This is a genomic window from Staphylococcus sp. HMSC055C03, assembly GCF_001809385.1.
GTDB lineage: Bacteria > Bacillota > Bacilli > Staphylococcales > Staphylococcaceae > Staphylococcus > Staphylococcus simulans.
Genome location: NZ_KV797474.1, coordinates 288,358 through 373,112 on the forward strand (window position 1 = coordinate 288,358; position 84,755 = coordinate 373,112).

General features: G+C 36.5%; 105 protein-coding genes (1 of these 105 running past the window's edge). 77 read left to right on the forward strand and 28 right to left on the reverse strand.

Going from position 1 to position 84,755, the window contains the following annotated elements:
* Positions 1–78, forward strand: partial view of a patatin-like phospholipase family protein gene (locus tag HMPREF2603_RS01460; protein ID WP_060803649.1) — the 3' end only. 783 nt of this gene lie to the left of the window's left edge; the window shows 78 of its 861 coding nt (coding positions 784–861); its start codon lies off the left edge, out of view; the stop codon is at positions 76–78.
* A gap of 89 nt (positions 79–167) precedes the next feature.
* On the opposite strand, the gene HMPREF2603_RS01465 is transcribed toward HMPREF2603_RS01460, so the two are convergent.
* From HMPREF2603_RS01465 to HMPREF2603_RS01495, 7 genes are read right to left on the reverse strand one after another with little or no spacing between them, the layout of a single operon-like run.
* Positions 168–1,007 (reverse strand): urease accessory protein UreD, encoded by an 840-nt coding sequence (locus HMPREF2603_RS01465; protein WP_060803650.1) that lies wholly within the window; start codon positions 1,005–1,007, stop codon positions 168–170.
* Positions 1,007–1,621 (reverse strand): urease accessory protein UreG, encoded by a 615-nt coding sequence (gene ureG / locus HMPREF2603_RS01470; RefSeq protein ID WP_002479624.1) that lies wholly within the window; start codon positions 1,619–1,621, stop codon positions 1,007–1,009. The genes HMPREF2603_RS01465 and ureG overlap by 1 nt, the downstream gene beginning before the upstream one ends.
* Before the next feature lie 12 nt (positions 1,622–1,633).
* On the reverse strand, positions 1,634–2,323 hold the full coding sequence (locus HMPREF2603_RS01475; RefSeq protein WP_002479623.1) for an urease accessory protein UreF: 690 nt from the start codon (positions 2,321–2,323) through the stop codon (positions 1,634–1,636).
* Positions 2,316–2,768, reverse strand: coding sequence for an urease accessory protein UreE (gene ureE / locus HMPREF2603_RS01480; RefSeq protein ID WP_060803651.1), 453 nt, complete (start codon positions 2,766–2,768; stop codon positions 2,316–2,318). Before ureE ends, HMPREF2603_RS01475 begins: the two co-directional genes overlap by 8 nt.
* A gap of 13 nt (positions 2,769–2,781) precedes the next feature.
* Positions 2,782–4,497: an urease subunit alpha gene (gene ureC, locus HMPREF2603_RS01485; RefSeq protein WP_002479621.1), complete on the reverse strand. Its 1,716-nt coding sequence runs from the start codon at positions 4,495–4,497 to the stop codon at positions 2,782–2,784.
* A complete protein-coding gene (locus HMPREF2603_RS01490) occupies positions 4,494–4,907 on the reverse strand; it encodes an urease subunit beta (RefSeq protein WP_023015003.1) in 414 nt (137 codons plus the stop codon). The genes ureC and HMPREF2603_RS01490 overlap by 4 nt, the downstream gene beginning before the upstream one ends.
* 16 nt (positions 4,908–4,923) lie before the next feature.
* Positions 4,924–5,226 (reverse strand): urease subunit gamma, encoded by a 303-nt coding sequence (locus HMPREF2603_RS01495; RefSeq protein WP_002479619.1) that lies wholly within the window; start codon positions 5,224–5,226, stop codon positions 4,924–4,926.
* A 296-nt stretch (positions 5,227–5,522) separates the two neighbouring features.
* On the opposite strand from HMPREF2603_RS01495, the gene yut reads away from it, so the two are divergent.
* Positions 5,523–6,452, forward strand: coding sequence for an urea transporter (gene yut / locus HMPREF2603_RS01500; RefSeq protein WP_002479618.1), 930 nt, complete (start codon positions 5,523–5,525; stop codon positions 6,450–6,452).
* 55 nt (positions 6,453–6,507) lie between these two features.
* Here yut and HMPREF2603_RS01505 read toward each other — a convergent pair whose 3' ends face one another.
* Both HMPREF2603_RS01505 and HMPREF2603_RS01510 read right to left on the reverse strand, forming a co-directional pair.
* Complete coding sequence (locus tag HMPREF2603_RS01505; RefSeq protein WP_060803652.1) at positions 6,508–7,434, reverse strand: iron-hydroxamate ABC transporter substrate-binding protein; 927 nt, start codon at positions 7,432–7,434, stop codon at positions 6,508–6,510.
* A 159-nt stretch (positions 7,435–7,593) separates the two neighbouring features.
* On the reverse strand, positions 7,594–8,739 hold the full coding sequence (locus HMPREF2603_RS01510) for an acyl-CoA dehydrogenase family protein (RefSeq protein ID WP_082709450.1): 1,146 nt from the start codon (positions 8,737–8,739) through the stop codon (positions 7,594–7,596).
* Between the two features lie 200 nt (positions 8,740–8,939).
* On the opposite strand from HMPREF2603_RS01510, the gene HMPREF2603_RS01515 reads away from it, so the two are divergent.
* From HMPREF2603_RS01515 to HMPREF2603_RS01525, 3 genes are all read left to right on the forward strand, one after another.
* A complete protein-coding gene (locus HMPREF2603_RS01515; RefSeq protein WP_060803654.1) occupies positions 8,940–9,884 on the forward strand; it encodes a nucleoside hydrolase in 945 nt (314 codons plus the stop codon).
* A 96-nt stretch (positions 9,885–9,980) separates the two neighbouring features.
* Positions 9,981–10,532: a biotin transporter BioY gene (locus HMPREF2603_RS01520; protein ID WP_002479614.1), complete on the forward strand. Its 552-nt coding sequence runs from the start codon at positions 9,981–9,983 to the stop codon at positions 10,530–10,532.
* Positions 10,533–10,554: 22 nt separating this feature from the next.
* Entirely contained in the window at positions 10,555–11,310 is a 756-nt protein-coding gene (locus tag HMPREF2603_RS01525) for a GNAT family N-acetyltransferase (protein WP_060803655.1), read from the forward strand.
* A gap of 27 nt (positions 11,311–11,337) precedes the next feature.
* Here the strand turns inward: HMPREF2603_RS01525 and fdhD are convergent, their stop codons facing one another.
* The gene (gene fdhD, locus HMPREF2603_RS01530; RefSeq protein ID WP_060803656.1) at positions 11,338–12,141 is read right to left on the reverse strand and encodes a formate dehydrogenase accessory sulfurtransferase FdhD; all 804 of its coding nucleotides are present in this window, start codon (positions 12,139–12,141) and stop codon (positions 11,338–11,340) included.
* A gap of 147 nt (positions 12,142–12,288) precedes the next feature.
* Here fdhD and HMPREF2603_RS01535 point away from each other — a divergent pair, with 147 nt between their 5' ends.
* From HMPREF2603_RS01535 to HMPREF2603_RS01575, 9 genes are all read left to right on the forward strand, one after another.
* On the forward strand, positions 12,289–13,290 hold the full coding sequence (locus HMPREF2603_RS01535) for a LacI family DNA-binding transcriptional regulator (RefSeq protein WP_060803657.1): 1,002 nt from the start codon (positions 12,289–12,291) through the stop codon (positions 13,288–13,290).
* Positions 13,291–13,371: 81 nt separating this feature from the next.
* Complete coding sequence (locus tag HMPREF2603_RS01540; protein ID WP_060803658.1) at positions 13,372–14,538, forward strand: galactokinase; 1,167 nt, start codon at positions 13,372–13,374, stop codon at positions 14,536–14,538.
* 11 nt (positions 14,539–14,549) lie between these two features.
* Positions 14,550–15,542 (forward strand): UDP-glucose 4-epimerase GalE, encoded by a 993-nt coding sequence (galE, locus tag HMPREF2603_RS01545; RefSeq protein ID WP_023014996.1) that lies wholly within the window; start codon positions 14,550–14,552, stop codon positions 15,540–15,542.
* Positions 15,543–15,558: 16 nt separating this feature from the next.
* Positions 15,559–17,052 (forward strand): UDP-glucose--hexose-1-phosphate uridylyltransferase, encoded by a 1,494-nt coding sequence (gene galT, locus HMPREF2603_RS01550; protein ID WP_060803659.1) that lies wholly within the window; start codon positions 15,559–15,561, stop codon positions 17,050–17,052.
* Positions 17,053–17,192: 140 nt separating this feature from the next.
* Positions 17,193–17,957, forward strand: coding sequence for a molybdate ABC transporter substrate-binding protein (gene modA / locus HMPREF2603_RS01555; RefSeq protein ID WP_060803660.1), 765 nt, complete (start codon positions 17,193–17,195; stop codon positions 17,955–17,957).
* A gap of 11 nt (positions 17,958–17,968) precedes the next feature.
* Entirely contained in the window at positions 17,969–18,640 is a 672-nt protein-coding gene (modB, locus tag HMPREF2603_RS01560; RefSeq protein WP_002479606.1) for a molybdate ABC transporter permease subunit, read from the forward strand.
* 1 nt (position 18,641) lies between these two features.
* Positions 18,642–19,262 (forward strand): ATP-binding cassette domain-containing protein, encoded by a 621-nt coding sequence (locus HMPREF2603_RS01565; RefSeq protein WP_060803661.1) that lies wholly within the window; start codon positions 18,642–18,644, stop codon positions 19,260–19,262.
* 134 nt (positions 19,263–19,396) lie between these two features.
* Positions 19,397–20,398, forward strand: coding sequence for a ThiF family adenylyltransferase (locus tag HMPREF2603_RS01570; protein WP_002479604.1), 1,002 nt, complete (start codon positions 19,397–19,399; stop codon positions 20,396–20,398).
* Between the two features lie 25 nt (positions 20,399–20,423).
* Positions 20,424–20,933: a MogA/MoaB family molybdenum cofactor biosynthesis protein gene (locus tag HMPREF2603_RS01575; protein ID WP_002479603.1), complete on the forward strand. Its 510-nt coding sequence runs from the start codon at positions 20,424–20,426 to the stop codon at positions 20,931–20,933.
* Between the two features lie 299 nt (positions 20,934–21,232).
* Here HMPREF2603_RS01575 and moaC read toward each other — a convergent pair whose 3' ends face one another.
* Positions 21,233–21,712: a cyclic pyranopterin monophosphate synthase MoaC gene (gene moaC, locus HMPREF2603_RS01580; protein WP_002479601.1), complete on the reverse strand. Its 480-nt coding sequence runs from the start codon at positions 21,710–21,712 to the stop codon at positions 21,233–21,235.
* Positions 21,713–21,775: 63 nt separating this feature from the next.
* Here moaC and glp point away from each other — a divergent pair, with 63 nt between their 5' ends.
* From glp to moaA, 6 genes are read left to right on the forward strand one after another with little or no spacing between them, the layout of a single operon-like run.
* Positions 21,776–23,035, forward strand: coding sequence for a molybdopterin molybdotransferase MoeA (gene glp, locus HMPREF2603_RS01585; RefSeq protein ID WP_060803662.1), 1,260 nt, complete (start codon positions 21,776–21,778; stop codon positions 23,033–23,035).
* Positions 23,032–23,514 (forward strand): molybdopterin-guanine dinucleotide biosynthesis protein B, encoded by a 483-nt coding sequence (gene mobB, locus HMPREF2603_RS01590; protein ID WP_060803663.1) that lies wholly within the window; start codon positions 23,032–23,034, stop codon positions 23,512–23,514. The genes glp and mobB overlap by 4 nt, the downstream gene beginning before the upstream one ends.
* Positions 23,511–23,966, forward strand: coding sequence for a molybdenum cofactor biosynthesis protein MoaE (locus HMPREF2603_RS01595; RefSeq protein WP_002479598.1), 456 nt, complete (start codon positions 23,511–23,513; stop codon positions 23,964–23,966). The genes mobB and HMPREF2603_RS01595 overlap by 4 nt, the downstream gene beginning before the upstream one ends.
* Positions 23,963–24,196 (forward strand): molybdopterin converting factor subunit 1, encoded by a 234-nt coding sequence (gene moaD, locus HMPREF2603_RS01600; protein WP_002479597.1) that lies wholly within the window; start codon positions 23,963–23,965, stop codon positions 24,194–24,196. Before HMPREF2603_RS01595 ends, moaD begins: the two co-directional genes overlap by 4 nt.
* Positions 24,197–24,200: 4 nt before the next feature.
* The gene (gene mobA / locus HMPREF2603_RS01605) at positions 24,201–24,803 is read left to right on the forward strand and encodes a molybdenum cofactor guanylyltransferase MobA (RefSeq protein WP_023014990.1); all 603 of its coding nucleotides are present in this window, start codon (positions 24,201–24,203) and stop codon (positions 24,801–24,803) included.
* Between the two features lie 45 nt (positions 24,804–24,848).
* Entirely contained in the window at positions 24,849–25,871 is a 1,023-nt protein-coding gene (gene moaA / locus HMPREF2603_RS01610) for a GTP 3',8-cyclase MoaA (protein ID WP_060803664.1), read from the forward strand.
* Between the two features lie 70 nt (positions 25,872–25,941).
* Here the strand turns inward: moaA and HMPREF2603_RS01615 are convergent, their stop codons facing one another.
* On the reverse strand, positions 25,942–26,286 hold the full coding sequence (locus tag HMPREF2603_RS01615; protein ID WP_002479594.1) for a transcriptional regulator, SarA/Rot family: 345 nt from the start codon (positions 26,284–26,286) through the stop codon (positions 25,942–25,944).
* Between the two features lie 305 nt (positions 26,287–26,591).
* Here HMPREF2603_RS01615 and HMPREF2603_RS01620 point away from each other — a divergent pair, with 305 nt between their 5' ends.
* From HMPREF2603_RS01620 to HMPREF2603_RS01635, 4 genes are read left to right on the forward strand one after another with little or no spacing between them, the layout of a single operon-like run.
* Complete coding sequence (locus tag HMPREF2603_RS01620; protein WP_002479593.1) at positions 26,592–27,449, forward strand: ABC transporter ATP-binding protein; 858 nt, start codon at positions 26,592–26,594, stop codon at positions 27,447–27,449.
* Positions 27,446–28,177, forward strand: coding sequence for an ABC transporter permease (locus HMPREF2603_RS01625; protein ID WP_002479592.1), 732 nt, complete (start codon positions 27,446–27,448; stop codon positions 28,175–28,177). Before HMPREF2603_RS01620 ends, HMPREF2603_RS01625 begins: the two co-directional genes overlap by 4 nt.
* 35 nt (positions 28,178–28,212) lie before the next feature.
* Positions 28,213–29,277, forward strand: coding sequence for a sensor histidine kinase (locus HMPREF2603_RS01630; protein WP_060803665.1), 1,065 nt, complete (start codon positions 28,213–28,215; stop codon positions 29,275–29,277).
* Positions 29,274–29,879 (forward strand): response regulator transcription factor, encoded by a 606-nt coding sequence (locus tag HMPREF2603_RS01635; RefSeq protein WP_002479590.1) that lies wholly within the window; start codon positions 29,274–29,276, stop codon positions 29,877–29,879. The genes HMPREF2603_RS01630 and HMPREF2603_RS01635 overlap by 4 nt, the downstream gene beginning before the upstream one ends.
* Before the next feature lie 35 nt (positions 29,880–29,914).
* Here the strand turns inward: HMPREF2603_RS01635 and HMPREF2603_RS01640 are convergent, their stop codons facing one another.
* Both HMPREF2603_RS01640 and HMPREF2603_RS01645 read right to left on the reverse strand, forming a co-directional pair.
* A complete protein-coding gene (locus HMPREF2603_RS01640) occupies positions 29,915–31,063 on the reverse strand; it encodes an MFS transporter (RefSeq protein WP_060803687.1) in 1,149 nt (382 codons plus the stop codon).
* A gap of 58 nt (positions 31,064–31,121) precedes the next feature.
* Positions 31,122–31,538, reverse strand: coding sequence for a MarR family winged helix-turn-helix transcriptional regulator (locus tag HMPREF2603_RS01645; RefSeq protein ID WP_057509885.1), 417 nt, complete (start codon positions 31,536–31,538; stop codon positions 31,122–31,124).
* A gap of 260 nt (positions 31,539–31,798) precedes the next feature.
* Between HMPREF2603_RS01645 and HMPREF2603_RS01650 the strand changes: the two genes are divergently transcribed.
* Positions 31,799–32,554: a VOC family protein gene (locus HMPREF2603_RS01650; RefSeq protein ID WP_057509884.1), complete on the forward strand. Its 756-nt coding sequence runs from the start codon at positions 31,799–31,801 to the stop codon at positions 32,552–32,554.
* Between the two features lie 3 nt (positions 32,555–32,557).
* On the opposite strand, the gene HMPREF2603_RS01655 is transcribed toward HMPREF2603_RS01650, so the two are convergent.
* Positions 32,558–32,809 (reverse strand): hypothetical protein, encoded by a 252-nt coding sequence (locus HMPREF2603_RS01655; RefSeq protein WP_023014982.1) that lies wholly within the window; start codon positions 32,807–32,809, stop codon positions 32,558–32,560.
* A 120-nt stretch (positions 32,810–32,929) separates the two neighbouring features.
* Between HMPREF2603_RS01655 and HMPREF2603_RS01660 the strand changes: the two genes are divergently transcribed.
* Together HMPREF2603_RS01660 and HMPREF2603_RS01665 are read left to right on the forward strand one after the other, a co-directional pair.
* Positions 32,930–34,183, forward strand: a complete 1,254-nt coding sequence (locus HMPREF2603_RS01660) for a lipid II:glycine glycyltransferase FemX (protein ID WP_002479585.1) — start codon at positions 32,930–32,932, stop codon at positions 34,181–34,183.
* Positions 34,184–34,348: 165 nt separating this feature from the next.
* On the forward strand, positions 34,349–37,486 hold the full coding sequence (locus HMPREF2603_RS01665; RefSeq protein WP_060803666.1) for an efflux RND transporter permease subunit: 3,138 nt from the start codon (positions 34,349–34,351) through the stop codon (positions 37,484–37,486).
* 72 nt (positions 37,487–37,558) lie between these two features.
* On the opposite strand, the gene mspA is transcribed toward HMPREF2603_RS01665, so the two are convergent.
* Both mspA and HMPREF2603_RS13310 read right to left on the reverse strand, forming a co-directional pair.
* On the reverse strand, positions 37,559–37,876 hold the full coding sequence (gene mspA / locus HMPREF2603_RS01670) for a membrane stabilizing protein MspA (protein WP_060803667.1): 318 nt from the start codon (positions 37,874–37,876) through the stop codon (positions 37,559–37,561).
* A gap of 71 nt (positions 37,877–37,947) precedes the next feature.
* A complete protein-coding gene (locus tag HMPREF2603_RS13310; RefSeq protein ID WP_002479580.1) occupies positions 37,948–38,115 on the reverse strand; it encodes an SE1832 family protein in 168 nt (55 codons plus the stop codon).
* 135 nt (positions 38,116–38,250) lie between these two features.
* On the opposite strand from HMPREF2603_RS13310, the gene HMPREF2603_RS01675 reads away from it, so the two are divergent.
* On the forward strand, positions 38,251–39,162 hold the full coding sequence (locus HMPREF2603_RS01675) for an AEC family transporter (RefSeq protein WP_002479579.1): 912 nt from the start codon (positions 38,251–38,253) through the stop codon (positions 39,160–39,162).
* Positions 39,163–39,247: 85 nt separating this feature from the next.
* On the opposite strand, the gene HMPREF2603_RS01680 is transcribed toward HMPREF2603_RS01675, so the two are convergent.
* Together HMPREF2603_RS01680 and HMPREF2603_RS01685 are read right to left on the reverse strand one after the other, a co-directional pair.
* The gene (locus tag HMPREF2603_RS01680) at positions 39,248–40,102 is read right to left on the reverse strand and encodes a GRP family sugar transporter (RefSeq protein WP_002479578.1); all 855 of its coding nucleotides are present in this window, start codon (positions 40,100–40,102) and stop codon (positions 39,248–39,250) included.
* A gap of 121 nt (positions 40,103–40,223) precedes the next feature.
* Positions 40,224–41,087: a GNAT family N-acetyltransferase gene (locus HMPREF2603_RS01685; RefSeq protein ID WP_023014978.1), complete on the reverse strand. Its 864-nt coding sequence runs from the start codon at positions 41,085–41,087 to the stop codon at positions 40,224–40,226.
* Between the two features lie 143 nt (positions 41,088–41,230).
* Here HMPREF2603_RS01685 and HMPREF2603_RS01690 point away from each other — a divergent pair, with 143 nt between their 5' ends.
* Entirely contained in the window at positions 41,231–43,363 is a 2,133-nt protein-coding gene (locus HMPREF2603_RS01690) for a DNA topoisomerase III (protein WP_060803668.1), read from the forward strand.
* A gap of 186 nt (positions 43,364–43,549) precedes the next feature.
* The gene (locus tag HMPREF2603_RS01695) at positions 43,550–44,884 is read left to right on the forward strand and encodes an NCS2 family permease (RefSeq protein ID WP_060803669.1); all 1,335 of its coding nucleotides are present in this window, start codon (positions 43,550–43,552) and stop codon (positions 44,882–44,884) included.
* Positions 44,885–44,984: 100 nt separating this feature from the next.
* Here the strand turns inward: HMPREF2603_RS01695 and HMPREF2603_RS01700 are convergent, their stop codons facing one another.
* On the reverse strand, positions 44,985–45,776 hold the full coding sequence (locus HMPREF2603_RS01700; protein WP_060803670.1) for a glucose 1-dehydrogenase: 792 nt from the start codon (positions 45,774–45,776) through the stop codon (positions 44,985–44,987).
* A 242-nt stretch (positions 45,777–46,018) separates the two neighbouring features.
* Complete coding sequence (locus HMPREF2603_RS01705) at positions 46,019–46,405, reverse strand: hypothetical protein (protein ID WP_002479573.1); 387 nt, start codon at positions 46,403–46,405, stop codon at positions 46,019–46,021.
* A 337-nt stretch (positions 46,406–46,742) separates the two neighbouring features.
* Here HMPREF2603_RS01705 and rpsJ point away from each other — a divergent pair, with 337 nt between their 5' ends.
* From rpsJ to HMPREF2603_RS01900, 39 genes are all read left to right on the forward strand, one after another.
* Positions 46,743–47,051, forward strand: coding sequence for a 30S ribosomal protein S10 (gene rpsJ, locus HMPREF2603_RS01710; protein WP_002479572.1), 309 nt, complete (start codon positions 46,743–46,745; stop codon positions 47,049–47,051).
* 27 nt (positions 47,052–47,078) lie between these two features.
* The gene (gene rplC / locus HMPREF2603_RS01715) at positions 47,079–47,741 is read left to right on the forward strand and encodes a 50S ribosomal protein L3 (protein ID WP_023014975.1); all 663 of its coding nucleotides are present in this window, start codon (positions 47,079–47,081) and stop codon (positions 47,739–47,741) included.
* 28 nt (positions 47,742–47,769) lie between these two features.
* A complete protein-coding gene (gene rplD, locus HMPREF2603_RS01720; RefSeq protein WP_002479570.1) occupies positions 47,770–48,393 on the forward strand; it encodes a 50S ribosomal protein L4 in 624 nt (207 codons plus the stop codon).
* On the forward strand, positions 48,393–48,668 hold the full coding sequence (gene rplW, locus HMPREF2603_RS01725) for a 50S ribosomal protein L23 (protein WP_002479569.1): 276 nt from the start codon (positions 48,393–48,395) through the stop codon (positions 48,666–48,668). Before rplD ends, rplW begins: the two co-directional genes overlap by 1 nt.
* 33 nt (positions 48,669–48,701) lie before the next feature.
* Positions 48,702–49,535 carry a 50S ribosomal protein L2 gene (gene rplB / locus HMPREF2603_RS01730; RefSeq protein ID WP_002479568.1) on the forward strand — a complete coding sequence of 278 codons (834 nt, stop codon included), beginning with the start codon at positions 48,702–48,704 and terminating at the stop codon, positions 49,533–49,535.
* A gap of 64 nt (positions 49,536–49,599) precedes the next feature.
* On the forward strand, positions 49,600–49,878 hold the full coding sequence (rpsS, locus tag HMPREF2603_RS01735) for a 30S ribosomal protein S19 (RefSeq protein WP_002479567.1): 279 nt from the start codon (positions 49,600–49,602) through the stop codon (positions 49,876–49,878).
* A gap of 32 nt (positions 49,879–49,910) precedes the next feature.
* Positions 49,911–50,264 carry a 50S ribosomal protein L22 gene (gene rplV / locus HMPREF2603_RS01740; protein ID WP_002479566.1) on the forward strand — a complete coding sequence of 118 codons (354 nt, stop codon included), beginning with the start codon at positions 49,911–49,913 and terminating at the stop codon, positions 50,262–50,264.
* Positions 50,265–50,288: 24 nt separating this feature from the next.
* Positions 50,289–50,942 carry a 30S ribosomal protein S3 gene (rpsC, locus tag HMPREF2603_RS01745; RefSeq protein WP_002479565.1) on the forward strand — a complete coding sequence of 218 codons (654 nt, stop codon included), beginning with the start codon at positions 50,289–50,291 and terminating at the stop codon, positions 50,940–50,942.
* Between the two features lie 2 nt (positions 50,943–50,944).
* On the forward strand, positions 50,945–51,379 hold the full coding sequence (gene rplP / locus HMPREF2603_RS01750) for a 50S ribosomal protein L16 (protein WP_002479564.1): 435 nt from the start codon (positions 50,945–50,947) through the stop codon (positions 51,377–51,379).
* Positions 51,369–51,578 (forward strand): 50S ribosomal protein L29, encoded by a 210-nt coding sequence (gene rpmC / locus HMPREF2603_RS01755; RefSeq protein WP_000644737.1) that lies wholly within the window; start codon positions 51,369–51,371, stop codon positions 51,576–51,578. Before rplP ends, rpmC begins: the two co-directional genes overlap by 11 nt.
* Before the next feature lie 24 nt (positions 51,579–51,602).
* Positions 51,603–51,866, forward strand: a complete 264-nt coding sequence (rpsQ, locus tag HMPREF2603_RS01760) for a 30S ribosomal protein S17 (RefSeq protein ID WP_001829723.1) — start codon at positions 51,603–51,605, stop codon at positions 51,864–51,866.
* A gap of 28 nt (positions 51,867–51,894) precedes the next feature.
* Entirely contained in the window at positions 51,895–52,263 is a 369-nt protein-coding gene (gene rplN, locus HMPREF2603_RS01765; protein ID WP_002479563.1) for a 50S ribosomal protein L14, read from the forward strand.
* A 32-nt stretch (positions 52,264–52,295) separates the two neighbouring features.
* Positions 52,296–52,613, forward strand: coding sequence for a 50S ribosomal protein L24 (gene rplX, locus HMPREF2603_RS01770; RefSeq protein ID WP_002479562.1), 318 nt, complete (start codon positions 52,296–52,298; stop codon positions 52,611–52,613).
* A 25-nt stretch (positions 52,614–52,638) separates the two neighbouring features.
* Positions 52,639–53,178 (forward strand): 50S ribosomal protein L5, encoded by a 540-nt coding sequence (rplE, locus tag HMPREF2603_RS01775; RefSeq protein WP_002479561.1) that lies wholly within the window; start codon positions 52,639–52,641, stop codon positions 53,176–53,178.
* A gap of 26 nt (positions 53,179–53,204) precedes the next feature.
* Complete coding sequence (locus HMPREF2603_RS01780) at positions 53,205–53,390, forward strand: type Z 30S ribosomal protein S14 (protein ID WP_002479560.1); 186 nt, start codon at positions 53,205–53,207, stop codon at positions 53,388–53,390.
* A gap of 32 nt (positions 53,391–53,422) precedes the next feature.
* Positions 53,423–53,821, forward strand: a complete 399-nt coding sequence (gene rpsH / locus HMPREF2603_RS01785; RefSeq protein WP_002479559.1) for a 30S ribosomal protein S8 — start codon at positions 53,423–53,425, stop codon at positions 53,819–53,821.
* Positions 53,822–53,846: 25 nt separating this feature from the next.
* Positions 53,847–54,383 carry a 50S ribosomal protein L6 gene (gene rplF, locus HMPREF2603_RS01790; protein WP_002479558.1) on the forward strand — a complete coding sequence of 179 codons (537 nt, stop codon included), beginning with the start codon at positions 53,847–53,849 and terminating at the stop codon, positions 54,381–54,383.
* 32 nt (positions 54,384–54,415) lie between these two features.
* On the forward strand, positions 54,416–54,778 hold the full coding sequence (gene rplR, locus HMPREF2603_RS01795) for a 50S ribosomal protein L18 (protein WP_002479557.1): 363 nt from the start codon (positions 54,416–54,418) through the stop codon (positions 54,776–54,778).
* Positions 54,779–54,799: 21 nt separating this feature from the next.
* On the forward strand, positions 54,800–55,300 hold the full coding sequence (gene rpsE / locus HMPREF2603_RS01800; protein WP_002479556.1) for a 30S ribosomal protein S5: 501 nt from the start codon (positions 54,800–54,802) through the stop codon (positions 55,298–55,300).
* A gap of 16 nt (positions 55,301–55,316) precedes the next feature.
* Positions 55,317–55,502: a 50S ribosomal protein L30 gene (rpmD, locus tag HMPREF2603_RS01805; RefSeq protein WP_002479555.1), complete on the forward strand. Its 186-nt coding sequence runs from the start codon at positions 55,317–55,319 to the stop codon at positions 55,500–55,502.
* A 27-nt stretch (positions 55,503–55,529) separates the two neighbouring features.
* Positions 55,530–55,970: a 50S ribosomal protein L15 gene (gene rplO / locus HMPREF2603_RS01810; RefSeq protein ID WP_002479554.1), complete on the forward strand. Its 441-nt coding sequence runs from the start codon at positions 55,530–55,532 to the stop codon at positions 55,968–55,970.
* Positions 55,970–57,262 carry a preprotein translocase subunit SecY gene (secY, locus tag HMPREF2603_RS01815; RefSeq protein WP_002479553.1) on the forward strand — a complete coding sequence of 431 codons (1,293 nt, stop codon included), beginning with the start codon at positions 55,970–55,972 and terminating at the stop codon, positions 57,260–57,262. The genes rplO and secY overlap by 1 nt, the downstream gene beginning before the upstream one ends.
* A gap of 16 nt (positions 57,263–57,278) precedes the next feature.
* The gene (locus HMPREF2603_RS01820) at positions 57,279–57,929 is read left to right on the forward strand and encodes an adenylate kinase (protein ID WP_002479552.1); all 651 of its coding nucleotides are present in this window, start codon (positions 57,279–57,281) and stop codon (positions 57,927–57,929) included.
* Between the two features lie 188 nt (positions 57,930–58,117).
* Positions 58,118–58,336 (forward strand): translation initiation factor IF-1, encoded by a 219-nt coding sequence (gene infA / locus HMPREF2603_RS01825; RefSeq protein ID WP_002479551.1) that lies wholly within the window; start codon positions 58,118–58,120, stop codon positions 58,334–58,336.
* A 33-nt stretch (positions 58,337–58,369) separates the two neighbouring features.
* Positions 58,370–58,483 (forward strand): 50S ribosomal protein L36, encoded by a 114-nt coding sequence (gene rpmJ / locus HMPREF2603_RS01830; protein ID WP_002479550.1) that lies wholly within the window; start codon positions 58,370–58,372, stop codon positions 58,481–58,483.
* Positions 58,484–58,505: 22 nt separating this feature from the next.
* Positions 58,506–58,871: a 30S ribosomal protein S13 gene (rpsM, locus tag HMPREF2603_RS01835; RefSeq protein WP_002479549.1), complete on the forward strand. Its 366-nt coding sequence runs from the start codon at positions 58,506–58,508 to the stop codon at positions 58,869–58,871.
* Positions 58,872–58,893: 22 nt separating this feature from the next.
* Entirely contained in the window at positions 58,894–59,283 is a 390-nt protein-coding gene (gene rpsK, locus HMPREF2603_RS01840; protein WP_002479548.1) for a 30S ribosomal protein S11, read from the forward strand.
* Between the two features lie 89 nt (positions 59,284–59,372).
* Positions 59,373–60,317 carry a DNA-directed RNA polymerase subunit alpha gene (locus HMPREF2603_RS01845; protein WP_002479547.1) on the forward strand — a complete coding sequence of 315 codons (945 nt, stop codon included), beginning with the start codon at positions 59,373–59,375 and terminating at the stop codon, positions 60,315–60,317.
* Between the two features lie 22 nt (positions 60,318–60,339).
* Positions 60,340–60,708, forward strand: a complete 369-nt coding sequence (gene rplQ / locus HMPREF2603_RS01850; protein ID WP_002479546.1) for a 50S ribosomal protein L17 — start codon at positions 60,340–60,342, stop codon at positions 60,706–60,708.
* Positions 60,709–61,065: 357 nt separating this feature from the next.
* On the forward strand, positions 61,066–61,875 hold the full coding sequence (locus HMPREF2603_RS01855; RefSeq protein WP_031262423.1) for an energy-coupling factor transporter ATPase: 810 nt from the start codon (positions 61,066–61,068) through the stop codon (positions 61,873–61,875).
* A complete protein-coding gene (locus HMPREF2603_RS01860) occupies positions 61,872–62,732 on the forward strand; it encodes an energy-coupling factor transporter ATPase (protein ID WP_002479544.1) in 861 nt (286 codons plus the stop codon). The genes HMPREF2603_RS01855 and HMPREF2603_RS01860 overlap by 4 nt, the downstream gene beginning before the upstream one ends.
* Complete coding sequence (locus HMPREF2603_RS01865) at positions 62,722–63,528, forward strand: energy-coupling factor transporter transmembrane component T family protein (protein ID WP_002479543.1); 807 nt, start codon at positions 62,722–62,724, stop codon at positions 63,526–63,528. The genes HMPREF2603_RS01860 and HMPREF2603_RS01865 overlap by 11 nt, the downstream gene beginning before the upstream one ends.
* A 4-nt stretch (positions 63,529–63,532) precedes the next feature.
* Positions 63,533–64,336 carry a tRNA pseudouridine(38-40) synthase TruA gene (truA, locus tag HMPREF2603_RS01870; protein WP_002479542.1) on the forward strand — a complete coding sequence of 268 codons (804 nt, stop codon included), beginning with the start codon at positions 63,533–63,535 and terminating at the stop codon, positions 64,334–64,336.
* Positions 64,337–64,549: 213 nt separating this feature from the next.
* Positions 64,550–64,987: a 50S ribosomal protein L13 gene (rplM, locus tag HMPREF2603_RS01875; protein ID WP_002479541.1), complete on the forward strand. Its 438-nt coding sequence runs from the start codon at positions 64,550–64,552 to the stop codon at positions 64,985–64,987.
* A 19-nt stretch (positions 64,988–65,006) separates the two neighbouring features.
* Positions 65,007–65,399: a 30S ribosomal protein S9 gene (gene rpsI / locus HMPREF2603_RS01880; RefSeq protein ID WP_002479540.1), complete on the forward strand. Its 393-nt coding sequence runs from the start codon at positions 65,007–65,009 to the stop codon at positions 65,397–65,399.
* Positions 65,400–65,604: 205 nt separating this feature from the next.
* Entirely contained in the window at positions 65,605–66,447 is an 843-nt protein-coding gene (locus tag HMPREF2603_RS01885; protein ID WP_060803672.1) for a glycosyltransferase family 8 protein, read from the forward strand.
* 32 nt (positions 66,448–66,479) lie between these two features.
* Complete coding sequence (locus HMPREF2603_RS01890) at positions 66,480–66,722, forward strand: DUF7695 domain-containing protein (RefSeq protein ID WP_023014969.1); 243 nt, start codon at positions 66,480–66,482, stop codon at positions 66,720–66,722.
* Positions 66,723–66,760: 38 nt separating this feature from the next.
* Positions 66,761–67,216, forward strand: a complete 456-nt coding sequence (locus HMPREF2603_RS01895; protein WP_231724084.1) for a histidine phosphatase family protein — start codon at positions 66,761–66,763, stop codon at positions 67,214–67,216.
* A gap of 155 nt (positions 67,217–67,371) precedes the next feature.
* Entirely contained in the window at positions 67,372–68,592 is a 1,221-nt protein-coding gene (locus tag HMPREF2603_RS01900) for a PAS domain-containing protein (protein WP_060803673.1), read from the forward strand.
* A gap of 75 nt (positions 68,593–68,667) precedes the next feature.
* Here HMPREF2603_RS01900 and HMPREF2603_RS01905 read toward each other — a convergent pair whose 3' ends face one another.
* The 7 genes from HMPREF2603_RS01905 to HMPREF2603_RS01935 all read right to left on the reverse strand — a co-directional run bounded on the left by HMPREF2603_RS01905 (position 68,668) and on the right by HMPREF2603_RS01935 (position 73,758).
* Positions 68,668–69,150 carry a CPBP family intramembrane glutamic endopeptidase gene (locus tag HMPREF2603_RS01905; RefSeq protein ID WP_070501878.1) on the reverse strand — a complete coding sequence of 161 codons (483 nt, stop codon included), beginning with the start codon at positions 69,148–69,150 and terminating at the stop codon, positions 68,668–68,670.
* Complete coding sequence (locus HMPREF2603_RS01910; RefSeq protein WP_060803674.1) at positions 69,147–69,512, reverse strand: hypothetical protein; 366 nt, start codon at positions 69,510–69,512, stop codon at positions 69,147–69,149. Before HMPREF2603_RS01910 ends, HMPREF2603_RS01905 begins: the two co-directional genes overlap by 4 nt.
* 145 nt (positions 69,513–69,657) lie before the next feature.
* Positions 69,658–70,137, reverse strand: coding sequence for a PTS sugar transporter subunit IIA (locus HMPREF2603_RS01915; RefSeq protein ID WP_002479534.1), 480 nt, complete (start codon positions 70,135–70,137; stop codon positions 69,658–69,660).
* Positions 70,138–70,314: 177 nt separating this feature from the next.
* Positions 70,315–70,839 (reverse strand): YfiT family bacillithiol transferase, encoded by a 525-nt coding sequence (locus HMPREF2603_RS01920; protein WP_060803675.1) that lies wholly within the window; start codon positions 70,837–70,839, stop codon positions 70,315–70,317.
* 102 nt (positions 70,840–70,941) lie between these two features.
* The gene (locus HMPREF2603_RS01925) at positions 70,942–71,157 is read right to left on the reverse strand and encodes a heavy-metal-associated domain-containing protein (RefSeq protein ID WP_057509872.1); all 216 of its coding nucleotides are present in this window, start codon (positions 71,155–71,157) and stop codon (positions 70,942–70,944) included.
* Positions 71,096–73,030 carry a heavy metal translocating P-type ATPase gene (locus tag HMPREF2603_RS01930; RefSeq protein ID WP_070501880.1) on the reverse strand — a complete coding sequence of 645 codons (1,935 nt, stop codon included), beginning with the start codon at positions 73,028–73,030 and terminating at the stop codon, positions 71,096–71,098. The genes HMPREF2603_RS01925 and HMPREF2603_RS01930 overlap by 62 nt, the downstream gene beginning before the upstream one ends.
* An 86-nt stretch (positions 73,031–73,116) precedes the next feature.
* Positions 73,117–73,758, reverse strand: a complete 642-nt coding sequence (locus HMPREF2603_RS01935; protein ID WP_023014963.1) for a Crp/Fnr family transcriptional regulator — start codon at positions 73,756–73,758, stop codon at positions 73,117–73,119.
* A gap of 216 nt (positions 73,759–73,974) precedes the next feature.
* Between HMPREF2603_RS01935 and ppdK the strand changes: the two genes are divergently transcribed.
* The 8 genes from ppdK (at position 73,975) to HMPREF2603_RS01975 (ending at position 84,594) form a co-directional block, all read left to right on the forward strand.
* Complete coding sequence (gene ppdK / locus HMPREF2603_RS01940) at positions 73,975–76,617, forward strand: pyruvate, phosphate dikinase (RefSeq protein WP_060803677.1); 2,643 nt, start codon at positions 73,975–73,977, stop codon at positions 76,615–76,617.
* The gene (locus HMPREF2603_RS01945) at positions 76,604–77,419 is read left to right on the forward strand and encodes a pyruvate, water dikinase regulatory protein (RefSeq protein ID WP_002479528.1); all 816 of its coding nucleotides are present in this window, start codon (positions 76,604–76,606) and stop codon (positions 77,417–77,419) included. Before ppdK ends, HMPREF2603_RS01945 begins: the two co-directional genes overlap by 14 nt.
* A gap of 173 nt (positions 77,420–77,592) precedes the next feature.
* Complete coding sequence (locus HMPREF2603_RS01950) at positions 77,593–78,606, forward strand: NADP-dependent oxidoreductase (RefSeq protein WP_060803678.1); 1,014 nt, start codon at positions 77,593–77,595, stop codon at positions 78,604–78,606.
* Positions 78,607–78,731: 125 nt separating this feature from the next.
* Complete coding sequence (locus HMPREF2603_RS01955) at positions 78,732–79,619, forward strand: alpha/beta hydrolase (protein ID WP_002479526.1); 888 nt, start codon at positions 78,732–78,734, stop codon at positions 79,617–79,619.
* Between the two features lie 58 nt (positions 79,620–79,677).
* Positions 79,678–80,697: an NADP-dependent oxidoreductase gene (locus tag HMPREF2603_RS01960; RefSeq protein WP_060803679.1), complete on the forward strand. Its 1,020-nt coding sequence runs from the start codon at positions 79,678–79,680 to the stop codon at positions 80,695–80,697.
* 12 nt (positions 80,698–80,709) lie between these two features.
* Positions 80,710–81,720: a zinc-binding alcohol dehydrogenase family protein gene (locus tag HMPREF2603_RS01965; protein WP_060803688.1), complete on the forward strand. Its 1,011-nt coding sequence runs from the start codon at positions 80,710–80,712 to the stop codon at positions 81,718–81,720.
* Positions 81,721–81,857: 137 nt separating this feature from the next.
* On the forward strand, positions 81,858–82,871 hold the full coding sequence (locus tag HMPREF2603_RS01970) for a zinc-binding alcohol dehydrogenase family protein (protein WP_060803680.1): 1,014 nt from the start codon (positions 81,858–81,860) through the stop codon (positions 82,869–82,871).
* Positions 82,872–83,037: 166 nt separating this feature from the next.
* Positions 83,038–84,594 carry a BCCT family transporter gene (locus HMPREF2603_RS01975; RefSeq protein ID WP_002479522.1) on the forward strand — a complete coding sequence of 519 codons (1,557 nt, stop codon included), beginning with the start codon at positions 83,038–83,040 and terminating at the stop codon, positions 84,592–84,594.
* Positions 84,595–84,755: the final 161 nt, after the last annotated feature.

Sequence of the window (84,755 nt, forward strand, 5' to 3'; positions counted from 1 at the left end):
AAGGAAGTAGCTGAAGCTGCACGCCAACAAGGGCATGAAGAAACACAAGCGCTTAAAGCATTTTGGAATAAACAGTAACTTATAAAATTATGTATGTAAAAAGGACGGTTATCAAAGAATGAATAACCGTCCTTTAGTTTGCAATCAGGTGTATAACTTGATTGCTATTAATATTTTCTTAAGAAATCTACATCTCTGTCATAATGTTTTCTGACAAGTTGTTGTTGCACGTCATTTAGAATATCTAAAATTAAATCAGTTTGATGTGCAAGAATACGGATACTGATACCATGTGTGGCAAGTTCAGTAATACCGATTCTGCAGTCTTCTTGTTTCGCATAAGGTGCCATAATCTCATAAAGTTCTTCAACTGTTTCTTTATTCGCATCTGGATGAATGAAATAGCAAGACCCTAGATGAGAATATCCTTCCATATAACCTAAAGCATCTACACGATTTTTATTTGGATCTAACAACAAGTTATCGTAGACGACTAATTCACCGTCAACGAAAATTTCATTAAGCAGGTGAAGATAGTCATACGTAAAGTGCGCTTCATCTGGAGAATAACCAGGCGTTAAGATATCGGTATAAAACATTGCGCCGGTTTTAGCCAGATGATACTGATTATGCTGATAAAACTTTGCATCTTTATAAGCTATAATCGGATCGCCTACATATTCCATATAAGCGTTATCTTCAATCGTGAACGTTTGGTACTGTTCAACATGATCTTTCAATGTTTTGTAGATTTTTGTTGCACCTTGCGATGTGAGTGTCGTTGCCGCATTTTCTTTCACTTTAACATTTAAGCGATAACGGTCTCCATCTAAATAGCCACCGCCGACATTAACAATAAAGAATGTCGGGATATTTGAGCCATTTAAATAAATAGGGCGAATCACTTTTAATGCTTGTTCAAAAAAGATATCGCGTGCTACAGAACGTTCACCGTCATTAAAGACGGTGATATCTAACTGTCCTGTCCATTGCTTTTCTTCAGACATTACTCTAGTCCTTTAAGCAGCACATCACGTTCAATCCAGTTAATCACATTGTCTAAACCTTCTTCTGTTTTAAGGTTTGTGAATGTGAATGGACGATCACCACGGAAAGTACGTGTATCTTCAGCCATTTGGTCTAAAGATGCGCCGACATAAGGTGCTAAATCTGTTTTGTTGATGATGAAGAAATCAGATTTAATCATACCTTGGCCGCCTTTACGTGGGATTTTTTCACCTTGTGCAACGTCGATAATATAAATTGAGAAATCTACAAGTTCTGGACTGAATGTCGCAGCTAAGTTGTCGCCGCCTGATTCTACGAAAATCAATTCAATATCTTCATGACGTTCAACTAATTCATCAATTGCCGCAAAGTTCATTGAAGCATCTTCACGAATTGCTGTATGAGGGCAACCGCCAGTTTCAACTCCGATGATACGATCTGCAGGAAGTACGCCAGAATTTACTAAGATTTTTTCGTCTTCTTTTGTATAAATATCATTTGTAATAACACCGATGCTTAATTCTTTAGAAAGATGTTTTACTACTTTTTCTACAAGTTCGGTTTTACCTGCGCCTACAGGGCCGCCGACTCCGATTTTAATAGGTTGAGTCATAAATCTTGCCTCCTAAGAAATAAAGATTCGTACATTCACTTTTTCATGTTCCATTTGATTGATTTCAAGTCCTGGTGCAGTGATGCCGAATTCAGATGCTTTAAGCTCAAAAATATGGTCGCGTGTTTGTTTCATAAAAGGAATCATCTGCGTCACAATACGTTGACCTGCAGTTTGTCCTAATGGAATGGCTCTGACCGCATTTTGAGTTAAAGATGAAACGTTTTGATATAAATAATAATCGATAATCATTTCAATATCGACACCGAGATAATGACCAAGCATTGTAAAGCAGATTGCTGGATGCAATTTCGCTTGTTTTGCTTGATATTGTTCGTGATACCAATGAATCCATTCACTATCGTAAAGTTCATCAGCTAGTTTCACCATACGTGTTCCCATTTGTTTGGTACCGACACGTGTTTCTCTCGGCATATTTTGAACAAATAATAAACGATCTAATTCTAATACTCTTTTTTCATCATTCTGATTCAGTGCTTCGTAAACGAAGCGCATCGCTAATCCATCCGCATATGTGAGTTGTTCACTTAAAAACAGTTTCAACCATTCTTGGAAGGACTGTTCATCATGAACAGTCCCTCTTTGGATATAAGTTTCTAATCCGAATGAATGGCTGAAAGCACCTGTAGGGAATTGCGAATCGCAAAATTGAAACAAGCGTAAAGACGCATGATCAATCATGTGAATGTCCTATATGACGGAAGGCTTTGTTTACTTTGCGATCCTCACGTGAGTGGGGGATGCCTAATGATTTTAATAAATCTTCAACTAAATAATCGTATTGTACCAACATTTCATTTTCTGTGAATTGTGCAGGTAAATGACGGTTACCAAGCTGATGGGCAATATCTCCCATTTCTTGCAGTGAACGTGGTTTGATAACCAAAATATCTTCAGAATTGACATCAACCACGATACGGTTGTTGTCATCTTCATATAAGATGTCGCCATACTGCAAGTCTACAGGGTTTTTTAAGCGGATTCCGATTTCATTACCGTGGTCAGTTTTGACACGTTGGATACGTTTAACTAAATCAGAGTTTTCTAGATACACTTTTTCAGTGTGCTTTTGTTTTTCTTCAGGTGATAAATTGGCGATATTGCCAAGAATTTCTTCTACTATCATGAAAGCTTGCCTCCTAGAATAAGAAGTAACGTTGTGTTAATGGCAACTCTTTAGCAGGTTCGCTTGTGATTTTTTCGCCATCTACAAACACTTCATACGTTTGTGGATCTACGTCTAATTTTGGTGTTGCTGTATTGTTTTTCATATCTGTTTTACGTAGGTTACGGATATTTTTAACTGGACGGATTAAACGATGCAAGTTCAATTGACGTTGAATATCGTTCATATAAGCAATGTTTGATACGAATGTCATGTTTGTACCTGTCATGTTACCGCCAAGTTGACCGTACATTTTACGGAATTTAAGAGGTTCTGAGATTGGGATAGAACCATTTGCATCACCGTTGATTGCTGTACTGATCATTCCGCCTTTTAAGACAACATCAGGTTTTACACCAAAGAATGCAGGCTCCCAAATTACAATATCCGCAAGTTTGCCAGGTTCAATTGAACCGACATATTCAGAGATACCGTGTGTAATCGCAGGGTTGATTGTGTATTTTGCGATATAACGTTTGATACGGTTGTTGTCATTGTATTCTGAGTCGCCATCTAAATAACCGCGTTGTTCTTTCATACGGTGTGCGACTTGCCATGTACGTGTGATAACTTCACCGACACGACCCATTGCTTGTGAGTCAGAGCTGACCATACTGAACACACCCATATCTTGTAATACGTCTTCCGCTGCAATTGTTTCTTTACGGATACGTGAATCAGCGAATGCTACGTCTTCAGGAATAGAAGCGTTCAAGTGGTGTGTAATCATAACCATATCTAAGTGCTCATCAATTGTATTTGTTGTGTAAGGTAGTGTTGGGTTAGTAGATGATGGAAGGACATTAGGATAGCTTGCTGATTTGATTAAGTCAGGCGCATGTCCGCCACCAGCACCTTCAGTGTGGTACATATGAATGACACGGTCTTTGATTGCTTTCATCGTATCTTCCATGAAGCCCGCTTCATTCAACGTATCTGCGTGTAATGCGATTTGAACATCATAATCATCAGCTACATCTAATGCATGACTTAGCGCAGATGGTGTTGCTCCCCAGTCCTCATGGACTTTCAAGCCGATTGCGCCAGCGTGGATTTGTTCAATTAATGCTGTGTGGTTGTGTGCTTGTCCTTTACCAGTGAAACCAACGTTGACTGGTAAAGCTTCCGCTGCTTCTAACATACGGTGCATATGCCATGGACCCGGAGCAACCGTAGTGGCTTTAGAACCTTCAGAAGCACCAGTACCGCCGCCGATATGTGTTGTAACACCACTTTCAAGCGCAACCCATGATTGTTCAGGGTTAATAAAGTGTACGTGTGTATCAATACCGCCAGCTGTTACAATCTTACCTTCAGCTGAAATGATATCAGTGTTTGCACCGATAATGATATTAACGTTGTCCATAATATCAGGGTTACCAGCTTTACCATATCTCATGATATAGCCGTTTTTAATTCCGATATCTGCTTTGTATACTTTATCGTAATCAATAATAACTGCGTTTGTAATAACAGTATCTGCAACATTACGGTCATCACGTGTTACGTTAGGGTTTTGAGCCATACCGTCACGCACAGATTTACCGCCGCCGAAAGTAGCTTCATCCCCATATGACGCATAGTCTTTTTCTACTCGTGCAAACAAGTTTGTATCAGCTAATCGAATAGAATCGCCGACAGTCGGACCATATAAACTTGTATATTGAGATTGTGTCATTTTAAAGCTCATCGATCATACCCACTTTCTTTATTCGCATTTTTCATTCCTTCGTCGTCTTTAATACCAGCGTTCGGATGATCATCGTCTACACGGAAGACACGATCTTCATCAATCGGTCCATTAACCATTCCTCGGAATCCGTAAATACGACGATTACCGTTATATTCCACAAGTTGTACTTTCTTTTCATCCCCAGGTTCAAAGCGTACAGCTGCGCCAGCTGGAATATCTAAATGTTTACCATATGCTTTCTCTCTATCAAATTTTAAGCCATCATTTACTTCAAAAAAATGATAATGAGAACCGACTTGAATAGGGCGGTCTCCTATATTTTTAACAACGATTACTGTTTCAGTAGAATCAGTACCTTTATTTATTTCTATTTCAGTACGTTTTACTATAATTTCACCAGGTCTCATAATATATAATCCCCCTTTAAACAATCGGATGATGTATCGTAATTAATTTTGTGCCGTCAGGGAATGTAGCTTCAACTTCGATGTCTGTGATCATATCTGCTACACCTTCCATTACATCATCCTTATTTAAAATTTGTCTGCCGTAACTCATAAGGTCGGCAACGCTCTTACCATCTCTTGCACCTTCTAACATTTCGTAACTGATGATAGCTACCGCTTCAGGATAGTTTAATTTTAAACCGCGTTTTTGACGTCTGCGTGCAACGTCATTCGCAATAACCAACATCAATTTATCTTGTTCACGTTGAGTAAAATGCAAAGTAATCCCTTCTTTCATATATGTTAAATAATACTAATCCATTGTAAGACTCGACTTATCGATATACAAGAAATATATATTTGTGGTGCCAAATATAATTGCAAATTAACAAGTTAAGGCTTGAATATACACTTTAATTAACCCAAGGGAGTTTTACCTTTTTTGGTACATTTTCAAACAAACGTTGTATTTTAATCTTAAAAAATTATAAATAGAGAGCAATAGGTTTTATTCACAATCCTATTTTGTTAAAATTATAACTGTTTATAAATTTTGAGAAATCAGGTGAAGGATCGATGCGTCAATTAGTCGACGTTGTATTAAAGAATATCTCACAAGTATTATTGTTAAATAATGCTTGGACAGGGCTATTCATTTTAGCAGGTTTATTTGTAGCAAATTGGAAAGTAGGGCTAGCAGCATTGCTTTCTAGTTTGATTGCTTATGTATTAGCACCTTATACAAATTATTCCAAAGAAGAAATCAAAGAGGGGCTGGCTGGTTTTAATCCAGTGCTGACAGGTGTGGCTTTAACCATATTCTTAGTGCCAGACATTAAAGGTATTGGTATGACAGCACTTGCGGTTGTATTGACATTACCGCTTGGTGCCGCATTTCGTCATTTATTATCGCGTTTTGACTTGCCGATGTTGACCATGCCGTATGTGTTTATCAGTTGGATGTTTTTATTTATGTCCTTCCAATTCGAACACGTCAATGCTGGAGTTAATATTTTACCTTCTACGGTACGTGAGATTACATTTTCACATCACGCGATTAACGGTGTGATGACTTTCTTAGATGGCTTTAGTGAAATTTTCTTGGTGAAAAGTACAGTAGGGGGCTTATTAATACTGATTGGTATCTTTATTGCTTCTAAACGTGCAGGCATCTTCTCAGTCGTCGCAAATATTATCGGTGTTTTTGTGGTAATGTTATTTGGGGCGAACCATGATGATATAAATACAGGATTATATGGCTATAATGTTATCTTAGTAATATTGGCTTTAGGTGTTACCTTTAAAGAAACTTCAGTATTTAACAAATATTTAAGTATGTTATTTGGTATTTTTATCACAGTGGTTGTACATGCTGGTTTAGTGACTTGGTTAAAACCATTCGGCTTGCCAGTATTCACATTACCGTTCATCGTTGCAACATGGTTGATGTTGATGGCAGGTAAACCAAATGTGATGCCTGTTGAAAGCGAAACTGAAAATAAATAATATATAAAGAAAACGGCTTACACAACCTGTTTACTGTGTAAGCCGTTTTTTCATATTATTTAGATGCTGCTTGTTCGAGTTTTTCTTTTAAATCTTTACGCATGAATTCTAATGTGTAAGGGTCGTTGAACCAGTATGTTTTCGCATCTACTTTGATGACATGTCCTTCTTTAACTGCTGGAAGGTTTTTCCAAAGGTTTGTTTGAGTATAAGATGGTTCAGCTTTGCCGGCACGTGTTGATACAATATAGTCGCCTGCATATTCAGGGATTTTCTCTTGTTTTATTTCTGCCCAACCATCTTTTTTAACTAGTTCTTTTTGTTTTTCTGGCATTTGTAAGCCGAATGCTTGATAAATCACTTCACCGCCACGACCCCAGTTTGGACCGTAAGTATAAAGTTTTTTATCGAATTCATCTAATAATGAGATTGTTGAATCTTTACCGATTTTATCTTGAATCTCTTTACCATCTTTTTTAGTTTCTTTTTTCCAATCCTCTGTCCATTTTTTAGCTTCGTCTTCTTTACCTAACAATTTACCTAGTTCAATTTGTTGATCTAGGTACTTATGTTTTGCGTAGTCGAAAACTATAGTAGGAGCTGCTTTTTGATATTTCTTGATGTTTTTATCTGTTGAATAAACAATGATTAAATCTGGTTTTTGTTTGATTACTTTTTCAACATCTTCGCTGCCAGTGGCGCCGATTTTTTCAACACCTTTGAATTTTTCTTTTAAGATAGGGCTGTCATCGACTTGGCTGTTGACTGCTACAACGTTACCGCCTAATTTTTTTACACCGCCAGCGTATGTAGGTGCAACAACCGCAATACGTTTAGGTTCTTTCGGAATATCTACTTTCTTACCGTTATCCATTGTATATGAACGTGTTTCTTTTTTTGAATCTTTTTGATCACTGGATTGTTTACCGCATGCTGCAAGCACAAGGACTAACACAATCAGTGGGATGAGTAATTTTTTCATCTTTATATCTTCCTCCTAATTGAAAACGATTATCGTTTAGCGTTATTCAAAATTATAAAGGGTATTCGCAGAAAGCACAATATAAATTTCTAAATAAATCAACATTTATTATTTGTTTAAAATGAAAAACACTATGTTCGACTACATAGTGTTAAGTCTCTAGAATAAGTTGAGTTCTGATTTGGCAATATTTGTGTAAGCCGCATCTTCCATTGGCGGATTATGCAAACCTGCACGCATGTCACGATAATAGCGTTGAAGCGGGCGATCCATTTCTAAACTTTTCGCACCGACAATGCGCATTGCTAAATCGATGACTTTCAAACCTTGATTCATTACTAAAATTTTACTTGCGGAAGTTTCATTCCAAACAGGTGCATCAGGGGCTTCATGATACATACGGGCTGTAGACCATAAAAAGGCACGTGCTGAAAGTAATAACGACTCCATTTCACCGATTGATTGTTGGACAGTCGGAAGATGTCCGATAGGGTAATCAATACTATTCGGCTGATGTGTTTTGGCGAAGTCTTTCGCATAATCTGCCGCAGCTTGTGCAATACCTAAATACACACTTGGGATATGCAGAATCCAACCGTTCGGTCCTTTTGAACCGCCCGCAACTTCTACAAAGTTTTCTTGTGGTATATGCACATCTTCTAATACCAGGTCATGACTTTCCGTCGCACGCATGCCGACCACATTCCAAGTTTCAGCAACAGACACTCCAGGCGTTTCTTTTTCAACTAAGAAGAAACCGAATTGGTCTGTGGCTTCATTGTAGCCGCTAACTAAGAAATGGGTTAAAGCTGGCAACATTGAAGTAAAAGTTTTAACGCCGTTTAAAACATATTCTGAACCTGAGCGTTTAGCGTGTGTTGAAGGTTTGCCGCCACGTGTCGGACTTCCAGTATCCGCTTCACTCACCGCTCTATTAATCAACGCACCTTCTTGAATAGCTTGTGCTAATTGATCGAGTAGGTGAGGCTCCCATTTTTGTTCTTCAAATATTTGTCCTGCAGTACTTAAATGCCAACCGATAGATAAAGCTGTGGCACCATCAATAGAACCTAAATAACTTTGGATGATGACCATATCTTCAATTGTCGCACCTTCACCGCCATAAGCTTTCGGCAAGGTTAATAAGGTATAACCTTCTTTAACGAGCCAATCAATATTCTCGTGAGGGAAGCGGCTATGCGCATCATTGTATGCTGCATGTGCTTGAAATTCGTCTTTGACTGATTGTAATTTTGTTAACCATTTACGTTGAATCTCTGTATGAATTAATCCTGATTCTAACAATGTCATTCCTCCTGACGTTTGTTGCCTTGTTAAGTTTAGTGTATCACTCGGAATAGAGAGTTGGTAGTTTTTAGCGGTCTGCATTTGTTTTACGAGAAAAGCTAGACATCATACAATTAAATTTCTGGTTAAATGCTTACTTTACATTTGTTGTGAATTTCAATTTAATAAGTAATATACATAAATTTTGGAGGTAGAACATGAAACAAATATATTTCAACCACGATGGCGGTGTAGATGATTTAGTGTCTCTCTTTTTATTACTACAGATGGAAGATGTTGAATTAATCGGTGTCAGCGCAATTGGTGCTGACAGTTATGTAGAACCCGCAGTGAGTGCGTCTATTAAAATCATTAACCGCTTTTCAGATAGAGATTTAAAAGTTGCCGCATCATCACAAAGAGGGAAGAATCCATTTCCTAAAGAATGGCGTATGCATGCTTTTTTTGTAGATGCATTACCAGTATTGAATGAATCACGTACTGAACAACGAGCATCGCAATCAGAACTTGAAGCATATGAAGATATAATAGAAAAATTAGAAGCGAGTAAGAAACCAGTAACCTTGTTATTTACTGGACCTTTAACAGACTTAGCTAAAGCATTAGAGGTTGCTCCGCATATCACAGAAAAAATTGAACGCTTAGTATGGATGGGAGGGACATTCTTAACGAAAGGTAATGTTGAAGAACCTGAACATGATGGAACTGCAGAATGGAATGCCTTTTGGGATCCAGAAGCAGTCGCAACGGTTTTTGATACAGATATTGCGATTGATATGGTTGCGTTAGAAAGTACAAATAAAGTGCCGTTAACAATTGATGTCAGACAAATGTGGGCAGATCAACGTGATATTTTAGGTGTAGATTTCTTAGGTGTTTGTTATGCTGCAGTTCCGCCATTAACGCATTTTGTGACGAACTCTACGTATTTCTTATGGGATGTCTTAACAACAGCTTCTGTCGGAAAACCTGAGTTAGTACATGTTGAAGAAGTACAAACAGAAGTGATTACAAAAGGACCGAGTCAAGGACGAACTAAACGTGTTCAAGAGGGCGGCCGTACAATCAGATTAGTCGATGATGTGCACAGAGATACATTCTTTGACTACATGACAAACCTTGCCGCAAAGGTTCGTGTCTAGACGTGTAAAATTATACAAATAAATGTTAACTTATCGTAAATTAAAGTTAACATATGTGATATAATCTTCCATGTAAGATTTTGAGGAGGTTATATTATGACAACAAAACATATCACATTTACTGCGATTATGACAGCTATTATCGCATTGCTTGGTCTGATTCCACCTATTCCGCTTCCATTCATGCCAGTACCGATTGTCTTGCAAAATGTCGGTATTTTTCTAGCAGGTATTCTTTTAGGCAAAAAGTATGGTACATTAAGCGTAATTGTATTTTTAATTTTAGCAGCGTGCGGTTTACCTGTACTATCAGGCGGTCGTGGTGGTATAGGAGTTTTTGCTGGTCCATCAGCAGGTTTCTTATTCTTATATCCAGTCGTCGCTTTCTTAATTGGGTATGCGCGCGATAAATCTATAGAACGAATCAATTTCGGTCGTTTATTTTTACCTACATTAATTGCGGGTGTCTTATTATTAGACATTGTCGGCACATTAATTATGGGCGTGATTACACATATGCCATTATCAAAAGCATTCTTTTTATCATTTGTCTTTATGCCGGGGGATATTATTAAAGCGATTATCGCATGCTTAATCGGTGCAGCATTATTGAATCACACACGCTTTAAACAATTGATTCGTTTCTGAGGTAGCAGAAAGAGGGATAAAGATGGGGCCGCTATCCATGCGATTAATTGATCAACCTGGAACGATTGCTTATGAAGATGAACAAAAGACGATTTATTTAACACCACAAGAACCTTTAACGTATTATACGAACAAATGGGTATATCATGACATGCCGACGTTTGAAACTTGGTTAGAAGATGTCAAAACACAAACACACGCACATCTCAAACAAGAGAGTCGCCATTTGGCATTTACTTTTTCAGAAAACACACCTTTAGATTCCACGTTTCGTACATATTTTGAACGAGAGAATTTTGATGTTGTGTTGTTAGAAATGTATGCGATCGAAGCACATGAGCTTGCAGGTGACATTCCAGATGGTTTAGATATCCGTTTTGTCGATATTTATCATTTGGATGATTATTTGAAAATCTGTCGTTATTTTTCACTGGATTACGGTAAAGACTACGCAGACGAAGTGGTTAAAACTTTAAGACAACAATTTGACGGCGCAACGAATGTGAAGCGGGTGATTGCTTATAAAGATAGTCAACCAGTCGGCACATTAGATATGATTGAATCAGAAGAAACGATTGAAATCGATAGTTTCGGTGTGATCAAAGAAATGCGTGGACAAGGAATCGGACGTGCTATGCAGGGATTTGTCGCAAATTATGCCAAGCATAAACCTTTGATTTTAATCGCAGACGGTGAAGATACTGCCAAGGAAATGTATATTAAGCAAGGCTATACCTTCATCAGTTATTGTTATAGTGTGATAAAAGAGAATATATAAGCAAACAAAAAAGCTGTGTTTCACAAGTTAATCTTGTGAGGACACAGCTTTTATTCGTTCTGGGTGACTATAAATATTGAAGTTGCCATCTCTGATAAATCCAATGGCTGTTATGTTTAAGTCATTCGCAAGCGTCACAGCTAACGTAGTCGGTGCGGATTTAGAAAGAATAACACCAACTCCGATTTTAGCCGCTTTAATCAGAATTTCTGATGAAATACGACCGCTGAAAATTAATACTTTGTCTCGAACAGGAATATGACGTTCAATACAGAAACCATATAACTTATCGAGTGCGTTATGTCGACCGATATCTTGACGGTGTTCAAAGAAAGCATCACCGTCGCTGATGGCCGCGTTATGCAAGCCGCCTGTACGTTTGAACAGTTTACTTGCAGTTTGTAGTCTCGTCATCATATTGATGACCTGTTGAGGTGTGAGTGTGATATTCGACAATGACGTCTTAGCCACCGCCGCATCATTTTGGAAATAAAACTCACGACTTTTACCGCAACATGAGGCAATCATGCGCTTGGTTGAATACTCGAAACGATCCCCTAAGTCTTTCGTTAATTCAACATGTGCAAACCCCTTGCTGTCATCTATTTGAATCGATTTCAATTCACTGCGTTTTAAAATTGCACCTTCAGACGCTAAAAAGCCCAGCACCAATTCTTCCATGTGGTCTGGACTGCAGATGACGGTCGCAAATTCTTCGCCATTAACCATGACAGTTAATGGAAATTCTGTAACATAACTATCAGTTGTTTCAAATAATTCTCCATCTTCAAAGCGGACAATTGTCTGATTCGTTAAAACATCTTTATTCATATGCATGACTCCTTAATTTAACAATATACTACATCACTTCAATTTACAAAAAAGATTTGCATGAAATGTTTCATTATTTAAAATGAAAATTTGTACAAGTAAACAGAGCGTAGTAAACTTAAAGTAAACAAAAGAGAGGTGTCAATTATGGCAAGTATTAGAGATATCGCAAAACAAGCGGGTGTCAGTCCAGGTACAGTGTCGCGTGTACTTAATGAAGATCCGACATTGTCTGTAGCCGACAGTACAAGAACTCGTATTTTAAATACCGCAAAAGAACTTGAATATCACAAAGCAGAACGTGTAAATCGCCAAGTTCAAATTATTACCTATGCATCTCGCAGAAGAGAAATGGCTGACCCGTTTCATCGTGAATTGCGTTTGGCAATAGAGTCTGAAATTAAGAAATTAAATTTAACATTAAAGAAGACACTTAGAATTGAAACAGGATTTAAAAAACAAGATTTACAAGATGTGAAAAAAGCAGGTGCAGTGTTAGTCATCGGTAATTTCTCATTGGATGCTTTAAAAGAAATTTATCGCCATAATCCTAATATGGTGGTGATTAATAATAAGCAAGTTCCTGATTATATCGATGCAGTGTACTCTGATCTAGAACAAGCCATGTATCAGCTGCTGAATCAAATCAGGGACACTTATCATGATGCACATATCGCTTATTATGGAGGCATACGTGAAGAACGTAATTTAGATGGGAAAGAAGCATATGAAAATGATGCAAGATATCACGCATATCTTTCTTGGTGTCAACAACATGATGAGATACCGAATGGCAATTTAATCGGTTGGGAACGAGAAGATGGTTTTGAAGCGATAACAGAAGCGGACACTATCCCAGATGTGCTGATAGCGGGTAATGATATGGTCGCAATCGGTTTAATTCAAGGCCTCCAACAAAGAGGTGTCACAATCCCTAAAGATGCTGGAGTTATCGGATTTAATGACTTAGATGTAAATCAATATGTAACACCATCATTGACGAGTGTGCGTATTGATATCGAGCAGTTTGGTAAAAGTGCTGTCTTAATGGCAAAAGAACGTATTCAAAAAACACGTCAGTCTGCCATGCATATTGTGATACAAACGAAACAAATAGAGCGACAATCTTTTTCTTTTAAGAACCAATGAAAGTGTTGACAAAACATTTAGTAAACAAATAAACTTTAATTGTGTTTACTAATAAATTTACCTTGCGAGAGGAGTTATATTATGTTGGCATCTATGCAAACGCAATTTGAAAAGCATTTTGAAACAAAGCCAGATGTTGCCGCATTCGCACCAGGACGTATTAATTTGATCGGAGAGCATACAGATTATAATGGCGGTTATGTATTCCCAGCTGCTATTGAATTAGGCACATACGGTTTAGCACGTAAACGTGAAGATCGTACGATTCGTTTTTACTCTTTGAACTTTGAGGAAAAAGGTATTATTTCATTTTCATTAGATGATTTAGATTACAATGCTGACCATAGTTGGGCGAACTATCCAAAAGGCATGGTTAAGTTTTTAATTGAAGCGGGTTACAAAATTGACTCAGGCTTTGATGTCATCGTTGAAGGTAACATTCCAAACGGCGCAAGTTTATCTTCTTCAGCTTCTATTGAAATGCTGACTGGTTGGTTAATGAAGCAACTCTTCAACTTAGATGTAGAGCGCTTAGAATTAATTCATCTTGGACGTAAAGTAGAAAATAAATTTATCGGTGTCAATTCAGGTATTATGGACCAGTTCATTGTGGGTATGGGTCAAAAGGATCAAGCGATTTTATTAGATACGCATACGTTAGAGTATCATTATGTCCCAACTGAATTCGGAGATTACACGATTTCTATTATGAATACGAATAAGCGTCGTGAATTAGCAGAATCTAAATATAATGAACGATTAGAAGAATGTCAGAAAGCATTAGCGTTACTTCAACAAGAATTGGATATTGAAGCGTTAGGACATTTAGATGTTGAAACGTTCGAAAAATATGCGCATTTAATTGAAGATGAAACGATACGTCGTCGTGCACGTCACGCAGTTACTGAAAACGCACGTGTTAAAGAAGCGTATGATGCTTTAGCGCAATCAGACTTTGAACGCTTTGGTGAATTATTAAACCAAAGCCATGCTTCATTGAAGGATGATTATGAAGTGACGGGCAAAGAGCTAGATACTTTAGCAGAATCTGCACAAAATGTTGATGGAGTCCTTGGTGCACGTATGACAGGTGCAGGATTCGCAGGATGTGCGATTGCTTTAGTTCATCAATCAAAAGTTAAAGATTTAGAAGATGAAGTCTCTCGTATTTATACAGACAAGATTGGCTATGCGCCATCGTTTTACCATGTCAATATCGGTGACGGCGTGAAAACAATCGAACTTTAAGGAGGAAAATCATGTCAGTTTTAGTATTAGGCGGTGCCGGTTATATCGGCAGCCATGCAGCGCATCAATTGATAGATGCTGGTTATGATGTCGCAGTGGTGGATAATTTAGGAACAGGTCATAGAGGTGCCGTACCTAAAGCAGCACGTTTTTATGAAGGAGATATTCGTGACAGCGAATTCTTAAATCAAGTGTTCGCAACGGAAAATGTTGAAGGTGTCTTCCATTTTTGTGCTTATTCATTAGTTGGAGAATCGGTAGAGAAACCTTTAGATTATTTCAATAATAACGTCTATGGTATGCAAGTGTTGCTTGAAGTGATGAAAGCACATGATGTGAATGATATTGTCTTTTCTTCAACAGCAGCAGTTTATGGTGAACCAGATGTTGTCCCGATTACAGAGGATGCGAAAAAAGCACCGACCAACCCTTATGGCGAAAGTAAATTGATGATGGAAAAAATGATGCATTGGTGCCATAACGCATATGGTATGAACTATGCAGCATTACGTTACTTCAATGTCGCGGGTGCACGTGAAGACGGTACGATTGGTGAAGATCATAATCCGGAAACACATTTAATTCCCATTGTATTAGAAGCAGCGTTAGGACAACGAGATGCGATTACGATATTCGGTGTAGATTATGATACAGAAGATGGTTCATGTGTCAGAGATTATTTACATGTCACAGATTTAATTGAAGCGCATATTTTAGCGTATCGTTACTTAAAAGATGGCGGTGAGAGCGGCGCATTCAACTTAGGCAGCAGTCAAGGTTACTCTGTTATTGAAATTGTGGAAGCAGCACGCCAAGCGACTGGTGAAAAGATTAAATCAGAAATCGGTAAACGTCGTGCAGGTGATCCAAGTAAATTAATCGCTTCAAGTGATAAAGCACGTAACGTGTTAGGCTGGGAGCCGAAACATGATGATATTCATGAAATTATTGAAACTGCTTGGCATTGGCACCGCGCACATCCGAATGGCTACGAAGATAAATAAAAAGGGAGGCCGTATCATGAAGCTGAATCAACAGCTGATACAACGCTTTATTTCATATGCAGTAGAATATGGGGACTTTGAAAAGGAAGATGCTTTCTACATTCAAAACCTAGTGCTAGAGATTACACAAGCAGAAGATATCGAACATGAGGATAGAGATATCTCAGAACTTGATACACCGAATGCGATTGCACAACACTGGATTAATCGAATGATTGAACATCACTTAATAGAAGATGCGGTATATCAAAAAGAAATGGTTGAAACGAAACTATTAGATTTAATCACACCGAAACCTTCAACTATTAATCGCAACTTTAGACAGTTGTATCAAGACAGCCCGGAGAAAGCGACGCAATATTTATATGATATTTGTATGCGCAACCACTATATTAAGGCAGATGCCATCGCACAAAATATTCATTTCTATACACCAACGAACTATGGTGACTTAGAAATTACAATTAATATGTCTAAACCTGAAAAAGATGCGAAAGAAATTGCGGCAGCAAGAGAAGCAAAACAAACAAGTTATCCTTTATGTGCGTTATGTATGGAAAATGAAGGTTACCAAGGTTCTGTAACCCAAGCAGCACGTCGTAATCACCGAATTGCGCGTATTAAGTTAGATGGAGAAGACTGGGGATTCCAATTTTCACCATACGCTTATTTCCCAGAACATAGTATCGTATTATCTGCACAACATGTGCCAATGAAGATCGGACGACAAACTTTTGTGAATCTATTAGACTTTGTGAAGCAATTTCCGCATTATTTTGCGGGATCTAATGCGGACTTGCCGATTGTAGGCGGTTCAATCTTGTCTCACAACCATTACCAAACAGGGCGCCATACTTTCCCGATGGATAATGCGACAGAAATAGAACGTTTTACTATTGATGATTATCCTGAAGTAGAAGCGGTGTTGTTAGATTGGCCGATGAGTGTAATCCGTTTAAAAGGTAATAATCAAGCACAACTCATTGATGCGGCAGAACATATTTTCAATCAATGGAATACGTACAGTGATGAAAGTGTTCAAGTCAAAGCACATTGTGAGGCGGGCGAACGTCACCATACCATCACACCGATTGCACGTTACCGTCAAGAAACAGGTCGTTTTGAATTAGATTTAGTACTAAGAGACAATCAAACATCAGAAGATTATCCAGATGGTATTTTCCATCCGCACCAAGATGTACAACACATTAAAAAAGAAAACATCGGTTTAATCGAAGTGATGGGAACTGCGATTTTACCAGCACGTTTAAAACATGAGCTTAAACAAGTCGAACAATATGTTTTAGGTGAAACTGATATAGATTTAGGTGTGCATCAAGATTTCGCAGATGAACTAAAAGAGAAACATCAATTTACACCTGAAAATGCTGAAGGTATTGTTTTAGATGCTGTAGGTCAGAAATTCAAACGTGTCTTAGAAGATGCAGGTGTGTTTAAACGTGATACTGAAGGCTTAGAAGCCTTTAAACGTTTTGTTCAAACTTTATAATTATAATCAAAAGGTCAATGCCATATTGGCCTTTTTTCTTATGCGAAGACAAAAGATAATGGTTAAATTCAAATTGGAATTTATGGACCGAAAGCGTATAATCGAGAGTGAATTAATCATTTTTAGGAGGCTTCTTCAAGATGAAGTTGAAATACTTTGCGGTTATACTGTTGAGCGTCTGCTTAGTTGTTGTTGGATGTTCAAATGATAAAAAAGAAACAAACAGTAATCAAAAAGAAAATACTTTACATGTCGCAGCTGCCGCAAGTTTAACGGATGTGACGAAAGATTTAGAAACAGCATTTAAGAAAAAACATTCAGATGTTGATATTACATTTAACTACGGCGGATCAGGATCGTTAAGACAACAAATTGAAAAAGGTGCACCTGTTGATGTGTTTATGTCAGCCAACACAAAAGATGTCCAAGCGTTAAAAGATAAGAAGAAAGCTGATAACACTTATGATTATGCGCGAAATCAACTTGTATTAATTGGTGAACAAGGCACTGATTTAAAATCAGTCAAAGATTTAAAAGATGGACAAAAACTTGCGATAGGCGAAGTGAACTCTGTACCTGCAGGTAAATACGCAGAAGGTTACTTAAAAGACAATGGATTATACAGCAGCGTTAAAGATCATCTTGTCTTTGCGAAAGATGTCCGTCAAGTCTTGAATTATGTGGAAAAAGGGAACGCGCAACTCGGTTTTGTTTATAAAACGGATTTATATAAAAACAAAACTAAAAATGATAAAGTAAAAGAAATCGAATCGGTGAAATTAAAACAACCGATTGTTTATGAAGCCGGAACAACATCTGATAATAAGACAGCGAAAGCTTGGATTGAGTTCTTAAAATCAGATGAAGCGAAACAAATCTTAAAAGATTATCAATTTGAAGCGTAGGAGGAGTGGAAATGCCTGATTTAACGCCATTTTGGATATCAATTGAAGTGGCTGTAATCAGCACGATTATTGTAACAGTACTTGGGATTTTAATTTCAAGACTGTTATATCGACGTCGTGGACGTATTGTGACACTTCTTGAGAGTATTATTATCCTGCCGATTGTGTTACCTCCGACAGTCATGGGGTTCTTATTATTAATTGTTTTCTCACCACGAAGCCCTGTAGGCGCATTTATGACAAATGTTTTACATATGCCTGTCATATTCACAATCACTGGTGCAATTATTGCCTCTGTGATTGTCAGTTTTCCGTTAATGTATCAACATACGATTCAAGGTTTTAGAGGTATTAATCATAAAATGTTGAATACAGCACGAACAATGGGTGCAAGTGAAAATAAAATTTTCTTCAGACTGATTTTACCGCTATCAAAGCGTGCTATTTTATCTGGTGTGATGATGGCATTTGCGCGTGCAATCGGTGAGTTCGGAGCAACCTTAATGGTAGCGGGTTATATTCCAAATAAAACCAATACGTTGCCTTTAGAGATTTATTTCTTAGTTGAACAAGGCAAAGAGAACCAAGCTTGGCTATGGGTATTAGTATTAGTCGCATTTGCGATTACTGTTATTGGTACGATTAACTTAATGAACAAAGATCGTTATTTGGAGGTGGATTAAGATGTTGACCATCCAAATTACACATCAGTTAAAAGGACAGTTACTGAAGTTAGATATTCAAGATACAGTACCTAAAATTTATGCGATACGAGGACCTTCAGGAGTGGGGAAAACGACTGTTTTGAATATGATCGCAGGCTTAAGGGCTGCAGATAACGCTTATATCAAAGTCAACGAACGTGTGTTAACGGATACGCAATCATCTGTGAATGTTAAAATTCAAGAGCGTCATTTAGGCTATTTATTTCAGGACTATCAATTGTTTCCGAATATGACAGTTTTTCAAAATATCACGTTTATGGCGCAACCTTCTGAACATATTACAGCGTTGATGCATCAATTAAACATCAGTTATTTACAAAAACAATATCCAGCTAGATTATCAGGCGGGGAAGCACAACGCGTCGCATTAGCACGTGCATTAAGCACACGTCCTGATTTACTTTTATTAGATGAACCATTTTCTAGTTTGGATGATGCGACGAAAGAAGAAAGTATGCGTTTAGTGAAACGACTCTTTGATGAATGGCAAATCCCGATTATTTTTGTGACACATTCTAATTACGAAGCAGAACAATTGGCGGATGAAATTATAACGTTAAGTTCTGTACCAGCTGAATAATAAAAAGTTTCAATCCGGTCTGTCTTCTATTGGCATGACCGGATTTTAGGTGACATACTACAATTCGAACGATTGTAACACGTCTCTATTCGTCTTATAATAAAGACAATGCACTTTAAGAAAGGAATCGAAAGATGTCAGAACGTTATTCCAGACAAATTTTGTTTAAACATATAGGCAGAGAAGGCCAAGAGAAAATTGCGCAAAAACATGCGCTGATAATCGGCATGGGTGCATTAGGAACACACATTGCGGACGGTTTAGTCAGAGCGGGCATCAAACAGTTAACGATTGTTGATCGTGACTACATCGAGTTCAGCAACTTACAACGTCAAATGTTGTTTACAGAACAAGATGCGACAGACGCGATGCCGAAAGTGATTGCGGCGAAAGAAAAGCTGCAGGAAATCCGAAGTGATGTCATTATTGAGGCACATATCGCTCAAGTCAATCCCCAGTTTCTAGAAACGCATGGAACTGAGGTAGATTTAATTTTAGATGCGACAGATAATTTCGATACACGTTTATTAGTGAATGATTTTGCGTATAAATATAATATACCTTGGATATATGGCGGGGTTGTACAAAGTACATATATCGAAGCAGCTTTCATTCCTGGACAAACTCCGTGTTTCAATTGTCTGATGCCGCAATTACCAGTCATTAACATGACGTGTGATACAGTAGGGGTAATTCAACCAGCGGTAACCATGACCACGAGTTTACAAACACGTGATGCATTGAAAATCCTGACTGAAACACCTTTTACGCCTAAATTAACTTATGGTGATATTTGGGAAGGGACACACTATACATTCGGATTCAGTCGTATGTTTAAAGCTGATTGTCATACGTGTAGTGAACATGCGACCTATCCGCATTTAAATCATACTGATTTACAGTTTGCGACATTATGCGGAAGAGATACAGTTCAATACAATAATGAGGATATTACCCAGGAAATGTTGAAGGAATATCTTGAAACGCATCATATTAAGTATCATGCGAACCCTTATATGATCCGCTTCGAATTCAACAATCATCGAATTGTCAGTTTCTCAGGCGGACGCATGTTGATACATGGCATGACGAAACCTGAAGAAGCGATTAAATTAATGAACCAATTACTCGGTTGAGTAAATCACATAGGAGGCCTAATGAATGAAAAATGAACACGTGAATGTCAAATTAGATAGAACCATCAACGCAGCAGTCTTAACTGTGTCTGATACAAGAACAAAAGAAACAGATAAAGGCGGTAATTTAGCTAAAGAATTATTGTCAGAGATTAATGTGGAAATTACAGATGATCATTACACAATCGTCAAAGATGATAAACAAGCGATTACTGAACAAGTACAACAATGGTTGAATGAAGATGTGGATGTCATTATTACGACGGGCGGTACAGGTATCGCACAACGTGATGTGACGATTGAAGCAGTAACTCCTTTATTAACAAAAGAAATTGAAGGTTTCGGGGAGTTATTCAGATATTTAAGTTATGCTGAAGATGTGGGAACACGTGCTTTATTATCACGTGCTGTCGGCGGTACAGTAGGTGAACAATTGATTTTCTCATTGCCAGGTTCATCTGGTGCGGTAAGATTAGCGATTGAAAAATTAATTAAACCTGAATTGAATCATCTCATTCATGAATTAACAAAATAAAAGGCAAGAAGAAGCGGTTAGATTTTACTCAGGTAGAAGACTAACCGCTTCTTCACTGTACTGTTTGATTGAATAAGGGAAAACACTGAAGCCAATCACTGATTTCATAAGATTTCATCAGTTTTTTCATCCATTCAGCCTATTTATCTTAAAGAATTCGCATTATATAATAGGAGTAACATGAAAAAAACGGAACGATTGTACGTTGTGACAGTAAAATCACAACGTCAATGGTTCCGTAGTGCTGTTGTGAAGTTCATGTTTACGTATAAAAAGGGTAAAGCATGAACAACAATAGTTTATGATCTGCGGTAATCCCCGGATTTTCCGCCAGATTTTGAGATAAGGTAAGTTTCGCCGATGACCATCCCTTTATCAAGTGCTTTGGTCATATCGTAAACGGTTAAAGCCGTTGCTGAAGCGGCTGTGAGAGCTTCCATTTCTACACCGGTTTTACCTGATGTAGAGACTGTAGCTTCAATATTAAGTGTATATGACGATGTTGTATCCCATTCAAAGGCAATATCGATACCAGTCAGTGAGAGCGGATGACACATAGGAATAATCGTAGAGGTATTCTTAGCTGCCATGATTCCCGCGATTTGGGCAGTATTCAGCACATTACCTTTCTTATTTGTATGTTCTACAATTTGCTTGTAAATCGCTTCGTTAACAGTAATGCTTGAATGTGCTGTCGCAACACGTTTTGTGATGTCTTTATCAGAAACGTCGACCATTTTCGCATTACCTTGAGCGTTGATATGAGTAAATTCAGACATGTTATTCCTCCTCGCTTAGACATTATAGCATGAAATAAAATAGATGTTAGGAGCAGATAGTTTATGCCAGTTGAAAAAAGAAATCCAATTGCGGTAAAAGAAGCAATCAAACGTGTGGTAGCACAAGAATTTCGTACAGAAACACAACAAGTGCCTTTAAATGACAGTTTAGGATATATACTGTCTGAAGATATCGTGGCAACGTATGAAATCCCACGTTTTAATAAATCACCTTATGACGGCTTTGCGTTAAGAAGTGAAGATACAAAAGGTGCAAGCGGTGACAACCGTATTGAATTTGAAGTCATTGATCACATCGGTGCAGGCAGTGTGTCAGATAAAACAGTCGGACCGAACCAAGCTGTCCGTATTATGACAGGTGCAGAAATTCCAGCAGGTGCAGATGCAGTTGTGATGTTAGAACAAACACGTGAAGGTGAACATTCATTTACGATTCGTAAAACCTTCGAACATAATGAAAATGTTTCATTAAAAGGTGAGGAAACAGAAGTCGGAGATGTCGTATTAAAAGAAGGCCAACGTATTAATGCTGGGGCTATCGCAGTACTTGCGACCTTCGGTTATACAGAAGTGCCTGTACGTCGCTTACCATCTGCAGCTATTATTGCGACAGGCAGTGAGTTATTAGATGTCGGTGATGAATTAGAACCAGGTAAAATCCGTAATTCTAATGGACCGATGATTCAAGGCTTACTAAATCAATTCGGCTTAGACTGTGAAGTTTATAAAATTCAAGAAGATGATTTCGACAGCAGTTTAGCAGTCGTTAAAGAAGCACTTGCATCTCATGATATGGTCATCACAACAGGCGGTGTATCTGTTGGTGACTTTGACTATTTACCAGCTATCTATAAAGAAATCGGTGCAGAAGTATTATTCAATAAAGTACAAATGCGTCCAGGCAGTGTCACAACAGTTGCTGTCGCAAATAACCAATATTTATTTGGTTTATCAGGGAATCCATCTGCGTGCTATACAGGATTTGAATTGTTCGTAAAACCAGCAGTCTTAAATATGATGGGCGCGATTGAACGTTTCCCTCAAGTTGTAAAAGCCACATTGATGGAAGACTTCAAAAAAGCCAATCCATTCACACGTTTCATTCGTGCAAAAGCTACATTAAATGGTTTACAAACAACAGTAGTACCTTCTGGTTTCAACAAATCAGGTGCGGTTGTCGCGATTGCACACAGTAATGCGATGATTATGTTGTCGAGCGGTACACGCGGCTTTGAAAAAGGCTACACAGTGGATGTCATTCTGACTGAAACAGATACCTTTGAAGAGGAATTAGCACTATGATTTTACAAGTTGTGGGATATAAAAATTCTGGCAAAACAACCTTGATGGCAGAAACAGTTAAGTTTCTGAAAGCACAAGGTTATCGTGTAGTGACGATTAAACATCATGGACATGGTAGTGAAGATATTACCTTACAAGCAGCAGAAGTCGATCATATGAAACATTTTGAAGCAGGGGCAGACCAAAGCATTGTGCAAGGTCATGCGTTAAGAGAAACAGTCACACGTACAACAGAACAAACTTTATCCCACATTATTGAATCAGCAGTCACGATTGATTATGATGTGTTACTAGTTGAAGGCTTTAAACAAGCGGATTATGATAAAGTGATTATTTATAGAGATGAAGCGGAATTAGTTTCTTTATCTGAGCTGAGTCATGTACAATATAAGTTACCGTTTCAAAAAAATACAAAGTTAAGTCATTTTAAAAAGTGGTTATTAACTTTTATCGATAGAAAAAAGGATGAGTCAAAATGAAACAATTTGAAGTTGTGACTGAGCCGATTCAAACAGAACCTTATCGAGACTTTACACTGACACCGCATCAAGGTGCAGTAGTGGTCTTTACAGGTCATGTTAGAGAATGGACAAAAGGCATTCGTACAGAACATCTTGAGTACGAAGCTTATGTGCCAATGGCTGAGAAAAAATTAGCTCAAATCGGCGATGAAATCAACGAACAATGGCCTGGCACGATTGTCAGCATTGTTCACCGTATCGGACCATTGCATATTTCCGATATTGCGGTATTAATCGCAGTTTCTTCACCACATAGAAAAGATGCCTATGCGGCAAATGAATATGCGATTGATCGTATTAAAGAAGTAGTGCCGATTTGGAAGAAAGAAATATGGGAAGATGGCGCACAATGGATCGGTCATCAACGTGGTTACCATGAAGATGCCATTGAAAGGGGGCAAACAGAATGAAAGTCCTTTATTTTGCGGAGATTAAAGAAATCTTACAAAAAGGTACAGAAGAATTTGAACTAGAGAATGAAATGACAGTAGAGGCGTTTAAAAAATATTTATTTGAAACGTATCCAGAAATCAGCGGCAAACAATTCCAAATCGCCTTGAATGAAGAATTTGTGCCAAATGATGAAATGATTCAACCTTCTGATGTCGTTGCGTTGATTCCACCGGTAAGCGGAGGTTAAGAAAGTGAAAGCAATTATTTTAGCAGGCGGACGATCAGAACGTTTCGGTTCGCCTAAGGCATTTGCGAGGCTCAATGGTAAAATGTTTTATCAACATATTATCGATGCCTTGAATGAAGCCAATATGTTTAATGAGATTATCATTAGTTCTAGTGCGGAATTGGCTGATCAATTTGAAGATGTCAAAGTGGTCGTAGATGATGAAGAACATCAAGCGAAAGGACCGCTTTCAGGCATCTACTCAGTAATGAAGCAAGATTTTGAAGCAGAACTATTCTTTGTGATTTCAGTAGATACACCGTTAATCACAGAAAAAGCTGTCAGCACGTTATATCAATTTATGGTTGAACATGTCATTGAAGACCAGTTAGATATTGCGGGGTATGAAGAAGAGGGGTATCCGATTCCTACTATCGCATTTTATAGTCCGACGTGTTTACCAGTCATTGCACGTGCACTAGAATCCGATGATTACAGTATGAAACATGTTTATAACCAAGTCGCTTCTGATTGGCTGGATGTTCATGAGGTTGATACAAGACCTGATTGGTACCAAAATATTAACTACCAAGATGATTTAGCCAGAGTCAGAGATCAATCGCTTTGATGAGATGTATCAAGCGATAAGAGAGAAAGAAAAGGGGGTCAAAAGATGGTAAAACAAATAACAGATAAATTAGGTCGCCCGATTCGTGACTTAAGATTATCCGTGACAGATCGCTGTAATTTCCGCTGTGATTATTGTATGCCTAAAGAAATTTTCGGCGATGACTTTGTCTTTTTACCCAAAGATGAATTATTGACTTTTAGTGAAATGGAAAGAATTGCTCGCGTATATACTCGCCTAGGTGTGAAGAAGATTCGTATCACTGGTGGGGAACCTTTAATGCGTAGAGATTTATATAAATTAATAGCCGCTCTTAATGAAATCGACGGTGTAGAAGATATTGGTCTGACTACCAATGGTCTATTGTTGAAAAAACATGGACAAAAACTCTATGATGCCGGATTAAGACGTATCAATGTCAGCTTAGATGCTATTGATAACGAATTATTCCAATCTATCAATAACCGTAATATCAAAGCAGATACCATCCTAGAACAAATTGATTATGCAGTATCTATCGGTTTTAAAGTGAAAGTGAACGTTGTTGTTCAAAAAGGTATCAATGATGACCAAATCATCCCAATGATTCAGTACTTCAAAGACAAAAATATTGTTGTAAGATTTATTGAGTTTATGGATGTCGGTAATGACAATGGCTGGGACTTCAGTAAAGTTGTCACAAAAGATGAGATGCTTGCGATGGTCGAAGATGAATTTGATATTGAAGCGGTTGAACCGAAATATTATGGTGAAGTCGCAAAATATTATCGTCATAAAGATAACGGAGCACAGTTCGGTTTAATTACGAGTGTTTCTCAGTCATTCTGTTCAACATGTACGAGAGCACGCTTATCTTCTGATGGTAAATTCTATGGCTGCTTATTCAGCACAGTCGATGGATTTAACGTCAAAGAATTTATGCGTTCTGGTAAAATGGACGATGAATTACAAGCGAAATTCGAAGAGTTATGGCATATTCGTGATGACAGATATTCAGATGAACGAACTGAACAAACGGTCGCAAATCGCAGACGTAAGAAAATTAATATGAACTATATCGGCGGTTAAGTCGAATGAAATATATAATAAAAAGCACGTCTTTCTGATTTTTTCGGAAAGGCGTGCTTTTTCATAATGATTACTTTGCGAAGGTTTCAAATTCTTTGATGACAGATGCGACGAATTCACGTTGTGTCTTATCTAATAAATAAAAGACTTGGCGTTCATCAGTTTCTGAACGCTCTTTTGCGATCAGTTCTCTTTTATAAAGTTTTCTTATTAATACATCAATTTTACTCGTATTCCATTTCATGTCGTAATGGAGGGTATCCCTCAATACTTTACCTGTAATTTTGTCAGTACCATTGAAGCGGTATAAAATAATGAACTCCTCCATGGTAAGATGATGTTCTGCTTTTAGCCAATATTTAATCTGGCTAAGTTTACATTCTGTCTCAATTAAATGATCAATTGTCTTTGACATTGATATTCCTCCTCTTGCCCTTTCATAGTTGTATTCCCCCAGGAATAATAATTGTTTTACTTATTATATTATATAACGAATTTCAATATAAATCTATTCTCTTTAATTTACTATAATAGTAAAAAAAGTGCGTTATCACGGAAATTATGAACCGAAATTGAATATGTTGAAAGAAAAGTTGATTCAAGTGCTAAAAGTATAAAACAAGAAAATGACAAATGTCATAGAGAATTTATGACAAACGTTACTATGTTTACAATTTTTAAAAATATATCATTAAATCAAGGAAATAAAGAGGTGATTAAATGATAAAAGTAAACGGTGTAACTAAATCATTCCACAATACTAAAGCAATAGATCATGTTTCATTTGAAATAAAAGAAGGAGAATGTATCGCTTTAATAGGCGTAAATGGAGCAGGTAAGTCCACATTGATTGATTTGATTTTAGGTAATTTAGTTCCAGATGAAGGGCGTATTGAAAGGGATTCTGCTATACAAAATAATATCGGCGTATTATTTCAAAAATCAATCTTTAATGAATGGGTCAAAGTAAAAGAACTCTATGCGTTTTATTCATCGGTTTATAAAAAAGCGTTAGATTACAACAAGTTTAAAACGTTGACCCAGTTTACTGATAAACAATTAAATCAATACGCGACTAAATTATCTGGAGGTCAACAACGTTTATTAGATTTTATATTGATGTTAACAGGACAACCTTTATTAATATTTTTAGATGAGCCGACGTCTGCGATGGATGCTAAAACAAGACGTTATTTCTGGAACATCATAAATGATTTGAAGGCTCGAGGTATTACCATATTATATACGACGCATTATATTGAAGAAGTAGAGAAGGTTGCGGATCGTGTTATCGTATTGAAACAAGGAAAGATAATGAATGATAGTTCACCTTCACAATTAAAACACCTTGATAAAACATCAACGATATATCTACCTGAACAATTTGAGTCAATCATTCAAAATCAAACTCAATTAAGTTATCAAAAGGATCAAAGTGAACTTCAAATCAAAACAGATGAGGTTCAAAAAGTTTTACAACAATTGATTGAAATAGATATAGATTTAAATGAGTTAGAAATTAAGAAAAGTTCATTAGAAGATTATGTATTTGAAAGTGAAGGGGAGATTCTATCATGATTTTTAAATATTTGAAATTAGATTGGACAATCACTTTGCGACAAAAAATATATCTTATTCTTTCAGTAGGGATGCCGTTAGTATTTTTCTTGATTTTCACTTCATTAACTAAAGTACCGCAATCAGAAGCCAATCAAATTTATAAAGAAAGTTTGATGAGTATGACGGTCTTTAGTTTAACTAGTTATTGTTTGTTGACCTTCCCTGTTGAATTAGTACAGGATAAACAAAACGGATGGCAGAAAAAACTTTTTGCGACACCGATGACACCCATTAAATATTATGTAGCTAAAGTATTCAAAATCATGAGTCTTTTTTTATTTTCAATTATTCTGATGTTTAGTGTTGGAGGAATGATTAGACACATTCATATGTCTCTTTATGAATGGTTAGTATCAGGATTATTATTATGGATTGGATCCAGTTTATTTTTGTCCATAGGGTTATTACTGGCACAACATAAAGATGTGAAGCAAGCAAGTAGTATAGGTAATTTATTGTATCTTGTTTTAGCGATTGTGGGTGGATTATGGTTTCCTATTAGCTTGTTTCCTCAATGGCTAGCTTCTATCTCTCGATATATGCCGACCTACCGATTAAAACAGCTAGGATTAGATTTTATTCAGCATCAAACGATTAATATAGCGGCACTTGGTTTTCTTTTGGGGTATTGTATACTATTTATAATCATTGCTTTAGTTATTCAAAAGAAATCGGACGTGATGTAATGTCTTTTTTGCTTAGAAAAATAAAAGGAAACCCAATGGGCGTTGCGAGTTTTATTTACTTGTTGTTTCCAATTATCGCTTTATTTTATCAAGACATCAAAGGACCTAAAGTAATTGCTGTTATAGTGATTGCTGTATTTATAATTAATTATGGTATTTTAATTTTATCTGATGTTTATCAGTTTAAAGTGAAGCGGTTGATTGTATGGATGATTTATTTGATCGGCACACTTTATTTTTGTTGGGCAATGGGCAGCACATTTATTATGTTTTTCTTTTTTGGTTCTTATGTGTTGCCATATGTTTATGAAGCGACTGTAAAGTCAGTGGAAAGTATACTATTTTATATTGCTTTACTCATCGCATCTGGTCTTTCATTATACTTACTTCCAAAAGCTTTACCAATAGTTGTCGTACTGATTCTTGTTGTAATCATTTCGTTGTTCATTAACTTTAGATTTATCGAAAATAAAAAAGTAAGGGCGCAAATGAAAGAGAAAAATCGTCACATCAATTTATTGATTGCTGAACAAGAACGTCAAAGAATCGGCCAAGATTTACATGATACGTTAGGTCATGTATTTGCCAGCTTGAGCATAAAATCTGAGCTTGCTTCTAAATTGATAGATCAAAATCCAGAAAAAGCCAAAGAAGAAATGTTAGCAGTTAATCAACTTTCTAAAGAGGCATTAAATAAAGTCAGAACTATTGTAGAACATCTGAAATTTCAAGATTTTGAAGAAGAAGTGAAGTCTGTAGATCAACTATTAAAACAAGCAGATATTACTTTTGATTTTGAGGGACAATCCACTGCTAGAACATTAAATAAAGGACAACAGTCTATATTAGCTATGCTATTGAGAGAAGCGGTCAATAATATTATTAAACATGCACATGCGACAAAAGTAACTGGTACATTAAAAGAAGCGCAACACATCATTACGTTGATAATTAGTGATAATGGCAAAGGTATCAGTAAACCTGAAGCTACACTGCATAGTATAAGAGAGCGTGCAGCATTATTAGATGGTGAAGTTACAATAAAATCTGAACAAGGTGTTACATTAATGATTCGAATTCCACGAGGTGATAATTTATGATAAATGTTGTTCTAGCTGAAGACCAAGAAATGCTGAGAAAAGCGATGGTTCAACTTATAGAGATGGATGAAAATATTAACATTATTGCTGATACTTCAAGTGGAGCAGAGGCATGGCAAATGATTGAATCCAATCAGCCTGACATTGCAATTCTAGATATTGAAATGCCGGAATTAACAGGTTTAGAAGTATTGAATAAAATAAGAGAAGCAAAGTTAAATACAAAAGTCATTATTGTAACGACGTTCAAAAGACCAGGTTATTTTGAAAGAGCAGTCGCAAATGATGTAGATGCTTATGTATTAAAAGAACGTTCCGTAGAAGAACTGATTCAGACCATGCATAATATTATGGCAGGACAAAAAGAATATAGTGAAACACTGATGACTACATATTTTAATGAGAAAAATCCATTAACGCCTTCAGAACAATTAATACTGAAAGAAATCGGCAATGGTTATTCAAGTAAAGAAATTGCACAAAAGCTTTTTCTTTCAAACGGGACAGTTCGTAATTATACTTCTGTCATTATTGATAAAATGGAGACAGAAAATCGTTTTGATGCGTGGAAAAAAGCTATTGAAAAAGGATGGATTATATAAAAAAGTGCAGACCGTTTTGATCTGCACTTTTATAATTAAGCACGTTCTAAATATTTTACTTTGCGGCCATATAGGACATAGTAAAGTCCTGCGGTAATAATAGTTAATATAGCCATGAAGCCATAAAGTTGTGCATAAGTAATAGATGAAGTGAAGACACCTAATACAGAAGGGCCGAAGCCGATACCGAAATCAATACCGATAAAGAAAGTAGAAGTGGCTAGGCCATATTTTTCTGGTGTCGTAACTTTGATCGCAATAGCTTGCATAAGTGATGATAAGTTACCGTAACCTACACCTAACGCTGCACCTGCAAGTAATAACATCCAGCCTGAATGTGCAAAGAATAAAAGCACAAAGCTGATAAGTAAGAAGAAATAAGATGGATAAACTACAACGTTTTCGTTTTTGTTATCCATTAAACGACCTGTAATTGGACGTGTGACTAATGATGTTAAGGCATAGAAAATAAAGAAGTAACTTGAAACTGCGACTAGATTGCGCTCTTCTGCGAAGAATTTTAAGAATGTCAGAATAGATGAGTAAGTCACACCAGTTACTAAAATTACAATCGCAATCGGTACTGCATCTTTAGCGATAAATTGACTTAAGCTGAAACCTTTTGATGGTTGAGTTTCAGAAACTTTAGTTGTTTCAAAATTGATATGAATGAAGAATGATAAAGCTAAACCAATGATGCCTAATACTAAACATAAAGCGAATAAGACATCAATGGAGTATTGATTTGATAATAATAAACCAAAGAAAGGTCCGACAGCTGTTCCGAGAACTAAACTGAGTGAGAACATGCTGATACCTTCACTTTTACGTTCAGGTGGTGTGATGTACGCAGCTATTGTTCCTGTCGCAGTAGTCGCAACTGCTGTCGCAACACCATTAATTAATCTGGTAAACATTAAGAAACCTAATGAACCTTCTATAAAGTAAAGGGCTTGCGTTACGATAAGAAAAATCAATCCTATAATTAATGTACGTTTAGGTCCCATCGCATTGACATATTTTCCTGTAATAAAACGGCCGATTAATGAGCCGACAATAAATAATCCGGTTACTAATCCGGATAAACTATCTGAAGCGCCAAATTCGTTTTTACTGTAGCCTGCAATGACAACGATTAACAGATACATACAAAGATAAACGAAGAAGTTGACGATAAAGTTCATATTGAAACTTTTAGTCCATATTGGTGCGTGTTGAGAATGATCCACGCGAAATCCCTCCTTAAAACTGATGTTTGATAGCTTTGAGCGTTCGAATGGTTTGCTCGATATCCTCTTGACTAAGACCTGCTTCTTCAACGATTTGTTGTTGAAGTGCTGTTACTTTTTCGATGACTTCGTGGTAAATCTGATTACCTTTGTCCGTCAGACTTAATAGTTTTTGTCTTTTATCTTCCCCTGGTGTAACAGTCAGCAAGTCGTGTTCATGTAACACTTTTAATAATTTACGTGTTGATGGTTTTTCAATACAACGACGTTTAGAAATTTCGACAAGTGTTGTCGGTTCATGTAAGTAAATATCCTTTAGAACTAAAAATTGAGCAGTATGTAGCTGATACTGATCAAGTAAAGGTTGAACGCTTTTTACATAAGGTCTATATAATTCAGTAAAGCTATTAAATAATTGATTGATTTCCATGTTGTAGCTCCTTAAATTAAGATAGAGGTTGAGACCTCAGTAAAACGTCACAACCTCATATATAAACGAAATCAGTTTGATTTTTTTGCAGGGTAATTGATTGATTTCGTTAAAAAAGGTTAGCTAAGCTAACTAATTTACTTTACTATTGTAAAAAATTCTCAAATAAAAATCAAGAGATTTTTTGAAATTAGTCTTTCAAAAGGCAATTCGATTCATAATTTGATAAGATGAAGAAAAATGAAGAGAGGATGGTCTAAATGGTTCAGTTGAAATTTGATCATATCATCCATTATATCAAGCATATTGATGAGTTTGAGTATCCAGGAGAAGTAATGAAGTTATCACCAGGCGGCTTACACAATCGCTATGGTACATATAATAAATTGGTTTATACAGATTTGGCTTATATTGAAATTATCGGTGTAAACGATGAAGAAAAGTTGAAGAAGGTTATTAAATCGAATGAAGGACGTGTATCTTTCGTTGCGAAAATCGTACAAGATAATTTCGAACAAGGCTTTAAAGCAATCGCCTTACGCACAAATGATTTAGACAAACTTAAAGATGAGTTTGAAGCGAAAGGATTAGATGTCGTAGGACCAATTGAAATGGGCCGAGAAAATAAAAAAGGTGAACAAACGTCTTGGCGTTTATTATATTTGAATCAGCCGGATGCGAAATTGAAACCGCCGTTCTTTATAGAGTGGAATAAGTCAGAAGAAGAACGTGTTGAGGCGTTAGAAAATAGATTTCAACCGCAATTCAAAATAAAAGCCATTGAAATTCAAACCACACAACAAGCGTTAGTGGTCAATCAATGGCGGGATTGGTTTGGTATGGAAGTGGTATCTGAAGATGAAGAAATCACAACTTTAAAATTGCCTGATGAAGCGATTGAATATCGTATTCAATCAGGACGTAAAGACAAGTATGCGATTGTTATTCAAGATACAACCGCCGAAACACCTTATCATATCGTGACACGCGGTGGAGCTTATCACTTCGAACCTTAAAATTTAGTACACATAATGATAAACTGCGTTCGCAATCATAATCGCATAAGTTAAAGCGATTAAGAATAAGATAATTGCTAGCCACATATCAACACGTGATTTACGCAATAAGACAAGATAAACAGCAGTTACTATAGAAAATGCGGTAAAGAATACACGCAAGCTGAGATTGTCTATTTGAACATGGTTGACTAATGTTATACTAATCACAATGATATTTAAAATAATCATGATAATTAAAAAGATATTTCTCACACTTTTCACCTCTGAATCTTTATAGTTTATAGGGTTACGTGAGGATACGACATGAAAGTCACTTAGTTTCATTGTATAATAAGTAGATAGTGTAAGGAAAATAAAGGAGATTTTTATTTTATGGAAAAGATGAATATCACGAACCAAGAACATGATGCATTTGTTAAATCTCATCCCAATGGTGATTTGCTTCAACTCACACAATGGGCAGAAACGAAAAAGCTGACTGGTTGGTACTCTAGACGTGTCGCAGTAGGTGAAGATGGAAAAGTTAAAGGTGTCGGTCAATTATTATTCAAGAAAATACCGAAACTACCTTATACACTTTGTTATGTCTCTAGAGGGTTCGTCGCAGATTATGATGATAAAGCAGTCATCGAAGCCCTCCTTCAATACACAAAAGAAATTGCTGAAGATGAAAAAGCCTATGCGATTAAAATCGATCCAGATGTAGAAGTGGATAAAGCAGGGGATGCTTTAGGTAATTTAAGACAATTAGGATTCAAACATAAAGGATTCAAAGAAGGCTTATCAAAAGATTACATTCAACCACGTATGACAATGATTACACCGATTGATAAAACAGATGATGAATTGATTCAAAGCTTTGAACGTCGTAACCGTTCAAAAGTACGTTTATCATTAAAACGTGGAACGAAAGTAGAACGTGCAGGTCGCGATCAACTTAAAATCTTCGCAGACTTGATGCGTATTACTGGGGAACGTGATGGTTTCTTAACACGTGATATCAGCTACTTTGAAAATATTTACGATGCATTACATCCTGACGGCGACGCAGAGTTATTCTTGGTTAAATTAGAACCGAAACCTGTATTGGCAGAGTTAAAAGGTGAAAATGCAGAAGTTGAACAAGATATTGAACGTCTGAAACAAAAGAAACAAGATAAAAAGACGTTGAATAAAATCAAAGATGCTGAAGCTAAAATTGCGCGTAACCAAAAATTAATCGATCAAATGGAAGAACTATACCAACGTGAGCCAGAAGGTGTTTATTTATCAGGCGCACTGCTTATGTTCTGTGGCCACAAATCATATTACTTATATGGTGCATCTTCAAATGATTATCGTGATTTCTTGCCGAACCATCATATGCAGTTTGAAATGATGCGTTATGCGCGTGAAAAAGGCGCTACAACATATGATTTCGGCGGTACAGATAACGACCCGGATAAAGACTCAGAACATTATGGTTTATGGGCATTTAAGAAAACATGGGGTACGTATTTAAGTGAAAAAATCGGTGAGTTTGATTATGTCTTAAATACACCATTGTATTATATGATTGAAAAAGCAAAACCAGCATTAACAAAAGCTAAAATCAAAGTTTCTCGCAAAATAAAAGGCAGAAAATAATACAGTTAGACAACATATTTTCATAAGTATAGATAAAGGGGTTGAGACTAATATTGGTCTCAATCTTTTTTCTTGGAAAAACCTAAAATGTTGAGTGAAATCAACGACCTTTTAAGGCGGGGTGTGTTAAATTTAAAGTAACGAGAAATGAGGAGGAAAGAGCGCATGATTAATCGTTTGCTGAAGTTCTCTTTAGGCAATAAATTCGCTGTATTTTTAATGGTTGTATTAGTCATCTTGGGCGGTGTCTATTCCAGTGTAAAAATGCGTTTAGAATTATTGCCTGATGTAGAAGAACCGATGATATCTGTCAATACTGTCTTACCGGGTGCCACACCTCAGACAGTACAAGAGGATATCAGTGATAAAATAGATAATCAGATCAGAGGCATGGCGCATGTCGAAAATGTCAAAAGCCAATCGTTAGAAAATGTTTCTATGGTCCAAGTCAGCTATGAAGATGGTACAGATATGGATAAGGCTGAAGAAGCATTAAAGAAAGAAATTGATAAACTTAAACTCACGGAGGATGCAAGGGAACCTGAATTAATGCGGAATAGTATGAATGCATTCCCTGTAGTTGTTTATTCATTTTCAGATAAAAATGGAAATTTAGAGAAAGCGACGAAAGCGATTGAGAAACAACTCATTCCGAAATTAGAAACTGTTGACGGTGTTCAAAATGTACAAATGAACGGTCAAACTGCACGTCAAGCAACGATTAAATTCAAACAAAGCGAATTACAAAAACGTGGTATGAGTGCTAAAGGTGTGGAGGACTATATTAAAAATGCTTCTGGCAAAACACCTTTAGGTTTATTCCAATTCGGTAAAAAAGAAAAATCCATTGTAGTGAATGGAGAATTCACTTCAGCAGATGCATTGAAAAACTTTGTAATTCCTGTCAGCGCAGCACAAGGAGAACAAGGCCAATCTGGGTCAGATGAAAGTTCAATGATGTCACAAGGTTCACAAGGACCACAAAGTAATGACATGGTGAAACTTTCAGATATCGCCGATGTAAAAATCGGACAAGAACGTGAGTCAATCTCCAGAACGAACGGTAAAGATGCGATTGATGTTCAAATCGTAAAAGCACAAGATGCCAATACTGTTCAAGTGAAAAAAGATACAGATGCGAAAATTAAAGCGTTTGTGAAAGATAATAAAGATTTAACACAAACTAAGATTATGGATACCGCAAAACCAATCCAAGATTCTATTTATACAATGCTTGAAAAAGCGATTCTTGGTACGATAGTTGCGATTATTGTTATCTTATTATTCTTACGTAATATCAGAACAACAGCAATTTCAGTCGTTTCAATTCCAATGTCGTTATTAATTGCGATGATTGCCTTGAAGTTATCAGATGTCTCATTGAACATCTTGACTTTAGGTGCATTAACCGTCGCAATCGGACGTGTAATTGATGACTCTATTGTTGTTATTGAGAATATATACAGACGGATGTCCGATCCGAAAGAGCGAGAGAGCGGAGACAACTTGGTTATCAGCGCGACAGCTGAAGTATTCAAACCGATTATGTCTTCTACGCTTGTAACGATTGTCGTCTTCTTACCATTAGTCTTTGTGGCTGGTTCAGTCGGTGAGATGTTTAGACCATTCGCACTCGCAATTACATTTAGTTTATTAGCGTCATTACTAGTGTCTATCACTATTGTGCCGGCATTAGCTTCAACATTCTTTAAAAATGGTATCAAACAAAAACGTCAACGTTCGTTAGGTGCAGTAGGCAGAGGATACAAAAAAGTATTGAATTGGTCGTTAAACCATAAATGGATTGTCTTAATTATAACGACTGTTATTTTAATCGGCAGTATCGGATTAGGTGCTGCGAAAATAGGAACGAGCTTTATTTCCACAGGTGAAGATAAATTCATGGCGTTGACTTATACACCAAAACCTGGTGAAACAAAAGAACAAGTACTAAAAAATGCTGAACAAGTTCAAAAATATCTTAACAGTAAAGATAAAGTGAAGAAAGTTCAGTATTCACTAGGTGGCGCATCACCAATTGATCCGACAGGCAGTACAAACAATATGGCTGTGATGATTGAATATGCGAGTGATACGAAAAACTTTGATACAGAACCAGACAGAGTATTAAAACATATCGCAGGCTTTAAACAAGAAGGCGAATGGAAATACTTAGACATGGGTACTGGCGGTGGCAATAATGAAATTGAAGTCAAAGTATCTGGTCCATCAGGTCATGAAATCAAAGACACAGTGAAAGCAATCGAAGATAAAATGAAACAAACATCAGGTGTAGTGAACGTTAAATCCGATTTAACTGAAGTCTATGACCAATACACAATTGATGTTGATAAAAACAAAGCAACCGAAAAAGGCTTGTCAGCGGGTCAATTAGCGATGGGCTTAAATCAAAACATTCCAGAAACAACACTGACAACGATTAATGAAAAAGGTCATAAAGTCGATGTAAAAGTTGAAAAAGAAAAACAAACGAACTGGACCAAAGAGAAATTAAACAATCTTGAAATTCCGACACCGACAGGAGAAATGGTTCAGCTGAAAGATATCGCAACATTAAAATCAACACAAACACCAAGTAAGTTGATTAAAGAAGATGGCGACTATACTACAACTGTAACAGGTAAAATCAGCGGTAAAGATGTCGGCGGTATTTCAACGAAAGTAATGGATAAAGTAAATAAAGTCGATAAACCAGCGAATGTTAAAATCAATTCAGGCGGTGCGACAGATGATATTAATAGAGCGATGACGCAATTAAGTCTAGCAATGATTGCGGCAGTTGTAATTGTCTATCTTGTACTCGTATTAACATTCAAAGGCGGCTTAGCACCATTTACCATCCTATTCTCACTTCCTTACATTGTGATTGGTGTGGTGTTAGCTTTAGTATTCACAGGAGAAACACTTTCTGTACCAAGTATGATCGGGGTCTTAATGTTAATAGGTATTGTCGTAACCAATGCGATTGTACTCATAGACCGAGTTATCAATAATGAGCATAAAGGTATGGAAATGAAAGAAGCGTTGTTAGAAGCGGGCGGAACGAGAATACGTCCAATCTTAATGACAGCACTTGCGACAATTGGCGCACTTGTGCCGATGTGTTTCGGACAAGACAGCTCTATCTTGATTTCCAAAGGTTTAGCCGCAACTGTAATAGGCGGATTGGTTTCTTCTACTATTCTTACACTGATAGTAGTACCAGTTATTTATGAAATTCTATTTACGCTGAAAGATAAAGTAACACATATGTTTAGCTCAAAACGTAAAAAAGAGAATTAAGTTTAAAATTTAAATAGCTAATCAAAAAAGTCCCTCAGCTCGTATAATACGCAGCTGAGGGGCTTTTCTTTCTTAATATAATACAAATGTTAAAATAGTACTGATCACGAAAATTAAAAGGGTCATCACATTTAATAAGAAGACACCTTTTTGATCGCCTTTTGAATACTTGAAGGCTGTAATCTCCACATTACCTACAAGCATCACAATGACCGCAAACTCCCACCATGCTACTGGAGGAACTGTTAAGTTAATCATTGCGACAATAAGGATGAGTAATCCACCCATGACTATACGTAAAACACTACTGTAGATTGTATTCATTTTATAAATACTGATATAACTTACAAATAAATACAAAACGGGTAGTAATAATAGATAGAGCTGCATCGCGTGTACTTCCTTTCTGATAATCACAAAACACGTTGAATCATGGCGTGTTTCTATTCAAGATGTCGATTTTATTGCTGTTTTATTTGTGAACGGACGTGTGCGATTTCATGTTCGATTTGTTCAAGCTGTTTAATCAATGGATCGACTTCTTGACCTGTTGATTCACGCTTTTCCAAATCATCTTGCAGACGTACGTAATCTTGTTTTAATTCTGCTAATTGACTTTCTAAATCCAAAAGATACACCACCTTATTGATTTTTATTATCAATAATAATAGTATATCATGGAAAGATTAGAGATGTAATTACCGAGAAATGACATTTCATGACGAATGAATGTCTCAATGATAATAGAGAAAGAAGGGTGACTTATGACAGGCAAATTCGCAGTCATTGTTATATTGATTGCGCTTGGGTATTTACTCAAACGTATCAATATTTTAAAAGAAGAAGATAACCAAGTACTGGCTAAATTAGTGCTGAATGTGACGTTACCTGCATTAGTCATCGTCAATTTAAACAAAGCTGAACTGGATATTTCACTATCTGTATTACCGGTTATGATGGTCATTTACGGTATTATTGCGAAAGTTATCGCTATCAGCTTTTTCTTAAAATATGACAATGAGATGCGAGGTACCATCGGCATGATGATGGCATCACTGAATATCGGCTTATTTGCTTATCCGCTGGTACAAGCGATTTGGCCGAAAGTCGGCATGATTTATTTCGGTATGGCAGATATCGGCGGTGCGATTGTCATGTTCGGTATCACTTATTTTATAGGCAATTATTTCAGCAGCAGCGGAAATAATACTTTTAATCTTAGATTCCTTATATTGAATTTATTACGTTCTATTCCATTGATGACTTATTTGATGATGTTTGGTTTAAATATGAGTAACCTGCATTTACCAGATCCTGTTATCAATTTCTTAGATGTATTGGCACAAGCGAATATGCCGTTATCTATGATTCTCTTAGGTTTAATGTTGAACTTTAGAGTAGAACGTCGTTATTTACCGATTGCCTTGAAATATTTGGCTATTCATTATGGCTTTGGACTCATAGCGGGCTTACTCGTTTATTTCTTTTTACCAGTCTCTGACCAAATGATAAAAACGACTTTAATGGTCATTTGGTTGTTGCCAATCGGCGTTGCGGTCATACCTTACTCCATTCAATTCCAGTACCGTACATTGCCTTTGATTGGCATGACCACCAACATGACGATTGTGATCAGTATCGTCATACTCTATTACTTCCAAATGTTTTTCGTATAATAAAGGGATTGTCAACCATTACTTAAGTGGCTGACAATCCCTTTAAAATTTCTATTATTTTCTTCAATATTTTATTAGAAAGTCATTATGCTTTTAATCCGCCGAGAATGAAAGCTGCGACGACAATTAATACAATCCCTGCAGTAATTCCAAGCATTTGACGTTTATCTTTACGTTCTTTCAGTATAAAGATACCGCCGAGTGTTGAAACGATTACTAGTAATTGTGAGAATGAGAAACTTGTTGCGACGCCGACTTTAGGTTGTGAGTAGAACAAGAATAAGTTACCAATGGCCCAAATCACACCTGGCAAAAGGTTACGTAACGTATAGCGTGTAGACGTTTGGTGTTTCGCTGATAATAAGAAACCACCGATTGCCATACCAATTGATTGGAAGAATAAGGCATCTAAGCCATTAACGCTAAAGATTTGCGCCACAACAACATATACGACATAGCCGACTGTTGAAATTAATAAAATCACAATTGCTTTACCTAATTTAGATTGGCCTTCGCTCGATTCATTTTTACCTTTAAGTGAAGTCAATGCGATACCGCCCACTAATAAAATCATCGCTAATAGACCTAAAACGACTTGTGTTCCTGTACTCCATTCCCCTAGGAATATTGCGCTGAATAATGTAGTACCAACCAGCTGCATTCCTGTAGAAATCGGCATAGTTTTAGAAACACCGATTAAATCAACAGAGCGTAATTGGTAACCTTGACCTAATGCCCAGAATGCACCAGAGATCAAACCGACAATAATGACTTTAGGTTCAAAACTAGAATGTCCTGTTAATAAGAGAACAATACCTACAATCAATGCGCCGAGTGTCGTGCCTCGGATTTGATTGTAAGGTCCGCCTCCAACAAGAACGTTAATTAAAACAACACTACCCCAAAAGAGGGCAGGCAGTAATGCGATAAGTAAATCCATCTTCTATCTTTTCCTTTCTATATTTAAACTTACCCCTTAATAAAATAAGAATAAAACAAAGACAAATAAATGGAAAATAAAACGTTTGCTATGAAGGTTAACCTCATAACAAACGCTTATATTATTTGATATATTTGAATTTTTTACGTTCTGAACGAATGTCGAAACCGAGTTCACTGAAGCGGTCTACTAATTGATCATTTTTACTACGTATTTTGAAATAGACTTTATTAATATCATCATATTTAAAAGCAAAGTTAATCGCATGACTTAATAAATTAAAAGCAATTCCTTCATAACGATAATCCGTATGAGATGAGAAATATTTAATTTCTGCTTTATTTTTATCAGGTTTGACTTGCAGATATAAGTAGCCTTTTAAAATACCTTCGCTGACAAAAAAGAATAAATGATTGTTCTCATCTAGTGTATTGACAATTTCAGAAGCAGACATTGCTTCACGACGGAAGTTTTTCTGATGTAAGCGATCGAAATGTGCGAAAAAAGCTTTGTGATATGGAATGATTTGACGTTCAGCCGCAGGACTTGTTTCAATTGTGTGATCAGTTGAAAGATAATAGTCAGTGAACGTATAGTGTGCATCAATGGATTTCATCAATGAACTTTTATAGTCGTCTGTAATATCAAATGAAAAATTGAAATGAGATTGATCAGGTTGATCTGCAATTAAAGTTTCAAAAAGGCTTTTAAAAGCTTGTGCATCTAATTGATCATTTGAATTGATGAACGGCCCAACCATTTTAAAATGGTTAGTATCATAGGAGAATCCACCCATCAGCATACGGACTTTGTCACTTTCGTCAATGAGCGCGTAGACGCCTGTGTCTTGTTTTAAAGCCTCAATACTTTGTGTCAATGAAACGTTTTTTTCGTGAAGCTTATAAATATAGGAACAATAGGATGTATCGGCTTGGTGAATAAAACTTTGGATGTCTTGAACAGCTTCAATTTTAACGGCTTTCATAAGAACCTCCTTGGTTGTTATATAAAGAACACCTTTTTATTTATTATACTTTGTTTTGTGTTGAGATAAAAGCAAAGGTACGAGAAACAAGCACAATAAATCATGTTACAATAGAAATACGATTTTGAGAAAGGAAAATGAAGATGAAATCATTAATTCTAGCAGAGAAACCTTCTGTGGCCCGTGATATTGCGAACGCATTGAATGTACATCAAAAGCGTAATGGCTATTTTGAAAACAATCAATATATTGTGACATGGGCTTTAGGTCATCTGGTAACGAATGCGACTCCAGAACAATATGATTCGAAGTTTAAAACATGGGATTTGCAAGAACTGCCAATTATCCCAAAATATATGAAAACAGTCGTTATTCCAAAAACAAAGAAACAATTCAATACAGTCAAATCATTGATGTTAAAAGATGTAGTTAAAGAAATTATCATTGCGACTGATGCTGGAAGAGAAGGGGAGCTCGTTGCACGTTTGATTTTAGATAAAGTGCATAATAAAAAACCGATTAAACGTTTATGGATCAGTTCGATTACAGCCAAAGCGATTCGTAACGGGTTTAAACAATTAAAAGATGGTAAAGCATACTTGCCATTATATCGTGCAGCATTAGCACGTAGTGAGGCAGACTGGATTGTTGGGATTAATGCGACGCGCGCATTAACAACGAAGTATGATGCTCAGTTATCATTAGGTCGTGTTCAAACACCGACGATTCAACTTGTTCAAATGCGCCAAGATGAAATCAGACATTTTAGACCATCTAAATATTATACGTTAGAAGCACAAGTGGATGGACAAAACTTTAAGTTGATTTCAAAACAACGTATCTATGACAAACAAGTATTAACAGATATGGTTCAACAATTAGAACAACAAACGGGCATTGTTGAATCAGTAACATCAAAACGAAAGAAACAATATCCTGCGAAGTTGTTCAGTTTAACTGATTTACAACAAGAAGCTTATCAACGTTATCGTATGGGTGCGAAAGAAACACTGAATACACTTCAAAACTTATATGAACGTCATAAGTTGGTTACGTATCCAAGAACAGATTCGAACTATTTAACGGATGATATGGTAGAAACATTTAAAGAACGTTTACAAGCATTGCTTGCGACTGAGTATAAAGAAGCGGTGCGTCCATTAGTCAATAAACAGTTCAGTGCTAAAATGGGTATCGTAAATAATCAGAAGGTATCAGATCATCATGCAATTATTCCAACAGAAATTCGTCCTAACATGAATGATTTGAGCCAACGTGAACAAAAGGTCTATTTAATGATTGCAGAACGATTTATAGAGAACTTGTTGCCGCCGTATGAGTATGAAGCGGTCAAAGTTATCTTGAAGGTCGGTAAGCAGACCTTTGAATTGCAAGATAAAGTAACCTTACAACTTGGTTTCAAACAATTACGCAATGAATCAACCACACAATCAGAACCGATACAATTTAAACAAGGTGCAACTTATAAAGTCCAACGTTTCCATATTCAAGAACATGAAACAACACCGCCGCCATACTTTAACGAGGGAACATTGTTAAAAGCAATGGAAAGTCCTCAAAAGTTCTTTGAACTCAAAAATAAAAAACATTCACAAACTCTGAAACAAACAGGCGGTATTGGTACGGTAGCAACACGTGCAGATATAATCGAAAAGCTGTTTAATATGAATGCGATTGAAGCAAGAGATGGTCATATTAAAGTTACGTCTAAAGGACGCCAAATTTTAGAACTCGCACCACAATCACTTACTTCACCATTGCTTACAGCAGAATGGGAAGAAAAATTAACGCAAATTGAACAAGGTAAATATGATGCACGTCAGTTCATAAAAGAGATGAAACATTTTACTGAAACTATTGTGAATGAAATCAAAAACAGTGAACAGAAATATAAACATGATAACTTGACCACTACAGAATGTCCGACATGCGGTAAATTCATGATTAAAGTCAAAACAAAAAATGGTCAAATGCTTGTATGCCAAGACCCGGCATGTAAGACAAAGAAAAATGTACAACGTAAAACGAATGTACGTTGTCCAAACTGTCATAAGAAAATGACATTATTCGGTAAAGGTAAAAAAGCGACATATCGTTGTGTTTGCGGTCACTCTGAAACACAAGAACAAATGGATCAAAGACACAAGAATAAAGGTAAAGGCAAAGTATCTAAACGTGAGATGAAGAAATATATGGGTAAAGAAGAAATGAACAATAATCCATTCCAAGATGCTTTGAAGAATTTGAAACTTTAATTAGAAGACACACTCATTAACGAATTTTAACGAACAATATTTAAAAATATAGTGTTGAAATCGTTAGAAAATGAGTGTGTTTTTCAAATTTCTATTAAAATTGTTTGGTTTTTTCTTAAATCTTCATTGTATTTTCTTTGAATAGGGATTAGAATATTAAGGTATTTCATTTAAGGAGACTTTAAAGTGAAAAAATATTTCCAATTTGATAAGTATCAAACGAATTATCGTCGTGAGATTTTAGGCGGTTTAACAACTTTCTTATCTATGGCTTACATATTAGCTGTTAACCCGCAGATTTTAAGTTTAGCAGGTGTAAAAGGTATCCCAGATGATATGAAGATGGATCAGGGCGCAGTATTTGTTGCGACAGCCTTAGCTGCATTTGTGGGTTCATTATTTATGGGACTCATTGCTAGATATCCAATCGCATTAGCACCAGGTATGGGACTGAATGCATTCTTCGCATTTACTGTTGTTTTAACAATGGGGATTCCATGGCAAATCGGTTTAACAGGTGTGTTATGTTCAGGTATCTTCTTTGCGATATTAACCGTAACAGGACTCCGGGAGACCATTATTAACGCCATACCGTATGAGATGAAAATGGCTGTAACAGCGGGTATCGGTTTGTTTATTACCTTTGTTGGTTTACAAGGTGCAGGTATTATTGTGAATAATGATTCTACGCTTGTAACTTTAGGCCATATTACAGACGGTAAAGTATTATTAGCAGTATTTGGTATCATCGTAACGGTTGTACTTTATGCTAAAAAAGTACCGGGTGCTATCTTTATCGGTATGATTTTAACGTCAGCCGGCGGATTATTAACTGGTTTAATTCAAATGCCACATGCAGTAGTAGGAAAGATTCCAAGTATTGCGCCAACATTCGGTGCAGCATTTGAAGCATTTAAAGACCCAGGTCAATTATTTACAGTACAATTTTTAATTGTTATTTTAACGTTCTTGTTCATTGATTTCTTTGATACAGCAGGAACATTAGTGGCAGTGGCTTCACAAGCAGGTATGATGAAAGATAATAAATTACCTCGTGCAGGTCGTGCTTTATTCTCAGATTCTATCGCTACAATCGTAGGTTCTATTTTCGGTACAACAACAACGACTTCATACATTGAATCAACATCGGGTGTTGCTGTAGGTGCAAGAACTGGTTTTGCGAGTATTGTAACAGGTGTCTGTTTCCTATTAGCATTATTCTTCAGTCCATTAATGGCTGTTGTTACGAGTGCAGTCACAGCTCCAGCATTAATCGTAGTAGGGGTATTAATGGCAGGAAACTTATCACAAATTGATTGGAAGAAATTTGAATTGGCTGTTCCAGCTTTCATTACGATTATTATGATGCCACTATCTTATTCAATTGCGACAGGTATCGCATGTGGTTTCATCTTCTATCCAATTACAATGTTAGTGACGAAACGTCATAAAGAAGTACATCTAATTATGTATGTATTAATGGTATTATTCATTTTATATTTCGTATTCGTACACGGTTAAAATAAAACGATTAAGCAAGCTCATGAGATATGGGCTTGTTTTTTTAATATCAAAAAAGACACTTGCACAATTCGCAAGTGTCTTACTGCAAGAGATAATATTAACCTTTACCACCCATGAACGCAGGGTAATTCGTCATACCGCCATCAACATAAATTGTTGTGCCGTGAATATAACTTGCTGCATCAGATGCTAAGAATAAAGCAACGTTAGCCACTTGCTCTGTTTCGCCAATTTCTCTTGCAGGAATCATTTTAAGAGTTTCTTCACGTGTTTCAGGATCAGAGAATTTCTCTTTCGTATGCTCTGTAACGACTGCACCTGGTGAAATGTTATTAATGCGGATACCGTATTGTGCATATTCCATAGACATTGTTTCCATCATACTTTTTAGGCCAGCTTTACTTGCTGAATAATTTACATAGTAAGGCCATGGAATGATGTCATGCACACTCGCTGTATTAATGATTACTCCTTTTTTATCTTCTTTAAGGAAGTATTTAACAGCTTCTCTTGAACCGATGAATGCACCTGTTAAGTTAACATCAATTGCTTTTTGGAACTCTTCAACAGACATTTCATGTGAAGCAACAGGATTTTCAAATCCAGCGTTATTAATCATAATGTCTAAAGTGCCAAAATGTTTGATGGCTTGTTCTACAAGGTTGATGATATCTTCTTCGTTTGTAACATCACCTTGAACAGGTAAAGCTTGTCCACCGTGATCTTCGATTTCTTTTTTGAGTTTTTCTAACTCAGGTTCGTGTTTAGAAGAACGGTAATTTAAAACAACTTTCGCTTTCGCTTTACCAAACGCTTCAGCGTAAGCTTTACCAATTCCGCTGCCACTACCTGTGACAATAACTACTTTATTTTCTAAATCTTGATACATATCTCTATCTCCTTTTATCTATATCATGCTTTATTTCTATTCAATATAGTTAAAAAGCAATATGTTTCATCGTTATTATGAACTCTATCAATATACCCGCTTCTAAAAATTAATAATCCAAACACCTTTAACTTCTAAAATAAATATAAATAGAAGCGTTTACATTACAATAGGAAGAAACTCATAAAATCACTTGTAAATATAAAAAGATACCGACAGATCTGCCGGTATTTATCTATAACTTATTTAATTCGACGTCCATGCTCATCATAAACAGCTCTCGCATTTCGATTTGGCATATAAATAGGAGTGCTCATGACAATAAACAAGAAGAATAACATTAAGAAGAATAAAATCCAATGTACAATCATTCCGACAAAAGGAACAATTGCGATAAACGAACCAGCGATTCCTAATAAAGGAATAATGACCATAGGACGAATTGTACTTTGGCTGTCAGCTAATAATGCGATAACGAGTAATAAATAGAAGAAAGCATTAATGATTAATGGCTGCCAACCAAATGAAACGATGATAGAACCTCCTAAGAAAGGAATACCATATAAAAGTTCAGAGAGCAGCAAGATAATGCTTATAATGATTAATGCGATTCTTGTACTATGTTTCACTTTTAATCACCACCATTCATTTACTATTATATAGGATGTGAGTCGATTGAAAAAATATGAAGACTTAGAGAAAAAAATCTTTATACGGGTTGAAGTGTGCAATCATTTGCAGTAAAATATACTGGTATGTGTTAGAGAAAAAGTCTAACATAAAAAAAGTTACATGAAATGGTTGCAACTAAGCGCTGATTCGTGTAACATATCTAATGTTGGACTTTGAATACGCGATGAAGCGAAAGGTTACTGACACACCCGGCCGCTTTGCCATGGCGTTGTGTGAGATAGTTTTCGTGGAGAAGTCTATCACTAAATGAAGACGATATAAGGAGGGAAAATTATGGCAAAACAAAAAATCAGAATCAGATTAAAAGCTTATGATCACAGAGTAATTGATCAATCAGCTGAGAAAATTGTTGAAACAGCAAAACGTTCTGGTGCAGAAGTTTCTGGACCAATTCCATTACCAACTGAAAAATCAATTTACACTATCATCCGTGCGGTGCATAAGTACAAAGATTCTCGTGAGCAATTCGAACAACGTACTCATAAACGTTTAATCGACATTGTTAACCCTACACCAAAAACTGTTGATGCTCTTATGGGCTTAAACTTACCATCAGGTGTAGACATCGAAATTAAATTATAATAGAAAATCATAGGAGGTGGACTTTCGATGACCAAAGGAATCTTAGGAAGAAAAATCGGGATGACACAAGTATTCGGTGAAAACGGAGACTTAATCCCAGTAACTGTAGTAGAAGCAGGACAAAACGTAGTATTACAAAAGAAAACTGAAGAGGTAGACGGTTACAACGCTATCCAAGTAGGTTTTGAAGACAAACAAGCATACAAAAAAGACAGCAAGTCAAATAAATATGCTAATAAACCAGCTGAAGGTCACGCTAAAAAAGCTGACACAGCTCCTAAGCGCTTCATTCGTGAATTCAGAAACATCAATGTTGATGAATACGAAGTAGGTCAAGAAGTCTCAGTTGATACATTTGAAGCTGGGGACATCATTGACGTAACTGGAGTATCTAAAGGTAAAGGTTTCCAAGGTAATATTAAACGTCATGGTCACGGTCGTGGACCAATGTCTCACGGTTCTCATTTCCACAGAGCGCCAGGTTCTGTAGGTATGGCATCTGACGCATCTAAAGTATTTAAAGGTCACAAAATGCCAGGTCGTATGGGTGGCAACACAGTGACAGTACAAAACTTAGAAGTTGTACAAATCGATACAGAAAACAACGTTATCTTAGTTAAAGGTAATGTGCCTGGTCCTAAAAAAGGATTAGTAGAAATCAAAACTTCAATTAAAAAAGGTAACAAATAATTAATTAACGAAAGGAGGAAAATGCATAATGGCAAATTATGATGTATTAAAAGTAGACGGATCAAAAGCAGGTTCAGTTGAATTAAGCGATGCTGTATTCGCAATTGAACCAAACAAAGATGTTCTTTTCGAAGCAATTAACTTACAACGTGCTTCATTACGCCAAGGTACGCATTCGGTAAAAAACCGTTCAGCAGTACGCGGCGGTGGACGTAAACCATGGAGACAAAAAGGTACAGGACGTGCGCGTCAAGGTACTATCCGTGCTCCACAATGGCGTGGTGGCGGTATCGTATTCGGACCGACTCCAAGAAGCTATGCTTACAAAATGCCTAAGAAAATGCGTCGTTTAGCATTACGTTCTGCATTATCTTTCAAAGTACAAGAAAATGAATTCAAAATTATTGATGCTTTCGGTTTAGAAGCACCAAAAACTAAAGAATTCACTAAAGTATTATCAAACTTAGAATTACCTAAAAAAGTTTTAGTAGTTACTGAATCAGAAGATGTAAATGTTGAATTATCAGCACGTAACATTCCTGGTGTTCAAATCACTACTGTAACTGGTTTAAACGTATTAGACATCACTAGCGCTGACAGTGTATTAATTACAGAAGCAGCTGCTAAAAAAGTTGAGGAGGTGCTCGGATAATGGAAGCAAGAGACGTTCTTAAGCGCCCCGTAATCACAGAAAAATCTTCAGAAGCAATGGCTGAAGACAAATACACTTTTGATGTAGATACACGTGCGAATAAAACACAAGTTAAAATTGCAGTTGAAGAAATTTTCGATGTTAAAGTAGACAAAGTAAATATCGTCAACTACAAAGCTAAGAAAAAACGTATGGGCCGTTACCAAGGCTATACAAACAGAAGACGCAAAGCGATCGTTACACTTAAAGAAGGATCAATCGATCTATTCAACTAAAAAATAAAATTACCAATAAGGAGGTAAGCGACAATGGCTCTTAAACATTATAAGCCGATTACAAATGGTCGTCGTAATATGACTTCATTGGATTTCGCTGAAATCACAAAAACGACTCCAGAAAAGTCATTATTACAACCGCTACCGAAAAAAGCGGGACGCAACAACCAAGGTAAAATGACAGTACGCCATCATGGTGGCGGACACAAACGTCAATACCGTGTTATTGATTTCAAACGTAACAAAGATGGGATCCCAGCAAAAGTTGATTCTATCCAATACGATCCAAACCGTTCAGCTAACATTGCATTGTTAGTATATGCAGATGGTGAAAAACGTTACATCATCGCTCCAAAAGGTTTGGTTGTAGGACAAACAGTAGAAAATGGTGAAGAAGCTGACATTAAAGTAGGTAACGCATTACCATTAGCTAACATTCCAGTAGGTACTGTAGTTCACAATATCGAATTAAAACCTGGCCGTGGCGGACAAATCGCTCGTTCAGCAGGTGCAAGTGCTCAAGTACTTGGTAAAGAAGGTAAATACGTATTAGTAAGACTTCGCTCAGGTGAGGTTCGTATGATTCTTTCAACTTGCCGTGCAACTGTAGGTCAAGTTGGTAACTTACAACATGAACTTGTTAACGTTGGTAAAGCCGGACGTTCTCGTTGGAAAGGTATCCGTCCAACAGTTCGTGGTTCTGTAATGAACCCTAACGATCACCCACACGGTGGTGGTGAAGGTCGTGCTCCAATCGGTATGCCATCACCAATGTCACCATGGGGTAAACCAACTCTTGGTAAGAAAACTCGTCGCGGTAAAAAATCATCAGATAAACTTATCGTACGTAGACGTAAAAGAAAATAATAACAACTTATTTGGGTGTGCGGCGTAATCGCTGCACGCACATAATAAGAAGGGAGGCGCCATAATGGCTCGTAGTATTAAAAAAGGACCTTTCGTCGATGACCACTTGATGAAAAAAGTGGAAGCGCAAGAAGGTAATCAGAAAAAAACTGTGATTAAAACTTGGTCACGTCGTTCAACTATTTTCCCTAACTTCATCGGTATTACTTTTGCAGTATACGATGGACGTAAACATGTACCTGTTTATGTAACTGAAGACATGGTTGGTCACAAATTAGGTGAATTTGCTCCAACTCGTACATTCAAAGGACATGCTGCAGACGACAAAAAAACAAGAAGATAAATACTTTCTATTAAGTAGAGGAGGAAGACCAAATGGAAGCAAAAGCGGTTGCTAGAACTATCAGAATCGCACCTCGTAAAGTCAGATTAGTTTTAGACTTAATCAGAGGCAAAAACGTTGGTGAAGCTGTTGCTATTTTAAAATTAACTAACAAAGCATCATCACCAGTTGTTGAAAAATTATTAATGTCCGCTTTAGCTAATGCAGAGCACAACTATGACATGAATACAGATGAATTAGTTGTTAAAGAAGCATATGCTAACGAAGGACCAACTTTAAAACGTTTCCGTCCACGTGCTCAAGGACGCGCAAGTGCAATTAACAAACGTACAAGCCACATTACAATTGTCGTAAGTGACGGCAAAGAAGAAGCTAAAGAAGCTTAATAAACTATCTAAGGAGGGAATACTGTGGGTCAAAAAATTAATCCAATCGGACTTCGTGTTGGTGTTATCCGTGATTGGGACGCTAAATGGTATGCTGAAAAAGATTTCGCTACTTTATTACATGAAGATTTAAAAATCCGTAAGTTCATCGATAACGAATTAAAAGAAGCATCAGTTTCTCACGTAGAAATCGAACGTGCTGCTAACCGTATCAATATTGCAATCCACACTGGTAAACCAGGTATGGTAATTGGTAAAGGCGGTTCAGAAATTGAAAAACTTCGTAACAAATTAAATAACTTAACTAACAAACGTGTACACATTAACGTGATCGAAATCAAAAAAGTTGATTTAGATGCTCGTTTAGTTGCTGAGAACATCGCTCGTCAATTAGAAAACCGTGCATCATTCCGTCGTGTACAAAAACAAGCTATTCAAAGAGCTATGAAACTAGGAGCTTTAGGTGTTAAAACTCAAGTTTCAGGTCGTTTAGGCGGAGCTGACATCGCTCGTGCTGAACAATATTCAGAAGGAACTGTTCCACTTCACACATTACGTGCTGACATTGACTACGCACATGCTGAAGCTGATACAACATACGGTAAACTAGGAGTTAAAGTATGGATCTATCGTGGAGAAGTTCTTCCTACTAAGAACAATAGTGAAGGAGGAAAATAATAATGTTGCTACCAAAACGCGTTAAATATCGTCGTCAACATCGTCCAAACACAAAAGGACGTTCTAAAGGCGGTAACTTTGTAACATTTGGTGAGTATGGATTACAAGCTACTACAACTTCTTGGATCACATCTCGTCAAATCGAATCTGCTCGTATTGCGATGACTCGTTATATGAAACGTGGCGGGAAAGTTTGGATTAAAATCTTCCCTCATACACCATATACTAAAAAACCTTTAGAAGTACGTATGGGTGCTGGTAAAGGTGCAGTAGAAGGCTGGATCGCAGTAGTTAAACCAGGTAGAATCTTATTTGAAGTTGCAGGCGTGTCAGAAGAAGTTGCACGCGAAGCATTACGTTTAGCAAGTCACAAACTTCCAGTTAAATCTAAGTTTGTAAAACGTGAAGAATTGGGTGGTGAATCAAATGAAAGCTAAGGAAATTAGAGACTTAACCACTTCAGAAATCGAAGAGCAAATCAAATCTTCAAAAGAAGAACTTTTTAACCTACGCTTTCAGTTAGCTACAGGACAATTAGAGGAAACTGCACGTATTCGTACAGTAAGAAAAACGATTGCACGTCTAAAAACTGTTGCTCGTGAAAGAGAAATTGAACAAAGTAAGGCTAATCAATAATAATTGAAAGAGGAGGTTACAAAAGTGAGCGAAAGAAATGATCGTAAAGTTTATGTAGGTAGAGTCGTATCAGACAAAATGGATAAAACTGTAACTGTACTTGTAGAGACTTACAAAACTCATAAATTATATGGTAAACGAGTAAAATATTCTAAAAAATATAAAACTCATGATGAAAACAATTCAGCTAAATTAGGAGACATCGTTAAGATTCAAGAAACTCGTCCTTTATCAGCAACAAAACGTTTTCGTTTAGTAGAAATTGTTGAAGAATCAGTTATTATTTAATCATTTAAAGATAAGGGAGGTTTAATTCATGATCCAACAAGAAACACGCTTGAAAGTAGCTGACAACTCAGGTGCTCGTGAAGTTCTAACAATCAAAGTATTAGGCGGATCTGGTCGTAAAACAGCGAACATCGGCGACGTAATTGTGTGTACTGTTAAAAATGCTACACCAGGAGGCGTTGTTAAAAAAGGTGAAGTTGTTAAAGCTGTTGTAGTACGTACTAAATCAGGAGTACGTCGTAAAGACGGTTCTTACATCAAATTTGATGAAAATGCATGTGTAGTTATTCGTGACGACAAGAGTCCACGCGGTACTCGTATCTTCGGACCAGTAGCTCGTGAATTACGTGACAGCAACTACATGAAAATTATTTCATTAGCACCAGAAGTACTATAATTTTAATAAATAAAATCTAAGGAGGTGCCCACATGCATATCAAAAAAGGTGACAACGTAATCGTTATCTCAGGTAAAGATAAAGGTAAAACAGGTGTTGTACAAGCAACAGAACCTAAAAAAGACCGTGTCGTTGTGGAAGGTGTGAACATCATTAAAAAGCACCAAAAACCGACTCAATTTAATCCAGAAGGTGGAATCTTAGAAACTGAAGCAGCTATTCATGTTTCTAACGTACAATTATTGGACCCAAAAACAAATGAACCAACTCGTGTAGGTTACAAATTTGTTGATGGTAAAAAAGTTCGTATCGCTAAAAAATCAGGCGAAGAAATCAAATCTAATAATTAATAACTAGTTGAAAGGAGGATCCACTTTGAGCCGTTTAAAAGAAAAATTCAATACAGAAGTTACTGAGAACTTAATGAAAGAATTCAACTATAGTTCAGTAATGGAAGTACCTAAAATCGATAAAATCGTTGTGAACATGGGTGTAGGTGACGCTGTTCAAAACTCTAAAGTATTAGACAACGCTGTTGAAGAGTTAACATTAATTACAGGTCAAAAACCATTAATCACAAAAGCTAAAAAATCAGTAGCAACATTCCGTTTACGTGAAGGTATGCCAATCGGAGCAAAAGTTACTCTTCGCGGAGAAAGAATGTATGAATTCCTTGATAAATTAATCTCAGTATCATTACCACGTGTACGTGACTTCCACGGTGTTTCTAAAAAAGCATTCGACGGTCGCGGTAACTACACATTAGGTATCAAAGAACAATTAATTTTCCCAGAAATCGATTATGATAAAGTAAGTAAAGTAAGAGGAATGGATATCGTTATTGTTACAACTGCTAACACTGACGAAGAAGCCCGTGCATTGTTAACTCAATTCGGTATGCCATTTCAAAAGTAAGCTCTAATATAAAGGAGGCTAATTAAGTGGCTAAAAAATCAATGGTTGTAAAACAAGCTAAAAAGCAAAAATTCCCAGTGCGCGAATACACTCGTTGTGAACGCTGTGGACGCCCACATTCTGTATACCGCAAATTTAAATTATGCCGTATCTGTTTCCGTGAATTAGCTTATAAAGGCCAAATCCCTGGCGTTCGTAAAGCTAGCTGGTAATTAAAGAGAGTCTTGAAAGGAGGCAACAATCTATGACAATGTCAGATCCAATCGCAGATATGCTAACTCGTGTAAGAAACGCAAACATGGTGCGTCATGAAAAAATCGAGTTGCCTGCGTCAAATATTAAAAAACAAATTGCTGAAATCCTTAAAAACGAAGGTTTCATTAAAAACGTTGAGTTCGTAGAAGATGATAAACAAGGTGTTTTACGTTTATTCCTTAAATATGGTCAAAACAACGAACGCGTTATCACAGGCTTAAAACGTATTTCTAAACCAGGTTTACGTGTCTATGCTAAAGCTGACGAAGTACCTAAAGTATTAAATGGTTTAGGTATCGCATTAGTTTCAACATCTGAAGGTATCGTAACTGACAGAGAAGCAAGAAAACGTAACGTAGGCGGAGAAGTATTAGCATACGTTTGGTAATAAATAATTAAGGAGGTGCCCGTAAATGAGCCGTGTAGGTAAGAAAATTATTGAAATTCCTAGCGATGTTACAGTAGACATCAAAGGTAATACAGTTACAGTAAAAGGTCCTAAAGGTGAATTATCACGTACTATGGATCCTAGCATGACTTACAAATTAGAAGACAACACATTAGAAGTTGTACGTCCATCTGATTCTCAAAAAGACAGAACAGTTCATGGAACAACTCGTGCGTTAATTAACAATATGGTACAAGGTGTAGCTAAAGGTTTCGAAAAAACTTTAGAACTTATCGGTGTTGGTTACCGTGCACAATTGCAAGGTAGCAACTTAGTACTTAACGTTGGTTACTCTCACCCAGTTGAATTCAAACCAGAAGATGGTATCACATTCACAGTTGAGAAAAACACAACAGTTAAAGTTGAAGGTATTTCTAAAGAATTAGTTGGTGCTACAGCATCTAAAATCCGTGCCGTAAGACCACCAGAACCTTATAAAGGTAAAGGTATCCGTTACCAAGGCGAATATGTTCGTCGTAAAGAAGGTAAAACTGGTAAATAATAAATAACTCTCTAAAGAAAGGAGAATAAAGCATGATCAGCAAAATTGATAAAAATAAAGTACGCTTAAAAAGACATGCACGTGTACGTACTAACTTAACTGGTACTTCTGAAAAACCACGTTTAAACGTATATCGTTCTAACAAACACATCTATGCACAAATCATTGATGATACTAAAGGCGTAACTTTAGCTCAAGCATCAACTCAAGATAAAGATTTCGAAAATGAAACTGGTTCAAAAGTTGAATTATCAGCCAAAGTGGGCGAAGTAATCGCTAAGAAAGCAGTTGATAAAGGTATCACTGCAATCGTCTTCGACCGTGGAGGTTACTTATACCATGGACGTGTTAAAGCATTAGCAGATGCAGCACGTGAAAATGGCTTAGAATTTTAATCATAAAAGGAGGGACAAATAATGGCTCGCAGAGATGAAGAAAACAAAGAATTTGAAGAACGCGTTGTTACGATTAACCGTGTTGCGAAAGTTGTAAAAGGTGGACGTCGTTTCCGTTTCACTGCATTAGTAGTAGTTGGAGACAAAAATGGTCGTGTTGGATTCGGTACAGGTAAAGCACAAGAGGTACCAGAAGCGATCAAAAAAGCGGTAGAAGCTGCTAAAAAAGAATTAGTATCTGTAAACCGTGTTGAAGGTACAACACCACACACAATCACTGGCCGTTTCGGTTCAGGAAGTGTATTATTGAAACCAGCAGCACCTGGTACTGGGGTTATCGCCGGTGGACCAGTTCGTGCCGTATTAGAGTTAGCAGGTATAACTGATATCTTAAGTAAGTCATTAGGTTCTAACACACCAATTAACATGGTTCGTGCTACAATCAATGGTTTAGAAAATCTAAAAAGTGCTGAAGAAGTTGCGAAATTACGCGGCAAATCAGTAGAAGAATTATACAATTAAGGAGGGAAAATGAATAATGGCTAAATTACAAATTACCCTCACACGTAGTGTTATTGGTCGTCCAGAAACACAACGTAAAACTGTTGAAGCATTAGGTTTGAAAAAAACTAACTCTACAGTAGTTGTAGAAGACAACCCAGCTATCCGTGGACAAGTGAACAAAGTAAGTCACTTGCTAAAAGTTGAAGAATTAGACGCATAATTAGATAATATATAAGGAGGTGCCGTAATGAAATTACATGATTTACATCCAGCAGAAGGATCACGTAAAGAACGCAACCGCGTAGGTCGTGGTGCTGCTACAGGTAATGGTAAAACAAGTGGACGTGGTCAAAAAGGTCAAAAAGCACGTTCAGGTGGTAAAGTAAGACCAGGTTTCGAAGGTGGTCAATTACCATTATTCCGTCGTATCCCTAAACGCGGTTTCACAAACATCAACCGTAAAGAATACGCAGTTGTGAATTTAGACCAATTAAACCGTTTTGAAGAAGGTACAGAAGTTACTCCTGAACTTTTAATCGAAACAGGCGTAGTTAAAAACGCAAAAGCGGGTATCAAAGTATTAGGTAATGGTTCTCTAGAGAAAAAATTAACAGTAAAAGCACATAAATTCTCTGCATCTGCAGCTGAAGCAATTGATGCTAAAGGTGGAGCACACGAGGTGATCTAATGTTTGACACATTCGTAAACTTCTTTAAAACAAAAGAAGTGCGAAACAAGATCTTTTTTACGCTCGCAATGCTAGTTATTTTTAAAATAGGTACTTATATACCAGCGCCTGGAGTCAATCCAGCAGCGTTTGAAAGTCAACAAGGTTCTCAAGGTGTCACTGATCTATTGAATACATTCGGTGGGGGAGCCTTGAAGAACTTTTCCATTTTTGCAATGGGTATTATGCCCTACATCACTGCTTCAATCGTTATGCAGTTATTGCAAATGGATATAGTTCCTAAGTTTACAGAATGGGCCAAACAAGGTGACGTTGGTCGTAAGAAACTAAACAACGTTACGCGCTATTTTGCGATACTTTTGGCATTCATCCAATCAATAGGGATGGCATTCCAATTCAATAACTATCTTAAAGGTGCATTGATTGTTGATCCTTCACCTATGAGTTATTTGTTGATTGCAATTGTATTAACAGCAGGAACAGCTTTCTTATTATGGTTAGGTGAACAGATAACACAATATGGTGTAGGTAATGGTATTTCCATTATTATCTTCGCCGGTATCTTGTCTACTTTGCCATCATCACTGATTCAGTTCTATCAACAAGCCTTTGTAGGGCAAAGTGATACAACAATCGCATGGTTGCAAGTAGCAGGGCTAGTTATTGGTTTGATTTTACTAACAATGGGTGCTGTGTACGTATTACAAGCTGTTCGTAAGATACCTATTCAATATGCGAAAAAACAATCCGCTCAGCGTTTAGGACGAAATGCAACGTATTTGCCGTTGAAAGTTAACTCAGCAGGGGTTATCCCGGTTATCTTTGCTATGGCATTCTTCTTGTTACCGAGAACGTTAACAATGTTCTTCCCTAAAGCTGACTGGGCGCAGCAAATTGCCAATACAGCCAATCCATCAAGTAACATCGGAATGGTAATTTATATTATCTTGATCATTGCATTCACTTATTTCTATGCATTTGTTCAAGTTAATCCAGAAAAAATGGCTGACAACCTTAAGAAACAAGGCAGTTATGTACCGGGTATTAGACCTGGTGAAAAAACTAAAAAGTATATTACCAAAGTTTTATATCGTTTAACTTTTGTAGGTTCTATCTTCTTAGCAGTTATCGCTATTTTACCGATTCTTGCTACTAAATTTATGAACTTACCGCAATCGATTCAAGTCGGCGGTACAAGCTTATTGATCGTTATCGGTGTTGCAATCGAAACTATGAAGAGCTTGGAAGCACAAGTTAACCAAAAAGAATATAAAGGCTTTGGTGGTAGATAATTTGTAGGAGGGCAATATGAATATCATCTTAATGGGTTTACCTGGCGCAGGTAAAGGAACTCAAGCGAGTGAAATTGTTAAGAAATTCCCTATTCCGCATATATCTACAGGTGATATGTTTAGAAAAGCTATCAAAGATGAAACTGAATTAGGTAAAGAAGCTAAGTCTTATATGGACCGTGGCGAACTTGTACCTGATGAAGTAACTGTGGGTATCGTTAAAGAAAGACTTTCTGAAGACGATGCGAAAAAAGGATTTTTATTAGATGGTTTCCCACGTACACTTGAACAAGCAGAAGCATTAAGTAAAATCATGACAGAACTTGGCAGAAAGATTGATGCAGTTATTAATATTGAAGTTCCGGAAGAAGAACTCATGAATCGTTTGACTGGACGTCGCGTTTGTGAAGTTTGCGGAACAACTTATCATCTTGTGTTCAATCCTCCAAAAGTGGATGGTGTTTGTGATCTTGATGGCGGTAAATTATACCAACGTGAAGATGACAATCCAGAAACAGTTGCAAAACGTTTAGAAGTTAACGTAAAACAGTCTAAACCTATCTTAGAATACTATGATAAAGAAGGCGTTTTGAAAAACGTTGACGGTTCTAAAGATATCCAAGAAGTAACTGGCTCAGTTATCGATATCTTGGAAGATCTTAAGTAATTCAACATTGCTGCTTGTATGTTGAATGAAGGCAGTCTGATATTGTTTGTCTCTCAGCCTAACGAATTATGAGTGACAGCATAACGATAATGATTCCCGATTTTTGTTCAACGTAATGATACAAGGGCAGTATGTCTAACATTTTCCAATAGACATTAACTAATAATGCAAAAGGGGGAATTGTTCTAATGGCAAAACAAGATGTAATTGAATTAGAAGGTACAGTAACAGATACTTTACCAAATGCAATGTTTAAAGTAGAATTAGAAAATGGTCATGAAATTTTAGCACATGTGAGTGGTAAAATTAGAATGAATTATATTCGTATTCTACCTGGCGACAAAGTAACAGTAGAAATGTCTCCGTATGATTTAACTCGCGGAAGAATCACTTATCGTTATAAATAATTCGTCACTCCATTATTACAGGGAGGTATTAAAATGAAAGTAAGACCATCAGTAAAACCTATTTGCGAAAAATGTAAAGTCATTAAACGTAAAGGTAAAGTAATGATCATTTGTGAAAATCCGAAACACAAACAAAGACAAGGTTAATAAAAGAGAGGTGTAAAATAATATGGCACGTATTGCAGGAGTCGATATTCCACGCGAAAAACGCGTTGTAATTTCATTAACTTATATTTACGGTATTGGTAAATCAACTGCTGAAAAAATCGTAGCAGAAGCTGGAGTTTCTCCACAAACTCGTACTAACGAATTAACTGACGATGAATTAGGTCGTCTTCGTGAAGTTGTAGACAGCTACAAAGTAGAAGGTGACTTACGTCGTGAGCAAAACTTAAACATCAAACGTTTAATGGAAATCTCATCTTACCGTGGTATCCGTCACCGTCGTGGCTTACCAGTTCGCGGTCAAAAAACTAAAAACAATGCTCGTACACGTAAAGGCCCAGTTAAAACTGTAGCTAACAAGAAAAAATAATAGGTAAAGGAGGAAAATATTAATGGCACGTAAACAAGTATCTCGTAAACGCAGAGTGAAAAAGAATGTTGAAAACGGTGTGGCTCACATTCGTTCAACTTTCAACAATACAATCGTAACAATCACTGATGAATTTGGTAACGCATTATCATGGTCATCAGCAGGTGCGCTTGGTTTCAAAGGTTCTAAAAAATCTACACCATTCGCAGCACAAATGGCTTCAGAAACTGCTTCAAAAGCAGCTATGGAACATGGCTTAAAATCTGTAGAAGTAACAGTAAAAGGACCTGGTCCAGGCCGTGAATCAGCTATCCGTGCATTGCAATCAGCAGGTTTAGAAGTAACAGCTATTAGAGACGTTACTCCAGTACCTCATAACGGTTGCCGTCCGCCAAAACGTCGTCGCGTATAATATTATTGTCAAGAAATAGTTATTTTCCGCAGATCACTAAGATAAACTGTATCTTATAAGTCGACGTAACCAAGGAGGATATGTAAATAATGATAGAAATTGAAAAACCTAGAATTGAGACAATTGAAATTAGTGAAGATGCTAAATTCGGTAAGTTTGTTGTTGAACCACTAGAACGTGGCTATGGCACTACGCTAGGAAACTCCTTACGTCGTATCCTACTATCTTCATTACCAGGTGCAGCCGTTAAGTACATCGAAATTGAGGGAGTTCTACACGAATTCTCAGCAATTGAAAATGTGGTTGAAGACGTATCTACAATCATTATGAATATTAAGAAACTAGCTCTTAAAATTTATTCTGAAGAAGATAAAACATTAGAAATCGATGTTAAAGATGAAGGCGAAGTAACTGCAGCTGACATTACTCATGATAGTGATGTTGAAATTTTAAACCCAGAGCTTAAAATTGCTACAGTTGCTAAAGGTGGACATTTAAAAATCCGTCTTGTTGCAAATAAGGGTAGAGGTTACGCATTAGCTGAACAAAATAATACTAGTGATTTACCAATTGGTGTTATACCAGTAGACTCTTTATACTCACCAGTAGAAAGAGTTAACTATACAGTAGAAAATACTCGTGTAGGTCAAAGCAGTGACTTTGATAAATTAACATTAGATGTATGGACTGATGGATCAATCACTCCACAAGAATCAGTTTCATTAGCAGCAAAAATTATGACTGAACACTTGAACATCTTTGTTGGACTCACTGATGAAGCGAAAAACGCTGAAATCATGATTGAGAAAGAAGAAGATCAAAAAGAAAAAGTACTTGAAATGTCTATCGAAGAATTAGACTTATCAGTACGTTCTTATAACTGTCTAAAACGTGCAGGCATCAACAGCGTTCAAGAATTGGCTGACAAATCTGAAGCAGATATGATGAAAGTACGTAATTTAGGTCGTAAATCTTTAGAAGAAGTAAAATACAAACTTGAAGACTTAGGTTTAGGTCTAAGAAAAGAAGATTGATAAAGGTAAAGGAGGTTAACTCATGGGTTACAGAAAATTAGGTCGTACATCTGATCAACGTAAAGCAATGTTACGTGACTTAGCTACTTCATTAATCGTTAATGAGCGTATTGAAACAACTGAAGCTCGCGCTAAAGAATTACGCGGTGTGGTTGATAAATTAATCACTTTAGGTAAAAAAGGAGATTTAGCTTCACGTCGTCAAGCAGCTAGAATCGTTCGTGATGTTGAAATCTTAAACGAAGATGAAACTACACAAACAGCTTTACAAAAATTATTCGGTGAAATTGCTCCTCGTTACACAGAACGCCAAGGCGGATACACTCGTGTACTTAAAGTAGGTCCTCGTCGCGGAGACGGTGCTGAAGCAGCAATTATCGAATTCGTTTAATTCCAACTTTAACTTGTAACAAAGCAACGATGATAAGTAGAAGCACACGATGGTGATGACATTGTGCGCTTATCATTGTACAAGTAAACACACTGAACTTATGAATATATAAAGCAAATGAGTGCAACGATAATGTTTGCCACATACAAATATTGTCTAGCTCAGAGTACCCCATTCACAGAACTTAATATTTTTTAAAGCGTGAACTCAATTATTGAATGGGGTGCGCGCTTTTTTATTTCGAAGCCCCTTTACTCTCTTTAGGTACAGGGGCTTTTGATACATAGTCTTGGATATACACATATCGTATATTCATGTACAATAAGTAGAGTGAAAATAAACAGAAGGGACAGAGTCATATTGAACACAGAGAACATTATTGAATTTAATGACGTGTCATTTCAATACCAAGGCGACGAATGGTTCACATTAAAAAATCTATCATTTAATATCCCTAAAGGTAAATGGACCTCTATTGTCGGTCATAATGGTTCAGGTAAATCTACCATCGCAAAACTGATGATGGGTATGATGCCGTTTCAAAAAGGGGAAATTCTTGTAAACGGTCAACCAATGACAGCTGATAATTTAGCAGAGATTCGTCAACACCTAGGCATAGTCTTTCAAAATCCTGAGAACCAATTTGTGGGCTCTACAGTTCAATATGATGTCGCATTCGGTTTAGAAAATTTCGAAGTCCCTTATGAAGAAATGCATCAAGCTGTCCCGCAAGTATTAAAAGAAGTTGAAATGTATGCGCAACGCAATCATGAACCACAAGCCTTATCAGGCGGACAAAAACAACGTGTTGCGATTGCTGGTGTATTAGTTTTAAGTCCTGATGTGATTATTTTAGATGAAGCCACATCTATGTTAGATCCTGAAGGCAAACAATCGCTGATGCAGCTGGTCAGACATTTGAACACTGAAAAAAATGTAACGATTATTTCGATTACACATGATTTAACTGAAACATTAGATTCAGATTATATGATTGTGATGAATCGTGGAGAGGTGTATGAAAAAGGTACACCAGAAGCAATTTTTGAGAAAGGAGCATCATTAACAGAAATAGGTTTAGATTTACCATTTCCAATGCGCATTAATTCATTGCTTGGTAACCCGTCTGAGTTTCTGACATATGATGCACTGGTGGCACGTTTATGAGTATAAAATTTAACGACGTCACATATGTGTACCAAAAAGGCACACCTTTTGAATATGAAGCATTACATCAAATCAATACAGAGTTTGAACCAGGACATTATTATGCGATTATTGGTCAGACAGGTTCAGGCAAATCTACATTAATCCAACATTTTAATGGCTTGTTAAAGCCCTCTTACGGCACCGTAGCGCTTGATGATTTAGTTCTGAAGGCAAAGACTAAGGATAAAGCGATTCGCCCTATGAGACAACGTGTAGGGCTTGTCTTTCAATTTCCAGAATCACAACTCTTTGAAGATAGTGTAGAGCGTGAGATTCTGTTCGGTCCCAAAAATTTCAATATGAACTTAGACAAGGTAAAGGACTATGCATATCGCTTACTGATGAAATTAGGTTTTGATCGCGATGTGATGAACAAATCACCCTTTCAAATGTCTGGAGGACAAATGCGTAAAATTGCGATTGTTTCAATTCTTGCGATGGATCCAGACATCATTGTATTAGATGAACCGACAGCAGGCTTAGATCCACACAGTCGAAAGCAAGTGATGGGTTTACTAAAACAGTTGCAGCAGGAAGGAAAGACTATCGTATTGGTAACTCATGACATGAATGACGTTGCACAATATGCAGACCGTATTAAAGTCTTACAACAAGGAACGCTTGTATATGAGGGGACACCAAGAGCATTATTCAGTGATTCCGAGCGTATTAATGATTATTCATTGGATTTACCAGACATTGTGCAACTACAAAGAGACTTTGAACACAAACATCAGACTAAACTATCTGATACAGCATTAACTGACGAAGAGTTTATTGAACTCTATAGGGAGTGGCAGCGAAATGAAAAATAAATTTATCATTGGTCGCTATTTACCTCTGGATTCGATAGTACATCGTATGGATCCTAGAGCTAAATTAGCATTTGTCTTTTTCTATATTGTCTTAGTCTTTTTCTGTCATAGCTTCCCGATGTATGGGTGGATGTTGTTAGTGTTATTGATATTTATGTATTGTGGTAAAATCAAGCTGTTTTATTTATTAAAAGGCTTAACCCCAATACTGTTCTTTTTAATTTTTACGTTTTTAATGCATTTGTTTTTAACTAAAGGCGGAACGACGTTGTTCAGCTGGAAATTTATTTCGATTGATTCAGGTGGTATCAAAGAAGGGATCTTTATATCTATGCGGTTGATGTTCATTATGATGGCTTCAACGATTATGACTTTAACAACGAATCCGATCGCATTAACAGATGCCTTTGATAAAATTTTATCGCCGCTTAAAGTTGTAAAAGTCCCTGTACAACAATTAAGCATGATGATGTCCATTGCGCTACGTTTCATCCCAACGTTAATGGAAGAGTTAGATAAAATTATTTTAGCGCAAAAATCACGAGGATCTGAAATTAGTTCAGGTTCAATGGGACAAAGAATCAAAGCATTTATTCCATTACTGATTCCACTATTTATTTCTGCCTTTCAACGTGCAGAAGATTTAGCAATTGCGATGGAAGTACGTGGATATGATGTAAAATCAAAACGTACAAGTTTCCGTAAATTAGAATGGCATTGGAAAGATACTTTGCTTATCGGTTCATTGATTCCAATTGCGGTTATATTATTTGTATTAAAATATTTAGGAGTGTAGACGTGTGCGTATTTTAGTTAATATAGCGTATCAAGGAAGCAACTTCTTAGGCTTTCAGATTCAACAACACGGTAGAACCGTGCAACAACAATTTGAGAAGATTTTAAAACGTATGCATAAGCGTCATGTACGTATCCATCCTTCAAGCAGAACAGATAGAGGGGTGCATGCGATGGAACAATATTTCCATTTTGATACAGAACTAGATATCGCACCTAAGCAATGGCAATATGCGATGAATAGCGCACTGCCTGACGACATTTATGTCAAAGAGGTATCAATCGTCGATGACGACTTTCATTGCCGCTATGACTGCGTAGGAAAGCGATATCGTTATATGGTGTATCAAGGTGCGCATCGCGATGTTTTTATGAGCGGTTTAAAAACTTATAATGATTATGACTTAGATTTAGATAAAATGAATCAAGCAGCACAACAATTTATCGGTACGCATGATTTTACAGGATTTTGTTCACAAAAGACCGAAGTAGAAAGTAAAGAGCGTACGCTTTATCAAAGTGAAATTATTAAAACAAAAAATGGCTTTGACTATGTTGTGACTGGCTCTGGTTTTCTATATAATATGGTACGTGTGTTAGTCGCGTTTTTAATCGAAGTCGGTAAAGGTAAGCGATCACCAGACGAAGTTCCAGGCTTATTAGAAGCGAAAGATCGTAATCAAGTACCGTTCACTGCACCCGCAGAAGGATTGTATTTAGAAAAGATATATTTATCACCAGAATCACTGATACAAGATTTTGGTTCAGATATAAAAATTCATCGCAAAAAATCATTGCAAAATGACTGATTCGTATTGACAAATACACTAATAAATTATACGATTATATGCGGTATTGTTTTATATCACCCCACGATAAGCCCCGGAAACTTATTGTGTTACTAGATATAGAAGCAAAGTCGAAACGAAATCAACAATCTGAAATTATCTGAGCTTTGAATCGTAACATTGATTTTTTAAAAAGCAACTCAACACGCAGTTATTATTAGGAGGACAATTATTATGCGTCAAACATTTATGGCTAATGAATCAAACATTGAGCGCAAATGGTATGTTATTGATGCGGCTGGCCAAACACTAGGTCGTTTATCATCAGAAGTAGCAACTATTTTACGCGGAAAACATAAAGTAACTTACACACCACACGTTGATAACGGTGACTATGTAATCATCATCAACGCTGGACAAATCGAAATGACTGGTAAAAAAGAATCTGACAAAGTTTACTACCGTCACTCAAACTACCCAGGTGGTATTAAATCAATCACAGCTGGTGAATTAAAAGAGAAAAACCCAGCACGTTTACTTGAAATTTCAATTAAAGGTATGTTACCAAGCAACCGTTTAGGTGAAAAACAAGGTAAAAAATTATTTGTATATGGTGGCGCTGAACATCCACACGCTGCACAACAACCAGAAAACTACGAGTTACGTGGTTAATTAGAAGGAGGAAATTACATTGGCACAAGTTGAATATAGAGGCACAGGCCGTCGTAAACACTCAGTAGCACGTGTACGTTTAGTACCAGGCGAAGGTAACATCACTGTAAACGGTGTTGACGTACGTGAATATTTACCATTCGAATCATTAATCTTAGACTTAAACCAACCATTCGAAGTTACAGAAACTCAAGGTAACTACGACGTTTTAGTTAACGTTAACGGTGGCGGTTTCACAGGTCAAGCACAAGCTATCCGTCACGGTATCGCTCGTGCATTATTAGAAGCAGATCCTGAATACAGAAGTTCTTTAAAACGCGCTGGATTACTTACTCGTGACCCACGTATGAAAGAACGTAAAAAACCAGGTCTTAAAAAAGCACGTCGTTCACCACAATTCTCAAAACGTTAATTGTTGGACAAACGATTACTATTATTCAAACACTTCCCAAGTTTGGGGAGTGTTTTTTTATGCCCGTAAAAGTTATTTACATATCGACCTTTTAGAAATTTTTTCATTTCTGGTATACTTTCATATCATTAATTCGCTGGTGCTTTCAATTCTAATTAATTAGTTGTGTGTGATATGATTATTTTAAAAGAAGGAGGCGGTAACATTGCATGAAAAAGTAGATATTTTAGTAACGCTAAATGAAAACTATTTGAAACCATTAAAGGTTATGTTGTTATCATTACATGATACGAATCCCCATTTATCATTTAAAGTTTGGTTGGTTCATGAGAAGATACCACAAAGTAAACTAATGCAGTTAGAAGAATTATTGTCATCATTTAATATGGAATTAGAAGAAGTTAAAGTACCGCCTAATTATTTTGGCAATGCGAAAACAGTTGAACGTTATCCTCAAGAAATGTACTTTAGATTAGCGTGTGGTGAATTACTGCCTGAATCAGTGACAAAAGTACTTTATTTAGATCCAGATATTTTAGTGATTAATACAATAGACGATTTATGGAATCTGAATTTAGAAAGGAATATATTTGCGGCAGCAACACATGAAGGATTTACAAAATTTTCACAAGGCATGAATAATCTACGTTTAGGTACGAAACAAGGTCAAGTATATTTCAATTCAGGAGTTATGTTGATTGATGTAGAAAAAGCAAGACAAGAAATAAGCATGGATGATATTTTTAATTTTATAGAGAAAAATAATCAATACTTATTATTACCTGATCAAGACGTTATGAATAGTTTGTATGGTGATAAGATTAAAGAAATACCGGAAGAAATTTGGAATTATGACACAAGACAAGCAAATATGTATTATACAAAAAGTGTAGGTGAGTACGATACACATTGGGTTGCCTATCATACTGTGTTCTTACATTTTTGTGGTCGTCCAAAACCTTGGGATAACAAAAGTAACAGTAGATTTACCATGTTATATCTTCAGTATCAAAAAAGATTAGAACAACTTGAAAACTTAAATGATTAAATAAAACTCAATACTTGAAAGAAGGGGACATCATGAAAAAAATCATCAGAAGTATTGCGAAATGTAAAATGTGCGGAGATATTATCGAATCTACACATAGACATGAAATGGTCAATTGTAAATGTGGTTGTATCTTTTTGGATGGAGGAACAGATTACCAAAGAGTACTGTGGAATCCTCAAGAAGGTAAAGGTAGTAAAATGGAAGATTATATTGATTTGAGTTTAACAATTTATGAAGAAGAGGATGAGGAGGACGAGAATAAAAAAGAATGAAAATATACTTTGTCAGACATTCATTAAGAGATAATAGTGTGAAAGAAGATGTCATTGCACCCTTAACTAAAGAAGGGCTGAATAAAGCAGAAGCATTGGCATCTTTTTTTGACGATAAAAACATTGAACAAATATACGCCAGTCCTTATCGTCGTGTCATAGAAACTGTATTACCCACAGCAAAAAGATTGAAGCTTCCGATTAATAAAGACGAAGGTTTGCGTGAAAGAAAAATAGGACGCTGGGTAGAAGACTTTTATGAATTTGCGGAAAAGCAGTGGCGAGATTTTGACTATAAGTTGGAAAATGGTGAGTCTTTAAATGAAGTACAAAATCGTATCGTTCAAACCTATAATCAAATTATAAAGAATAGTAATGTATCTACATTATTAATATGTGGACATGGCACCGCAATGTCACTGTTATTTAATCATTTAACTAAAGGCAAGTTTCAATATGAAGATTTCCTACAAATGAAAATTTCCTACAAATGAAAATGCCTTCTATCTATTTGTATGAGACGAACACACAAGCGTTAACGCACATTCAGTGATTTAAAACATTAAATTCAGTGAATATGCTAATATCGTCACTGATATTAAACAGTTATACTAGAAGAGATGAAATATAAGAATTGCAGGTGTTTGTGATGTTTAATATTAGTTCAGTTTCAAATGAGGTTAAAGAAGAAGTTAAAGGACTCATTGATCAACATATACATCAAGAAGATATTACTGACATGTTAATAGAACTCTCTCAAAACGAATCAAGCAGTAAAATAACAGAAGCACTTAGACAGCTTTACTTTATTGAAAAATTTACGTCTATGTATGAAATAGAACGTTTTGTCTCAACATATGAAAAGGTGACAAAACAATCACTGACAGAAATCACACTTTCAAATGATAAAACGCATCCACTGAATATCTTCCAACAAGAAATTAATATATTTAAGTCATTGCTTCAAGAAACGAGCGCTTTGTTAAATCAAGTAAAGGTGAATGAAACAGAAGCGGTTGAATTATTTAAAGGGAAAGTTCAAACACTTTCAGGTTTAATTCCACATTTTAATCGTAAAGAAAAGATTATCTTTCCTGTCATAGAACGAAGAGGAGAGTATATCTTACCGAGAAAAATGTGGGCAGATGATGATGTGATTCGTTTTGCGTTGAATAAACTACAAAAACGTGTAGCTAAACTTGAAGAAGTAGATTGGCGACATATTCAAAATGCTTATACTGAATTAGAAAGCAGTTTAACGGACATGTTACGCCAAGAAGAGATACTATTCATCCCACTAATGCAGGAAGACATCAGTGCAGTTGAGTGGCAACAAATTGCGCAAGAAAGCAGTGCTTTTGGCTATGCGATAGAAGTTCCTGAGATATGGCACGATTCTGAAATAGAATTAACTTCTATTGACGCAAAATATGATGCAAAACAAGGGCAACAGAATTTGCGCTTTGGTGGAGGTTTCTTAACGACAAAAGAAGCGGACCTTATTTTAAATAACTTGCCAGTAGAAATTACGTTTGTAGATAAAAACGGCACTTTTAAGTATTTCAATGATTTAGTTGAAGCGTCTGACATGATGTTTATCCGTACACCTATCTCTATTGGAAGAAATGTGGCTAATTGTCATCCACCAAAAAGTTTAAGCAAAGTGATGCAGATTATTCGTGATTTGAAAACAAAACAAAAAAAGTCTGAATCCATGTGGTTTAAAAAAGGTAACCAATTCATTCACGTCACATACAAAGCTTTATTTGATGAAAAAGATGAATATATTGGTATTTTAGAATATGTACAAGATATTCAACCATTCTTTGAGTTACCACAAAAGTTCAAACGAGATGCGACTAAACAATAAACGTTAATTAATAATAAAATGAACAACCCACGAGTCCAATATTGATTCGTGGGTTGTTCATTTATCACAGTCGTTTTAAAGAAACGGTAAGAATTTTGACCAATAAGTAATCAAGTATAGCGGGAAATTCATACAGATATGAATTAATATCAGTAAGTAGATATTTCGATATTTGGCCCAGAAAAAGCCAAGGAATATCCCCGCAAGCGCATGTGTGACCAATGCTTGTGCTGACAAATCCAAAAGATTTCCTTGTCCTTGGATGCCCGCATGCCATAAAGACCAAAGTACTGTGCTGATACATACAGAAGACACTATACCCAAATGTTCTAAACGTGTTTGTAGCCACACACGGTAAAACACTTCTTCTAACACAGCATTCATTAATATTGAAATGATCGCAAATATCAGTACGAAAAGATAAGGTTCATCATAAGAGATATTAGATAAGTTGTTCAAAGGACTAAAATAGAGCACTAACCAAATCACATAGACAATAGGCGCAAGAGACCAATCAATGACTGGATTAGCTTTAGAGAGTATGGACAGTTTTCTCACTTAATAATCCATAAAGGAAACAACAACAATAATACAAATTTATAAATATAAAAAAGCTCAAAGTAGGGTTTAGGTGTAAGAAACACAAGTACGATATATAAAACACCTAATATAAGTAAAATACGTTCTGACTTCAAAGGTTTCTGAATAAGGGGTTGAAACTTAAAGTGTAAAGGTAAAACAAATAGCACAACAAGTGGAATTAAATAGATAAACCAAATATTCATAAAATGAGTTTTGTCCTTGGTATCTGCGCTCGTTTGAATCAAACCACTTTGTGTAGTTTGTACATATAAAGCTGAAACCATAATTAATAATAAAGTGACAATAGGAATCAATAAACGTAATTTATTTCTCTGCATGGCGTTCTCCTTAATATTAAATTGTAAAAGCATTTAAATAATAATACCCAATTTTATTTAATTTTGGTCCTTTAAACGTAAAAAATCCTCAAACCAATTTGATTTGAGGATTAAAGCAATATACGAATGTCGTTAGTAGAAAAAATTATTTTTTAAAGTTTGCTTGAAGATACTCATAAATCGCATCTGTATCAGTCAATTTAAAGAATTTTTCTAATTCAGCTTTATCTTGTTTTTCAAAGAACACGATAAGGTCTGATAATAAATGTACTTGAGTTGCTTTTGTACCGTTTAAAATCACAAATAAGAATTCTACTGGTAAATCTTTATGAGGTGAACTCATATTTTGGAATACGATAGGGTTAGTTAATTTAACAGGTACAATTTTAGTTGTGTTTACAAATTCAGGTTCAGTATGAGGTACTGCCACATTAGGATATGTTTCACTGATATTTGATAAGCTTAGGGCTGTTGGGTAATTTTTTTCACGATCTAAAACATGTTCTAAGAAATTGTCTTTTACATAACCTGCTTTTACTAATGCTTCTGATACTTCTGTTAGTACCGCTTCTTTACTATCCGCATTTGATACAAAAACGCTATCTTTTGAAAATAATTGAGTCATAAGTTGCTCCTTCTTCGTTAGTAAGTATTTTAATATTTATCTGGTCAATTAAAGTATAGGTAAATGAATAGATAGATGTCAATGTATTATGTGTTTTATACCACAATACATCTCACAATTTTAAAATATTTGTCATAAATAAACGTCGATGTAAGACACCGACGTTTATAAAATATATTAACTTTCCTCAATTTCCTTTAGTGCCAATTTAATATGTTCTAGATGATGGTTACCATGCCAAGCCATTTTAGCTACAAGATCTGCAAGTCTACCTTCACCTTCTTCAGGATGGTAGAACGTACGGTCAAATGCTTCGATAGGCAGGTCACGTAATAAGATGGCCCAACGTTTATGCATGCCGTCAATCAGTTCTAGTGAGTATTCTAAGGGTGCTTGATTGTCTGGAGCTTCAGCCCAAGCATCTTGTAGGAATGATGTGACAAATGGATGGTCTTCAGTCAATGTTTGTTTCGTACGAATAAAACCGTGCATGTGGCTATCAGCAATATGGTGAATTAAAGTTTGAACATCGAAACTGCCTTCACGATAGGTCGCATGACGTTCTTCTGCAGATGCGTTCGTTGTGAGTGTTGTGAGTATATCTGGTAATTCTTCAATCGCATCAATCCACGTGTTTAAATCTTCTACACTATAACGATCTGGTTTTTGGAACTTACCGATTGGAAATTGATTTTTCAGCATGGTTAATCACCTTTCATCAAATATTGAATGAAGTGCTAGTATATCACACGTGAATTTAAATAGATAATTGACTTATTTTACTTTAATATTCTGTATGAAAGACTAAGCTACTTGTAAGACACTATACCCTAATTGTTCTATTGTTTCGCTGATTTGTTCAGAAGAGATGATTGTGTCCTCATATTTAACTTTGACTTTACTGCTGTTGAATAAGACTTTTGCTGATTCAACACCTTCTGTTTTATTTAAAGCACCTTCAATTTTCTTGATACAAGTAGGGCATGTCAGGGTTTCTAATTGTAGTTTGAGTTGTTTCATTTAAATCTTCTCCTTTAATTTTAAATTTGATTAAACGCATAGCGTTGAATATTACAACTAAGACACTTGCTTCATGGATAAATATTCCAATCGCTAGGTTCACACCGCCGAGGAGTACACCGATGAGCAGTACGAATACCGTCAGCATCGCAATCCAGATATTTTGTTTAATATTAAGGTGTGTGGCTTTAGCTAATAAGAATGCATGAGCATATTGTTTTAAACGATCCGCCATTAATACGATATCTGCGGTTTCCATTGAAATATCTGTACCGCCATCTCCCATAGCTAAGCCGATATCTGCAGTCGCAATCGCAGGGGCATCGTTAATACCATCACCAGCCATCGCAACATGATAACCTTGATTTTGTAGTTGTTTAACGTAAGCTGTTTTATCTTCAGGTAATAAGCCTGCTTCAACCTCATCTATATCTAACTGTTCTGCTATCACACGTGCAGTATGTGCATTATCACCCGTTAACATAATGGTACGTTTCACACCATGTTGTTTCATTAGGTCAATGGCTTGTTTCGCATCTTCACGTACTTCATCTTTAATCGATAAAACAGCTGCTAGTTTTCCGTTAATTGCCGCAAAGACTAAAGTATGACCGGTTTGTTCTTCGTATAAGGCATCTTGTTCAGCTTGTGAAATATCAATATGGTGATCCTGCATCAAAGCACGGTTACCGACGATTAATTGTTGATGATCAACTTGACCTGCAATGCCTTTTCCTTTAATCGGCGTTGTTGATTCTACAACATAATCCGTCAACACATGATGTTGTTCAGCGTAACTTGTTATCGTATGGGCTAAGTGATGTTCAGAGGTTTGTTCTAAAGTACCGATTAAACCTAATAAATCATGAGGCGGATTATTATAAGTTTGTACACGTAAGAGTTCTGGTTGTCCTTTAGTCAATGTACCTGTTTTATCAAAGACCATCACATCAATATGTGCTAAGGTCTCCATAATGTCACTGCCTTTGATCAAAGCACCATGTTTTGCGCCATTACCTATACCCGCAACACTTGAAACAGGGGCACCGATAATTAATGCACCTGGGCATGCGATAACGAGGAAAGTAATTGCGAGATGCAAGTTCCAAGTGATGAGCCCAACAATAGCGGCTAATACAATGACAGCGGGTGTATACCATTTAGCGAAGCGGTCTAAGAAACGTTCGGTGTTAGATTTAGTTTCTTGAGCTTCTTCAATCAAATCAATAATCTTCGCAAACGCAGTATCTTCTCCGACTTTATCCGCAATCATTTCAACATAACCAGATTCTAATATCGTACTGCTGTATAACGTATATTGTTGGCGCTTTGTCAGTGGAACCGATTCACCTGTAATAGAGGCTTCGTTAAATGTACCTTCACCTTCAATGATGTGACCATCAACAGGTACACGGCTGCCTGCTGTTAATATAATGCGATCACCTCTTGAAACTTCTTCGATTGATACTAAAGTACGTGATCCATCCGCTTGTTTAATTAAGGCTTCTTCAGGTGATAATTCCGTTAAAGATTGAATGGAGCGACGTGTCCGTTCTAATGTCTTTTTCTCTAAATAACTTCCAAATAAGAATAGAAACGTTACAACAGCTGCCTCGATAAATTCACCAATAAAGAGTGCACCGATAACTGCGATACTTATCAGCAGTTCAATGCTGAACATTTTAAATCTTAGTGCCTGTATTGCACGTAATCCAATAGGCAACATCGCAATGGCAGTCGCAAAGATAAGCAAGGCATCTCCCATTACAGCAATATCTTTTAGAAAAATACGTATCAAGATGCCAGCTACAATGGCAATGAATGCGACTAATGTCAATGTTTGTTCATAACGATAAATCCATTTTGTAAACATCAAAAAAACTCCTCCTCTCATATGAAGTGATGTCTGCTTTCACTTTTAATGATACGAGAGAAGGAGAGAAATAAAATTGACCTAGATCAATTTTTCAGTACTTTATAGGTATTGTGATTGATTTTGTCTAAAATACCTTCTTGTTCCAGTTGTTTGAAGGTACGATTTAGTGTTTCTGGCTGCATGCTTAAATAAGTCGCTAAATTCTTTTTAGTCATTGAAAGCTTTAATAAACCGTCTGTTGTCTCTAGTTGGATGTATTCCAGTAAACGCTCTTTACTGCTCATCAATGCGATTTGTGTCGTCATCGTTTCAGATTGATTCAATCGTTCTGCCAAACCTTCAATCATTTTAATTCCGATTTCAGGATAATCTGTCATTAATTGATGAATAGAGGATTGGTTAATCGTACATACATCACTGTCCTCTAACGCTTCTGCATACGTATTAGCACTATCTGATGCATTAAATAAAGTCAACTCACCTGTAAAATCACTATGTTCTAAAATACGGATTAATTGTTCATCCCCTTCATCCGTCAGTCTATAGATGCGTACTTTGCCGGAATGAATTACAAATAAAGTATGTACATCATCTCCAGCCATAAAGAGGTAATCGCCTTTACGTACTTTTGTCGCATGAACTTTTGAAAAGACATGTTCTAATGCTTCTGTATCTAAATTTTGGAATAAGGGTACCTTACTGACACATAATTCATAACCTTTCATTATGGATGCTCCTTTAATCTTCTTATCTTTAGCTTAATTCATTTAATTAAAAGGGTAAATAACATTGCTTTTAACTAAAATGTAACGAATTAGTGAAATATTTAACAAATTAATTGAAACAATTGTATGTTTTTAATTGTCAAAGCGTTTTCAGTATGACATACTATAAACTAATTAGTATGACACATTGATAAAAATAGATGAGGTGATCTACAAATGACAAAATATATTTATGCATTTGAAGAAGGTAGTCAATCCATGAAGGATTTGCTTGGCGGTAAAGGTGCAAACTTAGCTGAAATGATGCGCTTAGGTTTACCAGTACCAGATGGCTTTACGATAACTACAGAAGCATGTATTGAATATTTGAAACAAGGCGCAACATTATCTGACGAGTTAAAAGAGGAATTACATACACAGCTCAAAGCTTTCTCAGAACGTACTGGGAAATCTTTTTCATCTGACGACAACTTGTTATTAGTTTCTGTCCGTAGTGGTGCGAAAATTTCAATGCCGGGTATGATGGACACGATTTTAAACTTAGGTTTAAATGATGAAAATGTTGAGAAGTTAGCTGAAAAAACAAATGATGCACGCTTTGCGTATGATTGTTATCGTCGCTTGCTTCAAATGTTTGGACAAGTTGTATATGGTATCAACATGACAGCATTTGATCGCTACTTCGACAAATATAAAGAAGATAATGGTTATGAAACTGATGCTGAAATTCCAGCAGAAGGTTTAAAAGTCATCAGTGCACGTTTCAAAGAAATTTATGAAGAAGAAGTTTATAAACCATTCCCGCAAGATCCATTTACACAATTGACTGAAGCAGTTGAAGCGGTATTTAAATCTTGGGATAACGACCGTGCGCGTGTATACCGTGATTTAAATGATATCCCACACGATATCGGTACAGGTGTCAACATCCAAGAAATGGTCTTCGGTAATAGTGGAGACCGCAGTGGTACAGGTGTTGCTTTTACAAGAAACCCTGTGACAGGTGATAACCATGTCTTTGGTGAGTACTTATTAAATGCACAAGGTGAAGACGTTGTGGCAGGTATTCGTACACCAAAAGAAATTGAAACACTGGCACAACAAATGCCTGAGGTATATCAAGAGTTCGTAGATGTGACTGAGAAATTAGAAGCACATTATAAAGATATGCAAGATATCGAATTCACAATTGAAAACGGTAAACTTTATATTTTACAAACAAGAAATGGGAAACGTACAGCCAAAGCAGCAATGAAAATTGCGGTTGATTTAGTAGATGAAGGGGTTATCACTAAAGAAGAGGCGCTAACAAAGGTAGATGTAAAATCAATTGATACATTATTGCATCCGACGTTCAAACCAGAAGCGATTGAAGCGGCAGAAGCAATTTCTGATGCAGGTCTTCCTGCAAGTCCAGGTGCATCAACAGGTAAAGTAGTCTTCTCGGCAGAAGATGCGAAAGTACAAGCGGATCAAGGTGAAAAAGTAATTTTAATGCGACCTGAAACATCACCTGAAGATATTGAAGGTATGGTCGCAAGTGAAGCGATTGTGACAACGCATGGCGGTATGACATCTCATGCGGCAGTTGTTGCTCGCGGTATGGGTAAATGTTGTGTAACAGGCTGTTCAAACTTAAATATCGATACTGAAAATAAAGTTGTAACATATCATGGCCAAACGTTAAATGAAGGTGACATCATTTCAGTTGATGGTTCAACAGGTAACATTTATTTAGGCGATATTGAAAAAACAGGTGCTGACCACAGTGAAGACTTTGATCGCTTCATGCAATGGACACAAGAAACTGCACGTTTAAATGTACGCATGAACGCTGAAACACCACAAGACATCGCATCAGGTTACCAATTTGATGCAGCAGGTATCGGCTTAGTCAGAACTGAGCATATGTTCTTCGGTGCAGAACGTTTAGTTCAAATGCGTCGTTTCATCTTAGCTTCTTCACAAGAGGAACGAATCGAAGCATTAAATGAAATCCGTAAATATCAAATTGAAGACTTCGAACAGATTTTCAGATTATCTAATGGCCGTCCGACAATTGTACGTTTACTGGATCCGCCATTACATGAATTCTTACCGAAAACAAATGATGAAATTCAATTAGTTTCACAACAATTAAATGTTGATAAAGACGTGCTGCGTAAACGTATTGTTGACTTGCATGAAACTAACCCAATGCTTGGTCACCGTGGCTGCCGTTTAGCAGTAACTTATCCAGAACTTGCTGAAATGCAGACTGAAGCGATTATCGGCAGTGTGTTAAAATTAAAAAATGAGGGTATCGAAAGTCAACCTGAAATTATGATACCGCTTGTATCTACAGTAGAAGAATTCAAAACATTAAAAGACACAATCCAAGCGACAGCTGAAAGCATGTTAGCAAAAGACAATACGTCGATCGATTACTTAATCGGAACAATGATTGAAACACCAAGAGCTTGCTTGATTGCAGGGCAACTTGCGAAAGAATCAGAGTTCTTCAGTTTCGGTACGAATGACTTAACACAATTAACATTTGGATTCTCTCGTGATGATGCAGGCAAATTTATCAGTGAATATATCAACAGAGGCTTACTTGAAGTGGACCCATTCCAAACATTGGATGTTGACGGTGTAGGTCAGTTGATTAAAACAGCAGTAGAGCAAGCTAAAGCTGCAAATCCAAACATCAAAATTGGGGTTTGTGGTGAACTCGGCGGTGATCCGAAATCAATTCATTACTTCAATAACTTAGCGATTGATTATGTCTCATGCTCACCATTCAGAGTTCCTGGCGCAATGTTGGCTGCTGCTCAAAGCCAAGCAGAAAGTGAGAGAGCAATCGGTGCAAAACAATAACGAACATTTAGCATTATATATAGTGTCAGATTCTATCGGAGAAACTGCACAGCGTATGATTCATGCGACACTAACGCAGTTTCCTGATATAGAAGATGACGTAGAAATTAAGAAATTCCCCTTCATTAAAAATGAAGAAGAATTTCTAACGATTTTAAAATTAGCAAAGCAGCGTGATGCGATTGTCATCACAACGCTCGTGAATCCAAAATTTAATCAAATCGGTCAAGCTTATGCTGAAGAGCAAGGTATCCTTTATGTAGATTATATGACAGATTTGCTTAATTTAATTGAAAACAAAACACATAAAAAAGCCTTACGTGAAAGCGGTGCCTTACGCAAAATGGATCAGCACTATTTTGAACGTATTGAGGCAATGGAATTCTCAGTCAAATATGATGATGGCAAAGTTTTTACCGGTATTGAAGAAGCAGATGCGGTGATTCTAGGTGTGTCCCGAACATCTAAAACACCTCTTAGTATGTATCTTGCGAACAAAGGTTATAAAATCGCCAATATTCCATTAGTACCTGAAGCACCGATTCCTGAAGAAGTCTTCAACAAGAAAATGTTAGTATTCGGCTTAACCGCAAGTCCCGATTATATTATGAATATCCGTACAGAACGCATCCGTGTACTGGGTATGAAAGGTTCAGCCAACTACAACAGTTTACATCGCATTAAAAAAGAATTAAGTTATGCGGAAGAAGTCTTTGATAAATTTAATGCCATTGTCATTAACACGGAATATAAATCTATCGAAGAATCTGCATTTTACATTGAAAAATACCTGAACAAATAACAACCATTCTATTCATCCATTAAACATAATAGAAAATTCCTTAATAACTTCTCACAAATATAAACGAAGCCGTAACTGCCTCCATTCAGTTACGGCTTTTTAAGTTGCTTATATTGAACTTTATGCATTTCACATTTAATTTAGAAGTATAAGTAAAAAAAGGAGCGGTTAAAATGGAAAATGAACAAATTGTCTTCGCACAATTTCCAGACGGATTACCAGATGAACAAACGTTTCGTTATGAACCAGCTGAAATCATAGAGCCAAAACAAGGTGAAGTGTTATTAGAAACAGCATACCTATCAATTGATCCTTATTTTCGTAATGGCATGATTAAAGGGGCTTCTTATGTGACAGCCTTCAAAATTGATCAACCAATATGGGGAAGAGGGCTCGCAAAAGTAATTCAATCAAAAGACAATACGGTCAAAGAAGGAGACATTGTCAGAGGTCTGTTTGAATGGAAACGTTATAATACAATGTCGGCAGAAGATTTGGAAGTGCTAAATGTAGATGATGATATACCAGTGCATTGGTATTTAGGTGCTTTAGGTGCAACGGGTCAAACGGCTTATCATGGTTTGTTAGAAATTGGCCAACCAAAAGCTGGTGAAACGGTTGTTGTTTCAGCAGCATCAGGTGCTGTCGGTTCAGTCGTCGGCCAAATTGCGAAAATCAAAGATTGCTATGTAGTAGGTATTGCCGGCGGTAAGGCTAAAACACAATACCTCATAGATGAACTTGGATTTGATGACGCAGTCGACTACAAAAAAGAGGATTATGCTGAAGCATTAGCTAAAGCAGTACCAAATGGTGTCGATGTATACTATGAAAATGTCGGCGGTACAGTTGCGAATGAAGTATTTAAGCATTTAAATTCATTTGCGCGAATACCTGTGTGTGGTTCAATCTCTAACTATAATGATAAAGAAATATCATATGAACCCGCTGTTCAACCAATGTTGATTAAAAATCAAGCATTGATGCAAGGGTTTTTAGCTTCTCAATTTAAAGATGATTTTGAACGTGCTGAAAAAGACTTAGCACAATGGATCAAAGATGGAAAACTCAAAACAAAAACGTCATTAGTAAAAGGCTTCGGCAACATCCCAAGTGCATTCAGAGCACTCTTTACAGGTAAAGAAATTGGCAAACAAATCGTTCAAGTTTCTTCCGTATTAGATTAATCATTTAGGCATTCTAAAGGTGATACACCACTTTTAGAATGCCTATTTTTCATTGCAGTCCTTTAAAGAAACCTCTATACTTAAGTGAAAATATACAATCAGCAGGAAAGAACGAGGGGATAGAGATGGAGAAACAAAATCAACCTGATGCGAAAACGATTAGAATTATCGCCATAATTGCGATTGTTTTAGGCGTACTAGGTATTGTTAAGTATATATGGGCTGAATATCACCCCACAAATCCGTTAGATAAAGAAACAAAAATCAATACACCTACAATTTTTATGCATGGTTATGGCGGCAGTGTGAATTCATTACGCTTCTTTGAAACACAGGCACAAAAAGAAGGCTATACGAAAAAGCCGGTCGTCGCGACAGTAGGGGCAAATGGCCATGTCACTTTAAAAGGTAAATTTGATACGAAAGATAAACACCCGATTGTTTTAGTTAATTTGAAGGATAACGAAAATGGTGACATGAAACTGAATGCATTTTGGATTAAAAATGTACTTGAAGCGTTACAACAAGATTATCAATTTAAACAATTCAACATTGTGACACATTCTATGAGTAATATGTCGTTTGCGAAGTACATGTTAGACAACAGTAATAATCCAGACTTGCCGACTTTACATAAACAAGTCAATATCGCAGGTATATTTAATGGCATCATCGGTATGGGAGATGAACCAGGAAAAGTAACATTAGATAAAAATGGGAAGCCTGATCAAATGACAGATGGTTATGTAGAAATATTGAAGTTGAAAAAAGATCCTGCCTATAAAAATGTAGAAATCTTAAATATTTATGGAGATATCCAAGATGGTACACACAGTGATGGTCGTGTGACAAATGCTTCTTCTAAATCTTTAAAATATATTATGAAAGATCATGCGAAAAGTTATCGTGAACTTTTGATAGAAGGTAAACAAGGTCAACATAGTCAACTTCATGAGAGTGATAAAGTTGCGGAAAATATCTTTAAGTTCTTATGGGGCAGTAAGCAAGGTTAGAAAAATCATAATTCGGCAATACTAATAATATAATGACTCATAGATTGGAGCGGATGACATGACACAAAATGAACAAATTGTGTTAGCACAATATCCAGAAGGATTGCCTAAAGCAGAGGACTTTCGCTTTGAAATAATTGATATTGCTTCACCTGAAGAAGGAGAAGTCACAATTGAAACAGCTTATATTTCAGCTGATCCTTATATGCGTAATCGTATGAAACCGAATACGAATTCTTATATCGGCGGTTTTGAATTAGACCAGCCAATTGTAGGTTTAGCAGTAGGACAAGTAACAGAATCCAATCATTCTGACTTTAAAAAAGGTGACACAGTGTCTGGTATGTTGCCATGGCAAAAATACAGTACAGTGAAAGCTGATGATTTAATGCATTTGCCAGATTTAGATGTACCACCTTATTTATTCTTAGGTGTTTTAGGCATGACTGGTCAAACAGCTTATCACGGCTTGTTAGATATCGGTCAACCAAAAGCTGGTGAAACAGTCATGGTTTCAGCGGCTTCTGGCGCAGTCGGTGCAGTGGTTGGCCAAATCGCAAAAATCAAAGGTGCCCGTGTTGTCGGTATTGCAGGCGGAGATCAGAAAACAAGCTATCTTGTTGATGAACTAGGCTTTGATGAAGCGGTGGATTATAAGAAAGAAGATTATGCAGAAGCCTTAGCTCAAGCAGTACCGGACGGCGTAGATGTCTACTTTGAAAACGTTGGCGGAACTGTCGCAAATGAAGTATTTAAACACTTAAATACATTCGCACGTATACCGGTATGCGGTTCTATTTCTAAATATAATGATACAGAAGTTTCTTACGAACCTGCAGTGCAACCGATGTTAATTAAACATCAAGCATTGATGCAAGGTTTCTTAGTGCATCAATTCAAAGATGACTTTGCGCGTGCAGGTCAAGAATTAGCACAATGGGTTAAAGAAGGTAAGATTAAAACGAAAACATCTGTAGCAGAAGGTTTTGACCAAGTCCCTAAAGCCTTCAATAATCTTTTCACAGGTGAGAATTTTGGTAAACAAGTGATAAAAATTTCTAATGTATTAGATAAATGAGGTGTATAGATGATGAAAGCAATTGGAGCAGATCGTGCCTTTCAATTATCAGAGGGCAATTTATTTTATGAATTTGATAAAGAAAAACCAACGCCAAAAGATAGAGAATTATTAATTAAAGTTAAAGCAATCAGCGCAAACCCGATTGACACTAAACAACGTCAAAGACCTATTGAACAACCGCCTAGAATTTTAGGATATGATGCAGTAGGTGTTGTTGAAGCAACAGGAGATAACTGTGAACTTTACCAAGTTGGCGATGAAGTCTTTTATTCTGGTTCATTGAAATTTGATGGTTCTAATGCCGAATATCAAACGATGGATGAACGTTATGTGGCGACCAAACCTAGCAATGTATCTTATACAGAAGTGGCAAGTCTTCCATTAACTTCTATTACGGCGTATGAAGTTCTTTTCGATATTTTCAATATCTCTACGAACCCTGATAATAATAAAGGGAAAATCTTATTAATTATCAATGGTGCAGGCGGTGTCGGCAGTATTGCGACACAAATCGCTAAAGCATACGGACTTAAAGTCGTTACGACAGCAGGCAGAGAAGAAACTAAAGCCTGGTCAGAAAAAATGGGTGCAGATTTAGTAATCAATTATAAAGAAAATATGAAAGCACAACTTGAAACTAACAATGTTAAAGACATTGACTTTATTTTCTGCACGTTCGATACAGATTTATATTATGAAACAATGATTGATCTTGTAAAAGCACGCGGTACACTTGCGACGATTGTCGCATTCAATGAAAAACAAGATTTGAACTTGTTGAAAGGTAAAAGTTTAACATTTGGACATGAAAATATGTTTGCACGTTCATTGAATAATATAGATGTGATTCAATATCACCGTTATTTAACAGACGTTTCTAAAAAAGTAGAAGCGGGTGTTTATCAACCGACAGTGACGAAAGTCTTCGATGAATTAACGCCAGAAACACTATTTGAAGCGCATCAATTACTAGAAGACCATGTGATGAAAGGTAAAATTGTGTTTGATATGGAATCATAATTAAAATATAAATGACACTAGAAGAATGCTGACAAAGCGAAATTCTAGTGTCATTTTGTTATAAGACGGAAAAATTGCTTATTCATATCGGTCATTCTATGATAAGGGCACAACATATAAAGAAAGGAACGATATAAATGAAAGCAATCGGTGCAGATCGAGGATTTGAATTATCTGAAGGTAATTTATTCTATGAATTTGATAAAACGAAGCCTGAACCAAAAGGCAATGAATTATTAGTAAAAGTCAAAGCCATCAGTGTTAATCCTGTAGATACTAAAATTCGCCAAGCGCCTGTTGAAAAAGCACCACGTATTTTAGGGTTTGATGCGGCAGGTGTGGTAGAAGCAACAGGACCAGATTGTGAACTATTTAAAGTCGGCGATGAAGTTTACTATTCAGGTGCGAGCTTTTATGATGGCTCAAATGAAGAGTACCAAGTGATGGATGAACGTTATGTAGGTAAAAAACCAAGTAACTTAACATTTACAGAAGCAGCTAGCTTACCGTTAACAGCACTAACAGCGTATGAAGTGTTATTCGATACGTTCAACATTTCATCTAATCCTGAAAATAATAAAGGCAAATCATTATTCATTATTAACGGTGCTGGCGGTGTCGGCAGTATCGCAACACAAATTGCGAAAGCTTATGGACTAGAAGTAGTGACAACTGCTGGACGTGAAGAAACAAAAGCTTGGTCAGAAAAAATGGGTGCTGACTTAGTGATTAATCATAAAGAAGATATCAAAGCACAATTAGATGAACATCAAGTTGCGCCATTTGATTATGTTTTCTGTACGTATGACACGGATGGCTATTATGAATTAATGATTGATTTAGTTAAAGCACGTGGTCATATTGTCACAATTGTGGCCTTTGATGAAAAACAAGATTTAAACTTATTGAAAGGTAAGAGCGTGACATTCACACATGATTATATGTTTGGTCGTGCGGACTATGGTTTAAATGTGATTACGTTCCATCGTCATTTGACAGATTTGACTAAGAAGTTAGAAGCGGGTACGTATCAACATACGAAAACGAAGGAAATACAAGGGTTAACTACAGAAACACTATATGAAGCGCATCAACTATTAGAAAATCAATCCATGATTGGTAAGTTAGTGATTAATATGGAAAACGAATAATTATTTTTGAAGCACAGGGAATCATTTTCTCAGTGCTTCTATTTTTAGTGCATAATAAATTTGATAAGTTTTTTTATGAGAAGAAAAATAATTGTATAAATGAGATTGAAAAGCGTCATAGCGGGTAATTACATGTTATCAACAAATTTAGAAAGGGATTATTGGTATGAAAGAGAAAAAGATTACCAAAGTGTTTTGGTTTGCGCTCGTCATTTGTACATTATTTGTAATCTATGGTGCGATTTTCCCAAAACAACTTGAAGCAGGGACACAACAAATTACAACTTTCATCGCTAAATACTTTACATGGTATTATCTGATTTTATTATTAGTGATATTGATTGTATGTATTTACTTACTCTTCTCACGTTATTCAAATATCACTTTGGGAGAAGAAGGAGAAGATCCAGAGTTTTCACTGCAATCATGGTTTGCGATGTTGTTTAGTGCAGGTATGGGTATCGGTTTAGTTTTCTGGACAACAGCTGAACCTATCAGTCATGCATTTACTCAAACGCCGATACATAAAGCTGGAACTCAAGCAGCCATTGATGACGCGATGCAGTTTGCGTTCTTCCACTGGGGCGTTCATGCTTGGGCCGTATACGGTATTGTTGCGTTAGTATTCGCTTATTTCAGTTTCCATCGTGGTTATGCAGGTTTAGTGAGTGCAACGTTGGTACCGTTATTAGGTGAAAAACGTATGAATGGACCGCTTGGTGGTACCATTGATGTATTAGCAATTATTGCGACAGTAACAGGTGTTGCGGCAACACTTGGGTTTGGTGCGTTGCAAATTAACGAAGGATTAAACTATTTATTCAAAGTACCATCTAACTTCGGAATGCAAGTTATTATCGTGATTATTGCGACGTTCTTATTTACATGGAGTGCATGGTCAGGTATCGATAAAGGGATTAAAACTTTAAGTAATATTAATATGATTTTAGCATTTATCGTTTTAATCGTATTATTCGCAGTCGGACCGACACTCTTTACTTTAAATAACTTTACAAACTCATTAGGTAATTATATTTACAATTTCTTTGGGATGAGTTTACGTATTCCGCAAAACGGCGGAGAAAAATTCCAATGGATGCAGAACTGGACAGTCTTCTATTGGGCATGGTGGATTTCATGGGCACCATTCGTAGGAATCTTTATTGCGCGTGTGTCACGCGGTCGTACTATTAAAGAGTTTATTTTAGGTGTTTTATTTGTACCAGCCTTAGTTTGTTTCTTCTTCTTTGCAGTCTTCGGATCAGCTGCAATCTATTTACAGAAAAACGGTATTGCGGATATTGCGAAAGAAGCAACAGAAACAGCTACCTTCGCAACTTTACAACACTATCCGCTCGGCTTTTTATTAAGTTTGGTTTCGCTAGTAGTTATCATGATTTTCTTCGTCACTTCAGCAGACTCAGCAACTTATGTGCTTGGTATGTTAAGTGCAAAAGGAAGTATCCACCCAGCTTCAGCAATTAAAGTATCTTGGGGTGTGATTTTAGCACTATTTGCGTTGATTATGATTTATACAGGCGGAACACAAGCGATTCAAAACTTATTAATTATCGCAGCACTGCCATTCTCAATCGTTATTATTTTAATGATGTGGTCGTTGTTTAGAGCATTAGGTGAAGAAAAGCCACGGTACCAACAACCCAGATATAAACATTCGGAAGTTTTATCGCATAAAAGTAACAGGGAAGAAATAGAAGAATAGTTAAAAAAATGAAGGCATAAGTTGCTTTATCATAAGATAAACAAACTTATGCTTTTATTTTTTACAATAAAATTTATTGTGTTTTTTTATAAATGAGTCGGGGTATAAAAAAAGTAACGTCACAAACATTGATATGAGGAGGTGCAGCACCGTGAGAAGAT

Bases quoted from the DNA above. Each gene is read 5' to 3' on its own strand.
- rplX (WP_002479562.1), top strand. From the start codon at position 52,296: ATGCATATCAAAAAAGGTGACAACGTAATCGTTATCTCAGGTAAAGAT.
- HMPREF2603_RS01860 (WP_002479544.1), top strand. From the start codon at position 61,872: ATGAGTATAAAATTTAACGACGTCACATATGTGTACCAAAAAGGCACA.
- HMPREF2603_RS01700 (WP_060803670.1), bottom strand. From the start codon at position 45,776: ATGTATCAAGATTTAGAAAATAAAGTAGTTATTGTCACAGGTAGTGGC.
- HMPREF2603_RS01570 (WP_002479604.1), top strand. From the start codon at position 19,397: ATGTCAGAACGTTATTCCAGACAAATTTTGTTTAAACATATAGGCAGA.
- galT (WP_060803659.1), top strand. From the start codon at position 15,559: ATGAAGCTGAATCAACAGCTGATACAACGCTTTATTTCATATGCAGTA.
- fdhD (WP_060803656.1), bottom strand. From the start codon at position 12,141: ATGAATAAAGATGTTTTAACGAATCAGACAATTGTCCGCTTTGAAGAT.
- HMPREF2603_RS01595 (WP_002479598.1), top strand. From the start codon at position 23,511: ATGAAACAATTTGAAGTTGTGACTGAGCCGATTCAAACAGAACCTTAT.
- rpsK (WP_002479548.1), top strand. From the start codon at position 58,894: ATGGCACGTAAACAAGTATCTCGTAAACGCAGAGTGAAAAAGAATGTT.
- rpsM (WP_002479549.1), top strand. From the start codon at position 58,506: ATGGCACGTATTGCAGGAGTCGATATTCCACGCGAAAAACGCGTTGTA.
- HMPREF2603_RS01965 (WP_060803688.1), top strand. From the start codon at position 80,710: ATGAAAGCAATTGGAGCAGATCGTGCCTTTCAATTATCAGAGGGCAAT.
- HMPREF2603_RS01680 (WP_002479578.1), bottom strand. From the start codon at position 40,102: ATGGATTTACTTATCGCATTACTGCCTGCCCTCTTTTGGGGTAGTGTT.
- rplN (WP_002479563.1), top strand. From the start codon at position 51,895: ATGATCCAACAAGAAACACGCTTGAAAGTAGCTGACAACTCAGGTGCT.
- HMPREF2603_RS01565 (WP_060803661.1), top strand. From the start codon at position 18,642: ATGTTGACCATCCAAATTACACATCAGTTAAAAGGACAGTTACTGAAG.
- HMPREF2603_RS01690 (WP_060803668.1), top strand. From the start codon at position 41,231: ATGAAATCATTAATTCTAGCAGAGAAACCTTCTGTGGCCCGTGATATT.
- rpmJ (WP_002479550.1), top strand. From the start codon at position 58,370: ATGAAAGTAAGACCATCAGTAAAACCTATTTGCGAAAAATGTAAAGTC.
- HMPREF2603_RS01520 (WP_002479614.1), top strand. From the start codon at position 9,981: ATGACAACAAAACATATCACATTTACTGCGATTATGACAGCTATTATC.
- yut (WP_002479618.1), top strand. From the start codon at position 5,523: ATGCGTCAATTAGTCGACGTTGTATTAAAGAATATCTCACAAGTATTA.
- rplF (WP_002479558.1), top strand. From the start codon at position 53,847: ATGAGCCGTGTAGGTAAGAAAATTATTGAAATTCCTAGCGATGTTACA.
- HMPREF2603_RS01910 (WP_060803674.1), bottom strand. From the start codon at position 69,512: ATGCAGAGAAATAAATTACGTTTATTGATTCCTATTGTCACTTTATTA.
- rpmD (WP_002479555.1), top strand. From the start codon at position 55,317: ATGGCTAAATTACAAATTACCCTCACACGTAGTGTTATTGGTCGTCCA.
- HMPREF2603_RS01915 (WP_002479534.1), bottom strand. From the start codon at position 70,137: ATGACTCAATTATTTTCAAAAGATAGCGTTTTTGTATCAAATGCGGAT.
- HMPREF2603_RS01975 (WP_002479522.1), top strand. From the start codon at position 83,038: ATGAAAGAGAAAAAGATTACCAAAGTGTTTTGGTTTGCGCTCGTCATT.
- rplO (WP_002479554.1), top strand. From the start codon at position 55,530: ATGAAATTACATGATTTACATCCAGCAGAAGGATCACGTAAAGAACGC.
- rplR (WP_002479557.1), top strand. From the start codon at position 54,416: ATGATCAGCAAAATTGATAAAAATAAAGTACGCTTAAAAAGACATGCA.
- mobB (WP_060803663.1), top strand. From the start codon at position 23,032: ATGATTTTACAAGTTGTGGGATATAAAAATTCTGGCAAAACAACCTTG.
- HMPREF2603_RS01890 (WP_023014969.1), top strand. From the start codon at position 66,480: ATGAAAAAAATCATCAGAAGTATTGCGAAATGTAAAATGTGCGGAGAT.
- HMPREF2603_RS01650 (WP_057509884.1), top strand. From the start codon at position 31,799: ATGGTTCAGTTGAAATTTGATCATATCATCCATTATATCAAGCATATT.
- rpsH (WP_002479559.1), top strand. From the start codon at position 53,423: ATGACAATGTCAGATCCAATCGCAGATATGCTAACTCGTGTAAGAAAC.
- HMPREF2603_RS01490 (WP_023015003.1), bottom strand. From the start codon at position 4,907: ATGAGACCTGGTGAAATTATAGTAAAACGTACTGAAATAGAAATAAAT.
- HMPREF2603_RS01960 (WP_060803679.1), top strand. From the start codon at position 79,678: ATGACACAAAATGAACAAATTGTGTTAGCACAATATCCAGAAGGATTG.
- HMPREF2603_RS01920 (WP_060803675.1), bottom strand. From the start codon at position 70,839: ATGCTGAAAAATCAATTTCCAATCGGTAAGTTCCAAAAACCAGATCGT.
- rplB (WP_002479568.1), top strand. From the start codon at position 48,702: ATGGCTCTTAAACATTATAAGCCGATTACAAATGGTCGTCGTAATATG.
- HMPREF2603_RS01525 (WP_060803655.1), top strand. From the start codon at position 10,555: ATGGGGCCGCTATCCATGCGATTAATTGATCAACCTGGAACGATTGCT.
- rpmC (WP_000644737.1), top strand. From the start codon at position 51,369: ATGAAAGCTAAGGAAATTAGAGACTTAACCACTTCAGAAATCGAAGAG.
- HMPREF2603_RS01615 (WP_002479594.1), bottom strand. From the start codon at position 26,286: ATGTCAAAGACAATTGATCATTTAATTGAGACAGAATGTAAACTTAGC.
- modB (WP_002479606.1), top strand. From the start codon at position 17,969: ATGCCTGATTTAACGCCATTTTGGATATCAATTGAAGTGGCTGTAATC.
- ppdK (WP_060803677.1), top strand. From the start codon at position 73,975: ATGACAAAATATATTTATGCATTTGAAGAAGGTAGTCAATCCATGAAG.
- HMPREF2603_RS01640 (WP_060803687.1), bottom strand. From the start codon at position 31,063: ATGAACTTTATCGTCAACTTCTTCGTTTATCTTTGTATGTATCTGTTA.
- rplQ (WP_002479546.1), top strand. From the start codon at position 60,340: ATGGGTTACAGAAAATTAGGTCGTACATCTGATCAACGTAAAGCAATG.
- HMPREF2603_RS01935 (WP_023014963.1), bottom strand. From the start codon at position 73,758: ATGAAAGGTTATGAATTATGTGTCAGTAAGGTACCCTTATTCCAAAAT.
- ureG (WP_002479624.1), bottom strand. From the start codon at position 1,621: ATGACTCAACCTATTAAAATCGGAGTCGGCGGCCCTGTAGGCGCAGGT.
- HMPREF2603_RS01675 (WP_002479579.1), top strand. From the start codon at position 38,251: ATGACAGGCAAATTCGCAGTCATTGTTATATTGATTGCGCTTGGGTAT.
- rplM (WP_002479541.1), top strand. From the start codon at position 64,550: ATGCGTCAAACATTTATGGCTAATGAATCAAACATTGAGCGCAAATGG.
- HMPREF2603_RS01575 (WP_002479603.1), top strand. From the start codon at position 20,424: ATGAAAAATGAACACGTGAATGTCAAATTAGATAGAACCATCAACGCA.
- rplC (WP_023014975.1), top strand. From the start codon at position 47,079: ATGACCAAAGGAATCTTAGGAAGAAAAATCGGGATGACACAAGTATTC.
- modA (WP_060803660.1), top strand. From the start codon at position 17,193: ATGAAGTTGAAATACTTTGCGGTTATACTGTTGAGCGTCTGCTTAGTT.
- infA (WP_002479551.1), top strand. From the start codon at position 58,118: ATGGCAAAACAAGATGTAATTGAATTAGAAGGTACAGTAACAGATACT.
- HMPREF2603_RS01685 (WP_023014978.1), bottom strand. From the start codon at position 41,087: ATGAAAGCCGTTAAAATTGAAGCTGTTCAAGACATCCAAAGTTTTATT.
- HMPREF2603_RS01465 (WP_060803650.1), bottom strand. From the start codon at position 1,007: ATGTCTGAAGAAAAGCAATGGACAGGACAGTTAGATATCACCGTCTTT.
- HMPREF2603_RS01620 (WP_002479593.1), top strand. From the start codon at position 26,592: ATGATAAAAGTAAACGGTGTAACTAAATCATTCCACAATACTAAAGCA.
- HMPREF2603_RS01925 (WP_057509872.1), bottom strand. From the start codon at position 71,157: ATGAAACAACTCAAACTACAATTAGAAACCCTGACATGCCCTACTTGT.
- HMPREF2603_RS01970 (WP_060803680.1), top strand. From the start codon at position 81,858: ATGAAAGCAATCGGTGCAGATCGAGGATTTGAATTATCTGAAGGTAAT.
- HMPREF2603_RS01845 (WP_002479547.1), top strand. From the start codon at position 59,373: ATGATAGAAATTGAAAAACCTAGAATTGAGACAATTGAAATTAGTGAA.
- HMPREF2603_RS01645 (WP_057509885.1), bottom strand. From the start codon at position 31,538: ATGGAAATCAATCAATTATTTAATAGCTTTACTGAATTATATAGACCT.
- HMPREF2603_RS01625 (WP_002479592.1), top strand. From the start codon at position 27,446: ATGATTTTTAAATATTTGAAATTAGATTGGACAATCACTTTGCGACAA.
- HMPREF2603_RS01535 (WP_060803657.1), top strand. From the start codon at position 12,289: ATGGCAAGTATTAGAGATATCGCAAAACAAGCGGGTGTCAGTCCAGGT.
- rpsE (WP_002479556.1), top strand. From the start codon at position 54,800: ATGGCTCGCAGAGATGAAGAAAACAAAGAATTTGAAGAACGCGTTGTT.
- HMPREF2603_RS01820 (WP_002479552.1), top strand. From the start codon at position 57,279: ATGAATATCATCTTAATGGGTTTACCTGGCGCAGGTAAAGGAACTCAA.
- rplV (WP_002479566.1), top strand. From the start codon at position 49,911: ATGGAAGCAAAAGCGGTTGCTAGAACTATCAGAATCGCACCTCGTAAA.
- HMPREF2603_RS01665 (WP_060803666.1), top strand. From the start codon at position 34,349: ATGATTAATCGTTTGCTGAAGTTCTCTTTAGGCAATAAATTCGCTGTA.
- HMPREF2603_RS01865 (WP_002479543.1), top strand. From the start codon at position 62,722: ATGAAAAATAAATTTATCATTGGTCGCTATTTACCTCTGGATTCGATA.
- ureC (WP_002479621.1), bottom strand. From the start codon at position 4,497: ATGAGCTTTAAAATGACACAATCTCAATATACAAGTTTATATGGTCCG.
- rpsJ (WP_002479572.1), top strand. From the start codon at position 46,743: ATGGCAAAACAAAAAATCAGAATCAGATTAAAAGCTTATGATCACAGA.
- HMPREF2603_RS01515 (WP_060803654.1), top strand. From the start codon at position 8,940: ATGAAACAAATATATTTCAACCACGATGGCGGTGTAGATGATTTAGTG.
- HMPREF2603_RS01660 (WP_002479585.1), top strand. From the start codon at position 32,930: ATGGAAAAGATGAATATCACGAACCAAGAACATGATGCATTTGTTAAA.
- rplD (WP_002479570.1), top strand. From the start codon at position 47,770: ATGGCAAATTATGATGTATTAAAAGTAGACGGATCAAAAGCAGGTTCA.
- HMPREF2603_RS01475 (WP_002479623.1), bottom strand. From the start codon at position 2,323: ATGATTGATCATGCGTCTTTACGCTTGTTTCAATTTTGCGATTCGCAA.
- HMPREF2603_RS01630 (WP_060803665.1), top strand. From the start codon at position 28,213: ATGGGCGTTGCGAGTTTTATTTACTTGTTGTTTCCAATTATCGCTTTA.
- HMPREF2603_RS01900 (WP_060803673.1), top strand. From the start codon at position 67,372: ATGTTTAATATTAGTTCAGTTTCAAATGAGGTTAAAGAAGAAGTTAAA.
- HMPREF2603_RS01930 (WP_070501880.1), bottom strand. From the start codon at position 73,030: ATGTTTACAAAATGGATTTATCGTTATGAACAAACATTGACATTAGTC.
- moaA (WP_060803664.1), top strand. From the start codon at position 24,849: ATGGTAAAACAAATAACAGATAAATTAGGTCGCCCGATTCGTGACTTA.
- moaC (WP_002479601.1), bottom strand. From the start codon at position 21,712: ATGTCTGAATTTACTCATATCAACGCTCAAGGTAATGCGAAAATGGTC.
- glp (WP_060803662.1), top strand. From the start codon at position 21,776: ATGCCAGTTGAAAAAAGAAATCCAATTGCGGTAAAAGAAGCAATCAAA.
- rpsS (WP_002479567.1), top strand. From the start codon at position 49,600: ATGGCTCGTAGTATTAAAAAAGGACCTTTCGTCGATGACCACTTGATG.
- ureE (WP_060803651.1), bottom strand. From the start codon at position 2,768: ATGATAGTAGAAGAAATTCTTGGCAATATCGCCAATTTATCACCTGAA.
- HMPREF2603_RS01950 (WP_060803678.1), top strand. From the start codon at position 77,593: ATGGAAAATGAACAAATTGTCTTCGCACAATTTCCAGACGGATTACCA.
- galE (WP_023014996.1), top strand. From the start codon at position 14,550: ATGTCAGTTTTAGTATTAGGCGGTGCCGGTTATATCGGCAGCCATGCA.
- mspA (WP_060803667.1), bottom strand. From the start codon at position 37,876: ATGCAGCTCTATCTATTATTACTACCCGTTTTGTATTTATTTGTAAGT.
- rplW (WP_002479569.1), top strand. From the start codon at position 48,393: ATGGAAGCAAGAGACGTTCTTAAGCGCCCCGTAATCACAGAAAAATCT.
- secY (WP_002479553.1), top strand. From the start codon at position 55,970: ATGTTTGACACATTCGTAAACTTCTTTAAAACAAAAGAAGTGCGAAAC.
- rplP (WP_002479564.1), top strand. From the start codon at position 50,945: ATGTTGCTACCAAAACGCGTTAAATATCGTCGTCAACATCGTCCAAAC.
- moaD (WP_002479597.1), top strand. From the start codon at position 23,963: ATGAAAGTCCTTTATTTTGCGGAGATTAAAGAAATCTTACAAAAAGGT.
- HMPREF2603_RS01635 (WP_002479590.1), top strand. From the start codon at position 29,274: ATGATAAATGTTGTTCTAGCTGAAGACCAAGAAATGCTGAGAAAAGCG.
- HMPREF2603_RS01505 (WP_060803652.1), bottom strand. From the start codon at position 7,434: ATGAAAAAATTACTCATCCCACTGATTGTGTTAGTCCTTGTGCTTGCA.
- HMPREF2603_RS01955 (WP_002479526.1), top strand. From the start codon at position 78,732: ATGGAGAAACAAAATCAACCTGATGCGAAAACGATTAGAATTATCGCC.
- HMPREF2603_RS01540 (WP_060803658.1), top strand. From the start codon at position 13,372: ATGTTGGCATCTATGCAAACGCAATTTGAAAAGCATTTTGAAACAAAG.